Raw genomic sequence first — 110,787 nt, forward strand, 5'->3', positions numbered from 1 at the left:
GGCGGCCGCGGTCGCCGAGCGCACCGAGGCGAGCGGTTGCAGGCCCGAGCGGATCGTCCTGGGTGCCTGCGCGCCACCGTGGGAGTTCACCTCGGCCAGCACGCTGGACGCGCTGGACGACGAGGGCCTGATCGACTACCTCGCCCGGCTCGGCGGGCTCCCCGAGGTCGTCCAACGGCATCCGCGCTTCCTAAAGATGTTCCTGCGCACCTTCCGCGCCGACCTGCGCCTGGCCGCCGGCCACCAGCCCACCACACCGACCCGGCTGGCCTGCCCGGTCACGATCGTCGCTGGCGAGCACGACCTGCTGGTCCCGCCGGCGGTGATCCCCGGCTGGCGGGCCGTCAGCGCCGATACCGAGATCGTCATGGTCGCCGAGGGCCACTTCTTCGGCCCGGACACCTGGGCACGCGTCGGCGACCTCACGTGGCGCAGCTGACCTGCCGAAGGCCGCGCGCCCGGCCTACGGTTTGGGACCGACGCTGGCCGGTCCATCGTGGCGGACGGCCAGGTGGAAGACCGTCCAATAGAGGATGCCGATCATCACGCCGCCACCGATGACATTGCCGATCGTCACGGGCAAGAGGTTGTGGGCGAGGAAGCTCGGCCAGGTCACATCGGCAAAGGCGGAGGGGTCCAACCCGGACTGGGCCCAGAAGTCGTCGCCCGCGAACTGCCGGATCGTGATGCCCAACGGGATCATGAACATGTTTGCGACCGAGTGCTCGAAGCCGCTGGCGACGAAGAGGGCGATCGGCATCGTCACGGCGATCACCTTGTCGGTCGTCGTGCGGCCCGAATAGGCCGCCCAGATCGCCAGGCACACCATCAGATTGCACAACACGCCGAGGGCGAGCGACTCGACGAAGGTGTGGTGCAGTTTGGCCGCCGAGGTGTTGAGGACGACCGCGCCCCACCCGCTCTTGGCGTTGTGGTGCACGCCGCCGAGGAAGACCAGCACCATGATCGTGATTGAGCCGATGAAGTTGGCGACATAGACGACCAGCCAGTTGAGCAGCAACTGTCCCCAGGTGATCCGCCCGCTGGCGCGTGCGGTGAGCGTCAGCGTCGATGATGTGAACAGCTCGGCGCCGGTGAGGACGACCAGGGCCAGGCCGGTGGCAAAGACGATGCCGCCAACGACCCGGGCCAGCCCATAGGGCACGGTGGCGGCACCGACCTGGCTGGTCACAAAGAAGACGAACCCCAGCGCGATGTAGCCACCGGCGGTCAGGCCGAGCAGGAAGGACTTCAACGGCCGGCCGGTGGCCTTGGCTACCGCAGCATCCTCGGCAGCGCGGGCCATCTCGGCCGGGGTCAGCATCGGGTGGAAATCGTCGGCCATGTCGTCAGATCCTCGCGTTGATGACTTGGTAGCCGGAATCCTCTCGCGTTCCACCCATTCCGTCACCGTAGCTGCTGTAGTCGTGGATCCATTCGACCCGGCGAATGTACTTGACCATCTTGTAGCCGTGGATCGACTCGATCCGGATCCGCATCGGTGCCCCAAAGGTCCACGGCAGCGGCTTGTCGTTCATCTCCCAGGCGAAGATCGACTCGTCCTCCATGCAGTCCGCCAACGGAATGCACGAGTAGTAGGGCTCAAGTGGCTTGTCGCCGTGCATCTTTTGCGCGTATCCAAATGAGGTGACCATGAGATATTGAGCGTCGGCCGGACGCTCCCCACCCAACGCCATCAGGTCCATGACCTTCGGACCTGTCCACTTGGCGATGCCGGTCCACCCCTGCATGCAGGTATGCATGGCGATCTGGGTCTGTTGGGGCAGCGCCTTGATCTCGTCCCCCGTCACGCGCACGGGGTTCTCGGGCGGGCCGATCTCCAGCACGAAGTCGCGGAAATCGTTCTGCGCCAGCTCGGTCCACTCCGGCGACTCCTCTGGGGTCGGGTGGCGCCCATTGCTCCAGTGGTATGGGGAGATGTCCGCCTCGGTGTAGGTGCCGAGCTGTCGGGTGCGGGAGGCGAACTTGTTGACGGTGAGCCGGCGGACCGGCTCCAGGATCGCGAAGAGGAACTTCTGGGTCTTGCGGATGTCGATCAGGCTCAGGTAGCTGATCGCGATCCAGGCGGACACGACCAGGACGATCGTGGCGAGGAAGAGCATCAACGCGACGCCGTAGCGGCTGGTGTCGGTCGAGGAGCCGAAGACCATGTGCAGGATGTTGTGCTGCCGGTGGACGAGGAAGACCATCGCCACGTGCGTGACCACGAAAATGCTGATCGCGACCATGCCGAGAAAGTGGATGGACCGGGCCGCTTGCCGGCCACCGAAGAGCTTCGGATACCACGGGAACCGGCCGATCACCGCGGGCGACATGATCGGCCCGGTGACCATCATCAGCGGCGCGAAGACGAAAAGCACCGCGGTGTAGGCGAGCTGCTGCAACGCGCCATACGGCTGGTAGTGCTCGATGGAGGGCACCTGCAGCTGGATGTAGGACACGAACTCGCGCCACGCCTCGGGGAAGACGTCGAACGACGTCGGAATGATCCGTCGCCACAGGCCGGTCGCGAACAGCAAGAACACATAGACGAACCCGTTGAGCAGCCACAACAAGGTGACCACGCCGTGCCAGTGCCGGCCGAGCCCGATGTTCTTCCCGCCGGGCAGTGCCAGCCAACTCGGCAGCTCGGACTCGTCGTCGCGCGCCATGAACGCCCCCTCCTCGGGGGGAACCACACGCTTGGTGAACTTGATCCATTCCGTGCCCGGGCCACAGTCGTTGCGCCAGTAGAACCGCGGGTGGGTGGCGATGATCTGCCAGCCGGAACGCAGCAGCAGGCCGATCAAGAAGAAGTTGAGGAGGTGCTGCGCACGAAGCCAGAAGGGGAAGTCGCCCATCGGAATCCTTACCTAGCACGAGCCGGTGGGAGCCAGGCTAGCAAGCCGGCAGCGGCGGAGCGTTGCTGCGCCCTCTAAATCATCTAATCTGCGGTGAAACTTACTACCAGCTTCTTTGACTAGTCCAGGACTCCGGACGGCCAGCGTTGGGTCGGCCGGGAATCGACCGTTGGAGATTTTACCGGATTAGCAGCATATACGCTCGGACTCCCCGTCCGCTCGCCGGTGTTTAAAGTGACTCGGGTGAGCGAACCGCACCATGATGTGATCGTCGTCGGAGGCGGCGCCGCAGGCCTGAGCGCCGCGTTGATCCTCAGCCAGGCCTGCCGCTCGACGCTCGTGCTGGACTCCGGCGAGGCGCGCAACCGGTTCGATGACCACATGCGCGGCTATCTCACCCGGGACGGGCTGTGCCCGGCCGATCTGCTGAGCATCGGCCGGGACGAGGTCGCCGAGTTCGGCGCGGTGTTCCGCACCGTCCGGGCCGTGGCGGCGCGGCCGACGACCGTCGACGGCAGGGCGGGCTTCACGGTGGACGTCGACGACGGCGAGCACCTCCACGCGCGCCGGTTGCTGCTCGCGATGGGGCTGGTCGACGAACTGCCCGATGTCGAGGGCCTGCGCGACCACTGGGGCGCGGCGGTCTTCCATTGCCCCTACTGCCGCGGCTGCGAGATCGGCGACCGCACGGTCGGTGTGCTCGCCTGCGGCCCGGAGTCGGTCGGCGAGGCCCATCTGGTCCTCCAGTGGGCACCCCGGGTCGTCCTGTTGACCAACGACCTCATCGACCCGAGTCCGCGGGAACGGAGCGGCCTAGGCGTCCGCGGGATCGCCGTCGTCGACGGCCGGGTCGTCGCCGTCCGCTCCGGTGACGGTGATTCCCTCGCCGGTGTCGTGCATGCCGACGGCCGCGAGACCGCAGTCGAGGCACTCCTCGTCTCTCCCACCGTGCACATCCGGCGCGCGCTGCTCGACGATCTCGGCGTTCCGGTGCGCGACGAACCCGACGAATGGGGCGCCATCGTCCCATCGGACGACCACGGCAAAACCGAGGTCCCCGGTGTCTGGGTCGCCGGCAACCTGCGCACATCAACGCCCAGGTGATCGACGCCGCGGCGCAAGGTCTCAAGGCCGCGATCGCCATCAACGCCGATCTCGCCGACGAGGCCCGCCGCGCGGCAGAGGCAGGCCAGGCTGGCGAGGCGAGCACACCCGGCGAGGCGATCCCGGGCGCGGCGCGGCATACGGTGGAGACGTGAACGAGACTCCCACCCGGACACCGATGTCGATCCTCGATCTCGCCGTGGTGCGTCACGGCCAGCCGGTGGCCGAGGCGCTCGCCGACAGCGTCGAGCTGGCCAAGCATGCCGATGCCTCCGGGCGCTTCACGCGGCTGTGGTTCGCGGAGCACCACAACATGAACTCGATCGCGTCCGCGGCGACCGCGGTGCTCATCGCCCACATCGCCGCAAACACCGGGACGATCCGCGTCGGGGCCGGCGGGGTCATGCTGCCCAATCACGCCCCGCTGATCATCGCCGAGCAGTTCGGCACGCTCGCCGAGCTACACCCCGGCCGGATCGACCTCGGTCTCGGCCGCGCACCCGGGACCGACCCGGTCACGCTGCGTGCGCTTCGCCGCGACCCGCGCGCGTCCGACGAGTTCCCGTCGGACATCCGGGAGTTGCAGGGCTATCTCGCCGGCGAGTCGCTCATCCCCGGCGTCGCTGCCCACCCGGGCGCCGGCACCAAGGTCCCGCTCTACATCCTCGGCTCGTCGCTGTATGGCGCGCAGCTCGCCGCCGCCTTCGGCCTGCCCTATGCGTTCGCCAGCCATTTTGCGCCCAACGCGTTGCTCGCGGCGATGAGCGCCTATCGGGACAATTTCCGACCGTCGGACCAACTGAGCCAGCCCTATGCGATCGCCGCGCTGAATGTCGTTGCTGCGCAAGAGAGTTCGACAGCTCGGGCGCTCGCCGACCGGGTGCTCCGCTCACGGGTGCGCAGCCTGGCCGGTCGGGTCCCCGGATTCTCGGGACCACTCGACGACGCGGCGATCGAGACTCTGATGGCCTCGCCGGTGGCGGCGCAAGCGCGGCACATGCTGACCTACACCGCGGTCGGCGACCGCGACGAGATCGCCGCCTATCTCGCCTCCTTCCGGGCCGAAACCGGCGCCGACGAGCTGATGATCACCAATGCCGCCCCCGAGCTGGCCGACCGGCACGCCGCCCTCGACATCCTCGCGACGATCGACCGACCAACCGACGGCCGGTCCATCCAATCCCCGCGATAGGGTCGCTTTGAAATGATTCAGCGAGGGACGGCGCCGTGGCGATAACGACGATGAAGGATGTCGCGGCACGCGCCGGAGCCTCGCTGGGCACGGTGTCCAATGTGCTCAACCGGCCCGATCTGGTCACCCCCGCAACACGCCGGCGAGTGGAGGAGGCCATCGCGGAGTTGGGGTATGTCCGCAACGATTCGGCGCGCCAGCTTCGAGCCGGGGCAAGCCGGATCGTTGCCTACGTCGTCATCGATGCCGGCAATCCCTTTTTCACCGAGGTTGCCAGGGGCATCGACGACGGGGCCAGGGCGCAGCTGTCGATGGTCTTCATTTGTGACAGCGGCTCGAGCGCAACCCGTGAGGATGATTATCTCGCGGCGTTGCTTGAGCAACGCGTCAAGGGCGTGTGCATTACGCCAGTGAATGCCGCCAACCCGCGCCTTCGGCAACTCGTCGATCGCGGATTGCCGGTCATCATGGTCGACCGGACACCGTTCGGCGAGGAGAGCAAATGGTGCAGCGTTGGGGTGGACGACATCTTGGGAGGTGACCTGGCGACCACCCACGTGCTCGATCTGGGCCATATCCGAGTGGCTTATGTCGGAGATACCCAGCGCTTCCCCCAGTCCATGGACCGGCTCGCGGGAGCGCGCCGGGCGGCTGCTCGGGCCGGGCTGCCACCGGACGCGCTTCGGGTCCTGCCGACGACAACGATGCGCGTGGACGATGGGCGCGAGGCGGGCTCGCGCTTCCTCGGCCTGCCCAAGCGGGAACGGCCGACGGCCGCCTTCTGCGGCAACGACTTGATCGCCCTCGGATTCCTGCAGCAGATGACCCGGCATGGTGTGTCCGTGCCCGGCGACCTCGCCATTGTCGGCTACGACGATATCGAATTCGCCGCTGCTGCTGCCGTTCCCCTGACCTCGGTCGAGCAGCCAAAAGCCGAGATCGGGCGTATGGCTGCGGAACTCCTTGCCGCCGAGGCGATTCAGGCCGCAGATCACATCCACCGGCAGGTCCAGCTGGTGCCGCAACTCGTCGTTCGGGAATCCACACTCGGCTAGCCCGAACCGATCCCCATCCCTGTGTGATCAGCCGCGGGGTCTGCCCGGGAAATGGACCAGAAGGTCCGCCGCCCACCGGGAATGGTCACGATGCGGCCGTCGGGAAGATGGACATCTGCGGGTAGGCCCTCGGGGAGGCTGACGTCGAATCGGATGACGTCCTGCTCGCGACGCCAGCCGCATTCGATCCGGCCACGCGGGCTGTCCAGGGCAGCTCGGACCCACTCGAGGCCAGGTCCCGGAGTCGGTTGCAGCCGCACTCGGGCGTAGCCCGGCTCAGCCGGCCTGAGGCCGGCGACGACTTGATAGAGCCAGTCCGCAACCGCTCCCAAGGCGTAGTGGTTGAAGCTCGTCATCTCACCGGGGTTGATCTCCCCGCCGGGCAGCATCGAGTCCCAACGCTCCCAAATCGTTGTCGCCCCCATCGACACCGGATACAACCACGACGGGCACTGACGTTCCAGCAGAAGGCGGTAGGCGTCCGTAATCTGGCCCGTCTCGGACAGCGCCCACGTGACGAAGGGCGTTCCCGCGAACCCCGTCGAGACCGTATAGTTCCGCTCCCGCACGATCTCCGCGAGCCGGCGGCCCGCCTTGGCGCGCAGCTCACCGTCAAGCAGACCGAAGTGGATGGCGAGGGCATAGACCGTGGCACAGTCGGAGACGATTCTCCCGCCCGCGCTGACGTAATGCTCGACGAATGCGGACCGTGTGCGCTCGGCGAGAGCCTCCCACCGGGTAACATCCGGGTGGCCGAGCCACCTCGCGGCTGCGGCAGCGAAGCGCGCCGAGCGATAGAGACTGGCCGTGGCGACAACCCCCTTGTCGGCCTTGGCGTCCCACGGCGCTTCCGGCGGCGCGTCCGGGTCGAGCCAGTCAGCAAACTGGAAACCACTGTCCCACAACCCATTCGATGATAGTCGCGCCTCGACTCCCGCTAGGTGGGCGACCATCGCCGGATAGTACGTGGCCAGGCGATCGCGATCACCATAGGCCCACCACAACGCCTGCGGCACCCAGACCGCGGCGTCGCCCCAGATGCAGGTGGCGCCCGCCCACTGCGCCACCATTGCCGCGAACTCCGCCGGAAAGTGTGCGTACTTCAGGACGTCAGGGACCACATGGGGAACCCACCCGTGCTCGCCGTGAGCCACCTCCGCAGCGAGGTCGAGCAGCCACTTGTGGAGGAAATCCGCACTGTCGAACTGGAAACAGGCCGTTGCCGCGTAGGCCGCAATATCGCCGGTCCAGCCAAGCCGCTCGTCGCGCTGGGGACAGTCCGTCGGCACGTCGAGAAAGTTGCCCTCTTGGCTGCGCACCGAGTTGGCGACGAGTTGGTTGACCATCGGGTCGGAGCATGCAAACCAACCGGTTCGGCGCAGGTCGGAGTGGACGACGACGGCCTCAAGATCGTCGTCGGTGAGCGTGCCGGGCCAGCCGGTGACCTCGGCATACCGGAAGCCGTGGAAGGTCAGTGTCGGCTCGAAATGATCCTGCGCGCCGGAGAGAACGAAGACGTCGGTGGCCCGGGCCGATCGCAGTGGGCGCGTGCCGAGTTCGCCGTGCTCCAGGACTTCGGCGTGCCGGACGACGACCTCGGAGCCCGGCGGGCCAGTCACGGTGCAGCGCACCCACCCAACCAGGTTCACGCCAAAGTCGACGAGTGTCCTGCCGCTCGGGGAGAGCCAGATAGATTGCGGCCGAATGATCTCGTGACGCACGACGAGTGGGGCCGCCTGCGGCACGAGAGTGCCACGGTCGATCTCCACGCAGCGCACGGGCAATCGTGAACCCAACTCCGAGCGGCGCCGGGCGTCGATCGTCTGGCCGTGATAGAGGGATGCGTATGCCGTGTCCGTCGTCGTCGCGGTCCACTCCGGTGACGTGGCGATCACCTGTTCGGTGCCGTCGACGTAGGTGATCACGAGCGCCGCGAGGAAGGCAATATCGTTGCCGTAGTTGGCGTTCGCGTGTTCGAAGCCGAGGTCTCCCCGAAACCAGCCGCCGGCCAGGCGGACGTGGATCCGGTTGTCGTCAGTGAGGAGGGCGGTGACCTCGAAGCACTGCACCTGCACTCGCCACTCATAAGCCGTCCAGCCGGGATTGAGGACCGACTCGGTGACCGGCCTGCCGTTGAGGCTCGCCTCGTACACGCCATGAGCCGTGGAATACAAGGTGGCCGAACGGACCTCGCCAACCGTCTGATCCAGGGAAAAGGTCGCGGCGAGTCCGATCACGGCATGACGTTGGGCGTCGGCGGTGATCGCCGACGCTCCGCTCAGCGCGGAATGCACGATGGGTCCTCGCTCGTTGGCCGGCAATGGACCGTCAAGTGGTGATTTCGAACTCTGCGACGAGGTGCGTGTCGGGCCGCGAACTCGGGCCGACACGCAACGCAAAGGTACCCGGTTCGACGATGCGCCGGCCTTCGGCGTCGACGAGGCTGCATGCGGTTCCCGGTACGACTACCTTCACCGCCACGCTCTCGCCGGGATCGAGGTGCACCTGCCGCCAGGCCTTCAGCTCGCGTTGGGCCCAGGTGACGCTGGTAACGAGATCGCTGACATAGACCTGGATGGTCTCCAGGACGGGGCGAGAGCCCGTGTTGACCACCGTCACCGTGGCAGACAGCGTTTCCGCGACTGTCACTCGAGGGTTGGTGATGCGCAACTCGCGATACTCGACCGTGCTGTAGCTCAGGCCCTCGCCGAACGCGAACAGCGGGTCTTGGGTCATGTCGGCATACCGAGTGCCGTGTTGTCCGCGAATCTGGTTGTAGTAGACCGGCTGTTGGCCGGCGTGCCGGGCGAAGGAGATTGGCAGCCGGCCGGTGGGCTCGATCATGCCCAAGATGAGTTCGGCGATGGCCTGTCCACCCCGCATGCCCGGATTGAAGGCTTCGATGATCGCTGCGGCCCCGAGAGCAGATTCCGGCAAGGTGCTCGGCTTTGATTGGGCGAGAACGACGATCATCGATACACCGGTGGCGGAGACGGCGTCTAGGAGGGCGATCTGGCCGCCCTGCAGATCCAAGGTTGCCGTGGAGCAGCCTTCCCCCGTCAAAGCGATGGAATCGCCGACGACGACCACGACGTAGTCGGCCGCGGCAGCGGCCGCACTCGCCGCATCCAGTAGCTCAGCATCCACCGGTGCGGCGGTGAAGACGAGCGGCCGTGGCTGGCCGTCGGGGAAGACCTCGCCGTCGGGGTCACCAACGAGGTGGCCGATCTCGGCGCCGCGTTCATGAGTGATCACCCAACCGGCGGGCAGCACCGCACGGAACCCATCAAGGACCGTCTGGATCTGATGGCGTGGAAGGCCGTCCGGAAGCCAGTCGACTTGCCCGGACTCGCCCGCCCAGTCGCCGAGCATGGCCTGGACGTCGTCGGCGTTGGGCCCGATCAGGGCGATCCGCTTCGGCTCGGGTCGCCGATCCCGGGGGACCAACGGGAGCGTGCCGTCGTTGTGCAACAGCACGAGCGAGCGCCGGGCGACCTCCAGGGCGAGGTCCATATGCTCGGCACAACCGATCACCTGGGCCTGTCGGACAGGATTCGGATATCGGGGGTTCTCGAAGAGGCCGAGTTCGAACTTGACCCGCAGGATTCGACGGACGGCCCGATCGATGTTGGCCTCGGTCACGAGTCCGTGCGCAACCGCCTCAAGGGCTCCCTCGAAGAAGGCCGGCGTCGTCATCACGAAGTCGTTGCCCGAGCGGATCGCCGCCGCGGCCGCGCGAGGCAGGTCGGGGAAGACCTCCTGCTCCCACACCATCCGCCCGACGTTGTCCCAATCCGTGACCAGTGTCCCACTGAAACCCCACTCACCCTTGAGGACGTCGTCCAGAAGCCACCGATTGACCGTGATCGGCACCCCGTCAATCGACTGGTAGCCAAGCATGACGGTGCGAGCACCGGCCGCGACGGCCCGTTCAAACGGGGGAAGGAACCACGCGCGCAGCTTGCGCCGGCTCAGATCCGCCTCACTCGCGTCCCGGCCCCCCTGGGTCTCGGAGTAGCCGGCGAAATGCTTGGCGCAGGCCAAGATCGCATCCGGGTCCTCGTGGCCGCCGCCCTGATAGCCGCGGATCATCGCGGCGCCGAGCTCACCGATCAGATGAGGGTCCTCGCCGAAGGTCTCGTTCACCCGCCCCCAGCGCAGGTCCCTGGCGATGCACAGTACGGGTGAGAGCGTCCAATGCAAGCCGGTGGCCGCGACCTCGATCGCGCTCGCGCGTGCCACCCGCTCGACCAGCGACGAGTCCCAGGAGCAGGCCATACCCAACTGGGTCGGGAAGATGGTCGCGCCGGGCCAGAAGGAGTGGCCGTGGATCGCGTCGTCGGCGGTGAGCAAGGGGATGCCCAGCCTGGTGCTCGCGACGAGTTCGTGCGCTGGCATCATCCGCTCGGGTGCCACGTGCAGGATGGAGCCGGCGAGCCGGGTGCGCACGATGTCCTCGAGGTCGCCTCGGGCATCTAGCGCCAGCATCTGGCCGACCTTCTCCGGCAGGGTCATTCGCGCGAGTAGCTCCTCGACCCGGTCTTCCACTCCGGCATCTGGGCCGGAGGGGGGTGGACCGGTATCGACCGCAGCGACTGTCATCAGCCCTTCACCGAGCCGGACGCCATGCCCTCGACGATCTTGCGGTTGAAGAAGATGAACATGATCAGCGGTGGGATGGTCACGAGCAGGATGGTCGCGAAGAGCAAGTGGTACTGCGTGAGGAACTGGCTCTGGAAGTTGAGCAGGGTCGTCTGGATCGTTGGTGCGGTGTTGCCGGGGAGGAAGTAGAGCGGGTTCTGGAAGTCGTTGTAGATGAACACGACCTGGAGGATGACCACCGTGACGACGACCGATCGCATCACCGGGAAGATGACCCGGAAGAAGGTCTGCAGCGGCCCGGCTCCGTCAATCATTGCCGCCTCGTCCAGCTCACGAGGGATGGTGGACAGGAAGGCCCGGAAGAGCAGGATGCAGAACGGCAGGCCGTAGGCGACCTCGATGAAGATGAGACCTGGCATCGTCTTGAACAGGTGCAGGGTTTGCAACACCGAGATCGTGGGGACGACCGCGGGCGGGACCATCAGGCCGATCAGGACCATCGCATCGATCAGCGTTCCGGCCTTTCCCGCGCGGCGCTGCCAGATGTAGGCGACCATCGCGCTGAGGACGACCAATAGAATCACCGAGGCGACGGTGAGGATCACGCTGTTGATAAAGGCGATGATCATCAGGTAGTCGCGGGCGAGGAAGGCTTCCTTGAGGTTCTGGAAGAGCACGAAGTTGTCCGGCCAGGAGAACTGCAGCAGAGCCGATTCCGTCCTGGTCTTCGATGCCGTCAGGAGGATGAAGGCGAAGGGAATGAGGAAGAAGACCGCCGTGAAGACGATGGCGACACTGCCGGTGACCACGCCGCGAGTGTTTTTCATGTTCAGGCCTCCTGGGCGCGATTGAGCCACCGGGTGAGCGGCACCATGATGATCGTGACGAGTAGGAAGAGGACGACGTTTCCGGCGGTCGACAGCCCATAGAAGCCGGCCTGGTACTGCTTGTAGATCACGCTGGCGAGGACGTCGGAGGCGAACCCCGGTCCCCCTTTGGTCATCGCCCAGATCAGGTCGAAGGACCGCAGGCCCCCGATGAAAGACAAGGTGATGACCGAGGCCATCGCGGGGCGCGAGAGCGGCAGCATGATGTTACGGAAGGTCTGCCACTTGTTGGCCCCGTCGAGGGCGGCGGCTTCGTAGTACTCGCCTGGAATCGACACAAGTCCGGCGATGAAGATGACCGTCGCGAGCCCGACGCCCTTCCAGATGTCGACAATGGCGACCGAGTAGAGCGCCAGATTGGGGTCGGTCAGCCACCCGGGGCCGCCAATGCCTATTGTTCCGAGCGTAGAGTTGATCAGCCCGCGCTCGGGATTCATCAAGATCGTGAAGGTCAGGCCAATTCCGATCGAGCTGACCAACACGGGGAAGAAGATGACCGAGCGCAGGTATCCCTTGGCAATGATCTTCGAGGTCAACAGCATGGCTAGGCCCAGGCCGAGGACGACCTTGAGCCCTGAGGTGATGACGGCATAAATCAGGGTGTTCTTCAGACCGGTGAGCAGGGCCTGTTCCTGGAAGAAGGTCCGGTAGTTGTCCAGGCCGATCCACTCCGCAGTGAACAGATCCCAGCGGGTGAAGGAGTAGTAGAACGAGGTGAGGGTCGGGAGGATGAAGAAGATGAAGTAGATCAGGGCGGGCAGCAGGAGGAAGTAGTAGGGGTAGGTGCTCTTCTTCCGGGCCGGACGGCCAGCGGCGGCGTGCGCGAGCGGACCGGCCGCGGCGGCGGTGGCTTGAGTCATGGTGCGGTGCCTTCCGTGGTCAGTCCCAGCCGGGGAGGCCGAGTTGTTGGGCTTGCTTCTTGACGTCGCGGTCGTAGAGATCGGCCGCCTTCGTTGCGTCGATCTGGCCGGTCCCGATCTGTACGCAAATCTGTTCGAGCGCCGGGCCTTTGATGGGGGACTTGAACTCCAGCGCAGGAGTCGTCTTTGCGTCGTCGAAGTACTTTTGGGTATCCTTGGCCACTTGTGAGACGTCCGTAGGAAGCTTGCAGGTCTTGACGAGGAAGGGACCCTGGGGAGGCGACCCAGCGGCGATCGCGTCGCATCCCGCCTGCGTGGCGATGAACGCCACGAAGTCCTTGGCCGCCTTGAGCCGGTCCCCGGCGACGCCTTCAGGGATATAGATGCCGTCACCCGGCCAGACGGTCAGCCCGTTCTTGGCCGCGTCCGGGCCGGGCATCGCGAAGATGCCCACGTCGTTGGATTTGCCGGGTGCGACACCCTCGAGTCCCGAGACGACCGTCCCGATCTGGGGGTAGTGCGCAGCTGTGCCGTCGGCGACCGCCTTGAGGCCGTCGTTCATCAGGGCCGATGCGAAGTCCGAGTTGAGGTAGCCCTTGTCGCGCAGCTGCTGCAGGTGCTCGAACCCGAGAAGTGCCGCGGGCGTGTTCGAGAAGTTCTTGGTCCCCGCGGTGTATGCCGCCGCGAAGTCGGGCACGGCCGCCTCGACGTTGTAGTAGTCAGCGAGAACGGTCAGCTGCGCCGTCCAGCTGTCACCGAAAGTCTGCTCAAAGGGGGTGACACCCGCGGCCTTGACCTTTTCGTTGTTGGCCATGAACTCCTCCCACGTCACCGGGATCGACAGACCGAGCTTCTGGTAGAGCGGGATGTTGTAGAGCACTCCGCCGCCAAAGGCGGTGCCGATGGGACCGCCATACAGCTTCCCGTCGGCGCCCTTGACCGAGTCGGCGAAGCTCTGCTCGAGGTCGGCGACCCACGGCTGGTCGTCCAGCGGGAGGAGGTTGCGCTCGGGCTTGAGGGTTTGCATAAGCGAACCGGTGTTGAACAGGAAGACCTCGGCCATCTCGCCGGTGGCCAGCTTGGTCTTGACGCTGTTGTCACCGTCGGAACCACCCGGTCGGGTGTCGAGCTTGACATTGACGTCGGGGTTTGCCGCGGTGAAGGCCGTGATGATCGCGTTGGCGCTCGCGACGCTCTGCTCGCCGTTGAGCGTAAGGAAGGTGATGGTCACCGACCCGGGGCCGTCCTGGCCGCTGGATCCAAAGCTTCCGGCAGCACAACCACTCAAGGTCAGGCATGTCGCCAGCGCGAGGGCACCTGCCGCGTGCCGAGTTCGTCTCCTGGGCTCCATCGCATCTCCGCTCGTCCGTGGCGACGATCGGCTCCGTCGCCCCTTGCTCGGCCTGGCCAGGTGATCCTGGAATGTTGGCCCTAGCTCGATTGTGGACCGGTCCACACTCCACTGTCAACCGATCTACAAAACGTTTCAATTCCGAGATCTCGAGATCGGGCAACCGGAGGGCGTCCTCGTCCATGGTGACGGGCTCGGCCGCAGCGCCGCATCGGCGCGCGCGCGGAAATCAGGCGCCGGCAGCCGCGCTGGAGCCGCGGATGCGAAGGACTGGGGCCCGTCGCTGCCGACGGATGTGTCCTGGATCCCCCGTGATCCGGGCAAGAAGGAACTCGACCGCCAACTCCCCCATCTGCGCCCCGTGCTGATCCACAGAAGTAAGGTCGACGAATGGGTGCCCGGCGATCGGCGTGTCGTCGTAGCCGACAACCGCGACATCGCGGGGACCGAGACCGAGAGCCGCGCATTCCCGTAGCACCGCGAGGGCCAGGGCATCGTGCCCGGCGAAGATCGCGGTTGGCCGAGCGGCCGGCCGCAGTAGATTTTGGATCCGCCGCGAGTCCGCCCGAGCATCCCCGCTGAGGTAGACCTCCGCCGCATCGAGCGCGACGCCGGCCATCCGGCGCCGATAGGTCAAGCGCCGCATCGCGTGCGGCGATTGGCGAGACGGGGGCTTGATCGTCACGTGAGTGATTCTGCGGTGACCCAGCCCAAAAAGGTGATCCATGATGAGGTTGGCGCCGGCGACATCGTCGCCGGCGACCGTATCGAACTGAAGGGAACGGTCGTGACGGCCGAGCAAGACCAACGGTCGTTGGGCGCCAACACGTTCGAGGCTCGCCAAGGACAACTCCGAGGCAATGGCGACGATGCCGTCGACCTGGCGATCCAGGAGCGAATCGAGCACCCGTTCGCCCGGGCTGCGGCCCAGGCCCGGCGCGATGATGAGCTGGTAGGGCGTACCTAGGAGCCGGGCATTGGCGCCGTTGATGACCATGGCGAAGAAGTCGCTGCTGAGCCCGGGAACCTCGACGCCGAGCGTAAAACTCGCCCCTCTCATCGCCCGAGCCGCCACACTCGGGCGGTAGTCCAGTTCGGCGATCGCCGCCTCCACACGCGCGCGCATGGCCGGGCTGACGCCATAGGCATTGCGGATGACCTTGGAGACCGCCGAGCGCGAGACACCCGCAGCAGCGGCCACATCACGGATCGAAGCTCGCGCCTCTGGATTCGAGAGAGTCACCTGCTCCTGGTCCGTTCGTCTCGTCGTGGCCTCAACACGCCCACGGGCCTCGAACGATACCCGGCGCAGATCCACGCGACGGCGTGCGATCGGGCCGGCTGGGTTGACCGCCCTTCTCCGGCGTTGCTAAGCTGTCAAATGAAACCTTTCAAACTCGCCATCACATCATTAAGACTCGAGGGGGAGGACGTCAGTGACTGACTTCGATCAGGTAGCGCCCGCCTTGGACGCGTTGGCCATCGAAGTCCCTTCGTGGGCCTACGGCAACTCCGGCACCCGGTTCCGCGTCTGGGGGGCCGCCGGCACGCCACGCACGATTGAGGAGAAGATCGCCGACGCAGCGCAGGTGCACTCTCACACCGGCCTGGCACCGAAGGTCGCATTGCACATCCCGTGGGACGCGGTCGATGACTACACCGCATTGAGTTCGTATGCCGCCGACCTCGGTGTCGCGCTCGGCACCGTCAACTCCAACACCTTCCAAAACGAGTCCTACAAGTTCGGCTCCCTGACCAGCGCCGACGAGCGCGTGCGCAAACAGGCTGTCCAGCACCACGTCGACTGCCTGGAGATCATGACCGCAACCGGCTCGCGCGACCTGAAGATCTGGCTTGCCGACGGGGCGAACTACCCAGGGCAGAACGATCTACGCCAGCGGCAAGACACCCTCGCCACCTCCCTCCGCGAGATCTACGACCAGTTGGGCGACGACCAGCGTCTTGTCCTGGAGTACAAGTTCTTCGAGCCTGCGTTCTACGCGACCGACGTTCCGGACTGGGGCACGGCCTACGCGCACGTGCTAGCGCTGGGAGAGAAGGCCTTCGTCTGCCTGGACACCGGACACCACGCTCCCGGAACGAACATCGAGCAGATCGTCACGTCGTTGATGAGACTCGGCAAGCTCGGATCCTTCGACTTCAACAGCCGTTTCTATGCCGACGATGACCTGATTGTCGGCGCCGCCGATCCCTTCCAGCTCTACCGGATCATGGTCGAGGTCGTCGGCGGCGGCGGGCTAGCTCCCGACTCCGGAGTCGCTCTCATGCTCGATCAATGCCACAACATCGAGGACAAGATTCCCGGCCAGATCCGCTCGGTCCTCAACGTCCAGGAGATGACCGCGAAGGCGTTGCTGCTCGACCGAGACGCACTCACCCGCGCCCGGCTGGCCAACGACGTGCTCGGCGCCAACCAGGTCTTTATGGACGCTTTTACCACCGACGTCCGCGCCGACCTCGCCGGCTGGCGAGAGAACCGGGGTTTACCAGGCGACCCCATGACCGCCTTCACGGCAAGCGGCTACCTCGACCGGATCGCCGCCGATCGCGTCGGTGGCACCCAGGCCGGCTGGGGCCCCTAAATACTCCATGAAGTTCTCCCCCACTTCGCTCCACCCACCAGGAACCGAACTGACATGACTGAGCCGAACCCGACTGTCGTTCAACTGATCGAGCGGTCCAACCGCCTCGGCGCCGATCCCAAGAACACCAACTACGCCGGCGGCAACACCTCCGCCAAAGGCACGGACACGGACCCGGTAACGGGTCAGTCCGTTGAACTCCTTTGGGTCAAGGGCTCCGGCGGCGACCTCGGGACATTGACGTCCGAGGGCCTCGCCGTGCTGCGGCTAGACCGAATGCGCGCGCTGGTCGATGTCTACCCGGGTGTGGAAGACGAGGACCAGATGGTCGCCGCCTTCGATTACTGCCTGCACGGCAAGGGCGGGGCCGCCCCGTCAATCGACACGGCGAGCCACGGACTTGTCACTGCCCCGCACGTGGATCACCTCCACCCCGATTCCGGCATCGCCATCGCCACCGCGGCAGACGGCGAGCAGCTGACCAAGGAGATCTTCGGCGACAAGGTTGCCTGGATTCCGTGGCGCAGACCGGGGTTCCAGCTCGGTCTCGACACGGCCAAGGTCCACGACGAACACCCAGAGGCGGTCGGCGCGATCCTCGGCGGCCACGGCATCACCTCCTGGGGCCAAACCAGCGAGGAATGCGAGCGCAACTCGCTGTGGATCATCGACACCGCCGCAGCGCATATCGCCGAGCACTCCAAGCCCGAGCCCTTCGGTCCGGTCCTTCCCGGGTATGCCGCTCTCCCCGAGGCCGAGCGGCGCGCCAAGGCAGCCGCGATCGCCCCCACCATCCGGGGCCTCGCGAGCACGGACAATCCGATGGTCGGCCACTTCACCGACTCCGACGTCGTGCTCGACTTCCTTGCCCGCGAAGCACATCCTCGCCTCGCCGACCTCGGCACATCCTGCCCAGACCACTTCCTGCGCACCAAGGTCAAGCCGCTGGTCCTCGACCTGCCGGGCACCACGCCCGCGGAGAGGATGCTCACCCGTCTCAAGGACCTGCATCGACACTACCGCGCCGACTACCAGGCCTACTACGACCGGCACGCCACCGCCGATTCCCCCGCCATCCGCGGCGCCGACCCGCTGATCGTCCTTGTCCCCGGCGTCGGGATGTTCTCCTTCGGTAAGGACAAACAGACCGCCCGCGTGGCCGGCGAGTTCTATGTCAACGCCATCAACGTCATGCGTGGCGCGGAAGGGCTCTCAACCTATGCGCCGATCGAGGAGTCGGAGAAGTTCCGGATCGAGTACTGGGCCCTTGAGGAGGCCAAGCTCCAGCGATTGCCCAAGCCGAAGCCGCTCGCCACCCGGATCGCCCTGGTCACCGGCGCTGCCTCGGGCATCGGCAAGGCCATCGCCACCCGCTTGGCGGCCGAAGGGGCGTGCGTCGTCATCGGCGACCTTTCGTTGGCGAAGGGGCGGGACGCGGCCGCCCAGATCGGCGGCGGCGACACTGCAATCGGTGTGGCAGCCGATGTGTCCGACGAAAACGCCGTCCAGGGCATGGTCGACGCGGCAGTGCTCGCTTTCGGTGGGATTGACATCGTCGTCAACAACGCAGGTCTGTCGCTGTCGAAGTCGTTGCTGGACACCACCGTCACCGATTGGGACAGGCAGCACAACGTCATGGCACGCGGCTCCTTCCTCGTCGCCCGCACGGCGGCCAAAGTGCTCATCGACCAAGGCCTGGGCGGTGACATCGTCTACATCTCGTCCAAGAACTCGATCTTCGCGGGCACCAACAACATCGCCTACTCGGCGGTCAAGGCCGACCAGGCGCACCAGGTGCGCCTCCTCGCCGCCGAACTCGGCGAGCACGGCATTCGCGTCAACGGGATCAATCCCGACGGCGTCGTCGCCGGCTCCGGCATCTTCGCCGGCGGCTGGGGCGCCAACCGTGCCGCGATGTATGGAGTGGAGGAGAAAGACCTCGGCGCCTTCTATGCCCAGCGGACCCTCCTGAAGAAGGAAGTACTTCCCGAGCATTGCGCCGCAGCGGTTTTCGCGCTCGTGGGTCCCGACCTCACCCAGACCACGGGACTGCACATCCCCGTCGACTCCGGCGTCGCCGCCGCCTTCCTCCGTTAACCGCATGCCAGCCGCCGGATTGCCGTCCTCGGTGCAGGTCGCCGCGGTCGACCTCGGTGCGTCCTCGGGGCGCGTCATGGTCGGTCGGGTTGGCCCGGGCACCCTCGACGTCACGCAGGTGGCCCGCTTCCCGAATGGGGCGGTCACCCGCGCGGACGGACTGCACTGGGACGTCGCCGCGCTGCGCAGTCATGTCCTCGACGGCCTCGCTGCCGCCCGTGACTTCGCCGGCGACGAGGGCCTGACCAGTGTCGGGGTGGACACGTGGGCGGTCGACTATGGGCTCGTTCGCGGCGGCGTGCTCGTCGCTGAACCCTTCCATTACCGTGACGAACGTCGCTGCACGGTCGGGCCGGAGCGGGTGCACGCTCGCATCAATCAGGGGGACCTATACCGGCGCACCGGACTTCAGTACCTGCCCTTCAACACGCTCTACCAGCTGGCAGCGGAGGAGCACCTCGCCGACGCCGACCGGCTCCTCCTCATGCCCGACCTCGTCGCCTCCTGGCTCACCGGCGCCCAAGTCGCCGAGCGCACGAACGCCTCGACCACCGGCCTCCTCGATGTCCGCACCGGCCACTGGGATCGCGACCTGATCACCACGCTCGGTCTGGGCCCGTCGCTCTTCCCCGGCATTGTCGACCCCGGGGCCCGGACGGGGGTGATCGCCGGCGAGGCCGGCGATCGCACCGGCCTGGCTGGCGTCCCCGTCGTCGCGGTCGGCTCGCACGACACGGCCTCCGCGATCGTCGGCGCGCCCTTGGAAGGCGAAGACGCGGCCTACATCTCCTCCGGCACATGGGGTCTCGTCGGTCTTGAACTCCCGGCCCCCGTCCTTACCGACACCGCGTGGATGGCGAACTTCACCAATGAAGGGGGAGTCGACGGAACCACGCGCTTCCTGACCAATGCGATGGGTACCTGGCTGCTCAGCGAGACCTTGCGCACGTGGGCGGGCGCCGGCCAGCGAGCCGAACTCCCCGAGGTGCTGCGTGCGGCGGCCGAGGTCCCGGCCTCCCGTGTTCCGATCGTGGACGTCCAAGATCCGCGCTTCCAACCCCCCGGCGACATGCCCGCCCGAATCGAGTCCTGGTGCGCCGAGCATGCGGTGGCATCGCCACAGACTCAGCCCGAGACCATCCGGACGATCATCGAGAGCCTGGCCGCAGCATACGCATCGGCGATCGAGACCGCCGCCGGCGTGGCCGGCCGGACGATCGACACCATCCATGTCGTGGGCGGCGGCTCGCAAAACGCCCTGCTGTGTCAGGCCATCGCCGACCGGTCCGGTCGCCACGTGCTGGCCGGCCCGGTCGAGGCGACCGCGCTGGGCAACGTCTTGATTCAAGCCCGCACGGCGGGCCTGGCGGGCCCGAGCCTGGCGGACCTGCGTGAGCTGGTCCGCGCGACCCACGACCTGGCGACGTTCACGCCGCTGCAGTGACGGCCTGTCTACCGGCCGGTCAGGCGGGGAAGACCTCGAACGTGGCCGCCCGGGGCCCGTCGGTCAGCAGGTGGTCGACGATCGAGGCATAACGACCATATTTCTCCCGATAGCCGGCGTCGATCGTCGCCAGATCGGCCGGGTCCGCTTCGCGGAAGACGACGTCGTATGCCGCTCCGCGCGCCTCCAGCGCTCCCTCGCGGGTGGCGATCGCCCACCGGAACCAGTCCGCGCCGCGACCGTTGGTCGAGCGGATGAAGATCCGCTCCCCGCCGCCGACCACCCAGATGATTCGCGGGCGGCGCAGGCTCCCGTCGGCGCGTCGAGTTCGGATGTGAATCTCCTCCTGGCCGACGATGTTGGCGACGTCGGCCGACTTCCAAGTGTTCATGGCCGCTATCATTCCGCGGGGTTGATAAGCGGGGCCAGGGTCTCGCCGAGCAGCCGAACCCGGCCCGGGATGTGGCAGTTGGCCGGGGCGTTGACCGTGACCCCGTCGACCCCGGCAGCCAAGATCCGCTGGTATGCCGCGGCCACCTCACCCGGATCACCCACGATCGCCGATGCTCGCCGCGCCCCCAGCTCGGGGATGCGCTCGACGGTTTCGGCGAACTCTCGCTCCGCCTCTTCGTGGGTCGGGGCAAGGCAGGCGCTCGTCTGGTAGGTCACGGTGATCTGCGAGCGATCCCGCCCTAGCCGTTCGCAGTGCTCGTCGAGCGCCGCCAGCTTGCGCGGGATGTCCTCGACGGCGCAGATGATGTTGGAGTCATCGGCATACTGCGCGACCATGCGGAGGGTCTTCTTCTCCCCGGCTCCGCCGATCATCACCGGGATGCGCCCGACCGGCGCCGGGGAGTTGATCGCGTCGCGCACGGCATACCAGCTGCCGTCGAGGCTGGGACGCTCGCCGCGCAGCATCGGCAGGATGATTTGGAGGGCCTCTTCGAGCCGCTCGAAACGGTCGGTGAACGTGCCGAACTCGAAGCCGAGGCGCTCGTGCTCGAGCTCGAACCAGCCCGCCCCGATGCCCAACTGTGCGCGCCCCTGCGAGACGACGTCGAGCGCCGTGACGACCTTGGCCAACAGCGTGGGATGGCGATAGGTGTTGCCGGTGACCAGTGCCCCGAGGCGCACGCGGGAGGTGCGCTGCGACAACGCGGAGAGCAGTGTGTAGCACTCGAGCATCGCGTTGTCGGGCGCCCCGAGCAAGGGCAGTTGATAGAAGTGGTCCATCACCAGCACGGTGTCGAAGCCGCTCTCCTCGGCCTCGACCGCCTGGCGCGCGATCGCCTCGAACAACTCGCCGCTGCCGACGCCGGGGTAGGTGAAGTTCGGGATCTGGTAGCCGAGCCGCGTCATGCCGCCACGCTACTCCGGCTCCCGGGGCCACGCGCGGGGTCGGGGCAGGTCAGCGGCCGGTCTCGAAGGCGAGCTGGCGGGCGACGTGCACCGCCGCCTCGATCTCGACCCGCCGGTTCGAGACGCTCTCGACGTTGAAGCCGCACGGCAGGCCGAGGTGGTCGCAGAAGGCGCGCAGTTCGCGCGCGGTGTCGAGGGCATGGACGACCGACAGGCCGAGCGGGTCGCGGGCGTGGGTGAGTTCGTTGCGCAGCCAGCGGGGAACCTCGACGCCGAGCCACTCCAGGAAGCTCAGCGTCTTGAGCGAGCCGCACAGCGACAAGGTGAAGAAGATCCTCGCCGGCGTCAGCCCCCGGTCCTGGCAGCCATACGTGTAGTCGGAGGCCAAGCTTTTGGCCGCCGAGGCGTCATAGATCACCTGGCTGACGAAAAACGATGCTCCCGCATGCTGTTTCTCCAAGATCCGCTCGTGCTCATTCTCCTTGGCCGTATGCCGCTCGGGGATCGCTACCGCGCCGACGGGGACGTCCGGACGCCGGCTGCGGCAGATCCGCAGCGCGTCCGGCAGGCGCAGCTTGACCTGCTTGTTGCTGGAGGAGGCACCGACGAGAACCGTCGCCTGCCCGGGCGGGACCGCGTCCAGCCAGGCGGTGAACTCCTGCTCGCAGTATTTGCCGACGCTGCGATAAACGATCACCGGACCGCCCCAGCCGGCGAGGCCCCGGGTCAGGAAGTCGGCGGGGTCCATCGTCGGCAGGTAGGGAAAGGGCCGCACCTCCTCGGTGCGGTCGCTCTCGTCGTCCAGGTCATAGAGCACCAGGCCATCGAGGGTCATCCCGTCCAGCCGGGCCAAGGTTGCCTGGGCGATCTGCTCGACCTGCTCACGGGTCACCGACGCACGTGGCGGGGTGACCCCGAACAGGAGGGGCACCGCTCGCCGGTGCAAGGTGGTCGCGAAGTCGCCGTTCACACAGGGAAGGCTACGCATCCCGCCCGGCCGTCCGGCCGGGGTGTCGCGGAACGGGACCGGCTTCGGCACCGTGACGTCGGCGCCGAGGCAGCCGGTGCCGAGCGAGCCGAGTGCCGGTCCGTTATGGCAGAAGCGCGCGGATGAGGATCACGACCGCGGACACGACGCAGAAGGTCAGCACCGCGTGGCGCATCCCCGACTCGGCCAGGCGGCGACGGAGCTGGCCGGAGGCGGCATACCCGAGCAGCATGAAGGGGGCCCAGATCAGCGCGGCGCGGGCATCGGTGGCGCCCAGCTCGCCGGCCTGCGCCAGCCCAAGAGCGGACATCGCGCTGCCGACGATGAACGAGACGGCGAGCGTCGATCGCATCCGGGACGCCGAACCCGATCGCCGACTGGATGAAAGCGCCCGCCGCGATCACCAGACCGAGCCACAGGACGAGCTCGGTGGAGGTGTGCATCTGAGGGTCACCGCAAGCCAGCTGACTCAGCAACGGCATACGGTGGCGGCGTGGAGTTTCGCGTCGCAGGCGAAATCATCGAGTGGCGCGGCCCGGCGCCACACCTGTTCGTCGTCATGTCCGCAGCGGACTCGACCACGCTGCGGGAACAACCCGAACTCAGCTACGGCTGGGGGTGCATCCCGGCCACCGTCACCGTGGGCGGCACACGCTTCACTACGGCGCTGATGCCCCGCCAGGGCCGCTACCTCGTCCCGCTCAAGGTCCGCGTCCGGCGGGCCGAGGACCTTGACCTCGGTGACGTCATCGAGCTGACCGTGCACGTCGCGGATGACGACCTGCGCTGAGCAGGAGAAGCAGGATCAGCCCGAGAAAGCCGATGTTGTGGGCGGCCTTTTCGGTCGGGCTGACACCATCGGCGAGCGGGGTCTAGAACGCGTTAATCGAGCGCATCAGCATGGCTCCGAGCGCTGCCATCGCGGGGGATGGTGGGAGCCACCACGACGTCCTGGACAGCAGCGCCAAGGCCACGGCGGCGCCGAGGGCCACGAGGCAGGTGGCGGCCAGGGCCAGCCACGAGAGGCTGGCGAGATCCACCAGATACAGGGTGAGCGCGCCGATGAGAAGAGGAATCAGAAGGGCGAGCAGATGTGCCCGGCCCCGGTCGGCGCCGCCCGGCTGGGGTCCTGGCGTTCGGCTGAGCCGACCCAACGCCAGCGCTTGGATGTCCTGCTCGACCACGCCGACCGGCTGCAGAACGAGGCCGCCGATCCCCGCGTTCCGGGCTTCGTCACCGCCGTGGCCGGAGCGCTGACTCACCCCGACGTGGCAGCCGTCTTGGCCGTCGAGCAGACCTCCCTCCGCTCGGGCCTACTGCCGTGGATGGAGCGGGCCCGGGACTGCGGTCAGGTGCGCACCGACTGGTCGGCGGAGCAGGCCATCAGCTGGTTGCTGGCCCTAGAGGACGGCTTCATCGGGGCCATTGCCACCGGCGGCCTGCCCGCCGAGCAGGCACCGGGAACCTTGCGGGACGTCATCCACCGGGCGCTGCGCCCGACGGCGGTGGGCTGAGCGCACGGTTTCACCCCCGGTGCCATCATCGCTCATCCGGGCTCGGGCAGGGTCACCCCGCGCCGCGCCGATCGCCGTCGTCAAGCTCACCCAACTCCGCCTCGATCCGCTCGAACTCGGTCGCGGTCAGCTCGAGATCGGCGGCCGCGAGGTTCTCCTGGATCCGCTCGCGTTCGCGCGACCCCGGGATCGGGGCGATGAACGGCTTCTTGTGCAGCATCCAGGCCAACGCCAGCTGGGCGGGCGTCACGTCGTGGTCGGCCGCGAGCCGGTGCAGGAAGTCAACCAGGGGCTGGTTGGCCGCGATGACGTCGGGGTCGAAGTGGGCCACGGCGCGGCGCGCGTCGCCGCTATCCCCGGCCCTGACGCGGCCGGAGAGGAAGCCGCTGGCCAGCGGGCTGACCGGGACGAAGCCGATGCCCAGCTCCTCGCACGCCGGGAGCACCTCGGCCTCGACGGAGCGCTCCATCATCGAGTATTCGCTCTGCACCGCGGTCAACGGGGTCACCGCGTGCGCGCGCCGGATCTGCTCGGCGCTGGCCTGCGCCTGGCCCCAGCCGCCGATCAGTCCCTGGGCGATCAGTTCGCCCATGACTCCGGCGACGTCCTCGACCGGGATCGTGTCGGGCACCCGGTGTTGGTAGTAGAGCTCGATGTGGTCGGTGCCCAGCCGCTGCAGCGAGGCGTGCAGATGCTGACGGATTTGGTTGCCGAGCTCGCCCAGCGTGCGCGCCGGGTGGACGAACAGCTTGGTTGCGAGGACGACGTGATCGCGAAAGGGTGCGACCGCCGTGCCGACCAGGCGTTCGTTCTCCCCGTGCTCATAGCCCTCCGCTGTGTCGAAGTGGGTGCAGCCCAGCTCGTATGCCCGGCGCATCCGCGCCACGGCCTCGTCGTCGGGCACACCCGGGCCGAAGCCGTGGCTAAAGCCCATGGCGGCGAGCCCGACGGCCGAGACCTCGAGTTGACCGATCTTCCTCGTCCTCACCCGCTCACCCTAGCGATCCTCGGTGGCCTCGTCAGGCGTGCCCGTCGGGGGCGCCGCCGTCCGGCTGCACCGACCACGCCGGCGGCTCGTCGTTGCCCTCCTGCTCATCTCGCTCGGCGTCCGCACTCGTCGCCTGGACGACCCCGGGGGCGTGGTGGACCGGCGCATACACGGCATACAGCCGCATCGGCTCCTCGCCGGTGTTGATGACGTCGTGCCACTTCCCGGCCGGGACCTGGATCGACCAGCCGTCGCTGACGTCCTGCTCGAAGTCGAGTTGATCGACCGCCGGGCCCATGACGCACCGGCCCTGGCCGGCGTCCAGCCGCAGGAATTGGTCGGTCTCGGGGTGGACCTCGAGGCCGATCGACTCCCCGACGGGGATGGACATCAGGGTGACCTGGAGATACTTGCCGGTCCAGGCGACGGTCCGGTAGTTCTCGTTGGTGACCGTGGCGTCCTCGATGTCGAAGGCGTTCGGGTTGGGTCCGTTGTCGGTGACAGTCATGACGGTGACTTCCCTTCGTCGATCGGCTCCAGGCCAGCATCCCACGACGAGGTTGCCACGCCCGGTGCGGTATGCATGGATCATGGCTTCGGAGGACGAATTCTGCGATATCGGTGACGGGCTGCGACTGTGCTACCGCCAGGCCGGCGAGCCGGACGCGCCACCGGTCGTGCTGCTCGCCGGGCTGAGTTATGACCTGACCAACTGGCCCCCGGCACTGATCGACGGGCTGGTGGCCGCCGGATTGCGGGTGGTGACCGTCGACAACCGCGACATCGGCCGCTCCTCCCGTATGCCGCAACGCCCGCCCCAGCCCTGGCGCGTCTTTGCCGCCAAGCCGCGGCGAGCGGCATACGACCTGAGCGACATGGCGGCGGACACCGTGCTGCTCCTGGACCACCTCGGCATCGAGCGGGCCCACCTGGTCGGGATGTCGATGGGCGGCATGATCGCCCAAGTCGTCGCCGCGACCCGGCCCGACCGGGTGGCCACCCTCACCTCCATCTTCTCCAGCACCGGAGACCGCAAGGTCGGCCAGCCGGCCCGCTCGACGATGCTGCTGCTTGGCAAGCCGGCCGCACGCACTTCGCAGGCGTATGCCGAGCAGTACCTCACGATGATCCGGCACATCGCCTCGTTGTCCCTTCCGATGGATGAGGACCGGGAGCGGGCGTGGGCGCTGGGCGCCTGGGAGCGGGCCGACGGCAAGATCGCCGCCGGCATCGGGCGGCAGATCAGCGCGATCCAAAAGTCCGGCAACCGGACCGCCCAGGTGCGGCGGATCAGCGCGCCGACGCTGGTGATCAACGGTGACCGGGACCTGATGGTCAACCCGACGGGAGGCGCCGCCACGGCCGCCGCGATCGCCGGCGCCCGGCACGTCGTGATACCCGAGATGGGGCATCACTTCTCCCCAGCCGTGGTCGAGGAAATCGTCGAGTTGATCGTGGGGCACATCCGCGCGCACGCCGGCCTGGAGACGGCGCGATGAGCGGGCAGTTGGACGCGCCGTTCACGAACCAGGTCGCGGCCGTCACCGGCGCCGGCTCCGGGATCGGGCGGCAGCTGGCCTATGGCCTGGCCCGGCGTGGCGCGCAGCTGGCTCTCGCCGATGTCGACGAGGCGGGTCTGGCGCAGACCGCGGCCCGGGCGCGGGCCATGGGCGCCGAGGTGACCACGACGGTGCTGGACGTGAGCAACCGGGAGGGTGTGGCGGCATACGCGCAGGCGACCCGGGAGCACTTCGGCGTCGTCCATCAGGTCTACAACAACGCCGGCATCGCCAGCGGCGGACGGACGATCTCGACATCCCGTATGCCGAACTGGACCGCGTGCTCGCCGTCAACCTGTGGGGCGTCATCCACGGCACCAAGGAGTTCCTGCCGCACCTGATCGACTCCGGCGACGGGCAGGTCGTCAACATCTCCAGCCTCAACGGCTTCCTCGCCCAACCCGGCATGTCGGCCTATTGCACGGCGAAGTTCGGCGTGCGCGGGTTCACCGAGGTGCTGCGCGCCGAGGTGGCACGCGATCGGCTCCCGGTGCGGATCATGGTGGTGCACCCGGGTGGCGTGCGCACCAATATCGCCACCGCCGCCTTGTGTCGCGCCGCGGAGCAGGGCGAGCCGGTGACCGACGCCGACGAGAAAGCAACGCGCTTCTACAACGAGAAGCTGCTGCGGATGGACCCGGCCGAGGCGGCCGGCATCATCCTCGACGCGGTTGCGGCCGGCCGCTCCCGGGTCCTTGTCGGCGCAGACGCCCGGGCGGTCGACACCCTGGTCCGGATGCTGCCCGCCCGAGCCCCGCGCGTCGCGGCCTGGCTGGACCGCCGCGTCCGCCCCTGAGCGCGGGAGTCCCTGAGCGCTGGAGTGCTCAGGCGGCCAGGTCGACCGCCGACTTCTCGGTGGCGAGGATGCGGCTGAGCGTCATCGCGTATTGGTCGGCGTCGAAGCCGGCCACGAGGTGCCAGACGTTGGGTGACACCTCGACCGCTCCGGGCAGTCCGGCGTCGGCGAGCGCTGGCGTGTCGACCAACGTGGAGTCCTTGACTTCGACGCGAACTCGCGTCCCGGCGACCAGATCGGCGGACTTGACGTTGTCGGCACCGCCCAGGGCGACGAACCACTTCTGCGCGGCCTTGGCCTCGGCGTCACCGACCACGACCACGACCTTCTCCGGCTCGTCGCTGGCCAGGTCGGCCCGGCCGATCGCTTTCTGCTCAGCGGTGCGGTAGTCGAGGAAGATCACCAACAGCATCGACGTGAAGAAGGCTGCAGTGATCGCGATCAGATAGAGCGGAATGTTGTCGAAGGCGGGGATCGTCAGCAGCGAGCTGAACACGAAGGCGTTAGTATGCAGCCCGCCACCGAACCCGATAATCAAGCCGCCGACAAGGCAGCCGACCAGCAGCCGCGGATAGATTCGCTTGAACCGCAGGTGGATGCCATAGAGCGACGGCTCGGAGATGCCACCGAGCAGCCCGGCGACCAGCGCGCCGGTAGCGGTCTGGCGCATGTTGACGTCCTTGTCTCGCGCGGCGAGCACGAGCACACCAGCGGTAGCACCAAAACAGGAGAAGTTCCACGCGCCCATGGGCCCTTGGATGTAGTCGTAGCCGAGTGTCTGGATGTTGAGCAGCATGATCGCGTTGATCGGCCAGTGCAGACCGAGGGGCACCATGAAGGGATAGGCCAGCGGCACCATCACCGCGAAGATGAACGGGCTGAAGTCGTTGACCGCCTTGAGCACGTCGGCGAGCGCGGCACCGGCATACACGCCGATCGGGCCGATGAGGAAGGCTGTGAGGGGCAGCATGATCAGCATCGCGATGAAGGGCACGAAGATCAGCTGCAGGTTCGCCGGGATGACCTTCTTCAAGAACTTGTAGAGCGGCCCGAGGATCCCAGCCATGAGTAGCGGCGGGAAGACCTGAGAGCCGTAGTCGAAGATCGTCAGCGGCATACCGAAGACATCGACGATCGCAACCTTGCTCCCAAAGACATTGGCCTCGCGGGTGAATTCCTTCAGCGAGGCGAAGCCGGGCAACATCACCAGCGCCATGATCGCGAAGCCCACCCACGGGTCGGCGTTGAGCTTCTTCGAGGCGTTGTAGGCCACCATCAGCGGGAGGAAGACAAAGACGCTCTTCCAGCACAGGTTGACGAACTGCCACGACGGCGAGAGCTCGGTGCGCGGGTCGGCCCAGTTGCCGATGACCCCGGTCGTGCTCATCAACGACATGAAGGTGATGAACAGCGAGGCGCCGAGCAGGGCGCCGAGCACCGGCCGGAAGGAGTCGGACAGGAACTCGAAGAAGTTGTCCAGCCAGGCGAACTTGCCACGCGGGCCGCCCGCCCGGGCGGCTGCCTTGACATCGTCCATCGACTGTCCGGCGTTGGCCATCTCGGGCAGGGCCTGGATGTCGTTGTAGGCGTTCTGGACGGCGCCGCCCATGATGATTTGGTAGCGATTACCGGCCTGCGGCACCGCTCCCATGACACCGGAGATCTTCTCGACCGTGGCGGTGTCGATCCCGGAGGAGTCGACCAGTTGGAAGCGCAGCCGGGTGGCGCAGTGAGTCAGGCTGACGATGTTCTCGGCGCCGCCAACGGCCTGGACGATCTGCTTTGCGGTCTCCGACATCTCAGTTCGTCCTCTCGGTGGCGGGGTCGTCGTCGCTGGGAACGAGGGCGCGCACCTCGGCGGGGGTGCCGCAGGTAATCGCTTGGGCGGCGATCCGGGCGCATTCCTCGGTGGAATAGGCCCGCACGGCGGCCTTGACCGCCGGGATGGCCGGGATCGAGCAGCTGAGTTCGTCCACGCCCAGCCCGACGAGGATCGGCACCGCCTGGGGGTCGGAGGCGATCCCGCCGCACACCCCGAGCCATTTGCCGTGGGCGTGCAGGGCCTCGGCTGCGGCGCCGATCAGGGTGAGCACCGCCGGGTTGCACGGGTCGACCTGAGCAGCCAGCTTGGGATGTCCCCGGTCCATGGCCAGGACGTATGACGTCAGGTCGTTGGTGCCGACGCTGAAGAAGTCGCATCCTGGCTCGGCGGCAAACTGCTTGGCCAACACCGCGACCGACGGGACTTCCATCATGATCCCGACCGACACGTGAGTGGTGATGCCGCTGCGGTCGCGCTCCTCGTCCCAGATCCGCTTAGCGGCCCGCCAGTCATCGAGGGTGGCGATCATCGGGAACATGACGTGCAGCTCGGCCCCGGCGTCGGCCGCAGCGAGGATGGCGCGGCACTGGGTGCGCAGCACCTCGGGGGTCTCCAGCCCGACCCGCACGCCGCGAATACCGAGGAAGGGGTTCTCCTCGGCCGGTTGCGGCAGATAGGGCAGCGGTTTGTCGCCGCCGACGTCAAGGGTGCGGATGACGAGCGGTTGGCCGGGGTGCAGCGCGCAGGCGCAATCGGCATACGCCTGCGCCTGCTCGGCCTCGGTGGGTGCGGTCGCGCGCCCGAGGAAGGCGAACTCGCTGCGCAGCAAGCCGACTCCGTCGGCTCCCGTGGTCATTGCGTCGGCGGCGTCGTTGGCGCCGCCGATGTTGGCGGCCACGGTGATCCGCCGTCCGTCGGTGGTGACCGCCGGCTCGTCCTTGTGTGCCTCCTCGACGGCCTTGCGTTCGGCGAGGCGATGCTGGCGCTCCTCGATCCGGGCGATTTCCTCGTCGCTGGCGTTGATCCGCAGCGACCCGTTGGTGCCGTCGAGGATGGCCCGGGCGCCCTCCTCGATCGATAGCGCTCGTCCCTCGATTCCCGCGACCGCGGGGATGTCGAGGGAGCGGGCGATGATCGCGACGTGTGAGCTGGCGCCGCCGTTGGTGGTGGCGAACCCGACGACTTTGGTCCGGTCGAGCTGAGCGGTGTCTGACGGCGTGAGGTCCTCGGCGATGAGGATTGTCCCCTCGGGCAGTTCCGGTTTCTCGCTGCGCTGCCCGGTCAGCTCTTCCAGCACCCGTTGGCCGACGTCGCGGACGTCGTTGGCGCGCCCGGCGAGGACCTCGTTGGACAGGCCGGCGAGGCGCTCGGCATGGGTCGTGAACGCGCCCCGCCAGGCAAACGGCGCGCTCTTGCCCTTGTCAATTGCGCTGACCGCCAGGTCAAGCAGGTCGGGGTCGGCCAGGATCTCTTGGTGGGCACCAAAAATGGCGGCCTTGTCGGGATCGGAGTCCTCCTCCAAACGCTTTTGCAGTGCCGACAGGTCGAGCAGGGCGCGGTCGATCGCGGCGTTCAGCTTGCGCCGCTCCTTGTGGTGGTCCTCGGCGACTTCCTCGACCGTGATGTCGTCGCGGCGCAGTTGCACGACCGTGCCGATGCCCAGGCCCGGTGAGGCTGAGACCCCGAGCAGCAGGTTGGGATCTCCCGAACGGGGTTTGGCCGGCTTGGCGGGTGCCACCGGAATCGCGACGGGCACGGGCTGGGTGTCGTCGGTGCCGATCGGCGGGCACTCCTCGCCCAGTCCCGCCTTGATCGCCGCGGTGATCTGTGCCACCGCGTCGTCCGCGTCGATTCCGTATGCCGTGACCGTCACCTTGTCGCCGCGCGCCACGGCCAGCCCCATGATCGACATGATGCTCTTGGCGTTGGCCGAGTCCTCGCCCCGCCGCAGCCGGACGTCGGAGCTGAACGACTTGGCGAGGTTGACCAGGGTCGCGGACGGGCGGGCGTGCAGCCCAGTGGGATTGGGGATGATCAGCGCCTTGGACGTGGCCCGGTCCCCACCGGCGGTCTGCCCGGCCTCACCCCCAGCGGGCTGGGCGAGAACGATCTCGGCGGCGACATCCTGACCGGCGGTCACCACACCCGTTCGCGGGGTCAGCTCGGCGATGAGTTCGGAGTTGGTGACCACGACCTGGGTGAGCACACTCGCGGCGTTGCGGGCGACCAGGTCCATGTCGAAGCTGATCAGCGGGTCACCCGCGTCGACGTGTGCCCCCTCTGCCACCTTGGGAGCGAAGCCTTCACCTTGCATTTTCACGGTGTCGAGGCCGATGTGGAGGAGGACCTCGAGCCCGTCCGCCGAGCGGATGGTGATCGCGTGCCCGGATGGCTGCAGGTCGGCGACCTCTCCGGCGATCGGCGACAGTAGCTCGTTGCTCAGCGGGTCGATCGAAAAGCCTTCCCCCACCATCTTTTTTGCGAAAACCGGATCCGGGATCACCTCAATGGGGACCATGACGCCGGTGAGCGGTGCGGTCAGTTGAACCCGTGAACCGCCTTGGCTGACTTCCACTTCTGGCCTCCTCAGACCCGTCCGGCCATCACCCCGTCGCCTCACTGCAGCGGGTCACCGCACGGCACCGCTCAGGCTAGAGCCTCGATCCGCTCCCGTCGACGCGAGGTCGCAAAGTGGATGCGTTACCGGCGTTGGGCGGCAGCAGCGTCGCGACGAGCGCCAACACCACGAAGCCGGCAATGGCGGCATAGGCGCAGCCATGCGCGCGCGCCGGCCCCTGGGCCTGCGTCGCGAACCAAATGCCGGGGACGATCGCTAAACCGATCGCGCTGCCGATCCGCTGCCCGGTCTGCAGGATGCCTCCCGCGGTGCCGCCGCTGCTAACCGGCACGTCGAGCAGGGCTTGGGTCTGGGTTGCGCTCATCACCAGGCCCATGCCGACGCCAAAGACCGACATCGTCAGGGCGTTCCACCAGATGCTGGCACCAGCGGCCACCGGGAACATCACCGCGATCGTCGCCCCCAACCCGACGAGCGCGAGGATCAGTCCCCAGCCGACGACCCGGGCGCCATGCCGGACGACGAGCGGCGCGGCCCGGCCCGAGGCCCACCCGGTCACCAGGGCCGGGGGCAGCGATACCAGACCGGAAAGCAGCGCGCTGCCGCCGAGGCCTTGCTGCACGAACATCGTCTGAATCACATAGACATTGATCGCGCCGGTGAAGAACAGCGAGAAGACCAGGACCCCAGTCCGGAACGAGGGCACAGCAAACAGCGCCAGGTCGACCATCGGGCTGCGGCGACGCGCGGCATACCGGCGCTCCCACGCGACGAAGCTCGCTCCGGCGGCAACCGCCGCGGCGAGCAACCACCAGCTGCCGACGATGAACGGGATCAGGAGGCAGGCCGTCGCGACGGCGAGCAGCACCACCCCGACCGGGTCGAGATCCGGGCGCGTGACACGCGCGCGACCCGATCTGATTGGGGCCTGCAACTCGGAGCGCGGGAGCCACCACAGCGCCAGCATGACCGCAACGGCCCCGAGCGGGACGTTGATCGCGAACGTCGCCCGCCAGGCGAGGCTCGCCGGCAGCCAGGTGAGCAGTGCTCCACCGATGACCGGACCAAAGGCCGCCCCCACCGCGGTCACCGCCCCATAGCTGCCAAAGGCAGCGGCGCGGTCGGCCCCGGCATACAGCCGCTGGATGATGCCGACGACCTGCGGGTTGAACAAGCCGGCACCGACACCCATGACGACGCGAGCGGCGTTCAGCACGAGGGGATCCGGGGCGAGGGTCGCGAGGATCGAGGCGGCGGTGAACAGCGCGAGCCCGAGCAGGAAGACGCGGGCATGCCCGAATAGGTCTCCGGCCCGGCCGGAGGGGATGAGCAGGACGCCATAGCTCAGCGAGTAGCCGGCGAGCACCCACTGCACGTCGGCGGCGGTGGCGCCCAACTCGCGCTGGAGCGAGGGCAAGGCGACGTTGACGATCGTCACACACAACATCGAGACGAACACCGCGCTCAGCAGCACCCCCAAGACCCGAGCGCGAGGCACGGCGCCGTCCACGTCCGGCAGCCTACCGACTCGGCACTTCCGGCAGGTCGAGGGAAAAGAGCCGGGCCGCGTTGTCGTAGAACACGCCCCGCATCCAGGCCTGCCCGAGGCCGAGCCCAAGGACGGCATCGACGGCCTCGAGGTAGGGATAGGGAATGCTCGGGAAGTCGCTGCCGAAGAGAATCCGGTCGCCCAACCTGAGCAGTTGGGGCAGCCGGTCGCGCGGGAAGGGCCAGCTCGCTTCGGTGAAGCGAGTGAACGCGATCGTCGTGTCCAGATGGACGCGGTTGTGGGCCGCGGCAAGATCGAGGAACTCGGCATAGTCGGGCATACCCAGGTGCGCCACGATCAGGGTCAACTCGGGAAATCGGTGCAGCAGAGCACGGATGCCGTCGGGCCCGGTGTGCGCTCCCGGCGCTGGTCCGTGCCCCGCATGGATGACGATGGGGGTGCGCTCGGCTTCGAGCAGCCGCCAGACGTCGTCGAGCTGCGGGTCGTTGGGGTCGTAGCCGCCCACCTGGATGTGCGCCTTGAAAACCCGCGCACCCGCGGAGATGGCCGCTTGGACGTATGCCGCTGCGCCCGGCTCGGGGAAGAACGTCGCGGACGCTATGCAGTCGGGATGGCGCGCCGCGAACGCGGCGGACCAGGCGTTCAGCCATGCGGCCATGCCCGGCTTGTGGGGGTAGTTGAGCGACGGGAAGGCCACCACGCCAAAGGAGCGCAGTGTTGCCAGCCGCTGCTCTTCGCTCGTGCGGTAGGCGATCGGCCAGGGCCGGGCGACCAGCGGTCCCGCGGCGTCGAAGTAGCCCCACACCTTCGCCAAGACCGGCTCGGGCATGAAGTGGGTGTGGACGTCGATTAGCCCAGGCAGCCCGAGTTCGGCCATCCGGGTCCGGACCATGCCGGACTCGTCCGCGGGAAGGGCGACCTGATTCGGCATACCGACATCCTCGGACACATCGTCGTTGCAACCCTCGCGCCGGGCCGCCGCGGACTCTAGAGTCGCCGATGTGCGCGTACTCGTCGCCCCCGACAAATACAAGGGCTGCCTGACCGCGGCCGAGGTCGCCGACGCCATCGGGCGAGGGCTTATCTCCGCGGGGGTGGAGCCGGTGTTGCTGCCGCTCGCCGACGGCGGCGACGGCAGCGTCGCCGCCGCGGTCGCGGCCGGCTTCACCGAGGTCCCCGTCACCGTGACCGGAGCCGATGGCCGGCCGAATGCGGCCGCAATTGCCCTGGACGGGCAGCGAGCAGTCGTAGAGGTGGCGAGCACCTGCGGGATCGCCGGCCTGGCCGGCAACCTACAACCGATGGCTGCGTCCAGCCACGGCTTCGGGGAGGCGGTCGTCGCGGCCATCGAGCACGGAGCAACCGACATCCTGCTCGCCCTCGGCGGCAGCGCGAGCACCGACGGCGGCACCGGGCTGCTGACCGCGCTCGGTGCGCGGCTGCTGGACGCGGACGGCAACCCGCTGGCCGCGGGCGGCGCCGCCCTGGGCGCGCTCGAGTCGATCGACACGAGCGGGTTGGTCGACCTCGGCAATGTCCTCATGACCGTCGCCACCGACGTCGACAACCCGCTGCTGGGTGAGCTGGGCGCTGCCAGGGTCTTCGGCCCGCAAAAGGGCGCGTCACCCGAGCAGGTGGCCGAGCTGGAGCGGGGGCTGGCCCACCTCGTTGGGATTCTCGACGCGGCCGGTATCGCGGCTCAGCAGGGGTGCGGCGCGGCGGGAGGCCTCGGCTTCGCCTGCGCCTGGCTGGGGGCGACCCGGGTGCAGGGCGCCGATCACTTCCTCGATCTGCTCGGTTTCGATCAGGCGGTCGCCGGCTGTAACGCCGTGATCACCGGCGAGGGCGCCAGCGACGAGCAGACGCTCCACGGCAAGCTCCCGGCGCGGGTGGCGGCCCGCTCAGCAGGCCGCCCGGTGCACCTGGTCGTCGGCCTTTCCAACCTGAGCGCCGCTCAGGCGAAGCAGCTCGGCGCGGCCAGCGTCACCGCGCTCGTCGACCTGACCGACGGCGATCCGTATGCCGATCCCGCCCTCTCCGAGCGGCTGCTGGAGTCGGCCGGCGCCACCCTGGGACGGGCGCTCGCCGACGGCAAGGCATGACGACGCAACGGCCCCAGGACGCGTGGCTGAAGATCATGCAGGCCACAATGAGGAGTAGGGCCACGCTGTGGCGCTCCCATCCGCTCGACTCGGCTCGGGCTCCAACGCGTTCTCTCGTGCCCGACCAGGCAACCCAAGCCGTCGGGTGACCAACCGGCCGGGACGCTGCTCGCCGACCTCGATGACGCGCGCGCCGGGGCGAGCGAGAGTCGGGTGAGAAACGCAAAACCAATCTCCCCCCAGGCTGACAGACATGGCTGATGGCTGACCGACGTCGCGATCATTTGTCCAGTCGGTAGCCGATCCCCGGCTCGGTGATCAGATAACGGGGGCGTCCGGGGTCGGGTTCCAGCTTGCGACGCAACTGGTTCGCATAGACCCGAAGGTAGTTGGACTCGGTGCCATAGGAGGGTCCCCACGCGGAGCGAAGGAGCACGTCGTGAGGGACCAGGCAACCCGGGTTCTTCGCGAGCACGCTGAGCAGACGCCACTCCGTGGGCGTCAGGTGCACCGGCTGCCCGGGGCCCCGAGTCGCGGAACGGGTGTCGAAGTCGAGACGGAAATCGGGGCACTCGAACGGCGGGGTGTGCGACCTGGTCTCCGGCGAGCCGCGCCGCAAGGCCGACCGGACCCGGGCCATGAGTTCGTCCATCCCGAACGGCTTGGTGACGAAGTCGTCGGCCCCTTCGTCGAGGGCTTCGACCTTGTCGTCGGATTGGTGGCGCGCGGAGAGGACGATGACCGGGGTGGTGGTGTCCCGGCGGATGCGCCGCAGGACATCGACGCCGTCGATGTCCGGGAGTCCGAGATCGAGGATGACCAGGTCCGGCCTCGTGTCGGCGACGGTGGAGATCGCGTCGGCGCCACAGGTCACCGTCTCCACGGTGTATCCGCGGGCACGCAGGTTGACCCGCAAGGTCCGCAGAATGCCCTCGTCGTCGTCGACGACAAGAATGCGCTCGCTCACGTCGTCACCTCTTCCTGACCGGTTCGGTGCTCCTGGGGATGGGTCTCTGGTGCGCAGCGTGGCAGGGTCAGGACCATCGTCAGGCCGCCGCCGACGGAATCCTCGGTGGTCAGCGTGCCGGCCATCGATTCGGCCAGGCCCCGAGCGACCGCGAGCCCGAGGCCGACCCCGTCCCCGCCGGGGGCGTCGCCGAGCCGTTGGAAGGGGCGGAAGATCCGCTCGCGATCGTTCTCCGCGACCCCGGGACCGGTGTCGACGACCCGGATCTCGGCGGATCCGCCGAGCGCGCTCGTGCGCACCCGGACCGTTGCGGCGTCGGGCTGGTGGCGTAGCGCGTTCTCGAGGATATTGCCGAGCACCCGCTCCAGCAGGCCGGGGTCGGCCTGGACCATCCGGGCCTCGGGGGCGATCGCCCACTCGATGCGTCCGGGTTGCGACAACAGGGTGATGGCGTGGGGGACCACCTCGCCGAGGTCGACGCTGCGCGGGCGGGCCACCAGTGCTCCGGCCTGGAGCCGGGACATGTCGAGCAGGTTGCCGATGAGGGCCTCGAGCCGGTCGGCCGAGTCCTCAATGACAGATTCGAGTTCGGCTTCGTCGTCGGCGGTGAACTCGACTTCGGGTGAGCGCAGGCTGCCGATGGCCGCCTTGATCGCGGCCAGCGGGGTGCGCAGGTCGTGCGAGACCGCCGACAACAAGGCGGTGCGAGCCCGGTTGTCGCGGGCCAGGCTCTCGGCCGTGCTCGCCGATTCTTGGAGCGCGCGGCGGTGGAGAATGGCGCCGGCGTGGATCGCGTATGCCGCGAACAGGCGTTGATGCTCGGCCGCCAGGGGGTGCCCAGACAGGACCAAATCGTGAGTCTCGTCCGCGGGTTCCTGGGCTGCTACGGCGACCGTGGCCAGGTCGGGCGGGAAGGCGTCGGTGGCAGCGATGATGGCCGCCCTCGGGTCGTGTTTGGTCGCGCGGCGGACGACCGCGGCCCCCTCGGCCCCGAACATGTCCACGGCGCGGCGCAGCAGCAGGCCCAACTGCTCGGTGGACCCCAAAAGGGTGTGGGTCAGCTCGGCGAGGGCGGCAGACTCCTGTTGCGCATCGAACGCGGCCTCGGCGCGCCGGGCGCTGCGGTGGACGACGCTGGCGACCAGCCCGGCGATGACGACGAAGACGAAGAGCGTCACGACGTGCTGGGGGTCGGAAATGGTGAACGTATGGATGGGCGGGGTGAAGAACCAGTTGATCAGCAGGGAGGAAATCACCGCCGCGCCGATGGCCGGCCAAAGGCCACCGACGAGCGCGACGAGCACGGTGAGCAGGAGGTAGAGCGGGACGATCAGCCCGAGCCGGGCCTCGTCACTGGCCGAGAGGCCGAGTTGGGCGAGCACGCCGGCGACCAGCGTGGTGAGCAGGGGTGGAGAGGCGACGGCGAGGAAGGCGCCGAGGCCCACCCGTCGGGTCGAGAGTGCCCGGCGGGGGCGCAGGCGAAGGCCGCCCGCGGCATACGAGTGAGTGACGACGTGGACGTCGATATCGCCGGAGTGGGCGATGACGTCATCCCCCGTCCCGCGGTGCAGCAGCCGGGCGAGGCCGCCATGGCGGGTGGTGCCGATGACGATCTGCGCCGCGTTGACGGCACGGGCGTAGTCGAGGATGGCCGCGGCGGGTTCGTCTCCGGCCACGGTGTGGAAGGTGCCGCCGAGTTCCTCGCTGAGGGTGCGCAATTCGGCGATGGCCGGCAGGGACGGCCCGGCGAGCCCGTCGGAGCGGGCGACGAAGACGGCGTGGAGTTCCCCGCCGGCGCCCCGCCCGGCGATCCGGGCGCCGCGGCGCAGCAGGGTCGCCCCTTCCGGGCCCCCGGAGATGGCGACGACGACCCGCTCCCGGGCCGGCCAGGTGCCGCTGATGCCGTGGTCGCTGCGGTAGCGCTCGAGGCCCTCGTCGACCCGGTCGGCCAGCCACAGCAGGGCGAGTTCACGCAGGGCGCCGAGGTTGCCGACCCGGAAATAGTTGGCGAGCGCGGCGTCGACCTTGTCCGCCCGGTAGATATTGCCGTGCGCCATCCGTCGACGGAGGGCCTCTGGGGACATGTCGACCAGCTCGATCTGGTCCGCGGAGCGGACGAAGTCGTCGGGAACCGTTTCCTGCTGGGCGATGCCGGTGATCGATTCGACGGCGTCGTTGAGGGATTCGAGGTGCTGGATGTTGACGGTCGAGATGACGTCGATGCCGGCTGTGAGGAGTTCCTGGATGTCCTGCCAGCGTTTGTGGTTGCGCGAGCCGGGGGCGTTGGTGTGCGCGAGTTCGTCGACGAGGGCGACCTCTGGGCGCCGGGCCAGGACGGCGTCCAGGTCCATCTCGGCGAATCGGGCCCCCCGATGCTCCAGGTCGTGACGGGGAACGATCTCGAGACCGTCGAGCATGGCGCTCGTATGGGCCCGCTCGTGTGTTTCGACGACCCCGACGACCACGTCCGTGCCCCGGGCCGCGCGTCTGGCTCCTTCGGAGAGCATGGCGACGGTCTTGCCGACGCCGGGGGCAGCGCCGAGGTAGATCCGCAGGCGTCCTCGGCTCATGAGTCGATTCTCACCGACCGAGTCGGGTGGCGAGGGCGATGTTGAGCTCGGTGACGTTGACGTGATCGGTGCCGACGAACCCGAGGAGGGGGGGCGTGGTGTGCTCCTCGACCAGCGCCGTCACGTCCGCCCGGGACAGTCCGGTCGCGGCGGCGACCCGCGGAATCTGCCAGGCGGCATACGCCGGGCTGATGTCGGGGTCGAGACCGGAACCCGACGCGGTCAACGCGTCCGCGGGGATCGGCCCGGCGGCGTCGGGGTTGGCCGCCCGAAGGGTCCGCTCGCGCTCCTGCACGGCGGTGGCCTGAGCCGCGGAGCCCTCAGCGAGGTTCGTGCCGCCGCTGGTGTCGCCGGCCGCGTCGGAGGCGGAGGGGCGGCCCTCGAACCACCTCGGAGCGGGCGAGGAGGGCTGGCCGAGAAGCGCCGAGCCCACCTGCGCACCCTGGGCGACGATCATCGAGCCGTCGGCACGGCCGGGCATGAGCCGGGCGACTCCGGTCACGGCGAGGGGGTAGGCGATGCCGAGCACGACGGTCAGGACGAGGAGGGCCTTGACGGCGGCCAGGGCGGGACGCAGGAGGTGCATGACGATCAGGCCAATCCGGGGACGAGGGAGACGAGCAGGTCGATGAGCTTGATGCCGATGAAGGGCGCGACGACCCCGCCGAGTCCGTAGACCAGCAGGTTGCGCCGCAACAACGCGACCGCGCTGAGCGGCCGGTACGCAACACCCTTGAGCGACAACGGGATCAGGGCGACGATGACCAGGGCATTGAAGATGACAGCCGACAGCATCGCCGACAACGGGCTGTGCAGACGCATGACGTTCAGGCTCTGCAGACCGGGGAAGACCCCGACGAACATCGCCGGGATGATGGCGAAGTACTTCGCGACATCGTTGGCGATGGAGAAGGTCGTCAGGGCTCCTCGGGTGATGAGCAGTTGCTTGCCGATGGCCACGATGTCGATCAGCTTGGTCGGGTCCGAGTCGAGGTCGACCATGTTGCCGGCTTCCTTGGCCGCAGAGGTGCCGGTGTTCATCGCCACGCCGACATCGGCCTGGGCGAGGGCGGGAGCGTCGTTGGTCCCGTCGCCGGTCATCGCGACGAGCCGGCCGCCGGCCTGCTCGGCCTTGATCATCGCCATCTTGTCCTCGGGGGTGGCTTCGGCGAGGAAGTCGTCGACCCCGGCCTCCTGCGCGATGGCCGCCGCGGTGAGGGCGTTGTCTCCGGTGATCATCACGGTGCGGATGCCCATCTGGCGCAACTCGGCGAAGCGTTCGACCATGCCGGGCTTGACGACATCCTTCAGTTCGATGACGCCGAGGTGACGCGGGGCCTGCCCGGCGGCGGCGAAGGCGACGGCCAGGGGGGTGCCGCCCGCGCGGCTGATGTCGTCGATCCGGGCGTCGATGTCGTGGGCCATGTGACCGCCCTCGGCGTGCACCCAGGCGGCGACGGCCGAACCGGCGCCCTTGCGAATGCGCGTCCCGTCGGACAGGTCGACCCCCGACATCCGGGTCTGGGCGGTGAACGGGACGAACTCGGCGCCGGCGTGAACCAGGTCATCCATCCCCCGGGTCTCCTCCAGCCCGAGGAGACGGGCCCGGTCGACGATGGAGCGCCCCTCGGGCGTCTCGTCGGCCAGTGAGGAGAGGTAGGCCGCGTTGACGAGATCCTCGAGGCGTTCGTCGGCGACGGGGAGCATCTGGTTGGCCTGCCGGTTGCCGAAGGTGATCGTGCCGGTCTTGTCCAACAACAGCGTGGAGATGTCCCCCGCGGCCTCGACGGCCCGTCCCGACATGGCGAGCACATTGTGCTGGACGAGCCGGTCCATGCCGGCGATGCCGATCGCCGAGAGCAGGGCGCCGATCGTCGTCGGGATCAGGCAGACGAGCAGGGCGACGAGGACGACGACCTGGAGCCGGTGACCGGAGTAGATGGCCAGGGGTTGCAGGGCCATGACGGCAAGAACGAAGATGATGGTCAGGACGGTGAGCAGGATCCCGAGCGCGATCTCGTTGGGTGTCTTCTGCCGGGCCGCCCCCTCGACGAGGGCGATCATCCGGTCGATGAAGGTCTCGCCGGGCTTGCTGGTGATCTTGACGACGATCCGGTCGGAGAGCACGGTGGTGCCGCCGGTGACCGCGCACCGGTCACCGCCGGACTCGCGGATGACGGGTGCCGACTCCCCGGTGATCGCCGACTCGTCGACCGTGGCGACCCCCTCGACGACGTCGCCGTCGCCGGGAATCACCTGACCGGCTTCGACGACGACGAGGTCGCCGAGGCGCAGTTCCTGACCGGACACCTGTTCTTCGCGGCCGTCCTCGCGCACCCGGCGGGCGAGGGTGTCGACCCGGACCTGCCGCAACGTGGCGGCCTGCGCCTTGCCCCGCCCTTCGGCGACAGCCTCGGCGAGGTTGGCGAACAGGATGGTCACCCAGAGCCAGATCGTCACGGAGATGGAGAAGACGCTCGGGTGCAGGATCGACAAGATCGTGGTCAGGACCGACGCGACCCAGACGACGAAGATCACCGGCTGTCGGACCAGGTTGCGCGGGTCCAGCTTGACGAACGCCTGCGGCAGGTTCTCCCGCGCCGTCTGCAGCAGCGACCGCCTCGGCGGGGCCGGGTGGGCGTACTTGTCGGGGACGTGGCCGGAGACGGTGCTCATGACAGGGCCTCTGCAATGGGTCCGAGGGCGAGTGCGGGGAAGAAGGTGAGACCGGCGAGCCCGAGGATGATCCCGAACAGCAGAACTCCGAACACCGGCGTGTGGGTGGGCATCGTCCCAGCCGTGGTCGGCCGCTTCGGCTGGGAGACAAGGCTTCCCGCCAGACCGAGGGTGAAGACGATGATCGCGAAACGCGCGACGAACATGCACAGCCCGAGGGTCAGGTTGAGCCAGGGTTGGTCGGCGGACAGGCCGGCGAAGGCCGAGCCGTTGTTGTTCGAGGCCGAGGTGTAGGCGTAGAGCATCTCCGACAGGCCATGCGGGCCCGTGTTGAGCAGCGCTCCCTTGGCCACCGGCAGGATCAGGGAGGTCGCCGTGAAGGTGAGGACGAGGGCCGGCATGACGATGGACGCCAGCGCGGCATACGTGATCTCGACCCGCCCGATCGTCTTGCCGAGCAACTCGGGGGTGCGACCGACCATCAGCCCGGCGATGAACACGGTGACGACGGCCATGACGAGCATCCCGTAGAGGCCGGTGCCGACGCCGCCCGGGGAGACCTCCCCGAGCATCATGTTGACCATGAGCAGCCCGCCGCCGAGGGGGCTGAAGCTCTCATGCATCGCGTTGACCGCCCCGGTCGAGGTGCCGGTGGTCGCGGTCCCGAAGAGCACCGACCACGCGATCCCGAAGCGCTGCTCCTTGCCTTCCATCGACCCGGTGGGCAGGTGCGCCGCGGACCATTCCGCCCAGGAGGTCGCGAGAGCGGCGACACCGAAGAAGGCGGCCATGACGGCGGCGACGAGGCGACCCTGGCGGCGGTCGCCGACCATCAGCCCATAGGTGCGGGTCAGCGCGAACGGGATCGCGAGGACCAGGATGATCTCGACGAGGTTGGTCCACGCGCTCGGGTTCTCGAACGGGTGTGCGGAGTTGGCGTTGAAGAATCCGCCGCCATTGGTGCCGAGCAGCTTGATGGCCTCCTGCGAGGCCACTGGTCCGCCCTGGATGACCTGGTGTGCGCCGGTGATCGTCGTGATCGAATGCGGCGCAGCGAGGTTCTGGATGACGCCACCGGCGATGAGGACGAGCGCCCCGAGCACGGAGATCGGCAGGAGCACCCGGAGGCTGACCCGGACGAGGTCGACCCAGAAGTTGCCGACCCGGTCGGCGCGGCTGCGGGCCAAGGCGCGCACGAGGGCCGCGGCGACGGCCAGGCCGGTGGCCGCGGAGAGGAAGTTCTGGACGGTCAGCCCGACCATCTGCACCGTATGACCGGCACCGGCCTCCCCGGCATACGACTGCCAATTGGTGTTGGTCGTGAAACTGATCGCCGTGTTCAACGCTGTGTGCCAGTCCATGCTTCGCCCGAGCGACCAGGGCAGCCACGACTGGCCCAGGATCAGCGCCCAGAGCGCCAGCACGGAGAGAATGCCGAAGGCGAGGACGGAGACGGCATAGGTCGTCCAGCGTTGCTCGGTCGCGGGATCCACGCCGACGAGCCGGTAGATGAGGCGCTCGATACGCCAGTGGCGGGAATCGGTGAACGTGCGGTGCAGCCACCCACCGAGCGGGTGGCCGATCGCGACGAGGAGGACGGCGAGCAAGCCGAGCCCGAGCAGCGTGGAGACGATGGGGTTCACCGCAGCCGGCCTCAGAATCGCTCGGGCCGGACGAGGGCGTAGAAGAGATAGCCCAGGAGGCAGAAACCGATCAGGGCGGCAACGAGATCTTCAGCCATATGCGAAGGGAATCACCCGCCATGAGCCGCTCCTCGTGCACTGACGATACCCTGACGCGTCTTGACGCGATCTTGACGCCCATGGTCCCCGGGGCTGGTCGTGCTGAGATCGACTCGCACGGTTGCCAGGTCAGCCCCGAGCAGTCGGACCATGATCGCGTTGAGCACACGCACCGGATTCCAACCGACGATGCGCCGCTGCCGGGCCATCGGATCGTCAACAACCAGCACCGCTGCCGTCCCCTCGACCCACACTCGCCGGATTCCGCGACGCACTAGGACGCGCACTCGGGGGTCTCGTCGGATGTTGCGCACATAGGCCGCTCGCCGCAGACCGTGCTCGGCGACGATCCACAGCACATCGCCGGTTCCACCGCAGCCGACGGGGACCACACGCGGCATGCCGGTGCGGCGCCCCCGCGTCTCGAGGAGCACCAGGCCCAATGGATTGAGCCCGACGACGAACAGCGCGCGCACGACCGGGTTCAGGAGCCACCGCTGGAGCGTGCGGACCACCGTCACCTTCGCGGCCGGCAAGCTCCCGGTCAGGATCAGATTCCCGGCGAGCACACCGGTCAACACCCAGGCCCCCGACAGCCCCGGCCAGGCCTGACGGTCGGGGAAATACCCACCCCACACCATGACTAGTCCGAAGTTGCGAGTGGTTTGAGGGCTGATCCCCGTTTTGACCTGCAGTGATGCGGCTTCTAACCCCTCGGTGTGTCGTCACTAAAGTGGATCGATCGATCCGGCACGGTGTGATATTTTGGCGGTATGGCGAAACGTGGTGGAGCGGTTCATGTGACCACGCACCGTCGTCACTATGTTGGTAAGGACGGGGTGGCCCGGGACTACGAGACCCACCTGTTGCGGCGTTCCTGGCGGGAGAACGGTGTTGACCGTCGCTCTGGGTGACGACGTGGGGGCCGTGATCTGTCATCGAGGTTGCCGACGGGCGGTCGCATTGGTTTGAGTGTGGTGTTCGTGGTCCTCGGCGCCATCACTGTGCCGGGCTCGGGCAAGATGGGTGGGGTATTGGACGTTCACGGCCCTCGCGCGTGAGGTGTCGTGGAAGACGTCGCGGGAGGGCCGTGCCGGATGCGCGGAGGCATCGGTGCTCACAGTAGAAGGTGATCAGGCTCGGGTCGAGTCGCGGTTGGTGTCCGGACAGATCGGTTGTCCGGGGTGTTCTGGAGAGCTGCGCCCGTGGGGGTGGGCGCGGCCGCGGCGGGTGCATGGCATCGAGGCGGTGGTGCGTCCGCGGCGGGCTCGCTGTCCGGGGTGTTTGCTGACGCACGTGCTGTTGCCGGTGACGCTGTTGTTGCGGCGGGGGTACGCGGCCGGGGTGGTCGGTGCCGCGCTGACCGCTCGCGCGAGGGGGTTGGGACACCGGCCGATCGGGCAGGCGTTGGGGGTGCCGGGGGCGACGGTCCGAGGCTGGCTGCGGGTGATGGGCTCCCGGCTTGACCCGGTCCGGTCGTGGTTGCTGCAGGTCGCGGCCCTGGCCGGGGTGGACTGGGTGGTGCCCCAAGCGCAGGGGTGTCGGTGGCGGGACCTGTTGGCTGCCCTGGCCGCGGCGAGCGAGGCGGTCACGGGCCGGTTCGGCCGGGATGGGGTGCTCGGCCCGGTGACGGGCTGGCAGGTCGCCGTCGCCTGTTCCGGTGGTCGGCTGTTGGCGCCGGGGTGGCCGCCGGTCTGGCCGGGGCGGGGCGGCAACACGAGTTGCCCCTGACGCCTGGCCCGGGCAGGCGGCATCGTCGTAAGGGTTGTCCCTGACCGTGCCGCGGTCAGGTATTCCCCTTGCTTCAGAGGAGTTGTCGTGGAGTGCACACCCGAGCAGGAGGCGCACAAGCGGCGTGAGCGCGCGCAGCTGGTGGCGTTGTTCCGCTACCAGCTGATTAGTCCGGCCCTGGATCCGGGCTTGTCGCGCAAGGCCCGCGGGAAGGTGGTGCGCGCGATCGCGGCCCGCAGCCACGTCGGCCCGTTCGGTGGGCAGCACACCTACTCGCGGGACACATTGGATCGGTGGATCCGCCGGTACCGCGCCGGCGGGTTCGAGGCGTTGACGCCCTCGCTGCGTCAGCCGGGTTCCCGGATCGACACGGCGGTGCTGGAGCTGGCGGTCGCGCTCAAACGGGAGAACCCGGCCCGGACAGCGGCGCAGGTCGCGCGGATCCTGCGGGCTTCCTCGGGGTACTCCCCGTCCGAGTCGACGCTGCTGCGGCTCTTCCACCGGCACGAGCTGATCGGCCCAGCGACCGGGCAGGCGCCGGTGTTCGGCCGGTACGAGGCCGACGCGCCGAACCAGCGGTGGGTCGGGGACGCGTTGCACGGGCCGAAGATCGGCGGGCGCAAGACCTACCTGTTCGCCTTCTTGGACGATCACTCCCGCCTGGTGGTCGGCTACCGGTTCGGGTTCACGGCCCCGCCCGCCAACCGCGGACGGGGCCGTTCCACACCCAGACCATCGGCAAACCCGATGACGCCGCCATCCGCAGAATGAGCGACGGTCAACAGAACGGCAAGGTGCGCAACGAGACGGTCGCGAACCTCTCCCACCTGCCGGCCGAGCTGATCGAGGTGATCCGGGCCTGCCTGGCCGGGCAGGCGTTCATCCCGGCCGACCAGGCCGCCACCATCACCCGCTCCCTGCCGCACGGGCATGTGGCCGCGGTGTGGGCCCAAGCCCGGGCCCTGGGCCTACCCGGGCTACTCGGGCCGCCCGGGCGGGCCCGGGACCTGGCGATGGGGCTGATCATCGCCCGAGTGCTGGCACCCGGCTCGAAGCTGGCGACCATCTCCTGGTGGGCCGACACCACCCTGGGCGTCGACCTCGACCTGGCCGGTGCCTCCACCGACGAGGTCTACGCGGCGATGGACTGGCTACTCGGGCGCCAGGACGCGATCGAGAAGCAGCTGGCCCGGCGCCACCTGGCCGCCGACGCCAACCCCGCCCGGATGGCGCTGTTCGACCTATCGTCCTCGTGGATGGAAGGCAGCCACTGCCCACTGGCCCGGCGCGGCTACTCCCGCGACGGGAAGAAGAACCGCACCCAGATCGAGTACGGGCTGCTGACCGACCCGGCCGGTCGCCCGGTCGCGATCCGGGTCTTCCCCGGCAACACCGCCGACCCCACCGCGTTCATCGAGGCCGTCACCCTGGTGCGGGACACCTTCAAACTCACCGAGATGGTCATGGTCGGCGACCGCGGCATGATCACCACCGCCCGGATCACCGCGATCCGCCACACCAACACCGACCCGGCCACCCGAGCCGACCTCGGCTGGATCACCGCGCTGCGCGCCCCCGCGATCAAAACCCTTGCCGCCGAGGGCGGCCCGCTTCAACCAACCCTGTTCGATGAACACAACCTGGCCGAAATCAGCCACCCCGACTACCCCGGGGAACGGCTGATCGCCTGCCGCAACCCGTTCCTGGCCACCGAACGCGCCCGCAAACGCGAGGACCTGCTCACCGCCACCGAAACCGCCCTGGCCCCCACCCAGCGAGCAGTGGCCGAGGGCCGGCTAGCCGGCGCCGACACGATCGGCCTGCGGGTCGGCAAACTCCTCAACAAATACCCGATGGCCAAACACTTCGACCTGACCATCACCGACACCACCGTGGTGATCACCCGCAAAACCAGCCAGATCGCCGCCGAAGCCGCCCTCGACGGCATCTACGTGCTACGCACCCCAACGCCCGCCGAGACCCTCACCCCCGCCAGCATCGTCCAGGCCTACAAAAACCTCGCCCACGTCGAACGCGACTTCCGCAGCATCAAAGCCACCGACCTCGACCTGCGCCCGATCTACCACCGCCTCGAAGACCGCGTCCGCGCCCACGTCCTGATTGTGATGCTCGCCGCCTACCTGACCTGGCACCTACGCGCCACCCTAGCCCCCCTGACCTACACCGACGAACACCCGCCAACACCCGCCGACCCGGTCGCCCCCGCCCACCGCTCCCCAGCCGCGGACCGCAAAGCCTCCCGACACACCGACGACCACGACCAGCCCGTGCGGTCCTTCCCGGCCCTGCTCAAACACCTCGCCACCCTGACCCGCAACGACCTGCGCTACGGCACCGACCACACCACACCCCTCGTGCCCACCCTGGCCGAACCCACCCCCCACCCAACGCCACACCTTCGCCCTCCTAAACGCCCCCATCCCCCTAACCATCAACGGCAAGTAGACAGAACCACCAACACCCAAACCAGCGAACCCCCTGCCCAGCAGGGGGTTCGCCACGTCAACCAGCCGTAACTTCGGACTAGTAACGGCCGTTGCGGAATACCCCTAGTAGGTATATCGTTGGAGGTGTCGATACCCTGTAGGGGTATTTGAGAGAAGGGATGCATTTCCATGACCACGACCGAGTACTCCGTGACCGGGATGACCTGCGGACACTGCGAGCAGGCCGTCCGCGAAGAAGTCAGCCAGGTCCAAGGCGTCGAGTCCCTCGAGGTCAGTGCCGCTGAGGCCCGCCTCGTTGTCACCTCCACCGACGAACTCGACGACGATGCCGTCGTCGCCGCCGTGGAGGAAGCCGGATACCACGCCAAGCGGGTCTGATCTGACCGGCACGCTCACGCCCAGGCAGCAGCGCGCCGGAGCGCCGACCGACCACTCCATGCATACCCGAGGACACCAATGAGCACCACCGTTACCGCTCCCCCGCAGCAATCGAGCTACGAGTTCGAGATCGGTGGGATGACGTGTGCCTCGTGTGCCATGCGGATCGAAAAGAAGCTCAACAAGCTCGACGGCGTGAGCGCGAGCGTCAACTACGCCACCGAAAAGGCCGTGGTCACGGTCCCCGAGGCGCTCGACCCGGCGACGCTCATCGAGACGGTCGAGAAGACAGGCTATTCGGCCGCGCTGATCACTCCCACAGTGGCGACCTCGGCCGACAAACCCGCCGACGAGGTCGACCATGAGTTGATTGCCTTGCGCCAGCGCCTGATCGGGTCGATCGTCTTGTCGGTCCCGGTCATCCTTTTGGCGATGGTTCCGGCTCTGCAGTTCACCTACTGGCAGTGGCTCTCACTCACCTTGGCCGCCCCGGTCATCGTCTGGGCGGCCTGGCCGTTCCACAAGGCGGCCTGGACCAACCTGCGCCATGGCGCGGCGACGATGGACACGTTGATCTCGCTGGGCACGGGAGCGGCCTTCCTCTGGTCGCTCGTCGCGCTGTTCTTCGGCCACGCCGGTATGCCGGGGATGACCCATCACTTCGAGTTCACCGTCTCGCCCAGCGAGGGCCTGGACAACATCTATCTTGAAGTCGCCGCCGGAGTGACGATGTTCATCCTCGCCGGGCGCTATTTCGAGAAGCGGTCCAAGCGGCAGGCCGGGGCCGCCCTGCGGGCCTTGCTGGAGCTGGGCGCCAAGGAGGTCACCGCCCTGCGCGGAGGGCGCGAGGTCCGCATCCCGGTCGAACAGCTTGCCGTCGGGGATGAATTCGTTGCCCGGCCGGGAGAAAAGGTCGCCACCGATGGGGTCATCACCAGCGGCAGTTCCGCCGTCGATGTATCGATGCTCACCGGCGAGTCGGTCCCGGTCGACGTCCGCGTGGGCGATGCCGTGACCGGGGCGACCGTCAACACCAGCGGCCGACTGGTCGTGCGGGCCACTCGCGTCGGCGCCGACACCCAGCTCGCCCAGATGGCCAAGCTCGTCGAAGCGGCCCAGTCCGGCAAGGCCGAGGTCCAGCGCCTCGCCGACCGGATTGCCGGGGTCTTCGTCCCGATCGTGATTCTCATCGCCATCGGGACACTGCTGGCCTGGCTGCTCACCGGCCACTCGGCGGCGATGGCGTTCACCGCTGCCGTCGCCGTGCTGATTATCGCCTGTCCGTGCGCCCTCGGCCTGGCCACACCCACCGCTTTGCTCGTCGGCACCGGGCGTGGCGCCCAACTCGGCATCCTGATCAAGGGCCCGGAGGTCCTCGAGTCGACCCGCACGATCGACACGATCGTCCTCGACAAGACCGGCACCGTCACCACCGGCCGGATGAGCTTGGTCGAGGCGTATGCCGCGGACGGCACCTCCGAAGAGGAGCTCCTGCGGCTGGCCGGAGCGCTTGAAGCGGCCTCGGAGCACCCGATCGCGCAGGCGATTGCCGCGGCGGCGGCCGAGCAAACGGAGCAGACGCGACAGACGGATCAGACGGGGCCGGCCGAGAGGTTGCCCGCGGTCGAGGACTTCGCCAACCTCGAGGGGCTGGGGGTCTCGGGGGTCGTCGAGGGCCACCTGGTCGTCGTCGGCCGGGAGACGCTGCTCGCCGACTGGTCGATGCCGCTGCCGCGGCAGCTGGCCGAGCACAAGGCCGCCGCCGAGCGGGCTGGTCGCACCGCAATCACGGCCGGTTGGGACGGCCGGGCGCGCGGGGTCCTCGTGGTGGCCGACACGGTCAAGCCGACCAGCGCCGAGGCGATTGCCCGCTTCCGCGACCTCGGCCTGACCCCGGTATTGCTCACCGGCGACAATGCGAGCGTCGCGCGCACGATCGCCGATGAGGTCGGGATCGAGCAGGTCATCGCCGACGTCTTGCCGCAGGACAAGGTCGACGTCGTCGCGGGCCTGCAGCGCGACGGCAAGGTTGTCGCCATGGTCGGCGACGGGGTCAACGACGCCCCGGCGCTCGCTCAGGCCGACCTCGGCCTGGCGATGGGCACCGGCACCGATGTCGCGATCGAGGCATCCGACCTGACCCTTGTGCGCGGCGATCTGCGTAGCGCCGCGGACGCCATCCGTCTCTCTCGCCGGACGCTCGCAACGATCAAGGGGAACCTGTTCTGGGCGTTCGCGTACAACGTCGCCGCGATCCCGCTCGCCTCCCTCGGGCTGCTCAACCCGATGATCGCCGGCGCGGCGATGGCCTTCTCCAGCGTCTTCGTCGTCGGCAACAGCCTGCGGCTGCGCTCCTTCTCCCCCACCCGCTGACCGGCCGCGCTGCCCCAGACCCGCTGACCGGCCGAAGACCCAGACCCGCTGACCCAGGAGTGCCCATGCTCGACCAGACCACCCCTGACGCGGCGAGCGCGCCAGCCACGCGCGCGCCAGCCATGCGCGCCCCCGCAATGAGCGCAGCCGGCGCGGGTGACGCCAACCCGAAAGAAGCCAACCCGGGCGAAGCCAAACCGAAAGAAACCAACTCGAAGGAAGCCAACCCGGGCGAACCTAGATCGAAGGAAGCCAGCTCGGCCGAGGCCTGCGGCGCCTGCGACAACCCGGCTCAGCACGGCTACATCGGCGACAAGGCGCGCTATCTGTCTCGCCTGAAGCGAATCGAGGGCCAAGCGCGCGGCATCCACCGGATGGTCGATGAGGAGCAATACTGCATCGACATCCTCACCCAGATCTCGGCGTTGACCAGCGCCTTGGAGAGCGTTGCCCTCGGCCTGCTCGATGACCACCTGCGCCACTGCGTGCTCGACGCCGCCACCCTGGGCGGGCCGGAAGCCGAAGCCAAGCTCGCCGAGGCGTCCCAGGCAATCGCTCGTCTCGTGCGCTCTTAACACCACGCGGTATCCGCCCGGGCAGAGCGTGGGGACCCCCGCTCCTGCCCACGTAAAGCGTTGGGAAAGCGCTCCTGCCACGCAAAGCGGGGGACCCAGTCGCTCCCGACGGACACTCAAACGATCAAAGCCGATCATTCCCATGCGATTGCACGGTCAAATCAGGATCTGACCCGGATCCGCGAGTAGCTTGCGTGTGGGTTGGGCGGCCAGTGAACGGCGGATAGATTTTGTGTTGTGGCAGTGTGTATTTGGGTGCGGGCAGGGTGGATGGCCCGGTGGCGCTCGGGTGGGCGGGTCTTCGGGGTCCTGGGTCGTCGGGACGGGGGATTCGCGGGTTAGGCCGCGGTGGGTAAGGCCCGGATCCGGGCCAGGACGGTGGGCAGGAGCTGGCGGTCGGGTGGCAGCCGCAGGATCAGCTGGCGGCCGTGGCGGACTATGCGGGCTGGGACGCAGAGCAGTTCGTGGCGTAGGCGGGCGCCGTGGGCGCGGTGACGCTGGTCGATCCCGGTCAGGGCTTGCAGCAGGACGGAGATGTTCCCGGCGAGCAGGGCAGCCCACATCCACACCGTGTTGATGGCGTGGTCGCCCGAGGGCAGATGCCGCAGCGCGGCCCCGAGTTTGGCTTCCCGGATCCGGTCCTCAATGTCGGTGCGGCGGCGGAACCAGGACTCGACCTGCGTGATCGAGGCAACCGGTGCGGCCGCCTCACCCGGCTCCGCCGGCTCGGCCGGCTCGGCCGGCTCGGCCGGCTCGGCCGGCTCGGCCGGCTCGGCCGGCTCGGTGGGGTTGGCCGGGTGGTCGTTGGCGGGGATATTGGTGACGATGAAGGAGACCGCGTGGGCGTGACTGGCCGCGCCCTCCAACGCCAGGGCGAGCTGGTTCGTCTCGATGGTGCGTCGACGCCGGGAGCGGGGGTCGCCCGAGATGTCCTCGGCCTCGATGCGGACCCGGCGCACGATGGTGTACGTGTGCGGCGGCCACCCCTGCGGGGCGTAGTCGACCGCGGCGACCTGCGCGCCGGGCATCCCGCTCGCCGCCGCACCCCAGGCGTCCTCGGGGATGGCGGCGTAGGCGCGCCACATCGCGGTGTTCCGTTTCGCGGCGATGGCGAAGTCACACCCGGCCTCCACCGCGGCGTGGGCCAGGTCGGCGGTGAAGTAGCCGGCATCCGCGCGCACCCGCAACCGATCCCAGTCGGCCGCGGCGAAGCGGATGTCCTCGGGGATCCCGGCCAGGGTGCGGCGCAGCAGGTCAGCGGCCCGGGGCCTCACATCCTCATTCCCCGCGAGCAACTCCGCGGCCAGGGTCAGCCCGGCCTCGGCCCAGGTCCCCAGATGCGGACGGCCCGCGCGCTGACCGTGATAGTTGTAGGCCACGCCCTGCTTCGTCGGCCCGTACACCTCCACATCGGTGGAATCCAAGTCCACCGTCACCGCCGCGGCCAGCACCGCCCGGCGGGACGCCGGCAACAACCCGACCGCATGACCGGTCAGGTCCGCGACCGCACTCTCCAGGCCGGCCAGCTGCGCCGGCCCGAACCGGCGGGCCAACCCCGCCGCCGTGGTCGAGGCCAACACCGGCACCGCCGACAACGCGGACCCGGCCACATCCTGGCGCTGCCGGTCCAACGCGGCCAGCACATCCCCGCCGAGCAACTGGCACTGCGCCAGCGACACCAGCACCTGCCCGCCCGTCGCGCCCCGCTCCCGCTCCTTGATCGCACCGATCCCCCGGTCCAGGCGCCCGACCAGATCCAGTTTCTCGATGAACTCCGCGAGCGCTGCCACCCCCGAGATCCCGGTCAACGACGGATCCGGCGCGCCGATCCGCACCCGCTTCCGCACCCGGCCACGACCACGTACTCTCTTCATCGACAAGGTGCTTCTCCTCGCTGGACGATCGAAGGCTTCGTAACCCCGATTCTCCCAGTAGGACAAGCACCTTCGTCACATCACACGCCGATCACCCCACCACTACTCGCGGATCCGGGTCTGACGCTCCCATTGATCGTTTGACTGTCCGCCCAGCTGCCCGTTTGGCTGTCCGCCCAGCTGCCCGTTTGGCTGTCCGCCGGTGCCCGTTTGGCTGTCCGCCGGTGCCCGTTTGGCTGACCCCAGGTCCGTTTCGCTGATCGGCTCAGTCGGTCGGCGCGGCATACGGGCCGGTGACGATCTGACGACCAGCCTCGGCCCAGGCGCTGGTGCCACCGGCCACCGAATAGGCCTCGATCCCACGCTGGCGCAGCGCGTCGGTCGCCGTGAGGCTGCGCTTGCCGGACTGGCAGATCACCAGCACCCGACGGTCGGTTGGCAGTTCGTCCACCGTGTCACCAAGGCGCCCGAGCGGCATCAGCTGGGCGCCGGGGACATGGCCGGCGCGGTATTCCATTGGTTCGCGGACGTCGACGAGAACCGTCCCGTCCTCGGCAAGTGCTGTGACCAGGTCGTCCTGAGTGATCTCCCGGGGCTTGTCGAACACCTCGCGCTGCTTGGCCATCTCGGCATGAACCTGCGCCATGTCCAACCCCTTGACACCGGCGATGACCTGCGCCAGCCCGGTGGCCGGGAGGGCGCCGGGCTGGGCAAAGACGAGGATGCCCTCGCGGAAGGCAATGAGGGTCGGGATCGAGGTGATCTGGGCCGCGGCAGCGGTGCGCCGCTGCGCCTCGGTGTCGACCTTGCCAAAGACGATGTCGGGGTGCTCCCCCGAAGCCGCCTCGAAGATCGGCGCGAACTGCCGGCACGGACCGCACCATGCCGCCCAGAAGTCCACGAGGACGATGTCGTTCTCGCGGACAGTCTTCTCGAAGTCGGCGTCGGTCAACTCGCGGGTTGCCATGGTTCCTCTCCAGCATTCGGGGGTCTCACCATACCCCATAGGGTATGCCGCGCGATTCAGGCCTGGACGTGCCGACAAGTCATGCGCTGTCCTGGGGGCCTTCCCCAGCGTCGACGGACTCGTCCTCTTCCTCTCCCGCACGGACGATGTCGATGTGCACCTTGGACACGAGCGCGGCCACGGCCCCGATCGCCGCCAGCAGCGGCGAGGCCAAGGTCATGATCCCTGCGCCTGCCACGCCGACGTTCATCGGCAGGCTGAACAGCTCCTTGCCGTCCTCCGAGCGCAACACGATCCGGCGCGTGGAGCCATCGCTGATCAGCCGCTTGACGGTCGAGACCAGTTGGTCACCCGCCACCTCGATCTGCTCAACGAACTCCTTGCCCTTGCCCTTGCTCGCTGAATCGGACATTGCAACCTCCATGTTCGTGTGTGGTTATCCGATCGTAGGCAGCAGGCGGCCGCTCGGGCTCTCCCGATCGGCCCGGATTTGCCCCGGGGCCGGCCCTGAAAATCCTCCGTCTCGGGCCCCGCCGGCCGTTGTTGCTACTTAGCCGAGCGATCCGATCCACGGCAGCAGGGCGGTGACGACCGCGGCGCTCGCGAAGGACAATAGGGTCGTCACGGTCACGGTGTGCGCGACGAACTCGACGTCCCCGTCATATTCGTGGGCGAGGATGAACGCGTTGACGGCCGTCGGCATCGCGGCCGACAGCACGAAGGCTTGCAGCGAGATCCCGCGCAGACCAACGGCATACCCCAAGGGGAGAGCCAGAGCCGGGAGAACGGCGACCCGCAGCAGCGAGGAAATGACGACGGGACCGGTCAGACGCACACGCCCGGTCGATCCGAGCTGGATGCCGAGCGTCAGCAGGATCATCGGCAAGGTGGCGGCGGCAAGCAGGTCGATGCCCCTCGTAACACCCGTGGGCAAGCTGATGCCCAGCGTGCGAATGACCAAGCCGACGGCCATTGCCCACAGGGCCGGCAGCCGCGCCATGCCGATGAGGGCTCCGCGCCAGCCCTGGTGAGCGCCATACAGCAGCGGGGCCACGACGAAGGTGAGCACGACCGACAGGATGAAGATCAGCACGCTCTGGTCGAGCCCGGCCTGCCCCAGGGCAAAGAGCGAGATCGGCAATCCCATGTTGCCGTTGTTGCCGATCGAGACCGCGACGGCAGCAGAGCGCCGGGTCAGGCTCGGCTGGCCGACCGCGCTTAGCCAGCCGAGGCCCGCCGCGATGAGGGTCAAGAGGACGAACCCGAGGGCGAGCAGGAGCCCCACCCGCCCGGAGACCTCGGTCGTCAGGATCGTCTGCAGGGCCAGCGCCGGGGTCAGCGCATTGAGCGCGATCTTGGTGACCGTCGTGCGATCCAGCGGGAAGCGGCGCGCGAGCAGCGCACCGACACCGGCGACAAGGACGACGGGCAGGATGACGTCGAGCAGCGCACGCAACAAACCCATCGGTCAGGCCGCCTGGGCTGGAGAGACGCGGCTCAGCCCGCGCGGCTGGTCCACTCGGCGACCATGACGTCATACGGGCCGGCGCTCATCGGCGGGGCATCCGGGGGCGCCTGCGCGAGGGCCGAATCCGGGATGACATTGCACATCGTCATGCGCACGGTATCGCCGTCCGCCTCGAGGGTGATCGTCCAGCCCCATTCCTCGGCATAGGTGCCCAGCAGGCTGGCTCCGCTCTCGGTGCTGTTGCCGGTCAGCCGCATGATCGCTGGCTGCTGGTGCCAGCTGTCGAACCAGGCCGCCTCCACCTGGCCGTCCTCGCCCGGTGAGCCGATGACCAGGCCGCCGCGCTGCTCTCCACCGCTGGCGTGCTCCCAGGTATAGGCGAGGTTCCAAGCCTGGCTGGCGAGTTGCGAGAGCACGGCGGTCGAGGGAGCCGGGGCGAGATCGTCGCTGGGCATGAGGCGGAAGGCGCAGGTGCCTGTGAGTGCGCGCCCGATTGGGTCCATGGGCCCACCTTGGCAGAAGCGGTGCATCATCGTCGTGACCGTCTACCTTGCGGCGGTAATCCGCCGCGCTCACCGGCCCATACCCGCCGCCCGCCCCCACGTCGAAGGGTCAGCGTCGGCTGGACGATCAGTCGTGCGCCTGGCCGTCGCCTCCCGCCTGGGGGTGCGCAACCCGGGGAGAACGGCCATCACGGCGTCGGCGAAGGCGGCGTGGAGGATCTCGCTCGGATGGAAACCGTCCGGGCCGAACATCTCCGCAGCCAAGGGCCCGCCGGACTGAATCCGGAAGGTCCGCTCGCGCGTTTCCACCGCGGCGAGCCCGACCGCATCGAAGGCGCGTCCGCGCCAGCCGAGGACATCGGCCAGAGGTCGGGGGAAGGCGGGGAAATACTCCAGCGGAGGTATGCCGAGCCAGCACACCTGCGCGCGTGGGGTCGCGGACAGGATGGCGTCGAGCAGATCGGCGAAGTCCCGCCGGAACCTGCTCACCGAATGCATGTTCTTGAGGTCGTTGACGCCCGCCGAGACGAAGACCAGGTCCGCGTCGACGAGAGCATTCGCCGAGACGAGCGAGATCGCCTCTGCTGCAGTTGATCCGGTGCGAGCGCAGACGGTCCAGTCGACGGTCGCGGTATATCGCTGCGACAACCTGAGGGCCAGTTGCCCGGCGACGGACGCGCGGTGGTGGCTGACGGCATACCCCGCAGTGACACTGTCACCGAGGGTCACGACTTTCAAGCGGGCCGGTCCCGAGCCCAGACGCCCAGCGACGCCGTCAGCGTCGGGGAAGCGCTGGATCGTGCGCTTGAGCCAGAGGCCTTGGACCGGGACCAAAGGCAGCGCGAGAAGCCACCAGCCGCCTGCCCCGCGCTTGCGTGTCACTGGCGTTGAGTCAGAAGCCGGCAAGCCGCAAGACCCGCTCGGCCGTCTCGCCGTCGTGGGCGAGGGCAATTCCGTCCAGTGTCGTGACCTGGACCGGGCCACGGCTGCTGGAGACCAGCCATACCCCCTGGGCCCGGAAGAGGTCAGCGACCGGCACGAGTTCGTGGCGGCCGGTGAGTCCATGTCCCGGCGCACGAGACAGAATGCTAGTGACGGTGACCGACTCGAGAATTCCGGTGTCACCCGTGGGGGTCGCCAGGAGGGCGCCATCGCGTGCCACGAGCAGCGCAGAGGTCGTGCCCTCGAGCGCATAGCCGTCAGTCGTAACGAAGATCGCGTCGTCCGCGCCGCGGCCTCGGGCTTCCCGTACGGCGGCGACATTGACGGCATACGCGAGCGTCTTTACCCCACCGAGCAACCACGGCGCGCCGGCAAACGCGTCCGCCGGCAGGCCGCTGCTCAAGGTCACGGCGGTAATGCTCGGCGCCGGCCTGCTGTCGCCCGGCGCGACGGTCGGTCGCTCTGGGCCCCGGTGGGTGAGCGTGACAAGGGCGGTCGGGCCGCTGCTCTGCCACTCGCGACCGCGGGTTAGGACAAGTTTGAGGGTCCCCTCCCCAGGGGTCGACCAGCACGCGAGGGCTTCGGCGACCAGCGCCTGCCAGTCCTCGCGGGGCGGGCTGGCGATCGCCAGTGCCGCGGCGGAGCACGCCAGCCGGGTGAGGTGGCCATCGAGATCCACGACGTGCGCCGATCCCGTGGGGTCGGTCACGACGCGCGCGGAGTCGAAGCACCCGTCCCCGCGGGTCAGGCCGAGATCGTCGGCCGTCACGACCGGCAGGTCCGCATCGATCACGCCTCGACCGAGGACGGCGACCACGTGCGTCCGCTCGTTGTCCGTTGCAGCAGTCACTCCTTCAGAATGCCACCACGAGCACGCGGGTTCGGCGGGAAGTTGTGCGGCCGTGCCGCCGCGGCACCGCGTGGACGAAACCCTTGAGCGCTGGCTTGGCGTCCTTGTTGGTGTAGCCGACGCAAGACCCGCGCAGCCAGGGGCCACTGCCGTCAGCGATTCCGGCTTCGCGGTTGGCGCTCCCTGCGCGGCCCGGCTATGACGGGGTGGGCGAGCCCGAAGGTCCGGATGGCCGTGAGCACCGGCTCGACGTCGCGACCGGCTGGAGTCAACTGATAGGTGACGGCGACCGGTGGCCCGGGGTGGACGTGCCGTGTCACCAGTCCGCGTGCGCACAGTTCCTTCAGCCGAGCCGACAAGACGGCATCGGTGACGCCCGGTGCCCCGCGAGCGATGTCGGTGAATCGCTCGGCGCCGTCGAGCATCGCCTGCAGGACCGCACCCGCCCACGCCCGGCCCAGCACGGCCATCACATTCTCGATCAGATGGCACTCGGCCTGGCCGGAATCCGCCGGCGGCGAGTTCACGCCTGGCCCGCCTCAGCCAGCAAGACGGCGAACGGGGTGACGCCGAGATCTTCGTCACTGGCGGCAAAACCGATTGGTCCGGAAGGTGATCCGTCGCCGTCCGGCTGGGCCGACCCGGCGCCGGCGGGAGCCGATCCGACGAAGGACCCACCGGGGGCCGCTGCTGCGAGCCGCGCGAGCTCGCCGGTTGCGCGAGTGATCCGGGCAGCGAGCGCCGGGGCCTGCTCGCCGCCGAAATCGGCGGTCGCGGCATACACGCCCGTCGGGACGGGCAGTGCCCCAAGGTGCGCGAACAGCGGCCGGAGGGCATGTTCGATCACCAGGGAATGCCGCTCCGTCCCGCCGGTAGCGGCGAGCAGGACCGGCATACCCCGCAGCTGGTCCGGCTCGATCAGGTCGACGAACGACTTGAACAGGCCGCTGTAGGACGCCTGGAACACCGGGGTGACGACGATGAGCGCCTGGGCCGCGGCGACATCCGACAGGGCAGCGGCCAGCTCGCCGGTTGGGAACCCGGTTAGCAGGGCATCAGCGATCGCGTGGGCGTGATCGCGGACCTCGATGTGGCGTGTGCCTATGGCAATTGCCGAGTCGTGCAGCGCGGCCAGCTCCCGGCTGACGTGCTCGCCGAGCTGGTCGGCGAGCAGCCGCGTCGAGCTCGGCACGCGCAGGCCGGCACTGACGACAGTGAGCGTCATGGGCATCGGTTGCCTCCTTGACAGAGAACGGATTTCAGAGAGCCGCGGCAGCATTGGCGTCCTCGGCGCGGGTCCCGGTCCACCGATCGGTGACCGGAGCGGACGAGGCCACTGCCGTCGTTATGTCCGAAGCGGCAGCGAACCGGGCGGCGTGAGTGGGCGCGTCAGGCACGTGCGCCGGCTTTAGAGCGCCAAACTCCTTTCGCAGCACCGGAACGACCTCTTCGCCAAGCAGATCGAGCTGCTCCAAAACGGTTTTGAGCGACAGGCCGGCGTGATCGACGAGGAAGAGTTGCCGCTGGTAGTCGCCGACGTAGTCCCGGAAGGCTAGCGTCTTCTCGATGACCTGTTGTGGGCTGCCGACGGTCAACGGAGTCTCGCCCATGAACGACTCCAGGCTCGGGCCGCCGCCATAGACGGGGGCGTGGTCGAAGTAGGGCCGGAACTCGCGGACCGCGTCCTGACTGTTGCCGCGCATGAAGACCTGACCGCCCAGGCCGACGATCGCCTGATCGGCACTGCCGTGGCCGTAGTGGGCGTAGCGGCGCCGGTAGAGGTCAACCATCCGTTGGGTGTGCTCCTTGGGCCAGAAGATGTGATTGGCGAAGAAGCCGTCACCGTAGTAGGCGGCCTGTTCGGCGATCTCGGGGCTGCGGATCGAGCCGTGCCAAACGAATGGCGGGATGCCGTCGAGCGGGCGCGGGGTCGAGGTGAAGGCGTGCAAGGGCGCGCGATGACGACCCTGCCAGGTGACGTTCTCCTCTCGCCACAACCGGCGCAGCAGAGCGTAGTTCTCGACCGCGAGGTCGATGCCGTCGCGGATGTCCTTGCCGAACCACGGATAAACCGGTCCGGTGTTGCCGCGGCCGAGCATAAGGTCCATGCGGCCGTCGGCGAGGTGCTGCAGATACCCATAGTCCTGTGCGATGCGCACCGGATCGTTGGTGGTGATGAGCGTCGTCGCGGTGGACAGGACCATCCGTTCGGTCTGGGCGGCGATGGCCGCCAGCAACACCGGCGGATTGGCCGGGGCTGCGAACGGCGGATTGTGGTGCTCGCCGGTGGCGAAGACGTCGAGCCCGACCTCCTCGGCCTTCTTGGCGATCGCCACGGTGGCCTTGATGCGGGCGTTCTCGGTCGGGGTGATGCCGGTGACCGGGTCGGTCGTCAGATCGCCGACGGTGAAGATGCCGAACTGCACGGGGTGCTCCTCCTGAGCTGCGGAACTGAGTACATCACTATTAACAACATAGTTGCTCAGCTATTCCGAGTCAGGAGGAGTCGCCCTCGGGCCCGTCAGTGGCCGCCCTTGGCGAGGTAGTCGGGGCCGTCGTAGTGCAGGTTCAGGCTCGCGATCCTCCCGTCGGCAAAGGTGAAGAACTCGGCGAAGCGGACCGATCCGCCGGGCATTTCGGCGTCGTAGAGAACGGCGGAGCCGTTGGCGTCGTGGACATCACGCACGATGGCGATCCCCTGGGTTGTCTCGATGAAGCCCGCGACGCCGTGCAGGAAGCCCTCAGTCGCGTCCGACAGGTGTCCGGCGAGCGAGCCGGTGAAATCGAGGTGTTCCGACAGCAGGGGTCGCAGGACGGCGCCGTCGCCATAACGATCGGCGCCGCCGGTGAGGACGCGGTAGTACTCCTGGAGGACGGGAGGGGCCTCGGCAGAGAGAATGCTCGTCACGATCACGTTCCTTTCGTTGTCGCTGTTCGTCACTATATAATCTCTAGCGTCCACTAGAGTTTGTCAAGGAGTCCCGTGAAGTCGTATGGACAGCTCTGCGCCGTCGCGCGCGCGCTCGACGTTGTCGGCGACCGCTGGACGCTGCTGATCGTGCGGGAGCTATTGATCCGCGAGTCGGCCCGGTTCACCGATCTGCAGACCGGGCTCCCGGGGATCGCGCCCAATCTGCTTGCCCAGCGGCTGCGCACCCTTGAGGACGAGGGAGTGGTCATGCGTGAGCTTGCAGTGCCACCGGCGAGCGGTTCGGCATACCGGCTGACGACTCGGGGGCGCGCCCTCGACGGCGTCGTCCGCGAGCTGTTGAAGTGGGGCGCACCAACCGTGCCGGACGCACCGCCGGACGCCATCTTCCAGATGCACTGGCTGAGCATGCCCGCGCAATTCCTGCTCGCCGACCGCGAGCCCGACGGACCCGCAATTACGATCCGTTTTGGTGACCCACGCGACGGGTTCGACGTCCGCGCTGGAGTCAGCCACGGCCTGCACATCGGCCCGTGTCAGAGCGACCGGGTTCCGGGCCTGACGATAACCGGCCCCGGTCCCGCCTTGGCCGGCCTCATCCAAGGACGAATTCCCTTGCAGCACGCAGAAAAACTCGGCATCCGTTTTACGGGTGATGCAGCCATCCTCGAACGGCTTCTGCCCCAATCATCTTGACGCCCGTCCTCGATGAACGGTCCACAGCACGCGCACAGGTTGGGTTCTCTAGCCTAGGAGTTCAGCTGCCGTTCGCCGCACCGTCGGCCCGATCGAAGGGGATTACTCAATGAGGCCGTCTCGACACCCGAGCTACGAAGGACGCCCGCTGCCACGCCCGGACGAGGAGCTCTTCGAGCAGGGATTGGCTTTCGACCTGGATACCATGAACCGCCGCCGCGCCCTGCGCATCCTCGGAATGGGCGCGGGTGCGTTGACTCTGGCGGCCTGCGGGAATAGAGACGAATCGACGTCGCCGACCAGCTCCTCGACGTCCGGGACATCGTCCGCCCAGTCTTCATCTGCCCAGGCTTCATCCAGCGGCGATGTCACCGAGATCCCCGACGAGACCGCCGGTCCCTACCCCGGGGACGGATCCAACGGTCCGGATGTCCTGGAGATGGATGGCGTTGTGCGACAAGACATAACGACCAGCTTCGGTGACTACACCGGGACGGCCGAAGGCATTCCGGCGACCGTGGCGCTCACCGTGACCGACATGGCTAGCGTGCCCATGGTGGGCGCGGCCGTCTATGTCTGGCACTGCAACCGGGACGGCAACTACTCGCTCTATTCCGAAGGCATCACCGAGCAGAACTACCTGCGCGGAGTCCAAGCCACCGACGCCACTGGAAAGGTCAGCTTCACGAGCATCTTCCCTGCGTGCTACTCCGGGCGCTGGCCCCACATCCACTTCGAGATCTACTCCGATCTCGACTCGATCAGCGACTCGACGAACGCGATCGCCACCTCGCAGATCGCCATACCGCAGGATGCCTGCGACGCCGTCTATGCCACAAGCGGGTATGAGCAGTCGGTGAGCAATCTGGCGCAGCTGTCCCTTGCCACGGACAACGTCTTCGGCAACGACTCCGCCGCGCATCAGTTGGCCACGATGAGCGGCGATGCGCAGGCTGGCTACACGATCGCCCTCACCGCGGCTGTCGACACTACTACCGAGCCGACCGGGGGGAGTGCTCCCGGGGGTCCGCCACCGGGCTGACCCGTAACGTCGAGGGGTCCCCGACCTGACGCGACGTGGCCGAGGGGGAGCCGGACGCTCCGAAGTGGAAGACTCCTCGGCTGTGGAAGAGCATTCGTTCGTCTATGGCACGCTGGCTCCCGGCCGTCCCAACGAGCACCTGCTGCGAGAATCGCGGCGCGAGGGTTGACGCAGCCGTGACTCACCTCCTCAGCACGTTGATGCCGTTGTGCCTGGCCGCGGGAATCAGCCCGGTGATGTTCAGTGAGCAGCTGCTTCTCGTCAGCGGGCGCGGCGGGCGCCGCTCGGCAACGGCATTCGCCGCGGGCACCGTGGCCGTCCTGGCCGTGCTGACCGCGCTGGTCGTGACCGTCGGCGGGTCGCTGTCGCTGCCCCGCACACCGACCCTCAGCGCGCGGCTCGACGTGGCGCTTGGCGGGCTGCTGTTGGCGCTGGCGGCGCTCGTCCGCAAACGCGCACCCCGGCCTCCGAAGCCGGCCACCACCGAGCCAGATCGGAGTGTGGCAAGTGCCTTTGGGTTCGGGGTGTTCTCGATGGCAACCAACCTCACCACGCTCCCGCTCGTGATCGCCGCGGCCAAGGACATTGCCGCCAGCGGAGTCTCCGTGGTGTGGATGGCACTCGCCATCGCCCTGTTGCTGATCGGTGGGTGCTTGCCCGCGTGGACTCCCCTTGTGCTGGAACGAGTTCCGGGAGGACAACGCACGATGGCCGCGATCTCCGACACTCTCGACCGTCATGGCAGGTCGCTTGTCGTCCTTGCGCTCGGCGGCGCCGGTGTGCTGTTCGTGTCCAAGGGGTTGCTGGCGCTGTGAGCCCAGGGTTGCGCTGCGGCGAACTCCGCTCGCAGCGCGGCGCTGTGCTCTCCGAGCGCGGGCACGGCCCCCATCGCCGATTCGTGGCGTGGGTCGATCACCGGCGGCAACAGCGCTGGGGCGGGCCCGCCAGGTGTGTGGACTTGCCGGCACCGATGCCGAGCGACGACCTGGGGATGATCGAAGATCTCCTGGGGTGGGCGCAGGCGGGCGTTGGCGATCTCGGCTGCCTCGAGCCGGACCTCAACCTCGTTGACCCCCCAGCCGGCAAAGGCTGCCTCGATGATCGCGGTGAGCGATTCGACGTTCGCGACGCGGTCGACATTGCACGCAAATCGCGGGTCGGTGGCAAGTTCGGGACGTCCGAGGACCTCGTGGCAAAACCGGCTCCACTCGCGCTCGTTCTGGATGCCGAGAAAGACGGTCGCGCCATCGCCCGCCCGATGCGGCCCGTATGGGGCTATCGATGGATGCCGGGCGCCGGTCCGCCGCGGCTGCTCGCCGGTGAAGGCGGCGAAATACGCCGGTTGACTCATCCACTCGCCGAGAGCGTCGAGCATCGCGATGTGCAGACTAGCGCCCTCGCCGGTTGCCCGCCGCTCGTACAGTGCGGTCAGGATCCCGCTGAAGGCATACATGCCCGTCGCGATGTCCGCGATCGACAAACCGGCCTTCGCCGGCTCCGTCGGGCTGCCGGTTGTCAGGACGAGGCCCGTCTCGCACTGGAGCAGTAGGTCGTAGGCCTTCTTGCGCTCATACGGCCCGCCGGACCCGTAGCCGGAAATCACGCAATGGATCAGCCCGGGGTGCCCGGTGCGCACGCTCTCGGCGTCGAGCCCCAGCCGCTGCGCCGCACCCGGCGCCAGGTTGTGCACGAAAACGTCGGCCGCGGCGATCATGGCGTTCAGGACGACACGATCGGTCCCCTCCTTGACATCCAGGGTGATCGATTCCTTGCCCCGGTTCAGCCAAACGAAGTAGCTGGACTCGCCGTGCACCGTCCGGTCGTAGTGCCGGGCGAAATCTCCCCCGTCCGGACGCTCGATCTTGATAACGCGCGCGCCGAGGTCGGCCAAATGCCGCGTCGCCAAGGGAGCCGCAACGGCCTGTTCGAGGGTGACGACGGTGACGTCCGCCAGCGGGAGCGACGCACCTGGAACCTCGGGCCGCAGCGACCCATCCGGCGTCGAGGTGGTCTTGGCTCGGTCTTCGGGGACTGCGCCCACACCTGGTTCCCTTTCTGGGCTGGGGACCGGCAGCGCTCCTGCCGGGCGACGATCCGGAACCTCCGCGGGTGCGGAGCCGAGCCAGGCCGGGTCAGCGATCTGACTCGATGACCTTCGTGAAGAAGACCCGGTGCCAGCCCTGGTCCTGCCTGCGGCCGGTTTCGAGGTAGCCCAACTGCGGATACCACTCCAAATTGTCGGACATGGCCGCGTTCGTGTACAGGGTGACGGTCTTGAGCCCGAGTTCGCGCGCCTCCTGTTCGGCTCGCGCAATCAGTTGCCGACCCACGCCGTGGCCGTGGTGATCCGGGTGCACGGCAACGGTGTCGATCTGCAGCCGATCGGCTACGACCTCGCAGACCACACAACCCACGATGTGGCTATCCCGTTCCACCACCCACGATCGTGAGGCCGACAGCAGGCCGTCATAGCTTTGGTGAAGCGGAGCGGGCGGCGGGGAGACCACCCCCAGGTATGGCGCGAAGGCCGCTCGGATAATCGACTCGACCTGGACGAGATCGTCACGAGTGGCACGCCGCAACACCAGATCGGAATACTCCGGCAGCATCCCGGAAGTCTCTCGAGAGTCTCGCTGGTCGGTTACCGGCTCCTGCTCTCCGTGAGGGAGACCCGGCCCACCTCGACGGTGTCAACGCTGGAGGTTCCCACATGCACGACCACCTCGCCCGGGGGGAGGACGAAGTCCCGAGCGGCATACGACCAAACCGACAGCGGATGGTTGGTCGCGCCGGGATCGATGACGATCTCGACCGCCTCACTTTGCGTGGGATCGAGCGCGACCTTGGCAAACCCGACGAGCCGCTTGGGCGGCTGGCCCTGCGCCGGGAGGCCGAGATAAACCTGGACCACCTCGGCACCCGGCACCGGCCCGGTGTTGGTGACCGTCGCCCGCACGGTCAGCAGCGACACTCCTGGCTCGCTGCCCGCGTCGACCGCCAGGTCGGACACCTCGAAGGTGGTGTAGGACAGCCCGAAACCAAACGGGAACAGCGGCTCGATACCCCGCGCCTGATACCACCGGTAGCCCATCTCGAGGCCCTCCGAGTAGCGCATCGTTGGCCACCCTTCGCCCTCGTCGACGCCGGGATAGCGGGAGGGGTTATTTCCGGTCGGGTTGTCCGCCAACGACTTCGGATAGGTCGTCGGCAACTTGCCGGACGGGTTGACTACGCCGAAGAGCAAATCACCGACCACGTGGCCGTCCTCGGTGCCCTGGTTCCACACCTCCAGGACCGTGTGTGCCTCCTCGATCCACGGCATCGCCACCGGGCTGGCGTCCTTCAGGACGACGACAGTCCGCGGGTTGGCCGCGAGCACGGCGGCGACGAGTCGGTCTTGGTCGTGGGGCAGGTCGATGGCCGCCCGGTCGGCGCCCTCGGTGGCAACCACGCCGACCATCAAGACCACCACGTCGGCGTCGGCGGCCGCCGCGACGGCGTCGTCCAGATTGGCCAGATCCCTGCCCACGATGAACTGCTCCGCGCTCGCGGACCCGCCGAGATCGGCGATGACGTCGCGCAGGCCGGGAAGCGGATCGACCGTATAGAGCGGGTCGACCTTGGACGAGCCGCCCCCGCCTTGGCAGGCGAATTCGGCATACGTCGACTGGCCGACGATGAACAGCCGGCCGGCATCGGGCCGCAACGGCAAGAGCGCCTCGTCGTTCTTGAGCAGGACGGCGATCTGTCCGCCGATCCGGCGCGAGATCGCGCCATGTCCGGCAGCGTCAATTTCACCCGGGGCATAGGGCCGCTCGAAGTGGCCGAAGCGGAACATCTGGGTGAGCCGGCGCACGAGGGCCCGGTCGACGGTCTCGATCTCCAGGCTGGTGTCGTTGAGGGCGTTCTTGACGTTGTCCTCGTTGAGCCACTTGGCGTCAGGCATCTCGTGGTCCATCCCGGCGCCCAACGAGGCCGCGGCTGAACGGCACGACCAGAAGTCGCTCTGCACATACCCCTCGAAGCCCCATTCGCGGCGCAGAACATCGGTGAGCGTGTAGCGGTTCTCGGTTGCGTAGGTCCCGCGAATCCGGTTGTAGGCGCTCATGATCGCCGCGATATCGGCATCCTTGACGACCATTTCGAAGGGCAGCAGATAGAGCTCGCGCAGGACGTGCTCGTCGACCTCGACGCTGGTGCGGAAGCGCTCGTTCTCGGTGTCGTTCACGACATAGTGCTTGGCCATGGCGATGACGTCATGGGACTGCAGGGCCTTGGTGACCTCCACGCCCATAACGCCGGTGAGATAGGGGTCCTCGCTGAAGTACTCGAAGTTCCGTCCGCCGGTGGGCAGGCGGTGCAGGCACAGGCCTGGGCCTTCGAGGACGTGCTGGCCGAGCGTCGCTGTCTCGCTCCCGATGATGTCGCCGTATGCCGCTGCCAACGCAGGATCGAAGCCGGCGGCGACGCCGATCGTCATCGGGAGGGAGGTCGCCGGGGGCGATGGGGTGCCGTCGCCCATCCCGACCCCGACCGGGCCGTTGGTGATGCGGAAGCGAGGTATGCCGAGGTCGTCGATGGCCGCGACGTGCCGCTCCACCCGGATCTGGGCGGCGAGCTGCTCCATCTCCTCGGGGGTCTCGGCGTGAGCGTCGAGGCCATAGATGTCGATGGTCTCCATTGCCCCATGCAGTTGGGCGATCTTCTGCTCCAGGGACATTGCTGCAACCAGTGCCTCGGCGCGGTCGCGAGGCGGGCGTGTCGGATCGAGCCAGGTGCGGTCGTCGGTGATCACGAGCCCATTTAACTCCGCCGTGGTCAATCGCGCACGGGCTCGGCGCGACCGACGTTTGAGCAGCGTTGACGGATCGGGCCGCGCGTCATGATTGCAGACTCGGCGTCGACGGGGCCCGTCACCCCGGCGTGCGATCCCTTGCCTGGTGCCGCACTCCGGCGACGTGTTCGCGCAACTCGGAGCGCTCCAATGTCGCCGTCGTGGCCAGGCCGGCCACGATTCCCCAGAAGGCGGACGAGATATTCAAGACGGTGATATTGCTGATCGTCACCAACAGGCAGACCAGGGCTCCGAAGGTGAACCGGCCGGCGAAAGCCGTGACAAAGGCTCCCCGCAGTGCTTGCAGCATGGCGAGCCCGGCGATGGCCGCGATGAACGCCGCCGGCGCCGCGAGCATGATCCGCACGGTCACCGGCGCGAGGATGCCGAAGGCCACGGAGAGAACTCCGCAAACGATCGCGCCCGTGTATTGGCGCCGCCGCTCGCCCGAGTCCACCAACAGGGCGTTGGCCGGGCCGGCGAGGCACGTGGAGACGGCCCCGACAGCCCCGGCGGCGACCGACCAGATACCACACACGATCGTGATGACGTTCATCGGCGGGTGGTGACCGGCCTCGGTGAGCACAGCGCGGCCCTGGCCGTTCTGGACGACGAGCACGGTGATAGCCAACGGCACGACGAGTTCGAGGAGGGCCTGGGCGGTGAACTGCGGGGCCTGCAGCTCCGGGCGCACGATCCAGTGCGACACGGTCAACGGCGGCCATGCCCCGCTAAGGAGGACGGCGAGCATGCCCACGACCAGGGCGCCGAGAACGGGCGGCACCCAGTGCGCGAGCCGCGGGCGCGCCGCGACGATGAGATAGGCGAGCGTCATGGGCACGACCACCCACGGCAGGGCAACCATCGCGGTGAACAACTCGACGCCGAATTTGAGGAAGACCCCGGCCACCATCGCCATCACGATGGGCATCGGCAGGAGCGCCATCGTGTCCCGCACGTGTCCACTGAGCCCGAGCACGGTCATCAGGACCCCGGTCACGAGGAAGGCGCCGAGGACCTGCGACCACGGCAGGTGGATGAGCGCGGTGCCGACCACGACGGCCCCGGGAATGGTCCAAAAGAACGCCAACGGCTGCTGATAGAGCCACGAGGTGATGATCGTGAGGACGCCGTTAAACACAAAGGCCCCAAAAATCCACGAGGAGGTCTCACGGTCACCGAGGTCGCCGGCTCGGGCGACGCTGAGAATGATGGCCACTGGACCGGTTACGGCAAATAGCCACGCGACGACGCCGGCCGACACCGAGTGCACGGTCACGTCACGAGCAACGTCGCTCGCGGACAACCACGGTGCTGGCGGCCGTTCGTACCGGTGTTGGGCACCGTGGCGGGCCTTACTCACTGCCATGGCGATCAGTCTCCCGCAGCCCCCGTCACCGCGCAGCCGGACCGGCGCCGGCACGCGCGCTCATCCACACCCCCGAGCGGGTCATCCACCGCATGGACTTCGTGCACAGTCCCCCGGCGCTGCTGACCTACCTGCAGCACCGGGCCACCATCCCCGATTACCAAGTCCGGTGGCGCTGGGAAGCCGGCTCCGTCGCGATCTGGGACAACCGCTCGACCCAGCACTACGCCGTCATGGACTACTGGCCCGGCCGGCGCCGGATGGACGCGCCGGCATCTGCGGCGACCGGCAGGTCGGCGGCTCGATTTCGTTCGTCCCCGGGGGAGACGGCGCCGACGCGAAGTGGCTCAGTGACGACACCCGGCACCTCCTCGCCGAGCTCGACCCCAAACCCGATCAGGTCACCATCGCCATCAACACCAACCAGATGAACATCATGGAGCTGATGACCGCCGACGACATCCGCGGCACCTCCTTCGAGCGTCCCGACCTGGCGCGCACCTATGCCGAGATGACCGTCCCCGCCGGCCCCGAGTGGGTCGCCGAACACCTGTTGCGGTTGCGCGCCAACGATATTCAGCCGCACCTCCAGCTGGCAAATATCGCCCAGCTCGAGACCGTCGAGCGGCTCGTGCGGCGCGGCATCTACCTCGGACCACTGAACATCACCTGGGTCGCCATCGGCGGCGGCTTCGACGGCCCGAGCCCCTACAACATGATGGAGTTCATCCGCCGCGTGCCGGACGGCGCCACCTTGACGCTGGATTCCATCCAGCGAAATGTGTTGCCCGTCAACGCGATGGCCGTGGCCATGGGCCTGCACACCCGCTGCGGCAACGAGGACACCCTGTGGGGCCAGAAGGACGTGCGCGCCACCTCGGTCGAGCAGATCGAGCAGATTGTGCGCCTCGCTATGGAGATGGGCCGCGGCATCGCCGACGCCAAGGACGCTCGCGACCAATACCGCATCGGCACCTGGTATGACGACGTCGACGACACCCTCGCCCGCCTCGGCTTCCCGCCCAACCGCAAGCCCGATCAGCTGGGCTTCCTCATGCACGCCTGACCCACGGCCGAATCCGATTAGGAGACAAAGATGTCCACGATGACGCCGGTGACCACCACCGAGGCCCCGCCCACTGTCAGTTCCGCACCAGTCGAGCCCGTCGCCGTCAGCGCGGTGCGCTCGCGCTTCTTCCCCAGGCTCGTCTTCGGGCTCACCTTCGCCCTGCTGCTGTCGGACTACATGTCCCGGCAGGTGCATGCGGCGGTCTTCCCCTTCCTCAATTCCGAATGGGGCCTGTCCGACACCGCTCTCGGCACACTCAACAGCGTCGTGTCCATCGCCGTCGGCCTGCTGGCGGTCCCCCTCTCCGTCCTCGGGGACCGCTTCGGCCGGGCCCGGGCCATCATCGCGATGGCCGGGGTCTGGATTCTGGCGACGCTCGGGTCGGCCTGAGCCTCCAACTACGGTGAGCTGCTCGCCGCCCGCGTCCTCGTCGGAGTGGGCGAGGCGGCATACGGCAGCATCGGCCTGGCCGTCGTCTCCCTCGTCTTCAAGCCGCACCTGCGCTCGACCCTCTCGGGCGCCTTCCTCGGCGGCGGGGCGTTCGGGTCGGTCCTCGGCGTGCTCATCGGCGGGATGATCGCCGTGCGCTATGGGTGGCGGCCGGCGTTCGTCGTCATGGGCGTTCTCGGGCTCGTTCTCGCGGTCATCTATGCGTTGACGATCACCGAGAAGCGCCTACTGGACCACGAAATCCCCGACGCGGCAGCGCATTTGGAGCCGGAGTCGGCGACGCTGATGACGCGGGCACGCTTCCGGACGCTGTTCTCGACGCCTGCGGTCATCATGGCCTACCTCGGCAGCGGACTGCAGCTGTTTATGACCGGCACGCTGCTCGCGTGGCTGCCGAGCTTCTTCAACCGAACCTATGGCATGGCGCCCGACCGGGCCGGCAAGCTCGCGGCGCTCTATCTGCTCCTGCTCGGCGTCGGCATGGTCGGAACGGGCATCATCAGCGACTGGGTCAGCCGCCACCGTGCGGAACGCAAGTGGACCAGCTCGATCCTGTATGCCGTGATCGCCCTGACCTTCTTCGTCGCAGCGTTCTCGTTGCGGCCGGGTGGCGTACAGCTCGGCTGCTCGCCGTGGCCGCCTTCTTCTGTTCCGGCCCCGCCGGGCCGGCCGGCGCCATGGTCGCCACCTTGACCGTCCCCTCGATCCGGGCGTCGGCGTTCGCAACGTTATCCCTCGCCAACAACCTGCTCGGGCTGGCGCTCGGCCCGATAGTCACCGGCCGGATCGCGGATTCCCTCGGGCTGGCCGGCGCGCTACGGATCGTGCCCTGGGTCGGCGTGCTGGCGATCCCCGCCCTCCTCGTCGGCTGGCGCACCCACCACTCGAGCCTGACCCGCCTCGGTCTGGCCGGTCCCGGTGTCGACACCGGCGATCCGGATGCCGACGCTGCCGCGACGGCCGCTGCCCCGCGGGTCGCGCCGTGACCGTGATCTTGGTGCCGGGTCTGCGTGGCCCCGGCGCCGGAGCACTTGCAGGAGCATGTGGCGCGGGATTCGGGAGCGGTGCACCTGCGAACCGACCGCACTCCCCTCGACCTCGCCGGTCGTATGCAGGACTTGGACGCCGCTGTCGCCCAAGCTGATTCACCGGTTGTCCTGGTGGCTCACAGCGCGAGCTCCCTGACTGCTGTGCACTGCGCGGCGTGGGGCACCACCTCGCGGGTCACCGCGGCGCTGCTTGTGACCCCGCCCACCCTCACGGCCGAGCTGCCCGCGGCATACCCGCGGCTGGCCGACCTCGGCGCGCACGGCTGGCTGCCGCTCCCGGCCGAGCGGTTGCCCTTTCCGGCGGCGGTCGGCGTCAGCGACCGACCCGCTCAGGCCGGTGCCGGACGTCCTCGCGCTCGCAGAGGCATGGGGCGCCGAGGTGGTGCGGCTCGGTTCCGTGGGGCACGCCAACCCCTCGTCGGGGTATGGCGCGTGGCCGGGCATCGCGGCACTCATTGCCTCGCTCCAGGCGCGGGTGGGGGCGATGAGCGCCGCCGTGGACACTGCTCCCGTGCGTCCCGTGCCCGCTCCCCCGCATCCCGGGGCCTCCGTCGCCGGGGACGGGCCGGGCCGCGGGCAGCTGAGGTGGCTGCCCGGTGTGGCGCTGGCGTTCACCGTGTCGGCGGCCGCCCAGCTGGCCCACCGCGGCGCGCCGCTGATCAACGCCGTGCACGTGTGCATCCTCCTCGGGGCGCTGGCGGGCAACCTCGGCCGGTTGCCGGCGGCCCTCGCTCCCGGGCTGGCCGTGGCCGCGCGCCGAGTGCTGCGGATCGGGATCGTGCTGCTCGGGTTGCAGCTCTCGCTCGGGCAGCCTTGCGCGCGAAGTGGCGGTAGGCGAGCGCGAGGCAGATCGTGCTGCTCGGGTTGCAGCTCTCGCTCGGGCAGCGGCTGCTGATCGCGTGCGGGTTCTCGATCTGCGGGGCCGCGGCGATTGCCGCCGTCGAAAGCGTCGCCGATCCGAAGGAGGAGGATGTCGTCGCGAGCATCGCGCTCGTCGTCGTCTTCGGGACGCTGATGATCCCGCTGCTCCCCCTGCTGGCGCCGGCGCTCGGCTTCGATGCCAACGGTAGCGCCCTGCTCGCCGGGGCCTCGATTCACGAGGTCGCCCAGGTGGTCGCCGCCGGATCGCTGCTTGGCCCGGACGCCGTCGGCCCGGCAATCGTCGTCAAGCTCGCCCGCGTCGCCCTCCTCGCCCCCGTGGTGTTGGGCGTCTCCTGGTGGGCGCGGCGCTCGGCGGCTGCCCAGGCTGCCGCCGGCTCTGCACCGCTCGATGCTGCCGGCAAGCGCAGGCCTGCGCTGGTGCCACTGTTCCTCGTCGGGTTCCTGGCCGCCTCGCTGGGGCGCACCGTGCTCGCACCCGCCGCGACCGTTCTCGACGCCGCCGCCCTGCTGCAGGGCCTGTGCCTGGGGGCAGCGATGTTCGCCCTCGGCGTCTCGGTGCGGGTGGCCACCCTCCGCCTCCTCGGCCCCCGGCCGCGCTCCTCGGGCTGCTCGCCACCCTCCTCGTCATCGCCATCGCCGCCACCGGCCTCCACCTCGTGTAGGCCGCGGCAAGCAATCCGTCGAGCCTCATACGGGCGTCAACGGATGGGGCGGGCCGGCGGGAATTTCGACGGTGATCACGTCCCCGGGCCGGACCACCCCACCGGTTTCGACGACGGCCATGATGCCGGCCTTGCGGACCACCGGCTGCCCGTCGACCGTCAGCGCGCCTCCGGTCGGACCGAGCCTGACCTCGGAGTCGGTGCGCACGCCATCCGGGCGCCCGACGACGACCCGCAGCAGCCCCGGGCGGAAGGCATTGATCTGCTGGCAGGGATTGCGCAGGCCGGTCACCCTCAACACCGCGTCACCGATGCGCACCCGCGTGCCGACCGGGAGGACGAGCAGGTCGAGGCCGGCGGTCGTGATGTTCTCGCCCAGGTCACCCGGAGCGAGCGCGTAGCCGCGCTCTGCCGCTTGGGCGAACAATTCGCTGTGGATGAGGTGGACCTGCCGGAGGTTTGGCTGCGCCGGGTCCTTCCGGACCCGCGAGCGGTGCTTCACCGTCGTCCCCGAGTGTGCATCTCCCTCGACCCCCAGACCGGCGACGAGCGTGATCGCGGCCTGCGCCGGTTTGCTGAAGCGGTGATCGGTGTCTCGACAGACGGCGACCACCCTCGCCGGCATCTCGGTCGCGGTGTCGTGAATTGGCATGCGCCCAGTGTGGCGCGAGCGCCTAGGGTGTTGCGGATGGGGATCGAGAACATCGTCATCCAGGCCCGCGACGTCGAACGCACCGGCCGCTTCTGGTCGGACGCGCTCGGACTCATCGATAATCTCGCCACGGCCGATTCCTACGAGGGGCGGCTGCAGATTCTCGGCGGGCCCTGGTTCGACATCTGCCTCGAACCGGTCACCGATCCCCCGCCCCCGCGGTGGCGCCTGCACCTCGACCTGTTCAGCGGCGCCGACCAGGACGCCGTGGTCGACCGCTTGCTCGCGCTCGGGGCAACGACCGTGGACATCGGCCAGCGGGATGTCCCTTGGGTCGTCCTCGCCGACCCGGACGGAAACGCTTTCTGCGTCATGGAGGAGCGCGCGGCCTATTGCGACACCGACCCCATCGCGGCGCTCCCCCTCGATTGCGTGGACCCACAGCGAGAAGCGCAGTTGTATGCCGCCCTCACCGGCTGGGTGCCCGCCGACGGGATCGCTCCGGTCACCATGCGGCACCCGAGCCTGCGGGGACCGCTCTTGGAGTTCTGCCCGGAGCCGGCGCCCAAAGAGCGGCAGAACCGCACCCACCTTGATGTCCGACCCGAGGCCGACGGGCCGGACCAGGCCGAGCTTGTCGCCCTCGCCCTATCCCTGGGCGCAACCAAGGCCCAGGAGGCGTGGGCCCACGGGCATTCGTGGGTCGTTATGCGGGACCTGTCCGGCAACGAGTTCTGCATCCTGGCCGACCCGTAACAACAGTGGAGTCGCGCGCTCGTTTCAGTCCTGCGACTTCAGGAGCTTCATCGTCAGGCGGGAGTCGACGCGAGCGATGGCGGGATCGCCCATGAGCTTGGTCGTCAACCACCGTTCGTAGGCTTCGGCGTCGGCGACCCGGACGCGCAGGAGGTAGTCCGGCAGCCCGAACATCCGGCGCAACTCGACGACCTCCTCCATGGCGCACACCCGCGCCTCGAAATCGACCACGGTGGTCCGGTCCTTGGCTCGGATCTCGGCATTGACGATGACCTCGAAACCGCGGCCGAGTCGCCCCGGGTCGATGCGGGCGACATAGCCGGTGATGACGCCGTCGGCCTCAAGGCGGCGGACCCGACGAAGGCACGGAGCCGGGGTAAGGCCGATGCGATCGGCGAGGTCTTGGTTGCTGAGTCGACCGTCGCGCGCCAGGTTGTCGAGTATTGCCTTATCTATCCGATCCACCTTAGGATTATTGCGGCGCGGGCGCTATTGAGCAGGAATTCACGACTTGAGGGTGCTCAACCCGCACGGCGTGGCCGTCACCATACGGTCAGGGTTGTGGGCGTGAACTCGATGACGAGCGAGAATTGCTCGGCGAAGGCGTTCAAACCCATGCCGAAGCGCTCCATCGCGGCGGCATACTTCGCGGTGTAGGACTCCCGGATTTCGGGCAGCCACTCGGTGGAACTGCGGTTGCTGATCGCGGCCGTTCCGGTGAGCACCACGACGCCGTTGCCGGTCTCGTCCGTATGCAGATGCAGCAGCGTGTGCGGCGCGTTGCGGACATTCTCGACCTTCTGAGTGATCGGCTCGCTCATGATCAGCGCTCGGTTGCCCTGCCACAGGAACCACACCGGCACGGCGTGCGGGCGCCCGTCGGGGCGGACGGTGGTGAGCCACCCGATGATGTCGGACTCGAGGCGCTGCTGCACCGTCTCGGCGGACGCCTCGGAGGTATCGAGTGGGAAGGTGTCGGGACTCATGGGCCCTAACGCTACGTGCCAACACCGACGACACCGTTGACGCCGGTGAGCTCGGGGCCGGCCACCACGGTCGCCGCGGGACAACGGGTTTTCTCAGCCGGCTGTGGCCGCCCGTTCGGCGCGCACGAGCACGGGACGCGAGAGCGCGATGATGAGCACGGCGAGGCCGCCGGCCAGCACCGGCACGGCATACGCCTCCTGGGCACCGAGATGCTCCACCGCCCAACCCGCGATTGCCGTGCCGAGCGAGATCCCGACGAGAATTCCGGTGACGGCAATCGCCAGGCCCTCGGTGACCAAGGCCCGCGGCAGGATTCGCTGGCTGAGCGTCATCGCGGTGATGAGGAGCGGGGCGGTGGCGCAGCCGGCCACGAGCATGACGCCAGCCAGCCACCACAACGACGGAGCGAAGAGGGCGGGCACCTCAAGCACGGCCATGGCGGCCGCAGTCAACCCGAGCCGCTTAGCGAGGCTCGAGCCGAAGGTGCGGGCGCCGTAGGCAAGACCGGCAATCATCGACCCCAGGGCAAATAGGGCAAGAACGACGGAGGAGAACGGCTTTTGCCCTGCCTCGTCCGCGACGGCCACCGCGACCACCTCGTTCCCGCCGAAGATGACGCCGGTCATCGTCAGCGCCATGGTGACGGGCACCAGGCCCGGGCAACGGACCGCCAGCCCGGCCGGGCGCTCGTGATGGGGGACGACGACCGGCTCCGTGGCCCGGTTCTGTAGCACGACGAAGGTCCCGACGCCGAAGAGGATCGCCGCGGCGAGCAGGCCCGCCTCGGGGAGAACGAGGGTGGACAGACCGACCGCGATGACCGGCCCGAGGACGAATCCCGCCTCGTCGGCGACCTGCTCGAAGGACATGGCGACGTGCAACCGGTCGGGCTGATCGCGCAGAACGTAGGCCCAGCGGGCCCGGGTCAGGGGGCCCATCTCCGGCAGGCAGGCGGACGCGGCATACGTGACGAAGAGCGTCCACACCGGCGCGTCCGCGAGCGAGCACGCCGTGCACGCCACGGAAAAGAGGAAGGAGGACACCATGAACGGCAGAGCGACCCGCCGCTGACCGTATTTGTCGATGAGCCGGCCGATCAGCGGGCCGGCCGCGGCAAGGACCAACACACCAACGGCAGACACCGCGCCCGCCAGCCCATAGGACCCGCGCCGGCTGCTGACCATGACGATGACGGCAACGCCAAACATCGCGCCGCCTACACGGGCCAGGAAGGCGCCGACGATGAACGGACCGATGCCAGGGATCGTGACGAGCGACCGATAGGGAGCGAACACGATGCACCATTGTCCGCCAGGTCGGCAGTGGTGCCGGTCGGCCATGCGGTGGCTACTACTCCATACCGGCGAGAACCTTGTCGAGGGCAGCCGTCAGCATGCCAACCTCAGCCGCGCTCAACTGATCAAAGAGGAGCCGTCGCACCTCCCGCACGTGCCCCGGGGCGGCCTGCTCGATCGATGAGCGTCCGGATGCGGTGATCGCCACGAAGGCGCCGCGGCCGTCCTCGGGGCACCCCGCCCGGGCGACGAGGCCGCGCCGCTCCATCCGCGAGACGTGGTGGGAGAGGCGCGAGCGCTCCCATTGCAGTCCGGCGGCCAGATCGCAGACGCGGACCCGGCCATCGGGGCTCTCACTCAGGTGCACCAGCACCTCGAAGTCCGGCAGGGACAGCTCGGAGTCTCGCTGCAACTCCCGGTGGAGGCCGGCGGACAACAACAGGTTCACGCGAATCCAGCGCCGCCAGAGCGCTTGCTCGCTGTCGGTGAGCCAGACATTCGCGGTTGCCATTGGTCCATCATACGGAATAGTTGACATATCACCTAAGGTGCGTCATGCTAAAGGTGACACATCACCAAATCTCGATAAGTGAAGGACCGACATGACCATCACCGCCCCCGCGACCCTTGCCGAGCTGACCGGAACGTGGACCCTCGACCCGGCACACACCCGGATCGGCTTCGTCGCCCGGCACGCGATGGTGACCAAGGTCCGCGGCTCCTTCAACGAGTTCGAGGGCACAGCGGTCGTCGACGGAGGCAACCTGGCCGCGTCGTCGGTGACCGTCACGATCCAGGCCGCGAGCATCGACACACGCAACGAGCAGCGTGATGAGCACCTGCGCAGCAACGACTTCCTGTCGCTGGCGGAGCACCCGACCATCACCTTTGTCTCCACCGGCGTCGAGCCGAGCGGCAACACGAGCGTCAACATCACGGGTGACCTGACCATCAAGGGCGTGACGAACACCGTGACGGTTCCCTTCGAGTTCGACGGTGCGGCCACCGACCCGTTCGGGAATCTCCGCGCCGGCTTCGAGGGCGCGGTCACCATCAACCGCAAGGACTACGGAATCACCTGGAATGCCGCGCTGGAGACCGGCGGCGTCCTGGTCGGCGAGAAGGTCGTCCTGGAGTTCGAGGTTTCGGCGATCAAAGCCGGCTGATCATTGCGTAGGATTCGCCAGAAGTCGGGAGTTATTGCGCCGGAAGAGCTGATGGACAATAACTCGCCATCGAATTGCGCGGGCCGTTCTCTAGAATTGCGTTATGGCACACCTGCACAGTCTGTCTCTTCGCCAGCCGCGCTTCACCCTCCCCGGACTGGGTAGCTTCCGGTTGGGAGGGTCCGGCTCGTCCGGTTCGACCCCGGCACATCGATGGGGTCGCGGGAGCCTCGCCGCGGCATACCCCAGCGATGCGGACCTGCGCCGCGTGTGCGCCGAGCTGCAGTTCCGGGCGCAACAGGACTGACATCAGATGACGAACGGCGCGATGAGAAATCCCAGCCCCACGGTGACGATGATCGAGACGGTTCCGGGGATGACGAACGGGTGGTCGAGGACGAATTTGCCCACGCGCGTGGAGCCGGTGTCATCCATTTGCATCGCCGCAACCGTCGTCGGGTAGTTGGGGAGCAGGTAGTAGTTCGCGACGGCCGGGTAGCTGGCGAGCAGCGCCACGCCAGGCAATCCGAGTTTGACCATCAGTGGCATGAAGGCGATCGTCGTCGCCGCGTGCGAGAACATCAGCGGTGCAGCGAAATAGAAGAACACGGCGAGCAGCCACGGCTGGCTCTGCAGCGGGCCCTCGAGCGCCGAGCGGATCTCGTCGACGTAGTTGTTGACGAACACGTTGCCGAGCCAGGCCAGCCCCATGATGCAGATGGCCGCGGTCATACCGGCCTTGAACGTGCCCTGATCGGCGATCGAGGCCGTGGGTTTGCGCGCGACCAGGCAGATGATCGCTGCGGTGGAGAGCATGATCGTCATGATCGCGGAGGTCGAGTCCATCACCGGATCGTCGACGATGCCGAGTTGCTTGGACGTCACGGTCGCATAGGAGACCACGGCGATCAGCGCGGCGAAGAAGATCCACAGACTCGGCACCGCGCTGCGCGCTGGGGTGTATGCCGCATCACCGGCCACGCTCTTGGCCACCAGGCCCTTGGCCATCCGCTCCTGATAGACGGGGTCGTCCTTGAGTTCGACCCCCATCCGCGAGGCGACGACGGCCCCGACCAGGCAACCGAGGAAGGTCGTCGGGATGACAACGGCGAGACACTGCAAGTAGCCAATATTCAACGGTTCGAGCGCGGCCACCAAGGCCACCATCGCCGCCGAGATGGGCGAGGCCGCCACGGCGACCTGCGAGGCCACGACCGCGATCGACAGCGGGCGGGACGGGCGAATTCCCCGCTCCTTGGAAACATCGACGATGACCGGGATGACGGAGTATGCCGTGTGCCCAGTCCCGCACAGCAGCGAGAGCATGTAGGTGACGAACGGCGCAAGGTAGGTGATTTGCTGCGGATGCTTGCGCAACAACGCCTCGGTCAGGTGCACGAGATGGTCGATGCTGCCGGCGACCTGCAGCGCGGCGACCGTGCAGATCACCGACATGATGATGCCGATCACCGCCCACGGGACATCCTCCGCCGCCTTGGTATGCAGCCCGGTCGCAGCCAAGAGGAGGACGCCGGCGCCGCCGGCAAGTCCAATCCCGATGCCACCCAGCCGAGCCCCAACAACGATGAACAGCAATGCGATGAGCAGGTGGAACCAGATCACGGCAACCTCGGTGTCGGTCGAGTTCAGTGCGCGGCAGGGCTGACCCGCGCAGTTGGCCTGACGAGTCTCCTCCTACCCGGCCCAACCTGCCTAGTGCTCCCAGTGTCGCGGTTCTCACCTAACCTCACCCCAGCGCAACCTCGCTGCGGCGGGCGGCGTCACCACTGTCGAACGTCCGGTCGGTCCGGGTCGTCACGAGGGAGCGCAACCATGGCACGCACGCACAGGAACTCGACGATATCGGTGACGTGGGCGGCGGTGGTGACCGCGACCGGCCTCGTTGTGGGCGGCGGGACGGCGGGGGCCGATCCGGCTCCCACTCCGGCAGGATCGGTGACTGTCACCGGCGCCCTCGGCCGCATCGTCGTCGACGGCCGGGAGGACCGCGCCGGACACGCGCGTGGTGAGACCCGGGCATACCTCACCATCGACAGGACCCCCGTGCCGATCGACGCGGCGCTCGCGAGCACGGTCCGCTCCGGACCGGTCGACGTCACCGTCACCGGGACCGACGTGGCCGGCCGCACCTCGCAGGACATCGCCGACCAGGTTCGCCAGGGCAGCGCGAAGATCTCCGGCTTGCGCGACGCCGGCGCCCAGCGCGCCGAGGACGTCCTCGGGACCCACCACGCCGTCATCGTTCCCGTCTATTGGACCGGCTCGGAAGAGACGCCGACCAATGGTCCGGCGGCCACGGCATACGCCAGCACCTATTGGTCCGACAACACCTTCGGCAAAGTGAAACTCGTTGTCGACAAGGCATATTCGCCGGTCAAGATCACCCCATCCGCGGATGCGATCGCAAACTGCGACGCCGAGGCCCTCTTCCGCGAGGTCGAGGATGCGATCCCGGCGCAGCCGTCCGGGGTGAAGAACCACATCATCGGTGTCCTCCCCTATACGAGCACCTGCTACTGGTCGGGCGTCGCCAGCCTCGGCGCCCACGCCGATCCGATCACCGGAACAACAAAGGGCGCCATCTTCCTCGTCAACGGCGGGGTGGCCGGGCAGACCTACGCCCACGAGTTCGGGCACAACCTCTATCTCATGCACGGCGGAGCACTGACCTGCTGGACGGATGCCGCACACACGGCCATCGTGCCGGTGTCGGATTACTGCGAGCAGGAGACCTATAACGACCCGTGGGACATCATGGGCAACCGCGCGGCGGGCGCCCTCGCCGCCGGCAACCGGTGGCGGCTCGGCGTCATCCCCGACAGCGGCCGGCAGACCGTGACCGGCGACGACACCGTGACCCTCGCGCCCGTCGCCGCCGCGAGCGGCACCCGTAGCGTCGTCTTCTACAACGGCCCCTGGCGCTACGAGATGGAATATCGCACGCCAACCGGGTATGACGACTGGATCAACAACAACACCACCACCTTGCCCGACGGCACCGTCGCGACGGTCCCGGGCGGCGGGGTCATCGTCCGGCAGTTCTATCTCCCGGACACGGAAGTGTCGGAGTATGACGTCGTCGACTTCCATGCCTCCGGATCCCTGGTGCCTCGCGATCACCACCCCGGCCTCGACGCCGGTGACTCCTACACCTTCCCCGGCGGGATGCGGATCACCGTCGAGTCCGCGACCTCGTCCGGCGCAACGGTCAGCTTCCGCAGGACGATCGAGCCCGGGGTGACCCGGTGGTACGGCGAGGACCGCTACGAGACCTCGGCGACCATCTCGCGCAACGGCTTCTATGACGCCACCGGGAAGGTGTTCCTCGCGTCCGGCTCGATCTTCACCGACGCCCTCAGCGGCGCTGGGGTGGCCTCGTGGGCCAGGGGTCCGCTGCTGCTCGTCAAGCGCGACACCCTCACCCGTCCGATCGCGCAGGAGATGGACCGGCTCACCGCCTTCGACACCACCATCTTCGGTGGACCGGCCTCGATCAGTGAGGACACCGCCTCGGTGCTGTCCTACTACGGGGACGTGCGCCGACTCGCCGGCGCCGACCGCTACGCGACCTCCGCCGCCATCTCGAAGGACTCCTTCGACCCCGGTGTCTCGGTTGCGTATGTCGCCTCCGGGCTGGTCTTCCCCGACGCGCTCTCGGGAGCTCCGGTGGCGGGCAAGAACAAGGCTCCGATGCTGCTGACCACGCCGGACACTTTGCCCTCGGTGATCTCCGCCGAGCTGCGGCGGGTCAAGCCGAAGTCGGTCGTCGTCCTCGGTGGCCCGGCATCCGTCTCGGACGCTGTTCTCGCGCAGATCAAATCGGTCACCGGCGTCACCCCCAGCCGGGTCTCTGGCGCCGACCGGTATGCCGTGTCCGCGCTGATCTCGCAGCAGAACTTCTCGTCCGGGTCGGACCTGGTCTTCGTCGCCTCGGGTGAGATCTTCACCGACGCCCTCTCCGGGGCTCCGGTTGCCGGATCGCGCAAGGCGCCGCTGTTGCTGGTTCGCGAGGACTCGATCCCTGCGGCGGTGCACACCGAGCTGCGGCGGCTCAACCCCAAGACGATGTCGTGCTCGGCGGTCCCGCCAGTGTGTCCTCGGGTGTCGCCGCGGACCTCGAGGACTACCTCGACTGACGAATCGCTCCAGGGACTCACGGAGCCTCAGCGCGTGATGCGCGGATCTACGCGGCCGCGGCCGACCCGGAACTGGAGTCGGACGCCTACGCGCGATGGTCCGCGCGCAACGCGGCCGAGGTCTTGGCGGACCTGGACTGATGCATCCCATCTGGAAGACTGAAGAACCCACTCGCTCTGGACGGAGGTGCCCATGACGGCCTTTGCGCGCCGAGCCGAACGCGTCCAGCCGTCCGCGATCCGCGAGTTCCTCTCTCTCGCAGTCGATCCGGACATCACCTCCTTCGCCGGCGGCTACCCCGACGCCTCGCTGTTCCCGGTCGACGAGCTGCACAAGGTGTATGACGAGCTGCTCACCCCCGAGAACTCCGCGGCCCTGCAGTACACCGCCTCCGAGGGGCTTCCGCAGTTGCGAGCGCTCGTCGCGGAACGCCTCACGGCTGACGGTATGCCGTGTGCTGCCGACGATGTCCTCATCACCCAGGGCGGACAGCAGGGGTCTTGACCTGACGGCCAAGCTGTTCGTTGACGCCGGGGACGTCATCGTCACCGAGCGCCCCACCTTCCTCGGGGCCCTGATCGCCTTCAATCCGTGCGAGCCGGACTACCGGTCGGTGCCGATGGACGAGGAGGGCATGGAAGTCGACGCCCTCGAGCAGGTGTTGCGGGCGACCGAGCGGGTCAAGCTGATCTACACCGTGCCGGACTATCAGAACCCGACCGGCCGGACGTTGAGTCTCGCTCGGCGACACCGCCTCGTCGAGTTGGCCGAGGAGTTCGACGTCGTGATCCTCGAAGACACGCCGTATCGCGAATTGCGTTACGAGGGTGAGCGATTGCCGACCATCAAGAGCCTCGACCGGAGCGGTCGAGTGGTGCACCTCGGCAGCTTCTCCAAAATCCTGGCGCCCGGGCTGCGGCTGGGCTGGGCCCTGGCCGCACCCGAGATCCGTGAGAAGCTCGCCCTGCTCAAGCTCGCCGCCGACACCCAGAACGGGACGCTCAACATGAGCGCTGCTGCGGCATACCTTTCCGGTTTCGACATCGAGGCGCATATCGCGTCGATGCTGCCGACCTACCGGCACAAACGGGACCTGATGCTCGCGTCGATCGCCGAGCACCTTCCCGCGGGGATCACCTGGACCCGCCCGCAGGGCGGGCTGTTCACCTGGGTCACCTTCCCGACCGGCCTGGACCTGGCGGCCTTCCAACGTGACGTCCTCATTCCCCGGGCCAAGATCATCATCGTCCCCGGCGCCTCCTTCTTCGCCACGACGCCGGAGGCCAACCACGCCCGGATGAGCTTCTCCGGCGTCCCCGACGAACGCCTCGTTGCCGGCGTGCGCGCGATGGGCGCCCTGCTGCGGGAGGTGCTGTCCGGCTGAGCGCCGGCACACCCTGGCCGGATCGGGGCAAACTGGCAGGATTGGTTCATGACGGATTCCGACCTCGCCGACCCAGCCGCCTCGGCGCCCGACCCATCGGAACCCTTCGCCATGACCTGGGGCCGCGTTGGCGGCAGCCGACTGGACGCCTTCGCCGCGTGGGCGCGGGATCGGTACGGCCGCGAGCTGGGCGACTATGCGGAACTGCACGCGTGGTCGACCGAGCACGCCGAGGAGTTCTGGGGGGCGGTGTGGGACTACTTCGCGGTCGTCACCTCCGCGCCGCACGCACAGGTGCTGACGGGCGGACCGATGCCCCATCACCGGTGGTTCGAGGGCGCCCGGCTCAACTTCGTCGACCAGATCTTCCGGCACCGGGACCTGCCGGGCGCGGCGGTAGTGTCGATCGACGAGTCGGGTCAGCGAACCGAGTTGTCCTGGAACGACCTTGAGGACCAGGCGCGGTGCTTCGCCGGCACCCTGCGCGAGCTTGGTGTCACCGCCGGCGACCGGGTCGTCGGCTACGTCACCAACGGTCCGGAGGCGATCGTCGCCTTCCTCGGCGCCGCCGCGATCGGCGCGATCTGGGCCGGTTGTGCGCCGGACTACGGCGCGGCGACCGCCGCGAGCCGGATGTCGCAACTGGAGCCGACAGTCTTGGTGACGGCGACGGCATACGACTGGGCCGGGACGACGCACGACCGCCGGGACGCTGTGGCTGAACTTGCGAGGACCCTCGACGTCGAGGTGGTCGTCGAGATCGACCGCGCCGGGCTGCGTCTGGATCCGGCGGCCCTGGCCGGCATCCGGGTGCTGCCGTATGCCGATGCTCTCGCGGGTCCTGTGCTGACCGAGACCGAGCAGGTCGCGGCCGACCACCCGCTGTGGGTGCTCTTCAGCTCGGGCACGACCGGGGTGCCGAAGGGGATCGTCCACGGGCACGCCGGCGTCGTCGCGGTGCAGCTGGCGATGCTCGCCCTGTCGATGGATCTGGGGCCCGGCGACACGATGTTCTGGTACACGACGCCGAACTGGATGATGTGGAATATCGTCGTCGCGGTGCTGGTCGCCGGCGTGCGCACGGTGACCTATGAGGGGAACCCGGTCTATCCGGACCCATCCCGGCTCTGGCGCATTGTCGCTGACGAGGGCGTGACCATGTTCGGCACCAGTCCCGGGCATTTGCAGGCGACACGCGCCGCTGGCCTTGTCCCGCAACAGGATCTCGGCACCCGTGACCTGCGCGAGATCGCGGCGACCGGCGCCCCGGTTCCCGCCGCACTCATCGACTGGGTCCGCGCGGCCGTCGGTCCACGAGTCCCGGTGCTGTCCGTGTGCGGTGGCACCGATGTCGTCAGCGCGTTCCTCGGCTGCTCGCCGTGGCTGCCGGTGTGGGACGGGGAATTGTCCGGCCCCGCCCTGGGCGTCGGGGCCCAGGCTTTCGACGCCGCCGGGCGGCCGGTGCGCGACGAAGTCGGCGAGTTGGTGATCACGACGCCCGGTCCGTCGATGCCGCTCTACTTCTGGAACGACCCGGAGCAGGCCCGCTATCTCGACACTTACTTCGACAGCTTCCCGGGAGTGTGGCGCCAGGGCGACTGGGTCACCCAGACCAGTCGGGGCAGCTTCGTCGTCCACGGCCGCTCCGACTCCACGCTCAACCGCAATGGCGTCCGGTTCGGGTCCAGCGATCTTTACGAGATTGTCGAGTCCGACCCGGCCGTCGCCGAAGCGCTGGTCCTCGGTGTCGAGCAGCCGGACGGCGGCTACCGGATGCCGATGTTCCTCGTCCCGGCGCCCGGTCACGACCTCGATGACGCCGAACTCGACCGGCTCCGCACGCGGCTGCGCACCGAGGGATCGCCTCGGCACGTGCCGGACGAGATGCACGTGGTCCGGGCGCTACCGCATACGCGCACCGGCAAGAAACTCGAGGTTCCGCTCAAACGCATTCTCCAAGGCGCCGATCCGAGCGCCGTCCTCGACCCCGGCGCCGTCGACGATCCGTCCCTGGTCGGCGACTATGTCGCGCTGGCCGAGCGGTGGCGATCCTGACGACCGCCCCGACCGCGGACCGACCCGGGCGCGCCACCGTGTACCTGATCGTCGGCCTGCCCGGCGCCGGCAAGACGACCCGCGCGAAAGCCCTCGAGCGCAGCGTTCCGGCCCTGCGACTGACCCCGGACGAATGGCAGATCATCCTCTTCGGCGAGCGCAACCCATGGACCTGCGCGACCTCGTCGAGGGCAAGCTCGTCGAGATCGGGATACGGGTGGCGCAACTCGGCACCGATGTCGTCCTCGATTTCGGGTTCTGGGGCAAGGACGAACGCTCCGCGCTGCGCTGGATCGCCGAGTCCGTTGGCGCGCAGGCCCAGGTCGTCTATCTGCCGATCGACCACGACGAGCAACGCCGGCGGGTCATCGACCGGTTCGCCGCCACCCCGGATCAGACCTTCCGAATGAGCGACGCCGAACTTCTCACCTGGAGGGCCCAGTTCCAGGTCCCCGACGAGGCCGAGCTTCGGGGTGACGAGATCCCCGCCGTGCCGCCTGGCTATCGGACCTGGTCGCAGTGGGCTTCGAGCCGGTGGCCTTCCCTGGCGGATCGGTAGTCAGCCGAGTGACGTGCCGCTCCACGGCGATCACGTCGGAGGTGCGTGGTGCCCGGCGAACTCGCGTTGCGGGCAGCAGGGTGCGCGGACTACCGTCCCCCTCGGCCAGCAGTCCTGCTGGGCGCGAGTGTGAGGGGAGACCGATATGCCGTGGCCCCGGCGCCTGCACTCGATTCCGACGCGCGTCAACGCCCTGGCACTGCGGCTGGCGGGTCGTCATGCGGCCCTTGCGGATCTCGAGCATGTCGGGCGGACGACCGGCACGGTGCGGCATACGCCGCTTCGGGCATTTCGTCGCGGCGACGTCGTCGTCATCGGGGCGAACTTCGGCCGCGAATCGGATTGGGTGAAGAACGTCCTCGCCGCCGGACGCGCGCGGATCCGCCTCCAGGGCGAGGACGTCATCGTGATCGAGCCGCGGCTGGCCACCCTGGCCGAAGCGAGCCATTTGTTCCCGCGGTGGTTCGCCTTCGGCCTGCGCCATGTCGTGCGCACCGAACACTGCCTGGTATGCCGGGTGGCCCACCCCCCGGCTTAAGTACTCGACAGGGGCAGTTGCCCGACGACATGGGACGTCATCTCGGGTGCGACTGGGCTCATCCTCCCGAATTCGCGCCACCGAAGTCCGATCGGCCGCCACCCTGTGGCCCTGGCCGATGCCATTGCCGCAGCCACCCTCACAGGTCGAGAACCAGCGTGAGTGCCTCGTCGACCCGGCGCATCTCGTCGAGAGTCAGCGCGCCGGCGCGCTCTGAGAGGCGCACCAGATCGACCGTCGCGAGTTGATCGCACATGACCAGGGTCTCCCGGCCGTCGATCATGACCGCCGGCCGGAAACTGGTCGGGTGTGCCCGCGTGCTCGTGAACGCGACGATCCAGGTGCTCACGGTGAGCCAGTCGGGCGTCAGCACGACGGCATACCGGCGCCCCTTTTGCTCGTGGCCCTTGCCGCGCGTTGGGAGCCGGTAAACCTCACCCCTCATGGAGAGCTGCGAGATCCGCACGGATGGCACGGATCTCGGCGAGGTCGCTCGGGTCGGCGGCGATGGCCCGGGCCTCGGCGGCGGCGAGTTGCCGGCGTTCGTCGCGTTGCATTGCGGCCAACGCCGACAGGATCACCTGGTCCGCGCTTTGAGGTCGCGCCGCTCCGATCGAGCGGAGCAGATCGCGCGTGCCCGTCCGCACCTTCACGGTCGTGGTCTCGGCGCTCATGGCACGGAATCTACTTCGGGTATATTGGGTCGCGCTGGAGCGCGCGGCCTCGCGGCCCGGTTCAGCCCTGAGCGGGACGACATCGGTGAAGAATGCGTCCCTATGTCCCACTACTCGAGCGCCGGCCGGTGGGGAGCCGAGCATGGCCCGCCCTGGTTTCGTCGGATGCTCGACCGGGAACGTCCCGTGGCGTTCATCGCCATGCTCGTCCTGGTGACGGTGATGCTGACCCTCTTCCTGGGAGTCGGACTGCTCGTCACGGCCATCCCGCGGCTGGGGACGCTGGGGCGCGTGTTCGTCGGCGCCTGCTTCCTCCTGCCCGCGTGCGGATCCCTCTTCCTGGTGGCGGAGACGATCACCCGCTGGTGGTGGAGTCGCCGACGACCCGGAGCTGCGGTGCTGGGTGTCGCGCCGTCCGGCGCGGCGGCCACCGTCGTCCCCCGGTCCGGCGCGGCCCTGATCGGGCCCACGGTCATGGCCGCGTCGATGTTCGCCTTCACGGTCCTGCTGGCGGTGCGCGCTCGGCCGGTGCCCTGGCTGGCGGCGCTGATCGCCTTGGGCGCGCTGGCCCTCGTGACGCGGTTGCTGCCGATCCTGTTGGGGCATGCCCGAGCCGGTGGGCTTTACCTGACTCCGTCCGGCGTGGAGCATCGCTACGGTGTCTGCACCACCGAGGTGCCGTGGGACTCCCTCGTCGTCCCGGACCCTGGTCCGCCGTTTCCCTTGGCTGGACGCGCGACCGAGATCGGTGCGGTCGGTATGCCGTCCCATCAGGATGATCTGCTCGGCGCCGAGCCGCTTGGCCGCGAGCACCGCCGAGAGGCCGACGGCCCCGTCGCCGATCACGGTCACGCTCGACCCGGTCCGACCCGGCCCATGTGCGCGGCATGGTGACCGGTGAGAAAGACATCCGAGAGGGTCAGCAGGGATTTGAGCATCTCCTCGTCCTCGGTCGCCGGAGCCACCACGAGGGTGCCGTCGGCCTGCGGCCCGCGCAGCAGCTCGGCCTGGGCGGCACTGAAGAAGCCCCCGTGCAGGCAGGCGGTGTGGAAGCCGTCGCGGCAGATCGGACAGGTGTTGTCGGAGTAGGCGAATGGCCCGATGACGAAGTCGCCCGTGGCGACCGCGGACACCTCGCGCCCGGCCTCTTCGACAATCCCGATGAACTCGTGGCCCATCGGCTGGCCCTCGCTCGAGGGCGGCATCGAGTGCTAGGGGTGCAGGTCCGAGCCGCAGACGCAGGCCCGCACGACGCGCACGATGGCGTCGGTCGGTTGCTCGATGCGGGGTTCGGGGAGGTCCTCGACGCGGACGTCGCCGGGGCCGTACATGACGGTTGCACGCATGGGGTGAATGTCCTTGCTGTGATTGGGGTTGCGGGTCACTGCTTCTTGGCGATCGCCATGGCGCGGGCATACTCCTCGTCGCTCACCGGCTCGAGCCAGTTGGCGGATTCCCTCTCGTCGTCGACTTCGGGGAGGGCGAGGTGGGCCATCATCTGCCCGGAGGCCGCGCCGTGCCAGTGCTCCTCCTCAGGCGGGGTCCAGATGGTCTCGCCGGCGGTGATGACCAGGACGGTCCCGTCACGGGTGACCACGACGCCCGTGCCGTCGGTGCCATGCAGGCACTGGCCGAGCGGGTGGTGGTGCCAGTGGGTCCGGGCGCCGGGAGTGAAGCGCACGAGCGTCGCCGACATCCGAGATGGATGGGATCCGGAGTAGATCGGGGTGCCGTAAACGTCCCCCGTGAACCAGTTCTCGGGCCCTTTGAAGGTGTCCTGGACGGGGAGTTTCTCCATGGTGTCGTTCTCCTTGAGATGGTCGCGTATGACGGGTGCGGCGGCAGTTCAGGCCCGGCGCGGATCGCGGGCCCAGGCCACGGTGATCACCGTGCCGAACAGGGCTAACACGCCAAACGACTGATAGAACGCGCCCAACGCCCACGTCGCCACATAGATGCTGACGGCCACCGGCAGCAAGGGGCGCGCGATCGGCGGGACGTGCACGCGTGGACGTAGCGAGGCCACCAAACCGGGCGTCCGGCGACCCGTCTCGGGGGAGTCGAGCAGCAGCCCAACGCAGGCCAGCAACAGCACGGCCATGACGGCATACACCACGAGCCTGGCATGCGGCACGTACTGGACGATCGTGCCCGAGGCGAGCGCGCCCGCGGTCAGGCCCACCATCGGCGCCTGCGAGGTGACAGCTGTGGCCAGCCACGCGGGCTCGTGGGGAGCGGAGTCGACGATGTACGTCGTCAGGGCGCTGGACGCCATCCCGGCTCCGAGACCCATGAGGACGCGGCCGGCGACGAGGACTGCGAGTCCGGTGACGTCGAGGAGCACCAGGCATGCAGCGAGCATCACCAGCAAGGTCGCCAGCGCGGCCGGCCGACTGCCGACGACATTGGCGATGCGGCCGAGGCAGAGCAAGGCGACGACGGTCCCGCCGAAATAAGCGACCACACTCACCGACAGATCGGCGGTGGTCAGCCCGTCCTCGGCCCGGTAGATGTTGAACACCGGGATCGGGGCGGACGAGGCCGCGAACACTGCCACCAGCGAGGCCGCTGCCGTAACAAAGGCGCGGGTATGCCGTGGGCTCGCCGCGGCGGGAGCGGCGGGACGGGACACGGTGGCTCCGGGTGCTGTGGTCATGACGTCAGCCATCGTCGCCAAGCCTGGGGGGTCGGGGGAAGGCACAGGTTGTACCCCCTAGCCCGGGAATAGGCCCGGATCGGGTCAGCCCGAGGACAGGTCGGCCAGTCGTCGGGCTGTGGCGGATCCCGGCTCGGCCGTGTACACGACCACCCGCAGCCGCTCGTAGCCGATCGGCTGCAGGCTTTGGAAGTCGAGCGAGAGCCGGCCGAGGCGCGGATGGTTGATCTCGCGAGTCCCAAACTGCTGGAAGGCGACTCGGTGGCTCTGCCACGCCTCGGTGAACTCCCGGCTACGCGCGCGCAGGTCTGCCACGAGGGCCTTCAGGAGCCGGTTGCCCGGATCCCGGGCGAGGGCGGAGCGCAGGAAGAAGACCCCTTGGTCGGCCCACTCCTGCCAGTCGACGAAGAAGTCCCGGGCGCGGGGGTGAACGAAGAGGAAGGCGATCGCGTTCGGGCGCTCGGAGTTCTCGAAGTGCCACGGATAGAGGGCCCGGCCGGCCGGGTTGGCCGCGATGATTTCGGCCCGTTCGTTGTGGACGTGTGCCGGGGCGGTGCCCAGGGCTTCGAGCAGCCGGCGCAGGCTGGGCGCGATGGATTCGGCGGGCCGCTCGCCGAGGGTGGCGTCCTGCCCGGTGACCGGGATGAGAGAGGCGACATAGGCACGCTCCTGGGCGCTCAGGTGCAGCGCCTCGGCAAGCCCGTCGAGCACGGCCGCGGAAATACCGAGCACCGTTCCGCGCTCCAGGCGGGTGTAGTAGGTCTCGCTGATCAGGGCCAGCTCGGCGACCTCCTCGCGGCGCAGGCCCGGGACGCGGCGGCCTTCGCGGGGAAAGTGGCTGCCCTCGGGGACCGGGGTGGCCGCGCGCCGGGCGCGCAGGAATTCGCCCAGTTCCCGGCGCCGGCTCATCCCGAAACCCTAACGAGCGCGCGGGGTCTCTCAACGGGTGGAGGGGCGGTTGGCCGGACGCATCCGAGTGGGCGCTAGCCGCGGGTGATCTTGCCGTTCTCGATCCGCACCTGGCCCTTGCCCAGCGGACCCATCGCCCGGGCCGTCGGCGTCAGGGTGGTCACCTGGACCGCGGTGACCTGGCCGTGCACCCGCCACGTCTCTCCGGTCGGGATCACGCATTCGAGATCGACATGGGGGTTGGTGGACACGGAGAGGCCGATGGTCGAGGTGAAGGGGTAGTCGTTGGTGATGACCCAGCCGCCCCCACCGTCATTGACCGTCACGAAGCAGGCACCGCCGGTGCCGCCCCCGCTGATCCGCCGATAGGTCGCGGTGACGATGTAGTTGCCCTCCCCGGTGGCGGTGAACGTCGGGGATTTCTCGTCGGAGTATCCGGCCGCGGTCCCCGCCGGACCGGCCGATCAGGTCGCACCCGGCGCGCCGTCCGCTCCATCGGCGCCGGCCGGGCCCCTGAGGGCCTGCCGGTCCTGCCGGGCCCGCCGGCCCGGTCGCTCCCCGGTCGCCCTTGGCGGCGAGGATCTGCCAGTTGGTCCCGGGCGGGAGGCTCGTCCTCGCCTGCTGGGCCCTGGCCGGTCTCGCCCTGGCACTGATCGTCAGCCGCAAGAAGGCCAGCGCGACGGCCCGCGGCTGAGGCCCGGCGAGCTCCGGCTGCCTGGATGCTCGCTAGAGCAGGCCGATCTGCCGCAGCCACTCGGCGGCCTGGGCGCGGCTGCCTCGGACCCGCTCGCCGTTGACGGCGAGGCCGGCGGTGACTTCGCGAGCGCCGGCGCAGGCCCGCTCGTACTCGGCGCGGGCTCCACCAAGGCCGCTGACGGCATACGTGACGAACGGCGCGACCGTGATGCCACCGAAGTCGTTGGCGTCGATAAAGGTTCGCATCAGGCGCGGCGCCTCCTGCGCCCAGACGGGGGAACCGATGAGGACCGTGTCGTAGCCGGCGAGGGACGTCAACGGATTGGCGATCCCCGGGCGGGCGTCCTCGTCGAATTCGCGGACATTGCGGGCAACGGTCGCGTCATACGAGCTCGGGTAGGGATCCGCCGCCTCGAGCTTGTAGGAATCACACGCGAGCAGATCGGCCAGTAGCCGGCGAGAACCTCGGTGTTTCCCACGGTCAGATTGGTGATGGGACGTCCTGTACCGGAGCGGGTTTCGCTGCGGCTGTCATAGTTCTGGCCGGCCCGGGAGTAGAAGACGACGAGCGTTTGGCTGCGCGCGGCCGGCGGCGTCGAGGTCGACGACGGCGCTGGCCCGGGTGACGAGGTGCTGGATCCGCTCGTTGCCGGCAGACGCGTGGAGTCGTCTGCACAGCCACCGAGGACGAGCACGGCTGCGGCGCCGAGGAACCCGCGGCGGGTGCGCCGCACCTCCCCGGCCGTCCAACGTCCACCCCGGTCCACCGGGGCATTCTCTCAACGTCACACGTCCGGCTCGACTCCGTGTCGTGACGCGAGGCCAACGATGAGCACCCCGGCGACGATGATGTGCAGGCTGACCAGGACTGCCGCCGAGCCCCCCTTCGCCGAGGTCAACGGCCCCGCGAGTGATAGCGTCGCCACCGCGACGGCCAGCACGCGAAAGGTCTGCGGGAAGAATCGGGACGTCAGCCAGGCCAGCAGCCCCGCCACCGTCGTCACGAGGACGACCTGAGGCAGCCCGACGGAGTTCATGCCCGCGAGTGGCAGGCCACCGAGTAGCAACCGCCCCACGAGCCACCCGACCGCTGCCGCGAGGTCGGCGCCGAGCGTCACGGCCAGCGGCGTCCATGACCTACCGGCCGGTCGGCCGGACGCGTGCGGCTCTTGGCGGTGAATGGTCGACAGCCGCTTATTACTCATCTAAGTAATATGGGTGGTGGATGCGGGTCTGTCAAGGCACGCAGACCCCGGTCCACTCGGCCGGGCACGCAATCGGGGCCCGCGCTGTTGACAGCCGGTTGGCCGGCAATCCACTCTTTACTCGTGCAGGTAACGACTCGGCGGCGGCAGAGCGCCACCGACCGTCGCGCTCAGATCGTGCACGTAACGATCGCGACCATCGCCGAACTGGGTTACCCACGAACGTCGTTCGCCGCGATTGCAGAACGGGGCGGGTTGAGCAGCACGCGATTGATCTCCTACCACTTCGACGACCGCGCCGAGCTGATGCGCGAAGTCGCCGCGACCATCGTCAATGACCTCGGGGCCGCCGTCGCCGCCCGGATGCAACCCGCGCAATCGCCGCGGGTGGCCCTCCACGCCTATCTGCGGGCGAACATCGACTACGTCGACAGCCACCGCCCGGAGATGATCGCGCTGGCCACGCTCATGTTCGCCGGTGCGCTGGGGCCGGATGCGGCCGATGCCGGGGCGTCCACGGAACGGGCCATTGCCGGCCTGATCTCGGCCGGGACTCGGGCAGGCGAGTTCGGCCCCATCGACCCGGACATCGCCGCCCGTGTGCTCCAACGCACCGTCGAGGGAATCGCCCTCAGCGTCCACCGCGACCCCGACGTCGATCTGAGCACCCTCGGGGACGATCTGATCACCTTCGTCGAGATGGGTCTGCGCCCTCGTCACGAACGTCCCTCGCGCGACGTGTCCGGTCCATGACCCGCCAGGCCGCGGGTCACCCCTGGACGACTGTGCCGATCACCCTCACGGCGTTCGCGGTCACGGCCGCGGTCAGCGTTGCCGCGCTGCTCGATCCTGCCCTGGAGCACCTGTTGACCCGGGATGCGGCGCTCGTGCGGGCCGGGCAATGGTGGCGTCTAATCACCCCGATCCTGGTCCAGCCTGACGGCTGGGGCCAGTTCGCCTTCAATCTGGCAGGTGTGGCCGTCGTCGGCGCGGCGATCGAACGTCGCCGAGCGCCATGGCTAGTGCCGTTCCTCGTCGGTGGAGTCGCCAGCATCGCGGTGCTGACCGTATGCCGGCCGGCAGATCACGGGGGCGGCACCTCCGACTGCGTTGCGAGTCTGATCGGAGTCCTCGCGCTCACCGGCGCGCTCCGTGCCCGCCGGACGATGGGGCTGCTCGCCGCCACCGCAGGCAGCTACGGCGCCTTCTTCTGCGCCTACCTCGCCCTGCTCGAACCGCTCGGGGTATGGCCCGCGTCGATCGCCGGGGACCTGGCCGTCGCCGTCTTCCTCATCGCCCGCCGCGGCCTCGGCGCTCGCGCTGCCGGCTACGGCCTGCTCGCTCTGGTGGGCGTCACGGGTCTGGTCCTGGCTGCTCGCGTGGACAGTCACGGCATCGGCCTGCTCGTCGGTCTGCTGGTCTCTGGGGGCTATACCGTCGCAGGTGCTGGCCGAATCCGATCCGAACGACACCGGGTGGCGAACCATGCCTGAGGACACGCTCGGCTCCTGGACTTTCCGTCGCGTCACGCGAGCGGACTTTCCGCTCATCGCGAGCTGGCTCGCGCAGCCGGAGGTCCATCGCTGGTGGCAACACGAATGGACGGCAGCGGCCCTCGAACGCGACTTCGGCCCGTCGGTCGACGGCATCGAAGCCAACCAGGACTGGCTGGCCCTGCTCGACGGTCGTCCCGTCGGCCTCGTCCAACGGTCCAAGGTGGCGGAATACGCCGAGAACCTCGTGGAGTTCTCCCACCTCGGTGAGGTCCCGGACGGCGCGATCACCATCGACTACCTGCTCGGCGAAGGGCGCGCCCACGGACACGGGTCGAGCATGCTGGCGGCATTCGTCCACCGGACCTGGGCCGACGAACCGCACGCCCCGGCCATCCTCATCACGGTCGTCGCCGCCAACCATCCGTCGTGGCGGGCTCTCGAGAAGGCCGGTTTCATGATCGTCGGCCAAGGAGACGCTCCGCCCGAGAACCCCGCGGACGATCCGCTCCACTACCTGTTGCGCCTCGATCGCCCCTCGTCGTGAGTGACCCAGTCCCGGCGCAGCAGGCCGTGCACCCACGAATCCGAGATGTCACAGTTGACGATGCAGTCCTCGCGCAGCGTGCCCTCGAGCACGAAGCCGACGGCGGGGTCGAGGGGAGCGTGTCGGTACGTTTTGTGGCGAGAACCGTGCCGATCGGGTCCTCTCGACTTGGCGTTGAGAACGATGGCTCCGATGCGAATCATTGTCTGCGGCTACGCGCTCGGTTCGGGGGACAACAGACAGCCGATGCTCGACGATGCGGATATGCATTCCGCAACCCATCGGGCCGACCTGCCCGGGCCACTGCGTGACTATCTCGATGACCTCGCGACGATCGTGACCGACGCGCTGGGCCGGGATCTTCGCGGTATGTGGCTCATCGGCAGCTCCGCGCAGGGCGCCTATGAGCACGGGATCAGCGATGTCGACGTGCTTGTCGTCTCGCGCTCGCGCTGGTCCCGCCCCGATCGGGAGCGGCTCGCTGGTCGGATCGTCCATCCCGCCCTGGTGTGCCCGGCGGTCGGGCTCGAGTGTGTCTGGTATGCCGAACCTGACCTCGCGCCGCTCGGCTCACCGATCGTCTTCCAGGCCAATGTGAACGGCGGGCAGTCCCGCGAGCCGATGATCGCGCTTGAGCCGGACGGCGAGCCGCAGTGGTGGGCCCCGCTCGACCTGGCCGCCGCGCGCATGGTCGGGTTGTCCCGGATCGGACCACCGGCAGCCGACGTGATCCCCGAGATCCCGTGGCCGCGGCTGCGGCAGGCGATCGAGCAATCGCAGGCATTCCACGACGGCCCCGATTCCGGCAGCCCAAATCGGGTGCTCAACCTCGCCCGACTGATCGCGCTGGTCGAGGACGGACGCTGGCTGTCGAAACCCGCCGGGGCGCAATGGCTCAGCAGAGCCGAGCCGGGTTTCGCTCCCGCCCTCGACGAGGCACTGCGCGCCCGAGCGGAGGGCAGATGGCTGGACCCGACCCTCGCCGACGGCCTCAGCGACCGCCTGGCCCAGGGACTCGGGGCTCGGGGACGAGGGGCTCAGGGGCTCGGGGCTCAGGGACTCGGGTGAGGCGACAGTCGCTGGATCGAGCGGGATCGGCCTGACTCGAAGAGTTCGGTGAGGTGGCAGGGTTAGGCGGCTGGGCGGGGGTGGATGGTGACGTCGTAGCCGAGGGTTTGGAGTTGCCGGATGGCGTGGTCCTTGGCGCGTTCGGGGTTGGGTCGGGTGTAGTAGCCCGGGCCGGGTTCGTCGTGGAGGGCACCGGTGGTCAGCATGTTCCAGACCAGGGTCAGTAGGGTGTGCTCGATCGCGACGATGGCCTTGGGTTTGCCGCGTGATTTCGCTAGGCGGGTGTATTTGACGTGCAGGAAGGTGCCGTTGTGGCGGGGCGATCGCCAAGGCAGCGGCGCCGAGGGCGCCCTTGAGCCGTTTGTTCCCGGGGCGGGTCTTGCCGGATTCCTTCCGGCCCGCGGACTCGTGATGGCCCGGGCAGACCCCGGCCCAGGAGGCCAGGTGCCCGGCGGTGGGGAAGACGCTCATGTCGCCGCCGGTTTCGGCGATGATCACATCAGCGGTCGGGATCGCGATCCCGAGGATGGAGGTGATCAGCTCCCGGGCGGAACGAAACGGGACCATCAGCTGCTCGATCCGGTCGGTGAGTGTGGTGATCGCCGCGGTGTGCTGGTCGATCAGGGTGGCGTGGACCTCGACCAGGAAGGCGTGGTGATGGGTGAACCGGCCCGTTAACGCTCGGGTCAGGTCGGGGATCTTCGAGCGCAGCTGCCGGACCGAGAGGTCGGCCAGCACGGCGGGGTCGCGTTCCCCGGCGACCATCGCAGCCAGGATCTTGCGCCCGGAGACCCCGCTGATGTCGGTGGCGACCACGGACTGTTTGATCCCGGCGTCCTCGAGGACCTCGAGCAGCGGGCCGGGGTCTATCCCGGGGCGACCACACACTTCTTCGGCAGCCGTGACGAGCTGATCGACGCTGTCTTCGGCCACCTCTTCGCGCTCGACCACGAGGCAGCGCTCGCGCAGGTGCCCCCGGACTGGGCCGCGGTCACCGACCCACCCGCCCTGCGGGCAATGCTGCGCGATGGCGTCCAGGGCCTGCGCGGCGCCCGCCGCGAGGCGCTCGCGCGCTACGCGCTCGTCGTGTATGCCGCTCAGCAGCCCCGCCTGCAAGCCAGCCTCGCGCGGTGGCGTGACGACATCGTCCGCGCGAGCGCGCCCGTGTTCGCTGCCCTCGGAGCGAGTGATGCCGAGCTGGCCGCGCGAGTCTATGTGGCCGGGGCGGACGGCATACTGCTGCATGTGTTTTCGGCGCCGTCGGGTGACCTGGATGCGCGCCTCGACGCGGTACTGGACGCACTGATCGACGCCGCGCTAACCATTTCCGTCGGGACGCGACCACGACGGCCGCGCCGCTCGGCCGGACGTGGTTAGGCCAGCGTCGGTGACCTATGTCGAGACCCGCCGCTGAACTGGCAAATTCGCCCCCACGACTAACGGGGCTGGGGCAAGCCCCGTTAGTTAGAGCATGTCTGTCAAGTGTCGGGGTCCCCGCGAAGTATCGGAGCGACTGGGTCCCACGCTCTGCGTGGGCAGGAGCGAGGGTCCCGCGCTCTGCGTGGGCGAACTTCGTGTGGGGTGACTAGAGCCGCAAGCTCCAGCGTTGGCCTACGAGGTCCTGCCCGAAACTGTGGTGCCGGTCCTCCTCGGTCAGCGTGAAGCCAGCCTCCTCATACAACCGCCGGGCCGAGACGAGGACGTCGTTCGTCCAGAGCGTCAGGCGGCGAAAGCCTGCCGCGCGGGCGAAGTCGGCGCAGTGCTCGATGAGTTGCCCCCCGACCCCCCGGCCGCGGGCGGCCGGCGTCACCAGGAGGGTGCGCAACTGCGCCGTCCCGGGCTCGTCACCGGGAACGCAGAAGATACACCCAGCCCGCTCGCCGTTCACGTCGGCGATCCAGCCCGCCTGACCGGCCCGCTGCGGGTCGCGACCAAAATCCGCCATGATCTGCGCGACCAGCGCCTCGAAGGTGATATCCCAGCCGTACTCGTCGGCATACATCCGGCCGTGCTCCATGACGACCCAGCCGAGGTCGCCAGGCACACCGGCGGGGCGGATGCGGACCTCGTCGGGCGGGGCGGTCGTTGTCACCCCCCTGACCCTACGAGAGCCATCGCGTGGCCTCACGGCGACCGGCGCCCCGGAAGAGGGATCCGCAGCCGGTGACATCATCGCAGGTAGCCCTGATGAGGGCGAGGCCAAAACTCACGCGAGACCAAAATCGGGTTGGGGCACAATAAGGTAGCCCACGAACGGACGAACCGAGCCATCCGGCGCAGCCACCGGCCGGTCCGCGTGAAGGCGCACTTCTCCAGGACCCGGCACGACCCCACGTTCGCTTCCTCGACCCGCGCCGAGACGGTCGCCACGCCTCGGGCAGCGGCCTGCGCGAGAGCGAACGTGACGCCATCCGATGCCTGGCCCCGGCCCTGCGCAGACTGCGCAACGCGGTAGCCAAGCTCGGTCGACGAAGGCATCGCCCCGGTCGCCCACATGGCGAGCGAAGAAGGCGCGGTTGTCCACCTCGAAGCGTTCCAGCGCCCGCGCGTGACCCGCACGCAACAACTCCACGCCCACATCGTCAGGCACGCGCGAAGTCAATCACGGCCAGCGACGCGCGAGGCGGTCCGCTGCGTCCTCGACGCCCTGAGTCAGCCTAGGCCGGAAGCGAGCAAGTGGGCCTCCACCGCCCGGCCGCCGAGCGCGGTCGGGCAGTCGCTGGCGATTGGCGCGCGCTCGTGGCGAAGGACTCGTATGCCACCTCGGCGAGAGCACAATGGACCCGTGATCCGGGTCCTCATCGCCGACGACCAGGAACATCTCGCGCGCATTCTCGCGAAACTAGATGTGCGCGACCCGGTTCAGCCAGTCGTTCTCGCCCACGAGACAGGCTTTTATCCGCCGTGGAACGGACTGAGGGTCGCCCATGCGCCTCTATGAGCTGCTCTATCGCTTCGGGCAAACCCCCTGGGAGCAGTATGCTGTCGCCTCCGCTAAAAGCATTGCGGCGCAACTCGACCGGGTGGAGGCAGCATACGATCGACCGTTTGGCCGGGCTCTGGATCTTGGCTGCGGGCGCGGGGTGTATGCCGAAATCCTCGCCGCCCGGGGGTGGCAGGTGGTCGGTGTGGACAATGTTGCGAGCGCCATCGACGCGGCGAGCGCCCGCGGCATACCGAACGCTGTTTTCCGGGTGGCGGACGTGACGGATCTGCCGCGCGATCTCGGACGTTTCGATGTCTTCCTCGACATCGGGTGCTTCCAGCACCTCGATCGCAGCGTGCCGGCTCAGCGTGCATTATCGGGAAGGTCTTTGGTCGCTGGGGCAGCCAATGACCTTCCCGATCCTTCTGGCCTGGCCGCCGGCTGCCACCTCCGCAGCTGCGCTTGTCGACGGGGTCCTCAGCGTGGCCCGGTGGTTCGCAGCGTCACCGTCGTGGCACTGCCGTCCGAGGGTGAGAACTGGCGGACGGTAGGACCGGGCCGCGTCGCTCGTCTCGGACGAGGCGCTCGAGCACCCGTCGTTCGGCGAAAACGTCGCCGCCGTCCGCCGCCGTCAGATCGCGGGCGAGACCGTCCATCCACTCCGCGCTTGGGTCGGTGACGCTTCCGCCCGGAAAGCCCATGCCGCCCCGGCTGTCCCACAGCAGCAGCTCACGTCCGAACCGGTGGGCCACCTCAAAAATCACCTCGTTATAGAGGAAGCCCGGCCCGCTTAGGGCTGGGAGCGCCGGGTCGACGCCGAACGCCGCGGGGTCGATTCCGCCGGACCGGTAGGCCGCCCACGCCGCGCCTGCGGTGCAAAAGCCGCCCTCACGCGGGTCGTCGAGCGGCAGGTCGGTCGGGTCCGGCACACCGGGTCGCGCCTGGTCCAACTCCGCGTCGAAGCGGCGCCACCGGCCGTCGAGCCAGGCCTCCACGATGACGTGATCGTGGTGCCATCCGTCGACGAAATCGCCGGCGAAACCGACCCGGGAGCGAGCCGGCACGTGATGCTCGCGAAGGATCGCCAGGGCCGGCAGGGTGTGGTCGCGGCAGCAGCCCTGGAGGCGCTCGGGCGCGCGCCTTTCCTCGGCGAGGGTGTGCCGTGCCGGGCTCGATCCACCCGGAGCATGTCGCTGACCCAGCGCAGGTTGATATCGTCGCGGGTCGCCTCGGGCAGGTCGGCGCCCGAGGCGCGGAAGTGCTCGATCACGCTGCGGGACACCGCCGACGCGCTTGAGATCTCCGGTGACACGGCGCGCACAAGCGCGGCATACGGCCCCGGGTCGGTGAACTCGGAATGCCGGGTGTGGTCCACGACGGCTGTTGGGTCCATGGCTGTTGGGTCCATGAGCGTTCCTCTCGGTGAGGTGTCAGACACCGTGGACTCTGACAACGTGTGAGAGTCAAGCCCGGACCGCGGGCTGAGTCACCTCAACCGGTCGCGAAGGGTCGCATCAGCCGGATGCCGAGGGGAATGAAGGTCAGGCTCCACAGGCCCAGGGCGATCATGCGAAAAGCGTTGCTACCGCTGATATTGGCTGGGGTCACGAGCAGGAGCAGGACGAGGGCAGAAGTCAGCAACATCCAGGCCGGCAGACCCTGCCAGACCTTGGCCCGCACGATGGCGACACCGGCGATCAGTTCACCGACGATCGTGACCAGGGATGCGACACCGAAGGCGGTGCCGACGAGACCGGCGACCGGGGAGTCGGCGGCCTCCTTGACGATGGCACCCGACCAGAGTTCGCATCCGGCGAGGAGGAGGTTGCCGACGATGGCGAACCACGGCCCCAGCCGCCCCGCCCTGCTCCTCCCGAACGGCGCGGCACGCAGGATTCCATGGCAGAGCACCGCGGTGAGCCGATGCAAGACCGCCAGCACCACCCTCAGCCCGACGAAGTACCGCGGCGAATCGGGTTAGCTCCACTGCGTGTCCGGCACGTCCGATGCTGCGGGTCTGGCCAATCCCCACACCGCTAGCGCCGCCATAAGAACGCCCGAAACCACGCCCGCGAGGCCACACCGGCCCACCTCGCTGGCCGACGCCGACCGCTTGGCCATCACCTGACTCACCTAGGACTCAGGCGCCGCGTCGCAACTCGCCCGCCTGGCAAGCCCGGCAAGGAAGAGGTCGACCCCTGCGCGGAACTGCTCGACATCGTCGTGCGTCGCGAACTCGTCGGCGACGGCGTGGACAAACGGGAACTCCTCGGGATCGAGCGAGCGCCACTCCTGCGCGATCTCCTGCAGATACTCCGCCTGGGTCTTTCCCTCGACCATTTTCTCGGCCGGCAACTGGCGCATCTCCGCGCCGACCCCGACGACGAAGGACACCAGTGAACTCACCGCGTCGAACGTCTGGCGCGGGGTGAGATTCAGGCGCATGACCTGCCGTCCGAACAGTTCGAACAGCCGCATCGAGTTGGGCTGCATTCCGGTATCGCGCATCAGATAGGCCCCCGACCACGGGTGGGCCTGCATCGCGAGGTAAAGATCCATCGACAGGACGCGGAGGGCTTCATACGGGTCGGCCGGGAGATCGGCCGCGGCGACCACGCGGCCGAGGATCTCATTGGTCGCGGCGTCGAGGACCTCGTCCTTGCTCGCGACGTAGTGATAGATCCCGCCGACACCCGTGTGAAGCTCGGCCGCCAGCGCGCGGAAGGTCAGCGCGCTCTCGCCAGCCGAGTCCAGGAGCGCGATGGCAGCGCCGACGACGACGTTGCGGGAGAGTTTCGGGGGCCGGCCGCGACGAGGCGCCGCGCCGGCCGCGGGGGGCGGGTCCGCTCCATCCATAGGGCGCATGGTGGCACACCTCGGCGTGCTTTCCGAACGGCGTTCAGCAAAGACTTGCGCATTACCGAACGGCGTTCTATCCTCGGTGCGAACCCATTAACGAACGATGTTCTAGAAAGGAGGCCGGACGATGACCGCGCTCACCGCCCCCGCCCCAAACGCCACCCTTCCCCGCACGTACCCCTCCTTGCGGGCCGCGTGGATCCCGCTGGCCGCTCTGTGCCTGGCCTTCTTCGTCGAGATGGTCGACAACACGATCCTCAACATCGCCCTGCCAACGATCGGGCGCGATCTCGGCGGCGGGACGACCGCCCTCCAGTGGGTCACCGGCGCGTATTCGCTCACCTTCGGCGGGTTGCTGCTCACCGCTGGCTCGGTCGCCGATCGCTTCGGACGGCGCCGCGTGCTCGTGGCCGGGCTCGGTCTCTTTAGCCTGGTCAGCCTGCTCGTAGTGGCCGTCACCGAGATCACCCACCTGGTCCTCGTGCGCGCCGCCCTCGGTGTCGCTGCGGCCGGGATGGCGCCGGTCACCGCCTCCCTCATCTTCCGGCTCTTCGACTCCGACGCCTTGCGGATGCGGGCGATGACCCTGCTGATCGTCATCGGCATGAGTTCGTTCGCGCTCGGCCCGGTCGTTGCCGGGTCCGCGCTGGCCACCGTCTCGTGGCACTGGCTGCTGCTCGTCAACGCGCCGGTCGCCCTGATCGCCGTCCTCGGGGTCCTTCTCGGCGTGCCCCGTGACGACCCCGCGGACCTGCACGACGCCCCGCTCGACCTGCTCGGGGCAGGGGCGACGATCGCGACGATCGCGTTCGCGTCATACGGCTTGACCAGCGGCGTCGAGAATGGCTGGACCGCGCTGACCACGCTGCTCTGCGGCGCCGGCGCCCTGTTTGCGCTGATCGGTTTCGTGGTCCGTGAGCGCACCGCCGCCCACCCGATGCTCGACCTCGCGCTGCTGCGGATGCCGACCGTCCGCGGCGCCGCGCTGGCTCAACTTGGCGGGTCGATCGCGATGATCGGGACGATGTTCGGGCTGATCCTGCACTTCCAGTACGCCTTCGGCTGGAGCCCGATGCGCGCCGGCCTCGCCAACCTGCCGTTCGTCCTGACTATGATCGCCGCCACCCCGATCGCCGAGGGATTGATCGGCCGCTTCGGCCACCGGGTCGCCTGCCTGCTCGGCGCGGCGACGCTGACCGTGTCGATCCTCGGGCTCGCCGCGGCGATCGGTCACGCCTACTGGCTGATCGCGCTCGCGATGGTCGGTATGACGCTGGGGCTGCGGATCATCATGACGATCTGCGCGGTGGCGCTCATGCAGGCCGTCCCCGAGAACCGCACCTCCCTGGGCGCCGCGCTGAACGACACCTCCCAGGAACTCGGCACGAGCGTTGGCGTGGCCCTGGTGGGCACGGTCCTGGCCGCGCTCCTCGGCGCCGCCCTCCCCGCTGGTGCGTGGCCCGCGGCCCTGGTCGCCAGCTTCTTCCACGCCGAGCGGGTCGCCGTCGTCGCCGTCGCCGCGCTGGTCGGGGTGATTGCCCTGTATGGCGCGAGCACCCTGACCGACTCTCGGGCGACCGAGGAGCACTGAGCCAGCGTACGGCTGGATGTGCAGTGAGTGGCGATTGCACAGCGCTGTGGAGCGCCTGGAGTCCTGGTGCGGCAAGGCAACAACGGCAGTTGAGTCCGTAACGTTGGTGTACGAGGCCGGTGGTTGTTCGTGTCCTTCCCGGGAGACACGACGGCCACCGGGCATCCTTCGAGTGAACCCATCACAGCACTCTCGAAAGGATGGTCCCGATGACCGTCGCATTGCCCAGTATCGACCCTGCCCGTTTCTTGGACGAACAGCTCGCGCAGGCGAGCCCGGACTTGATGCGGGAGATGTTGTCCACGTTCATCCACACGATCCTGTCCGCGCAGGCCGATGCGGTGTGTGGGGCGGAGTACCGCTCCCGGGTCCCGGAACGGTCGAATCGTCGTAACGGCTACCGCCACCGTGATCTCGACACCCGGGTCGGCACCATCGATGTGGCGATCCCGAAACTGCGGGAAGGCACCTTCTTCCCGGACTGGTTGTTGACCCGGCATTCGCGGGCGGAGAAGGCGCTGACCAGCGTGGTCGCGACCTGCTACCTGCTGGGGGTCTCGACCCGGCGGATGGACCGGCTGGTCCAAGCGCTCGGGATCACCGGCCTATCGAAGTCCACGGTCAGTGAGATGGCCAAGGATCTCGACGGTCAGGTCGAGGCGTTCCGGACCCGCCCGTTGGACGCCGGGCCGTACACCTTTGTCGCCGCGGACGCGTTGACGATCAAGGTGCGTGAAGGCGGGCGCGTGGTCAAGATCGCGACCATGCTCGCCACCGGCGTCAACGCCGAGGGGTACCGGGAGATCCTCGGTGTCCAGGCGTCCACGGCCGAGACCGGCGCCGGCTGGCTCACCTTCTTCCGGGATCTGGTCGCCCGCGGCCTGACCAGCGCCGGCCCGGTCGGTCTGGTGACCTCCGATGCCCACGCCGGACTGGTCGAGGCCATCGGCGCGACGCTGCCCGGGACGGCGTGGCAGCGTTGTCGTACTCACTACGCGGCGAACTTGATGGCGGTGACTCCGAAGAACAGTTGGCCGTGGGTGAAAGCGTTGCTGCACAGCGTGTATGACCAGCCCGACGCTGCAAGCGTGCACGCCCAGTTCGACCGGATCGTCGAGACCCTGACCGAGAAACTGCCCGCGGTCGCCGCGCACCTCGACGACGCCCGCGCCGACATCCTGGCCTTCACCGTCTTCCCCAAAGGCGCCTGGAAGCAGATCTGGTCGAACAACCCCCAGGAGCGGCTTAACCGGGAAATCCGCAGGAGGACCGATGTGGTCGGGATCTTCCCCAACCGCGACGCCCTGATCCGGCTGGTCGGCGCGGTCCTAGCCGAACAACACGACGAGTGGACCGAACAACGCCGCTACCTCGGCCTCGAACTCCTCGCCCAATGCCGCAAAGCCCTCACCCCCAAGGAGGAAACCCCCGCCCAGAACCCACTCACCGCGATCACCGCGTAACCCCGACACGCCCGAAGGATGAAAAACCTTCAAACACCACGCATCAGGACTTGACCACAACGGCCGCTGGGGCGGACCGTCAGCTTGGGTATTCTGACGCGGTGAGGGCACCGAAGCGCCCTCGGCAGTTGCCGCGCAAACCGGCCCTAAACGTCCCCAGACGGCCGCGCCTGAAGTGCGGCTTCCCGAGCACGCTACTCGCCGTCGAGTCCACCGCGTCGCCAGCTCCAATCAATGTCGATGGGATGGTCCGCACGAACGGAGGACCGGCGCTAGTGGTCGGCGCCGGAACAACCGCTAACAAGCTGCTGGCTCCGGCCCAAGGCATCGCCGGGGTCCTTGCGGGCGACTACTCAGAATCCGCGTTGCAGCGCGCCGCCGACCACTTCAAGGTCACCGTGTTAACGGTGCAGCACCAGGTCGACAACCAACTGGCCGCATGATCACACCTCTCCGCCTGGCCAAAGTCGACTGAGCTTTCAGAGCCTGGGGCCGATCAGGAGCGCAGGATGCGCATCGTCGACTGCAGGGCCAGGCGCGTATCGGGCGCCGACACCGGAGTTGCGAGGATGCGCTCGGCCGGGCGATGCGCTTACCCCTGGCCGACGTCTCGACCGAGGGTGCGGCCCGCGAAGCCCATCCCAATCGCCATCAGCCAGGAAGAGCAGCCCGACGAGGAAGGGGACGAGCGTCGCCGCGGCGAGCGCCAGGGTCCGGGTCCGCTCGCTGGCCGCGGTCATGGCGGCTTCGTGGGCCTGATCGGAGCTGCGGGTCAGCGACACCATGACGAGCAGCCCGAAAACCCCTAGAGCAGAGCCGATCCAGACCTGACCGGCGGCCAGGTGGACGAGGTCGGCGACCGTGCCGTCGAAGCAGACGGACCCGGCGTCGAGGACGATGACGCGGTCGCACAGGGCGGTCGCACAGGGCGCTCACGTCCTCGGTCTGGTGGGTCGCCAGCAGCACGGCCGACCGGCGGGCCTGCTCGGACAGCAGGCCGCGAAGGGAGGCCCGCTGCTCCGGGTCCAGGCCGGTGGTCGGCTCGTCGAGAATGATCAGCCGCGGGTCACCCATGAACGCCTGCGCGAGCGCGAGGCGGCGCCGCTGGCGGGAGAGCGCCGAGATCCGTTTGCTGGCCTGCTCACCGAGGTGAACCAGGTCAAGCACGCGCCGGACTTCCGCGCGCCGGGCCGCGGTGTCCTTCCATTCCTTGAGGACGGCGATGTAGTCGAGGAAGCCGGCCGCGGCCATCCGCGACGGCATACCGACCTCCCGGGGCAGGTAGCCGAGCGCGCGGCGGGCGTCGGTGCGCTCGGCGAGGTTGCCGGTAACGTCATGTCCCGCAACGGAAATCGTGCCGGTGGTCGGCAGCATAGCGGTGGCGAGTAGGCGCAACAGGGTCGACTTGCCGGCGCCATTGGGTCCCAGCAGGCTGATGACTCCGGACGCAGATCGAGATCGAGCGGAATGCAGCGCCCGAGTGGAGCCGTAGGACTTGCTCCACGGCGCGCACGGTGAAGTGACCCTCTACGGCGGCCTGGCCGGCCCGGGTCAGTCGGTCCGCGGCATACCGATCGAGGATGGCGGCGTCGGCGTGCCAGGCGTCGGCGTGGGTGCTCACGAGAGGTGCTCCGATCCGGCGAGGAGGGTGCCGCGCAATTGGCGCTTGGCCGCGCGCAGCCGGGATTTGACGGTGCCTTGCGGCAGCCCGAGCAGGGTGGCTGCCTCCTTGGTGGTGAGGCCGTCGAGCACCGTCACCTGCACGACGGCGTGCAGGTCGGGCGAAAGGCGGTGCAGCGCAATGCCGACGTCACCGTGCTCGATGGCGACGAGCAACTCGTCCTCGGCGCTGCGGACCACGGGCAGGGCGGCGGCGATCGTGACCCTGTCGCACCCAAGTGGCCCAGCGGATCACCTTGGCGAAAACTCGTCGCCCAGATGCCACGCCCGCTCGCCCTAATCGTATGTATACAATTGCCTACGATACATACATCAAGGAGTCGGCATGACCTCGCGCCCCTGCTTCCACCTGGCCATCCCGGTGACCGACATCGCCGCCGCCCGCGCCTTCTACGGCGGCGTCCTCGGCCTCGCCGAGGGCCGCTCGGACGAGCGGTGGGTCGACTGGAACTTCTATGGTCACCAAGTGGTCACTCACTGCACCGGCGAGCGGCGCAGTGAGCCGGCCGGCCACAACCTCGTCGACGACCACCAGGTCCCGGTCCCGCACTTCGGCCTCGTCCTGAGCATCCCGGACTTTCACGACCTGGCCGCGAAGATGCGGGCCGCCGGCGCGGAGTTCGTCATCGAGCCCTACCTGCGCTTCGCGGGCCTGCCCGGGGAGCAGTGGACGATGTTCTTCCTCGACCCGTCCGGCAACGCGATGGAGTTTAAGGCGTTCGCCGACGAGTCCCAGATCTTTGCCGTCTGAACGCTTTTCGGTATGCCGCAGACCAAGGCCGAGCGGGTCTACCTCGCCCTGCGCGAGGACATCACCGCCGGGCGATTGCCGGCGGGTGCGCCGCTGGACGAGGTCGCACTGGCCGAGGTGCATGGTGTCTCGCGCACCCCGGTCCGAGAGGCGCTGCGCCGGCTGACCTCCGATGGACTGGCCGCGACTGGCGCCCGCCGACAGGTCCGCGTGGTTGAGCTGTCCGATGCGCGGCGCCACGAGCTGACCGTCATCCGCTGCGCGCTGGAGGCGGCGGCCGTGCCGTGGGCGTGCGAGCGGGTCACACCGGAGGACCTCGATGAGCTGCGTCTGTCGCTGTTCAAACAACACCGGCTCGCGGTGTCCGGCGCGATCGGGGATTTCCTCGCGGCGGACGAGCAATTCCACCGCCGCCTGGTTCAGACCGCCCGAATGGACACCCTCGCCCGCCTTGTCGACCAACTCGGACCCGTCATCCGCCTGACCCGGCTCGGCGTCCCTACCTCGATCGACCACGTGCGGGTGCTCGTGGCCGAGCACGAGCGCATCGCGACCCTCCTGGAGGAGCGGAAGTCCGAACTGCTAGTGACCTTCCTGGACAACCACATTCGCAACATCGGCCCGCGGGGGCCAGCGGGCGGCGGGTCACAATCCCTGCGCTGAGCCGTGGGCGCCCTGTTCAGGAGAGCGCGTCGCGCCGGCGGGCAAGGTGGGCACGTTCGACAGGATTGCCGGCCAAGCCAATCGCCCTGTCGTATGCCGCTCGCGCCTGCTCCGCTCGCCCCAGCCGCCGCAGCAGGTCGGCCCGGGTGGCGTGGTAGGCGTGATAGCCGTCCAACGCGGCCGCGAGCCGATCGACCTCGGCGAGAGCGAGCTGAGGACCGTCGCGTTCGGCGACGGCGACTGCGCGGTTGAGGCGCACGATCGGAGACGGGTCGAGGGCGACCAGGCGGTCATACAGCGCAATGATCTGCGACCAGTCGGTCGCCGCAGCCGCGGGCGCCGAGGTGTGGACCGCGTTAATCGCGGCTAGTAACTGAAAGCGGCCCGGGGGTGCGCCACCGGCGGCGACGACATCAAGCCGTTCTCTGACCAGGGCGTGGCCTTCGGCGACCAACACACGATCCCAGGCGCCGCGATCCTGCTCGGCGAGAACCACCAACTCGCCACTGGCAGACACCCGTGCGGGGCGGCGGGCATCGGTCAGCACCATCAGCGCCAACAGGCCGGCGACCTCGCCGTCCTCTGGGAGGAGGGACCGCAGCACTCGGCCCAGCCGGATCGCCTCGTCGGTGAGGTCGACCCGCACCGCCTCGCTCCCGGCGCTGGCGAGGTAGCCCTCGTTGAAGACGAGGAAGATCACCGCGAGGACTCCGGCGAGGCGCGGGTGCAGGTCGTCCGTCGAGGGAACCCGGTAGGGCACGTGCGCGGCCTTGATCTTGGCCTTGGCCCGGGTGATCCGCTGGGCCATGGTGGTCTCGGGGACAAAGAAGGCGCGCGCGATCTCGGCGACGGTCAGGCCGCCGAGCAGCCGCAGGGTGAGGGCCACGCGAGCCTCCATCGACAAGGCCGGGTGGCAGCAGGTGAAGACGAGCCGGAGCCGGTCGTCGGTGACTGGGCCGGTCGGCTCGGCCGGAGTGTCGTCATACAACATCTGGGCCGCCTCGTATTTCGCGCTGCGCTGGGCCTCGCGACGCAAGCGGTCGATCGCCTTGCGGGCCGCGGTTGTGGCGAGCCAGCCGCCCGGATTTGGCGGTATGCCGTCCCGCGGCCACCGCTCCACCGCCGCCGCGAACGCCTCAGCGGCAGCGTCCTCGGCGAGGTCGAGGTCGCCGAATCGGCGGGCGAGAGCGGCGATCACCCGCCCCCACTCTTCGTGGTGGGCACGGGTGATCGCCTCTGCGGCAGCGGTTTCGGTCACTGCTCCAGCATGTCGCGGATCGACTCTTCGGTCTGGAAGGGCCGCACCTCGACCGCTCCCCGGCACGCCCTCGAACCCTCGGCCGCCAGCGCCAGGGCCACATCCAGATCGGGCGCCTCGATGACCCAGAAACCGCCGAGGTGTTCCTTGGCCTCCAGGTAGGGCCCGTCGGTGAACACCGGGGTGTCGCCCTGACCATCTACTGTCGTGGCGGTCGATGAGGGGGCTAACCCGTCGGCGAAGACGAAGTAGCCCTCGCGCTGGAGTTTGTCGTTGAAGACCGCGGTGTCGGCGAACGCCTGCAGCATGGCCTCCTTGGAGTCGTAGGGACCGAACTCGGTGTTCTCGGCGGGGAAGACGGACAGCAGATACCTGGGCATTGGTCAATTCTCCTTCGTCGTTCGACTAGGTGCTTGGCTACGCACACCACATCCACGAATGGGATGGGCCCGATACGACAGCCGCACACAACTCAGTCACGGAAGGGGATTGACGAGCGGCGGACGGGTGTGTCGGCATACCCACAAGCGGTGAGCAATGACGCCACGGACGCCTCGGCGGCGGCGCCGTTGGCGGAGGGTGAGATCGCCAGCCCGCGCACCGGCAGCGGCGAGTTCGTGATTGTTCCCACGGCACCGGGTCGGGCATTCGGGGCGGCCCCAGTGAGCCACAGATAGGGCGCGATTCCATAACGGCTCGGGCGGTAGCGCACGAACGAGCTTGTCCGAGAATCCGTCCGCGCATCCTGCTCGGTGTAGAGCGTGGTCGCCAGGCGGGTTTCGCGCTGATCGCGGAAGCCGGCGTGTTTGGTCAACAACAGGGCCAGCTCCAACTGGTCGACCAGATCGGTGATATCTGCTTGCGCCTCGGCGGGCAGATCCCCCAGGCGACGCTCCACGGAGGTATGCCGAGCATGCTCGCCGAGGTCGAGCCCGCGCACGTGCGCCAGCGCCTTCGGTAGCCGGTCGAGAACCGCATCGACCATCCGGCGCTGCCCCTCCTCGTCATAAACCACCGGGACCCAGGGCCGGCGCCGGATCATGAACCCGTCGTCCGGCGCGCCGTCCACCTCCGGATGGCTGCCCGGGTCGCCGAGGACGAGCAGCGGGGCCCGCGAGTCCTATGACCACTCGATTCGGGCTCATCGTCGGCAGCGTTGCCGACGCCTCGATCAACGCCGGCTCGCGGCCTACTTGGTGAGCCGCGCACCGAGCGACTTCGCCTTCGACACCATCCCCATCACCGACCTCCCCGTCTACTCCTACGATCTCGATCCCGACTTCCCACCGGCCGCAACGGCATTCAAGAAGGCTCTTGTCGATCATCGCCAGCTGCTGTTCGTGACTCCCGAATACAACCGGTCGATCCCCGGAGCGCTGAAGAACGCCCTCGATTGGGGCTCGCGCCCCTGGGGAGACTCCTTCGCCGGATGCCGTGCGGCCATCGCCGGCACCGGCCTCAACGGTGCCGGCTCGGCGGTGGCACAGGCACACCCGCGCAGCATCCTCGGCTACCTCCAGGTGTCCGTGTTGGGGGCCGAGGAGGTGTGCCTGCCCTGGACTGACGGAGTTCTCCACTCCCCGCGGATGGCCGAGCTTGTCGACGCCTTCTGGGAGAGTGTCCGCGCCGCGCTACCGGATTGACCGTCACATCCCCGCGGCGACCAGGACCCCGAGCGCGATGATGAGCACCCCGCCGACGCGCATCAGCCACACCGTGCGTGCCGGCGAAGACCCGAACCACTCCCGTGCCATCGACGCGATCACGACCCAGAGCGAATCGCACGCCAGGCCCACAAGCACGGGAACGAAGCACAAGAGCAGCAGCGCCGGAATCGCCGACTCGCCGGCGCCGAGCGGCGCGAGGAACCCCGGGACGATAACGCCATACATGATCACGCCCTTGGGATTGGTCAGGCCCACGGCGACGCTGCTCCACAGCACGCGCCGCCCTGGCAGGGCGACGGCCCCCGCATCGAGCTCCCCGACGTGAGCCCATCGAGAGCGCAGATATCGCAGACCGATGGCGACCAGCACCGACCCGCCGACGACGCGCAGCACCGTCAAGGCCGTGGGCGAGCGGGATATCACCGTCCCCACACCGACGGTCATGACGAGTGCCGTGACCGCCATTCCGGCCGTGTGACCGAGGACGCTCACCAGCGCGAGCCGCCGCCCTGCCCCGAGGGCCTGGCCGATGAGGAACATCACGCTGGGTCCGGGCACGACGATGATGACGATCGAGGTGACCAGGAGCTGGAGCAGTCCCGCGGTGGTGATGCCGGGAATCACGGCAGTTGTCCGTCTCTACGGGTTCGGTGGTCAGGCTTGCTTCGACGGTAGCCGACCGACCCCGCCTGCTACCGCAGGATGACGAGTTCCCCGGTGGCGCGGGTCATCGCCACATAGCGGTCGACCGCGCCGGCGATCCCGTCGCCCAGTGCCGCGGGCTCGACGAGGA

119 protein-coding genes and 6 pseudogenes (2 of these 125 only partly in view) are annotated in these 110,787 nt (G+C 68.5%); 54 read left to right on the forward strand and 71 right to left on the reverse strand.

Annotated elements, in window-relative coordinates:
- Window positions 1-439: the 3' portion of a thioesterase II family protein gene (locus V9G19_RS21195; RefSeq protein ID WP_462287385.1), read on the forward strand. Its footprint begins 350 nt before the window's first position; the window shows 439 of its 789 coding nt (coding positions 351-789); its start codon lies beyond the left edge, outside the window; it ends in the stop codon at window positions 437-439.
- 24 nt (window positions 440-463) lie between these two features.
- Here the strand turns inward: V9G19_RS21195 and focA are convergent, their stop codons facing one another.
- Complete coding sequence (gene focA / locus V9G19_RS21200; RefSeq protein WP_462287386.1) at window positions 464-1,345, reverse strand: formate transporter FocA; 882 nt, start codon at window positions 1,343-1,345, stop codon at window positions 464-466.
- 4 nt (window positions 1,346-1,349) lie between these two features.
- Complete coding sequence (locus tag V9G19_RS21205; protein WP_462287387.1) at window positions 1,350-2,861, reverse strand: molybdopterin-dependent oxidoreductase; 1,512 nt, start codon at window positions 2,859-2,861, stop codon at window positions 1,350-1,352.
- Window positions 2,862-3,104: 243 nt separating this feature from the next.
- Here V9G19_RS21205 and V9G19_RS21210 point away from each other — a divergent pair, with 243 nt between their 5' ends.
- From V9G19_RS21210 to V9G19_RS21225, 4 genes are read left to right on the forward strand one after another with little or no spacing between them, the layout of a single operon-like run.
- Window positions 3,105-3,965: an NAD(P)/FAD-dependent oxidoreductase gene (locus V9G19_RS21210; RefSeq protein WP_462287388.1), complete on the forward strand. Its 861-nt coding sequence runs from the start codon at window positions 3,105-3,107 to the stop codon at window positions 3,963-3,965.
- Window positions 3,962-4,120: a hypothetical protein gene (locus V9G19_RS21215; RefSeq protein ID WP_462287389.1), complete on the forward strand. Its 159-nt coding sequence runs from the start codon at window positions 3,962-3,964 to the stop codon at window positions 4,118-4,120. The genes V9G19_RS21210 and V9G19_RS21215 overlap by 4 nt, the downstream gene beginning before the upstream one ends.
- A gap of 23 nt (window positions 4,121-4,143) precedes the next feature.
- Window positions 4,144-5,157, forward strand: a complete 1,014-nt coding sequence (locus V9G19_RS21220) for an LLM class flavin-dependent oxidoreductase (RefSeq protein ID WP_462287614.1) — start codon at window positions 4,144-4,146, stop codon at window positions 5,155-5,157.
- A gap of 35 nt (window positions 5,158-5,192) precedes the next feature.
- Window positions 5,193-6,212 carry a LacI family DNA-binding transcriptional regulator gene (locus tag V9G19_RS21225; protein ID WP_462287390.1) on the forward strand — a complete coding sequence of 340 codons (1,020 nt, stop codon included), beginning with the start codon at window positions 5,193-5,195 and terminating at the stop codon, window positions 6,210-6,212.
- Here the strand turns inward: V9G19_RS21225 and V9G19_RS21230 are convergent.
- The 6 genes from V9G19_RS21230 to V9G19_RS21255 form a co-directional block, all read right to left on the reverse strand.
- Entirely contained in the window at window positions 6,209-8,506 is a 2,298-nt protein-coding gene (locus V9G19_RS21230; RefSeq protein WP_462287391.1) for a family 78 glycoside hydrolase catalytic domain, read from the reverse strand. The genes V9G19_RS21225 and V9G19_RS21230 overlap by 4 nt on opposite strands.
- Window positions 8,507-8,540: 34 nt before the next feature.
- Window positions 8,541-10,814: a glycoside hydrolase family 3 N-terminal domain-containing protein gene (locus V9G19_RS21235; protein WP_462287392.1), complete on the reverse strand. Its 2,274-nt coding sequence runs from the start codon at window positions 10,812-10,814 to the stop codon at window positions 8,541-8,543.
- Entirely contained in the window at window positions 10,814-11,641 is an 828-nt protein-coding gene (locus V9G19_RS21240) for a carbohydrate ABC transporter permease (RefSeq protein ID WP_462287393.1), read from the reverse strand. The genes V9G19_RS21235 and V9G19_RS21240 overlap by 1 nt, the downstream gene beginning before the upstream one ends.
- 2 nt (window positions 11,642-11,643) lie before the next feature.
- Window positions 11,644-12,561 (reverse strand): carbohydrate ABC transporter permease, encoded by a 918-nt coding sequence (locus V9G19_RS21245; RefSeq protein ID WP_462287394.1) that lies wholly within the window; start codon window positions 12,559-12,561, stop codon window positions 11,644-11,646.
- Between the two features lie 19 nt (window positions 12,562-12,580).
- On the reverse strand, window positions 12,581-13,792 hold the full coding sequence (locus V9G19_RS21250; RefSeq protein ID WP_462287395.1) for an ABC transporter substrate-binding protein: 1,212 nt from the start codon (window positions 13,790-13,792) through the stop codon (window positions 12,581-12,583).
- A gap of 349 nt (window positions 13,793-14,141) precedes the next feature.
- On the reverse strand, window positions 14,142-15,113 hold the full coding sequence (locus V9G19_RS21255; RefSeq protein WP_462287396.1) for a LacI family DNA-binding transcriptional regulator: 972 nt from the start codon (window positions 15,111-15,113) through the stop codon (window positions 14,142-14,144).
- A 235-nt stretch (window positions 15,114-15,348) separates the two neighbouring features.
- On the opposite strand from V9G19_RS21255, the gene rhaI reads away from it, so the two are divergent.
- From rhaI to V9G19_RS21270, 3 genes are read left to right on the forward strand one after another with little or no spacing between them, the layout of a single operon-like run.
- On the forward strand, window positions 15,349-16,515 hold the full coding sequence (rhaI, locus tag V9G19_RS21260; RefSeq protein WP_462287397.1) for an L-rhamnose isomerase: 1,167 nt from the start codon (window positions 15,349-15,351) through the stop codon (window positions 16,513-16,515).
- A 54-nt stretch (window positions 16,516-16,569) separates the two neighbouring features.
- Window positions 16,570-18,612 (forward strand): bifunctional aldolase/short-chain dehydrogenase, encoded by a 2,043-nt coding sequence (locus tag V9G19_RS21265; protein WP_462287398.1) that lies wholly within the window; start codon window positions 16,570-16,572, stop codon window positions 18,610-18,612.
- Window positions 18,613-18,616: 4 nt separating this feature from the next.
- The gene (locus tag V9G19_RS21270; protein WP_462287399.1) at window positions 18,617-20,056 is read left to right on the forward strand and encodes a rhamnulokinase; all 1,440 of its coding nucleotides are present in this window, start codon (window positions 18,617-18,619) and stop codon (window positions 20,054-20,056) included.
- Between the two features lie 19 nt (window positions 20,057-20,075).
- Here V9G19_RS21270 and V9G19_RS21275 read toward each other — a convergent pair whose 3' ends face one another.
- From V9G19_RS21275 to V9G19_RS21290, 4 genes are all read right to left on the reverse strand, one after another.
- Window positions 20,076-20,447, reverse strand: a complete 372-nt coding sequence (locus tag V9G19_RS21275; RefSeq protein WP_462287400.1) for a DUF2255 family protein — start codon at window positions 20,445-20,447, stop codon at window positions 20,076-20,078.
- Between the two features lie 8 nt (window positions 20,448-20,455).
- Window positions 20,456-21,415 (reverse strand): LLM class F420-dependent oxidoreductase, encoded by a 960-nt coding sequence (locus V9G19_RS21280; RefSeq protein WP_462287401.1) that lies wholly within the window; start codon window positions 21,413-21,415, stop codon window positions 20,456-20,458.
- 49 nt (window positions 21,416-21,464) lie between these two features.
- Entirely contained in the window at window positions 21,465-22,385 is a 921-nt protein-coding gene (locus tag V9G19_RS21285) for a 5,10-methylenetetrahydrofolate reductase (RefSeq protein ID WP_462287402.1), read from the reverse strand.
- A gap of 121 nt (window positions 22,386-22,506) precedes the next feature.
- Window positions 22,507-22,755, reverse strand: coding sequence for a hypothetical protein (locus tag V9G19_RS21290; protein ID WP_462287403.1), 249 nt, complete (start codon window positions 22,753-22,755; stop codon window positions 22,507-22,509).
- Between the two features lie 141 nt (window positions 22,756-22,896).
- Here V9G19_RS21290 and V9G19_RS21295 point away from each other — a divergent pair, with 141 nt between their 5' ends.
- Complete coding sequence (locus V9G19_RS21295) at window positions 22,897-23,193, forward strand: DUF1905 domain-containing protein (protein ID WP_462287404.1); 297 nt, start codon at window positions 22,897-22,899, stop codon at window positions 23,191-23,193.
- An 82-nt stretch (window positions 23,194-23,275) separates the two neighbouring features.
- Here the strand turns inward: V9G19_RS21295 and V9G19_RS21300 are convergent, their stop codons facing one another.
- Window positions 23,276-23,443, reverse strand: a complete 168-nt coding sequence (locus V9G19_RS21300) for a hypothetical protein (protein WP_462287405.1) — start codon at window positions 23,441-23,443, stop codon at window positions 23,276-23,278.
- 51 nt (window positions 23,444-23,494) lie between these two features.
- Between V9G19_RS21300 and V9G19_RS21305 the strand changes: the two genes are divergently transcribed.
- Entirely contained in the window at window positions 23,495-23,917 is a 423-nt protein-coding gene (locus V9G19_RS21305) for a hypothetical protein (RefSeq protein ID WP_462287406.1), read from the forward strand.
- Window positions 23,918-23,969: 52 nt separating this feature from the next.
- Here the strand turns inward: V9G19_RS21305 and V9G19_RS21310 are convergent, their stop codons facing one another.
- Window positions 23,970-24,905, reverse strand: a complete 936-nt coding sequence (locus V9G19_RS21310) for an aldo/keto reductase (protein WP_462287407.1) — start codon at window positions 24,903-24,905, stop codon at window positions 23,970-23,972.
- Between the two features lie 31 nt (window positions 24,906-24,936).
- Window positions 24,937-25,413: a cupin domain-containing protein gene (locus V9G19_RS21315; protein ID WP_462287408.1), complete on the reverse strand. Its 477-nt coding sequence runs from the start codon at window positions 25,411-25,413 to the stop codon at window positions 24,937-24,939.
- An 82-nt stretch (window positions 25,414-25,495) separates the two neighbouring features.
- Between V9G19_RS21315 and V9G19_RS21320 the strand changes: the two genes are divergently transcribed.
- Genes V9G19_RS21320 through V9G19_RS21330 form a run of 3 tightly spaced genes read left to right on the forward strand, consistent with a single transcriptional unit; the run spans window position 25,496 to window position 27,260 of the window.
- Window positions 25,496-26,404: an alpha/beta fold hydrolase gene (locus V9G19_RS21320; protein WP_462287409.1), complete on the forward strand. Its 909-nt coding sequence runs from the start codon at window positions 25,496-25,498 to the stop codon at window positions 26,402-26,404.
- Window positions 26,401-26,805 carry an SDR family NAD(P)-dependent oxidoreductase gene (locus tag V9G19_RS21325; RefSeq protein WP_462287410.1) on the forward strand — a complete coding sequence of 135 codons (405 nt, stop codon included), beginning with the start codon at window positions 26,401-26,403 and terminating at the stop codon, window positions 26,803-26,805. Before V9G19_RS21320 ends, V9G19_RS21325 begins: the two co-directional genes overlap by 4 nt.
- A complete protein-coding gene (locus V9G19_RS21330) occupies window positions 26,745-27,260 on the forward strand; it encodes an SDR family NAD(P)-dependent oxidoreductase (RefSeq protein ID WP_462287411.1) in 516 nt (171 codons plus the stop codon). The genes V9G19_RS21325 and V9G19_RS21330 overlap by 61 nt, the downstream gene beginning before the upstream one ends.
- Before the next feature lie 28 nt (window positions 27,261-27,288).
- Here V9G19_RS21330 and V9G19_RS21335 read toward each other — a convergent pair whose 3' ends face one another.
- The 4 genes from V9G19_RS21335 to V9G19_RS21350 form a co-directional block, all read right to left on the reverse strand.
- Complete coding sequence (locus V9G19_RS21335) at window positions 27,289-29,058, reverse strand: PTS transporter subunit EIIC (RefSeq protein ID WP_462287412.1); 1,770 nt, start codon at window positions 29,056-29,058, stop codon at window positions 27,289-27,291.
- Window position 29,059: 1 nt separating this feature from the next.
- Window positions 29,060-31,657, reverse strand: coding sequence for a phosphoenolpyruvate--protein phosphotransferase (ptsP, locus tag V9G19_RS21340; protein ID WP_462287413.1), 2,598 nt, complete (start codon window positions 31,655-31,657; stop codon window positions 29,060-29,062).
- Between the two features lie 76 nt (window positions 31,658-31,733).
- Complete coding sequence (locus V9G19_RS21345) at window positions 31,734-33,170, reverse strand: MFS transporter (protein ID WP_462287414.1); 1,437 nt, start codon at window positions 33,168-33,170, stop codon at window positions 31,734-31,736.
- Between the two features lie 10 nt (window positions 33,171-33,180).
- Window positions 33,181-34,101, reverse strand: coding sequence for an amidohydrolase family protein (locus tag V9G19_RS21350; RefSeq protein WP_462287415.1), 921 nt, complete (start codon window positions 34,099-34,101; stop codon window positions 33,181-33,183).
- A gap of 70 nt (window positions 34,102-34,171) precedes the next feature.
- Here V9G19_RS21350 and V9G19_RS21355 point away from each other — a divergent pair, with 70 nt between their 5' ends.
- The gene (locus tag V9G19_RS21355; RefSeq protein ID WP_462287416.1) at window positions 34,172-35,272 is read left to right on the forward strand and encodes a glycerate kinase; all 1,101 of its coding nucleotides are present in this window, start codon (window positions 34,172-34,174) and stop codon (window positions 35,270-35,272) included.
- Window positions 35,273-35,552: 280 nt separating this feature from the next.
- Here the strand turns inward: V9G19_RS21355 and V9G19_RS21360 are convergent, their stop codons facing one another.
- Genes V9G19_RS21360 through V9G19_RS21390 form a run of 7 tightly spaced genes read right to left on the reverse strand, consistent with a single transcriptional unit; the run spans window position 35,553 to window position 43,868 of the window.
- Window positions 35,553-36,239 carry a response regulator transcription factor gene (locus V9G19_RS21360; RefSeq protein WP_462287417.1) on the reverse strand — a complete coding sequence of 229 codons (687 nt, stop codon included), beginning with the start codon at window positions 36,237-36,239 and terminating at the stop codon, window positions 35,553-35,555.
- Window positions 36,236-38,809: a DUF4118 domain-containing protein gene (locus V9G19_RS21365; protein WP_462287418.1), complete on the reverse strand. Its 2,574-nt coding sequence runs from the start codon at window positions 38,807-38,809 to the stop codon at window positions 36,236-36,238. The genes V9G19_RS21360 and V9G19_RS21365 overlap by 4 nt, the downstream gene beginning before the upstream one ends.
- A 10-nt stretch (window positions 38,810-38,819) precedes the next feature.
- Window positions 38,820-39,395 carry a potassium-transporting ATPase subunit KdpC gene (kdpC, locus tag V9G19_RS21370; RefSeq protein ID WP_462287419.1) on the reverse strand — a complete coding sequence of 192 codons (576 nt, stop codon included), beginning with the start codon at window positions 39,393-39,395 and terminating at the stop codon, window positions 38,820-38,822.
- 5 nt (window positions 39,396-39,400) lie between these two features.
- Window positions 39,401-41,485, reverse strand: a complete 2,085-nt coding sequence (gene kdpB / locus V9G19_RS21375; RefSeq protein WP_462287420.1) for a potassium-transporting ATPase subunit KdpB — start codon at window positions 41,483-41,485, stop codon at window positions 39,401-39,403.
- Window positions 41,482-43,128 carry a potassium-transporting ATPase subunit KdpA gene (gene kdpA, locus V9G19_RS21380; protein WP_462287421.1) on the reverse strand — a complete coding sequence of 549 codons (1,647 nt, stop codon included), beginning with the start codon at window positions 43,126-43,128 and terminating at the stop codon, window positions 41,482-41,484. Before kdpA ends, kdpB begins: the two co-directional genes overlap by 4 nt.
- An 11-nt stretch (window positions 43,129-43,139) precedes the next feature.
- The gene (kdpF, locus tag V9G19_RS21385) at window positions 43,140-43,226 is read right to left on the reverse strand and encodes a K(+)-transporting ATPase subunit F (protein ID WP_462287615.1); all 87 of its coding nucleotides are present in this window, start codon (window positions 43,224-43,226) and stop codon (window positions 43,140-43,142) included.
- A 12-nt stretch (window positions 43,227-43,238) separates the two neighbouring features.
- Window positions 43,239-43,868: a nitroreductase/quinone reductase family protein gene (locus V9G19_RS21390; protein WP_462287422.1), complete on the reverse strand. Its 630-nt coding sequence runs from the start codon at window positions 43,866-43,868 to the stop codon at window positions 43,239-43,241.
- Between the two features lie 655 nt (window positions 43,869-44,523).
- Between V9G19_RS21390 and V9G19_RS21395 the strand changes: the two genes are divergently transcribed.
- The 6 genes from V9G19_RS21395 to V9G19_RS21420 all read left to right on the forward strand — a co-directional run bounded on the left by V9G19_RS21395 (window position 44,524) and on the right by V9G19_RS21420 (window position 50,752).
- Entirely contained in the window at window positions 44,524-44,958 is a 435-nt protein-coding gene (locus V9G19_RS21395) for a hypothetical protein (protein WP_462283544.1), read from the forward strand.
- A gap of 87 nt (window positions 44,959-45,045) precedes the next feature.
- The gene (locus V9G19_RS21400; RefSeq protein WP_462287423.1) at window positions 45,046-45,729 is read left to right on the forward strand and encodes a helix-turn-helix domain-containing protein; all 684 of its coding nucleotides are present in this window, start codon (window positions 45,046-45,048) and stop codon (window positions 45,727-45,729) included.
- Entirely contained in the window at window positions 45,726-47,495 is a 1,770-nt protein-coding gene (locus tag V9G19_RS21405) for an IS1634 family transposase (protein ID WP_462287424.1), read from the forward strand. Before V9G19_RS21400 ends, V9G19_RS21405 begins: the two co-directional genes overlap by 4 nt.
- 99 nt (window positions 47,496-47,594) lie before the next feature.
- Window positions 47,595-47,804 carry a heavy-metal-associated domain-containing protein gene (locus V9G19_RS21410; RefSeq protein ID WP_462287425.1) on the forward strand — a complete coding sequence of 70 codons (210 nt, stop codon included), beginning with the start codon at window positions 47,595-47,597 and terminating at the stop codon, window positions 47,802-47,804.
- Window positions 47,805-47,882: 78 nt separating this feature from the next.
- Window positions 47,883-50,177, forward strand: coding sequence for a heavy metal translocating P-type ATPase (locus tag V9G19_RS21415; RefSeq protein WP_462287426.1), 2,295 nt, complete (start codon window positions 47,883-47,885; stop codon window positions 50,175-50,177).
- Window positions 50,178-50,314: 137 nt separating this feature from the next.
- A complete protein-coding gene (locus V9G19_RS21420) occupies window positions 50,315-50,752 on the forward strand; it encodes a metal-sensitive transcriptional regulator (RefSeq protein ID WP_462287616.1) in 438 nt (145 codons plus the stop codon).
- Window positions 50,753-51,090: 338 nt separating this feature from the next.
- Here the strand turns inward: V9G19_RS21420 and V9G19_RS21425 are convergent, their stop codons facing one another.
- The 11 genes from V9G19_RS21425 to V9G19_RS21475 form a co-directional block, all read right to left on the reverse strand.
- The gene (locus V9G19_RS21425; protein ID WP_462287427.1) at window positions 51,091-52,626 is read right to left on the reverse strand and encodes an IS1380 family transposase; all 1,536 of its coding nucleotides are present in this window, start codon (window positions 52,624-52,626) and stop codon (window positions 51,091-51,093) included.
- Window positions 52,627-52,891: 265 nt separating this feature from the next.
- A complete protein-coding gene (trxA, locus tag V9G19_RS21430) occupies window positions 52,892-53,593 on the reverse strand; it encodes a thioredoxin (protein ID WP_462287428.1) in 702 nt (233 codons plus the stop codon).
- A 79-nt stretch (window positions 53,594-53,672) separates the two neighbouring features.
- The gene (locus tag V9G19_RS21435; RefSeq protein WP_462287429.1) at window positions 53,673-54,005 is read right to left on the reverse strand and encodes a DUF4342 domain-containing protein; all 333 of its coding nucleotides are present in this window, start codon (window positions 54,003-54,005) and stop codon (window positions 53,673-53,675) included.
- Between the two features lie 138 nt (window positions 54,006-54,143).
- Window positions 54,144-55,058: an AEC family transporter gene (locus V9G19_RS21440; protein ID WP_462287430.1), complete on the reverse strand. Its 915-nt coding sequence runs from the start codon at window positions 55,056-55,058 to the stop codon at window positions 54,144-54,146.
- Between the two features lie 32 nt (window positions 55,059-55,090).
- Window positions 55,091-55,564, reverse strand: a complete 474-nt coding sequence (locus V9G19_RS21445; RefSeq protein WP_462287431.1) for a hypothetical protein — start codon at window positions 55,562-55,564, stop codon at window positions 55,091-55,093.
- Window positions 55,565-55,633: 69 nt separating this feature from the next.
- The gene (locus V9G19_RS21450) at window positions 55,634-56,293 is read right to left on the reverse strand and encodes an SGNH/GDSL hydrolase family protein (protein WP_462287432.1); all 660 of its coding nucleotides are present in this window, start codon (window positions 56,291-56,293) and stop codon (window positions 55,634-55,636) included.
- Window positions 56,294-56,456: 163 nt separating this feature from the next.
- Entirely contained in the window at window positions 56,457-57,356 is a 900-nt protein-coding gene (locus V9G19_RS21455) for an aminotransferase class IV (protein ID WP_462287433.1), read from the reverse strand.
- 152 nt (window positions 57,357-57,508) lie between these two features.
- Window positions 57,509-57,883: a winged helix-turn-helix transcriptional regulator gene (locus V9G19_RS21460; RefSeq protein WP_462287434.1), complete on the reverse strand. Its 375-nt coding sequence runs from the start codon at window positions 57,881-57,883 to the stop codon at window positions 57,509-57,511.
- Window positions 57,880-58,581 carry a CE1759 family FMN reductase gene (locus tag V9G19_RS21465; protein ID WP_462287435.1) on the reverse strand — a complete coding sequence of 234 codons (702 nt, stop codon included), beginning with the start codon at window positions 58,579-58,581 and terminating at the stop codon, window positions 57,880-57,882. Before V9G19_RS21465 ends, V9G19_RS21460 begins: the two co-directional genes overlap by 4 nt.
- Window positions 58,582-58,615: 34 nt before the next feature.
- Entirely contained in the window at window positions 58,616-59,782 is a 1,167-nt protein-coding gene (locus V9G19_RS21470; protein WP_462287436.1) for an LLM class flavin-dependent oxidoreductase, read from the reverse strand.
- Between the two features lie 95 nt (window positions 59,783-59,877).
- A complete protein-coding gene (locus V9G19_RS21475; RefSeq protein WP_462287437.1) occupies window positions 59,878-60,264 on the reverse strand; it encodes a hypothetical protein in 387 nt (128 codons plus the stop codon).
- A gap of 75 nt (window positions 60,265-60,339) precedes the next feature.
- Between V9G19_RS21475 and V9G19_RS21480 the strand changes: the two genes are divergently transcribed.
- The 3 genes from V9G19_RS21480 to V9G19_RS21490 all read left to right on the forward strand — a co-directional run bounded on the left by V9G19_RS21480 (window position 60,340) and on the right by V9G19_RS21490 (window position 62,838).
- Window positions 60,340-60,981: a winged helix-turn-helix transcriptional regulator gene (locus V9G19_RS21480; protein ID WP_462287438.1), complete on the forward strand. Its 642-nt coding sequence runs from the start codon at window positions 60,340-60,342 to the stop codon at window positions 60,979-60,981.
- A gap of 109 nt (window positions 60,982-61,090) precedes the next feature.
- Window positions 61,091-62,023 (forward strand): intradiol ring-cleavage dioxygenase, encoded by a 933-nt coding sequence (locus V9G19_RS21485; RefSeq protein ID WP_462287439.1) that lies wholly within the window; start codon window positions 61,091-61,093, stop codon window positions 62,021-62,023.
- A gap of 176 nt (window positions 62,024-62,199) precedes the next feature.
- Entirely contained in the window at window positions 62,200-62,838 is a 639-nt protein-coding gene (locus tag V9G19_RS21490; protein ID WP_462287440.1) for a GAP family protein, read from the forward strand.
- Here V9G19_RS21490 and V9G19_RS21495 read toward each other — a convergent pair.
- The 4 genes from V9G19_RS21495 to V9G19_RS21510 form a co-directional block, all read right to left on the reverse strand.
- Window positions 62,760-64,064, reverse strand: a complete 1,305-nt coding sequence (locus V9G19_RS21495) for a CaiB/BaiF CoA transferase family protein (RefSeq protein WP_462287441.1) — start codon at window positions 64,062-64,064, stop codon at window positions 62,760-62,762. The genes V9G19_RS21490 and V9G19_RS21495 overlap by 79 nt on opposite strands.
- Window positions 64,065-64,155: 91 nt before the next feature.
- Complete coding sequence (locus tag V9G19_RS21500) at window positions 64,156-64,632, reverse strand: GNAT family N-acetyltransferase (RefSeq protein WP_462287442.1); 477 nt, start codon at window positions 64,630-64,632, stop codon at window positions 64,156-64,158.
- Window positions 64,633-64,664: 32 nt separating this feature from the next.
- Complete coding sequence (locus V9G19_RS21505) at window positions 64,665-66,818, reverse strand: beta-glucosidase (protein WP_462287443.1); 2,154 nt, start codon at window positions 66,816-66,818, stop codon at window positions 64,665-64,667.
- A 118-nt stretch (window positions 66,819-66,936) separates the two neighbouring features.
- Window positions 66,937-68,136 carry a benzoate/H(+) symporter BenE family transporter gene (locus tag V9G19_RS21510; protein ID WP_462287444.1) on the reverse strand — a complete coding sequence of 400 codons (1,200 nt, stop codon included), beginning with the start codon at window positions 68,134-68,136 and terminating at the stop codon, window positions 66,937-66,939.
- 182 nt (window positions 68,137-68,318) lie between these two features.
- Here V9G19_RS21510 and V9G19_RS21515 point away from each other — a divergent pair.
- From V9G19_RS21515 to V9G19_RS21545, 7 genes and pseudogenes are all read left to right on the forward strand, one after another.
- Window positions 68,319-68,429 (forward strand): annotated as a pseudogene (locus V9G19_RS21515) (taurine dioxygenase); the annotation flags it as partial.
- Window positions 68,396-69,292: a 3-keto-5-aminohexanoate cleavage protein gene (locus V9G19_RS21520; RefSeq protein WP_462287445.1), complete on the forward strand. Its 897-nt coding sequence runs from the start codon at window positions 68,396-68,398 to the stop codon at window positions 69,290-69,292. The pseudogene V9G19_RS21515 and the gene V9G19_RS21520, both read left to right, overlap by 34 nt.
- Window positions 69,293-69,472: 180 nt before the next feature.
- Window positions 69,473-70,438, forward strand: a pseudogene (locus tag V9G19_RS21525) (MFS transporter).
- Window positions 70,435-70,731: a hypothetical protein gene (locus V9G19_RS21530; protein ID WP_462287446.1), complete on the forward strand. Its 297-nt coding sequence runs from the start codon at window positions 70,435-70,437 to the stop codon at window positions 70,729-70,731. Before V9G19_RS21525 ends, V9G19_RS21530 begins: the two are co-directional and overlap by 4 nt.
- A 78-nt stretch (window positions 70,732-70,809) precedes the next feature.
- Window positions 70,810-71,191, forward strand: a pseudogene (locus tag V9G19_RS21535) (RBBP9/YdeN family alpha/beta hydrolase); the annotation flags it as partial.
- Between the two features lie 87 nt (window positions 71,192-71,278).
- Entirely contained in the window at window positions 71,279-71,689 is a 411-nt protein-coding gene (locus V9G19_RS21540; protein WP_462287617.1) for a putative sulfate exporter family transporter, read from the forward strand.
- A pseudogene (locus tag V9G19_RS21545) lies at window positions 71,647-72,210 on the forward strand (putative sulfate exporter family transporter); the annotation flags it as partial. The gene V9G19_RS21540 and the pseudogene V9G19_RS21545, both read left to right, overlap by 43 nt.
- A gap of 153 nt (window positions 72,211-72,363) precedes the next feature.
- Here V9G19_RS21545 and V9G19_RS21550 read toward each other — a convergent pair.
- Window positions 72,364-72,963: an MOSC domain-containing protein gene (locus V9G19_RS21550; RefSeq protein WP_462287618.1), complete on the reverse strand. Its 600-nt coding sequence runs from the start codon at window positions 72,961-72,963 to the stop codon at window positions 72,364-72,366.
- 63 nt (window positions 72,964-73,026) lie between these two features.
- On the opposite strand from V9G19_RS21550, the gene V9G19_RS21555 reads away from it, so the two are divergent.
- Window positions 73,027-73,746: a VOC family protein gene (locus tag V9G19_RS21555; RefSeq protein WP_462287619.1), complete on the forward strand. Its 720-nt coding sequence runs from the start codon at window positions 73,027-73,029 to the stop codon at window positions 73,744-73,746.
- A gap of 24 nt (window positions 73,747-73,770) precedes the next feature.
- Here the strand turns inward: V9G19_RS21555 and V9G19_RS21560 are convergent, their stop codons facing one another.
- From V9G19_RS21560 to V9G19_RS21575, 4 genes are all read right to left on the reverse strand, one after another.
- Complete coding sequence (locus tag V9G19_RS21560) at window positions 73,771-74,211, reverse strand: Lrp/AsnC family transcriptional regulator (RefSeq protein ID WP_462287447.1); 441 nt, start codon at window positions 74,209-74,211, stop codon at window positions 73,771-73,773.
- A 77-nt stretch (window positions 74,212-74,288) separates the two neighbouring features.
- Window positions 74,289-74,732 (reverse strand): pyridoxamine 5'-phosphate oxidase family protein, encoded by a 444-nt coding sequence (locus V9G19_RS21565; protein WP_462287448.1) that lies wholly within the window; start codon window positions 74,730-74,732, stop codon window positions 74,289-74,291.
- Window positions 74,733-74,825: 93 nt separating this feature from the next.
- Window positions 74,826-76,028 (reverse strand): MFS transporter, encoded by a 1,203-nt coding sequence (locus tag V9G19_RS21570; RefSeq protein WP_462287449.1) that lies wholly within the window; start codon window positions 76,026-76,028, stop codon window positions 74,826-74,828.
- Window positions 76,029-76,083: 55 nt separating this feature from the next.
- Entirely contained in the window at window positions 76,084-76,539 is a 456-nt protein-coding gene (locus tag V9G19_RS21575; RefSeq protein ID WP_462287450.1) for a MarR family winged helix-turn-helix transcriptional regulator, read from the reverse strand.
- A 91-nt stretch (window positions 76,540-76,630) separates the two neighbouring features.
- Here V9G19_RS21575 and V9G19_RS21580 point away from each other — a divergent pair, with 91 nt between their 5' ends.
- Window positions 76,631-77,194 carry a YceI family protein gene (locus V9G19_RS21580; RefSeq protein WP_462287451.1) on the forward strand — a complete coding sequence of 188 codons (564 nt, stop codon included), beginning with the start codon at window positions 76,631-76,633 and terminating at the stop codon, window positions 77,192-77,194.
- 103 nt (window positions 77,195-77,297) lie between these two features.
- Window positions 77,298-77,501, forward strand: coding sequence for a hypothetical protein (locus tag V9G19_RS21585; protein WP_462287452.1), 204 nt, complete (start codon window positions 77,298-77,300; stop codon window positions 77,499-77,501).
- A 2-nt stretch (window positions 77,502-77,503) separates the two neighbouring features.
- On the opposite strand, the gene V9G19_RS21590 is transcribed toward V9G19_RS21585, so the two are convergent.
- The gene (locus V9G19_RS21590) at window positions 77,504-78,817 is read right to left on the reverse strand and encodes an anaerobic C4-dicarboxylate transporter family protein (protein WP_462287453.1); all 1,314 of its coding nucleotides are present in this window, start codon (window positions 78,815-78,817) and stop codon (window positions 77,504-77,506) included.
- A 210-nt stretch (window positions 78,818-79,027) separates the two neighbouring features.
- On the opposite strand from V9G19_RS21590, the gene V9G19_RS21595 reads away from it, so the two are divergent.
- The 6 genes from V9G19_RS21595 to V9G19_RS21620 all read left to right on the forward strand — a co-directional run bounded on the left by V9G19_RS21595 (window position 79,028) and on the right by V9G19_RS21620 (window position 85,888).
- On the forward strand, window positions 79,028-81,514 hold the full coding sequence (locus V9G19_RS21595; RefSeq protein ID WP_462287454.1) for a cell wall-binding repeat-containing protein: 2,487 nt from the start codon (window positions 79,028-79,030) through the stop codon (window positions 81,512-81,514).
- Between the two features lie 30 nt (window positions 81,515-81,544).
- Entirely contained in the window at window positions 81,545-81,856 is a 312-nt protein-coding gene (locus V9G19_RS21600) for a hypothetical protein (RefSeq protein ID WP_462287455.1), read from the forward strand.
- Window positions 81,819-82,736: an aminotransferase-like domain-containing protein gene (locus V9G19_RS21605; RefSeq protein WP_462287456.1), complete on the forward strand. Its 918-nt coding sequence runs from the start codon at window positions 81,819-81,821 to the stop codon at window positions 82,734-82,736. Before V9G19_RS21600 ends, V9G19_RS21605 begins: the two co-directional genes overlap by 38 nt.
- A 48-nt stretch (window positions 82,737-82,784) precedes the next feature.
- Window positions 82,785-84,791 carry an acetoacetate--CoA ligase gene (locus V9G19_RS21610; protein ID WP_462287457.1) on the forward strand — a complete coding sequence of 669 codons (2,007 nt, stop codon included), beginning with the start codon at window positions 82,785-82,787 and terminating at the stop codon, window positions 84,789-84,791.
- A 166-nt stretch (window positions 84,792-84,957) separates the two neighbouring features.
- Window positions 84,958-85,350 carry a P-loop nucleotide/nucleoside kinase family protein gene (locus tag V9G19_RS21615; RefSeq protein WP_462287458.1) on the forward strand — a complete coding sequence of 131 codons (393 nt, stop codon included), beginning with the start codon at window positions 84,958-84,960 and terminating at the stop codon, window positions 85,348-85,350.
- Window positions 85,351-85,495: 145 nt separating this feature from the next.
- On the forward strand, window positions 85,496-85,888 hold the full coding sequence (locus V9G19_RS21620) for a nitroreductase family deazaflavin-dependent oxidoreductase (RefSeq protein WP_462287459.1): 393 nt from the start codon (window positions 85,496-85,498) through the stop codon (window positions 85,886-85,888).
- A gap of 139 nt (window positions 85,889-86,027) precedes the next feature.
- Here the strand turns inward: V9G19_RS21620 and V9G19_RS21625 are convergent, their stop codons facing one another.
- Both V9G19_RS21625 and V9G19_RS21630 read right to left on the reverse strand, forming a co-directional pair.
- On the reverse strand, window positions 86,028-86,333 hold the full coding sequence (locus V9G19_RS21625) for a type II toxin-antitoxin system PemK/MazF family toxin (RefSeq protein ID WP_462287460.1): 306 nt from the start codon (window positions 86,331-86,333) through the stop codon (window positions 86,028-86,030).
- A complete protein-coding gene (locus V9G19_RS21630) occupies window positions 86,323-86,562 on the reverse strand; it encodes a hypothetical protein (RefSeq protein ID WP_462287461.1) in 240 nt (79 codons plus the stop codon). Before V9G19_RS21630 ends, V9G19_RS21625 begins: the two co-directional genes overlap by 11 nt.
- A 102-nt stretch (window positions 86,563-86,664) precedes the next feature.
- Between V9G19_RS21630 and V9G19_RS21635 the strand changes: the two genes are divergently transcribed.
- Window positions 86,665-87,456, forward strand: coding sequence for a hypothetical protein (locus V9G19_RS21635; RefSeq protein WP_462287462.1), 792 nt, complete (start codon window positions 86,665-86,667; stop codon window positions 87,454-87,456).
- On the opposite strand, the gene V9G19_RS21640 is transcribed toward V9G19_RS21635, so the two are convergent.
- The 8 genes from V9G19_RS21640 to V9G19_RS21675 form a co-directional block, all read right to left on the reverse strand.
- Window positions 87,411-87,767, reverse strand: a complete 357-nt coding sequence (locus tag V9G19_RS21640) for an alcohol dehydrogenase catalytic domain-containing protein (RefSeq protein WP_462287463.1) — start codon at window positions 87,765-87,767, stop codon at window positions 87,411-87,413. The genes V9G19_RS21635 and V9G19_RS21640 overlap by 46 nt on opposite strands.
- A 6-nt stretch (window positions 87,768-87,773) precedes the next feature.
- Window positions 87,774-87,908: a hypothetical protein gene (locus V9G19_RS21645; protein WP_462287464.1), complete on the reverse strand. Its 135-nt coding sequence runs from the start codon at window positions 87,906-87,908 to the stop codon at window positions 87,774-87,776.
- A 35-nt stretch (window positions 87,909-87,943) separates the two neighbouring features.
- Window positions 87,944-88,360, reverse strand: a complete 417-nt coding sequence (locus V9G19_RS21650; protein ID WP_462287465.1) for a (R)-mandelonitrile lyase — start codon at window positions 88,358-88,360, stop codon at window positions 87,944-87,946.
- 48 nt (window positions 88,361-88,408) lie between these two features.
- Window positions 88,409-89,218, reverse strand: coding sequence for an MFS transporter (locus tag V9G19_RS21655; protein ID WP_462287466.1), 810 nt, complete (start codon window positions 89,216-89,218; stop codon window positions 88,409-88,411).
- A gap of 84 nt (window positions 89,219-89,302) precedes the next feature.
- Complete coding sequence (locus V9G19_RS21660) at window positions 89,303-90,127, reverse strand: helix-turn-helix domain-containing protein (RefSeq protein ID WP_462287467.1); 825 nt, start codon at window positions 90,125-90,127, stop codon at window positions 89,303-89,305.
- 74 nt (window positions 90,128-90,201) lie between these two features.
- A complete protein-coding gene (locus V9G19_RS21665; protein ID WP_462287468.1) occupies window positions 90,202-90,453 on the reverse strand; it encodes a hypothetical protein in 252 nt (83 codons plus the stop codon).
- A 400-nt stretch (window positions 90,454-90,853) separates the two neighbouring features.
- A complete protein-coding gene (locus tag V9G19_RS21670; RefSeq protein ID WP_462287620.1) occupies window positions 90,854-91,273 on the reverse strand; it encodes a flavodoxin in 420 nt (139 codons plus the stop codon).
- Window positions 91,274-91,608: 335 nt separating this feature from the next.
- Window positions 91,609-92,028 (reverse strand): DUF6069 family protein, encoded by a 420-nt coding sequence (locus V9G19_RS21675; protein ID WP_462287469.1) that lies wholly within the window; start codon window positions 92,026-92,028, stop codon window positions 91,609-91,611.
- A gap of 177 nt (window positions 92,029-92,205) precedes the next feature.
- On the opposite strand from V9G19_RS21675, the gene V9G19_RS21680 reads away from it, so the two are divergent.
- From V9G19_RS21680 to V9G19_RS21695, 4 genes are all read left to right on the forward strand, one after another.
- On the forward strand, window positions 92,206-92,781 hold the full coding sequence (locus V9G19_RS21680) for a TetR/AcrR family transcriptional regulator (protein WP_462287470.1): 576 nt from the start codon (window positions 92,206-92,208) through the stop codon (window positions 92,779-92,781).
- Window positions 92,778-93,521, forward strand: coding sequence for a rhomboid family intramembrane serine protease (locus V9G19_RS21685; protein WP_462287471.1), 744 nt, complete (start codon window positions 92,778-92,780; stop codon window positions 93,519-93,521). The genes V9G19_RS21680 and V9G19_RS21685 overlap by 4 nt, the downstream gene beginning before the upstream one ends.
- Complete coding sequence (locus tag V9G19_RS21690; protein WP_462287472.1) at window positions 93,514-94,068, forward strand: GNAT family N-acetyltransferase; 555 nt, start codon at window positions 93,514-93,516, stop codon at window positions 94,066-94,068. The genes V9G19_RS21685 and V9G19_RS21690 overlap by 8 nt, the downstream gene beginning before the upstream one ends.
- Before the next feature lie 264 nt (window positions 94,069-94,332).
- The gene (locus V9G19_RS21695) at window positions 94,333-95,136 is read left to right on the forward strand and encodes an aminoglycoside adenylyltransferase domain-containing protein (protein WP_462287473.1); all 804 of its coding nucleotides are present in this window, start codon (window positions 94,333-94,335) and stop codon (window positions 95,134-95,136) included.
- A gap of 62 nt (window positions 95,137-95,198) precedes the next feature.
- Here the strand turns inward: V9G19_RS21695 and V9G19_RS21700 are convergent, their stop codons facing one another.
- On the reverse strand, window positions 95,199-95,342 hold the full coding sequence (locus V9G19_RS21700; RefSeq protein WP_462287474.1) for a hypothetical protein: 144 nt from the start codon (window positions 95,340-95,342) through the stop codon (window positions 95,199-95,201).
- Between the two features lie 172 nt (window positions 95,343-95,514).
- Window positions 95,515-95,634 (reverse strand): annotated as a pseudogene (locus tag V9G19_RS21705) (transposase); the annotation flags it as partial.
- On the opposite strand from V9G19_RS21705, the gene V9G19_RS21710 reads away from it, so the two are divergent.
- Together V9G19_RS21710 and V9G19_RS21715 are read left to right on the forward strand one after the other, a co-directional pair.
- A complete protein-coding gene (locus V9G19_RS21710) occupies window positions 95,581-95,814 on the forward strand; it encodes a hypothetical protein (RefSeq protein WP_462287475.1) in 234 nt (77 codons plus the stop codon). The pseudogene V9G19_RS21705 and the gene V9G19_RS21710 sit on opposite strands and share 54 nt — an antisense overlap.
- A 291-nt stretch (window positions 95,815-96,105) precedes the next feature.
- On the forward strand, window positions 96,106-96,513 hold the full coding sequence (locus tag V9G19_RS21715) for a hypothetical protein (protein WP_462287476.1): 408 nt from the start codon (window positions 96,106-96,108) through the stop codon (window positions 96,511-96,513).
- A gap of 208 nt (window positions 96,514-96,721) precedes the next feature.
- On the opposite strand, the gene V9G19_RS21720 is transcribed toward V9G19_RS21715, so the two are convergent.
- Together V9G19_RS21720 and V9G19_RS21725 are read right to left on the reverse strand one after the other, a co-directional pair.
- Window positions 96,722-97,228, reverse strand: a complete 507-nt coding sequence (locus V9G19_RS21720; RefSeq protein WP_462287477.1) for a GNAT family N-acetyltransferase — start codon at window positions 97,226-97,228, stop codon at window positions 96,722-96,724.
- A 77-nt stretch (window positions 97,229-97,305) separates the two neighbouring features.
- Window positions 97,306-97,716, reverse strand: a complete 411-nt coding sequence (locus V9G19_RS21725) for a GNAT family N-acetyltransferase (protein ID WP_462287478.1) — start codon at window positions 97,714-97,716, stop codon at window positions 97,306-97,308.
- A 205-nt stretch (window positions 97,717-97,921) separates the two neighbouring features.
- Here V9G19_RS21725 and V9G19_RS21730 point away from each other — a divergent pair, with 205 nt between their 5' ends.
- Complete coding sequence (locus V9G19_RS21730) at window positions 97,922-98,077, forward strand: hypothetical protein (protein ID WP_462287479.1); 156 nt, start codon at window positions 97,922-97,924, stop codon at window positions 98,075-98,077.
- Entirely contained in the window at window positions 98,064-98,741 is a 678-nt protein-coding gene (locus tag V9G19_RS21735) for a class I SAM-dependent methyltransferase (RefSeq protein ID WP_462287480.1), read from the forward strand. Before V9G19_RS21730 ends, V9G19_RS21735 begins: the two co-directional genes overlap by 14 nt.
- Before the next feature lie 286 nt (window positions 98,742-99,027).
- Here the strand turns inward: V9G19_RS21735 and V9G19_RS21740 are convergent.
- From V9G19_RS21740 to V9G19_RS21750, 3 genes and pseudogenes are all read right to left on the reverse strand, one after another.
- Window positions 99,028-99,264: pseudogene (locus V9G19_RS21740) on the reverse strand (transglutaminase domain-containing protein); the annotation flags it as partial.
- A 289-nt stretch (window positions 99,265-99,553) separates the two neighbouring features.
- Window positions 99,554-99,973, reverse strand: a complete 420-nt coding sequence (locus tag V9G19_RS21745; RefSeq protein WP_462287481.1) for a hypothetical protein — start codon at window positions 99,971-99,973, stop codon at window positions 99,554-99,556.
- A gap of 222 nt (window positions 99,974-100,195) precedes the next feature.
- A complete protein-coding gene (locus V9G19_RS21750) occupies window positions 100,196-100,918 on the reverse strand; it encodes a TetR/AcrR family transcriptional regulator (protein WP_462287482.1) in 723 nt (240 codons plus the stop codon).
- A gap of 130 nt (window positions 100,919-101,048) precedes the next feature.
- On the opposite strand from V9G19_RS21750, the gene V9G19_RS21755 reads away from it, so the two are divergent.
- The 3 genes from V9G19_RS21755 to V9G19_RS21765 all read left to right on the forward strand — a co-directional run bounded on the left by V9G19_RS21755 (window position 101,049) and on the right by V9G19_RS21765 (window position 104,418).
- On the forward strand, window positions 101,049-102,512 hold the full coding sequence (locus tag V9G19_RS21755; RefSeq protein WP_462287483.1) for an MFS transporter: 1,464 nt from the start codon (window positions 101,049-101,051) through the stop codon (window positions 102,510-102,512).
- A gap of 209 nt (window positions 102,513-102,721) precedes the next feature.
- Window positions 102,722-103,975, forward strand: coding sequence for an IS256 family transposase (locus V9G19_RS21760; protein ID WP_462287484.1), 1,254 nt, complete (start codon window positions 102,722-102,724; stop codon window positions 103,973-103,975).
- A 101-nt stretch (window positions 103,976-104,076) separates the two neighbouring features.
- On the forward strand, window positions 104,077-104,418 hold the full coding sequence (locus V9G19_RS21765) for a hypothetical protein (protein ID WP_462287485.1): 342 nt from the start codon (window positions 104,077-104,079) through the stop codon (window positions 104,416-104,418).
- A gap of 208 nt (window positions 104,419-104,626) precedes the next feature.
- Here the strand turns inward: V9G19_RS21765 and V9G19_RS21770 are convergent, their stop codons facing one another.
- Both V9G19_RS21770 and V9G19_RS21775 read right to left on the reverse strand, forming a co-directional pair.
- Window positions 104,627-105,448, reverse strand: a complete 822-nt coding sequence (locus V9G19_RS21770; protein ID WP_462287621.1) for an ATP-binding cassette domain-containing protein — start codon at window positions 105,446-105,448, stop codon at window positions 104,627-104,629.
- A gap of 144 nt (window positions 105,449-105,592) precedes the next feature.
- Window positions 105,593-105,835 carry a sigma factor-like helix-turn-helix DNA-binding protein gene (locus V9G19_RS21775; RefSeq protein ID WP_462287486.1) on the reverse strand — a complete coding sequence of 81 codons (243 nt, stop codon included), beginning with the start codon at window positions 105,833-105,835 and terminating at the stop codon, window positions 105,593-105,595.
- A gap of 145 nt (window positions 105,836-105,980) precedes the next feature.
- Here V9G19_RS21775 and V9G19_RS21780 point away from each other — a divergent pair, with 145 nt between their 5' ends.
- Together V9G19_RS21780 and V9G19_RS21785 are read left to right on the forward strand one after the other, a co-directional pair.
- Window positions 105,981-106,406: a VOC family protein gene (locus tag V9G19_RS21780; RefSeq protein ID WP_462287487.1), complete on the forward strand. Its 426-nt coding sequence runs from the start codon at window positions 105,981-105,983 to the stop codon at window positions 106,404-106,406.
- A 12-nt stretch (window positions 106,407-106,418) separates the two neighbouring features.
- Complete coding sequence (locus V9G19_RS21785) at window positions 106,419-107,069, forward strand: GntR family transcriptional regulator (protein WP_462287488.1); 651 nt, start codon at window positions 106,419-106,421, stop codon at window positions 107,067-107,069.
- Between the two features lie 16 nt (window positions 107,070-107,085).
- Here V9G19_RS21785 and V9G19_RS21790 read toward each other — a convergent pair whose 3' ends face one another.
- The 3 genes from V9G19_RS21790 to V9G19_RS21800 all read right to left on the reverse strand — a co-directional run bounded on the left by V9G19_RS21790 (window position 107,086) and on the right by V9G19_RS21800 (window position 109,396).
- Entirely contained in the window at window positions 107,086-108,327 is a 1,242-nt protein-coding gene (locus V9G19_RS21790; protein ID WP_462287489.1) for an RNA polymerase sigma factor, read from the reverse strand.
- Entirely contained in the window at window positions 108,324-108,707 is a 384-nt protein-coding gene (locus V9G19_RS21795) for a YciI family protein (protein ID WP_462287490.1), read from the reverse strand. The genes V9G19_RS21790 and V9G19_RS21795 overlap by 4 nt, the downstream gene beginning before the upstream one ends.
- 92 nt (window positions 108,708-108,799) lie before the next feature.
- Window positions 108,800-109,396: a hypothetical protein gene (locus tag V9G19_RS21800; protein WP_462287629.1), complete on the reverse strand. Its 597-nt coding sequence runs from the start codon at window positions 109,394-109,396 to the stop codon at window positions 108,800-108,802.
- Between V9G19_RS21800 and V9G19_RS21805 the strand changes: the two genes are divergently transcribed.
- Window positions 109,368-109,970 (forward strand): NADPH-dependent FMN reductase, encoded by a 603-nt coding sequence (locus V9G19_RS21805; RefSeq protein WP_462287491.1) that lies wholly within the window; start codon window positions 109,368-109,370, stop codon window positions 109,968-109,970. The genes V9G19_RS21800 and V9G19_RS21805 overlap by 29 nt on opposite strands.
- A gap of 3 nt (window positions 109,971-109,973) precedes the next feature.
- Here V9G19_RS21805 and V9G19_RS21810 read toward each other — a convergent pair whose 3' ends face one another.
- Together V9G19_RS21810 and helR are read right to left on the reverse strand one after the other, a co-directional pair.
- Window positions 109,974-110,618: a LysE family translocator gene (locus V9G19_RS21810; RefSeq protein WP_462287492.1), complete on the reverse strand. Its 645-nt coding sequence runs from the start codon at window positions 110,616-110,618 to the stop codon at window positions 109,974-109,976.
- Window positions 110,619-110,686: 68 nt separating this feature from the next.
- Window positions 110,687-110,787, reverse strand: the end of a protein-coding gene (helR, locus tag V9G19_RS21815) for an RNA polymerase recycling motor ATPase HelR (protein WP_462287493.1). The gene runs 2,065 nt beyond the window's last position; only the last 101 of its 2,166 coding nucleotides appear in the window; its start codon lies beyond the right edge, outside the window; the stop codon is at window positions 110,687-110,689.

It is taken from the genome of Nostocoides sp. (genome assembly GCF_037045025.1).
Lineage (GTDB): Bacteria > Actinomycetota > Actinomycetes > Actinomycetales > Dermatophilaceae > Nostocoides_A.

Bases quoted from the DNA above. Each gene is read 5' to 3' on its own strand.
- focA (WP_462287386.1), bottom strand. From the start codon at position 1,345: ATGGCCGACGATTTCCACCCGATGCTGACCCCGGCCGAGATGGCCCGC.
- V9G19_RS21205 (WP_462287387.1), bottom strand. From the start codon at position 2,861: ATGGGCGACTTCCCCTTCTGGCTTCGTGCGCAGCACCTCCTCAACTTC.
- V9G19_RS21220 (WP_462287614.1), top strand. From the start codon at position 4,144: ATGTCGATCCTCGATCTCGCCGTGGTGCGTCACGGCCAGCCGGTGGCC.
- V9G19_RS21235 (WP_462287392.1), bottom strand. From the start codon at position 10,814: ATGACAGTCGCTGCGGTCGATACCGGTCCACCCCCCTCCGGCCCAGAT.
- V9G19_RS21240 (WP_462287393.1), bottom strand. From the start codon at position 11,641: ATGAAAAACACTCGCGGCGTGGTCACCGGCAGTGTCGCCATCGTCTTC.
- V9G19_RS21245 (WP_462287394.1), bottom strand. From the start codon at position 12,561: ATGACTCAAGCCACCGCCGCCGCGGCCGGTCCGCTCGCGCACGCCGCC.
- V9G19_RS21265 (WP_462287398.1), top strand. From the start codon at position 16,570: ATGACTGAGCCGAACCCGACTGTCGTTCAACTGATCGAGCGGTCCAAC.
- V9G19_RS21270 (WP_462287399.1), top strand. From the start codon at position 18,617: ATGCCAGCCGCCGGATTGCCGTCCTCGGTGCAGGTCGCCGCGGTCGAC.
- V9G19_RS21275 (WP_462287400.1), bottom strand. From the start codon at position 20,447: ATGAACACTTGGAAGTCGGCCGACGTCGCCAACATCGTCGGCCAGGAG.
- V9G19_RS21280 (WP_462287401.1), bottom strand. From the start codon at position 21,415: ATGACGCGGCTCGGCTACCAGATCCCGAACTTCACCTACCCCGGCGTC.
- V9G19_RS21290 (WP_462287403.1), bottom strand. From the start codon at position 22,755: ATGCGATCGACGCTCGCCGTCTCGTTCATCGTCGGCAGCGCGATGTCC.
- V9G19_RS21305 (WP_462287406.1), top strand. From the start codon at position 23,495: ATGTGCCCGGCCCCGGTCGGCGCCGCCCGGCTGGGGTCCTGGCGTTCG.
- V9G19_RS21315 (WP_462287408.1), bottom strand. From the start codon at position 25,413: ATGACTGTCACCGACAACGGACCCAACCCGAACGCCTTCGACATCGAG.
- V9G19_RS21320 (WP_462287409.1), top strand. From the start codon at position 25,496: ATGGCTTCGGAGGACGAATTCTGCGATATCGGTGACGGGCTGCGACTG.
- V9G19_RS21325 (WP_462287410.1), top strand. From the start codon at position 26,401: ATGAGCGGGCAGTTGGACGCGCCGTTCACGAACCAGGTCGCGGCCGTC.
- V9G19_RS21335 (WP_462287412.1), bottom strand. From the start codon at position 29,058: ATGTCGGAGACCGCAAAGCAGATCGTCCAGGCCGTTGGCGGCGCCGAG.
- V9G19_RS21350 (WP_462287415.1), bottom strand. From the start codon at position 34,101: ATGCCGAATCAGGTCGCCCTTCCCGCGGACGAGTCCGGCATGGTCCGG.
- V9G19_RS21365 (WP_462287418.1), bottom strand. From the start codon at position 38,809: ATGAGCCGAGGACGCCTGCGGATCTACCTCGGCGCTGCCCCCGGCGTC.
- kdpC (WP_462287419.1), bottom strand. From the start codon at position 39,395: ATGCACCTCCTGCGTCCCGCCCTGGCCGCCGTCAAGGCCCTCCTCGTC.
- kdpB (WP_462287420.1), bottom strand. From the start codon at position 41,485: ATGAGCACCGTCTCCGGCCACGTCCCCGACAAGTACGCCCACCCGGCC.
- kdpF (WP_462287615.1), bottom strand. From the start codon at position 43,226: ATGGCTGAAGATCTCGTTGCCGCCCTGATCGGTTTCTGCCTCCTGGGC.
- V9G19_RS21390 (WP_462287422.1), bottom strand. From the start codon at position 43,868: ATGGTGTGGGGTGGGTATTTCCCCGACCGTCAGGCCTGGCCGGGGCTG.
- V9G19_RS21405 (WP_462287424.1), top strand. From the start codon at position 45,726: ATGAGCGACGGTCAACAGAACGGCAAGGTGCGCAACGAGACGGTCGCG.
- V9G19_RS21410 (WP_462287425.1), top strand. From the start codon at position 47,595: ATGACCACGACCGAGTACTCCGTGACCGGGATGACCTGCGGACACTGC.
- V9G19_RS21415 (WP_462287426.1), top strand. From the start codon at position 47,883: ATGAGCACCACCGTTACCGCTCCCCCGCAGCAATCGAGCTACGAGTTC.
- V9G19_RS21420 (WP_462287616.1), top strand. From the start codon at position 50,315: ATGAGCGCAGCCGGCGCGGGTGACGCCAACCCGAAAGAAGCCAACCCG.
- V9G19_RS21425 (WP_462287427.1), bottom strand. From the start codon at position 52,626: ATGAAGAGAGTACGTGGTCGTGGCCGGGTGCGGAAGCGGGTGCGGATC.
- trxA (WP_462287428.1), bottom strand. From the start codon at position 53,593: ATGGCAACCCGCGAGTTGACCGACGCCGACTTCGAGAAGACTGTCCGC.
- V9G19_RS21435 (WP_462287429.1), bottom strand. From the start codon at position 54,005: ATGTCCGATTCAGCGAGCAAGGGCAAGGGCAAGGAGTTCGTTGAGCAG.
- V9G19_RS21440 (WP_462287430.1), bottom strand. From the start codon at position 55,058: ATGGGTTTGTTGCGTGCGCTGCTCGACGTCATCCTGCCCGTCGTCCTT.
- V9G19_RS21445 (WP_462287431.1), bottom strand. From the start codon at position 55,564: ATGGACCCAATCGGGCGCGCACTCACAGGCACCTGCGCCTTCCGCCTC.
- V9G19_RS21465 (WP_462287435.1), bottom strand. From the start codon at position 58,581: ATGACGCTCACTGTCGTCAGTGCCGGCCTGCGCGTGCCGAGCTCGACG.
- V9G19_RS21485 (WP_462287439.1), top strand. From the start codon at position 61,091: ATGAGGCCGTCTCGACACCCGAGCTACGAAGGACGCCCGCTGCCACGC.
- V9G19_RS21500 (WP_462287442.1), bottom strand. From the start codon at position 64,632: ATGCTGCCGGAGTATTCCGATCTGGTGTTGCGGCGTGCCACTCGTGAC.
- V9G19_RS21540 (WP_462287617.1), top strand. From the start codon at position 71,279: ATGAGCGCCGCCGTGGACACTGCTCCCGTGCGTCCCGTGCCCGCTCCC.
- V9G19_RS21550 (WP_462287618.1), bottom strand. From the start codon at position 72,963: ATGCCGGCGAGGGTGGTCGCCGTCTGTCGAGACACCGATCACCGCTTC.
- V9G19_RS21555 (WP_462287619.1), top strand. From the start codon at position 73,027: ATGGGGATCGAGAACATCGTCATCCAGGCCCGCGACGTCGAACGCACC.
- V9G19_RS21565 (WP_462287448.1), bottom strand. From the start codon at position 74,732: ATGAGTCCCGACACCTTCCCACTCGATACCTCCGAGGCGTCCGCCGAG.
- V9G19_RS21575 (WP_462287450.1), bottom strand. From the start codon at position 76,539: ATGGCAACCGCGAATGTCTGGCTCACCGACAGCGAGCAAGCGCTCTGG.
- V9G19_RS21580 (WP_462287451.1), top strand. From the start codon at position 76,631: ATGACCATCACCGCCCCCGCGACCCTTGCCGAGCTGACCGGAACGTGG.
- V9G19_RS21585 (WP_462287452.1), top strand. From the start codon at position 77,298: ATGGCACACCTGCACAGTCTGTCTCTTCGCCAGCCGCGCTTCACCCTC.
- V9G19_RS21595 (WP_462287454.1), top strand. From the start codon at position 79,028: ATGGCACGCACGCACAGGAACTCGACGATATCGGTGACGTGGGCGGCG.
- V9G19_RS21600 (WP_462287455.1), top strand. From the start codon at position 81,545: ATGACGGCCTTTGCGCGCCGAGCCGAACGCGTCCAGCCGTCCGCGATC.
- V9G19_RS21605 (WP_462287456.1), top strand. From the start codon at position 81,819: ATGTCCTCATCACCCAGGGCGGACAGCAGGGGTCTTGACCTGACGGCC.
- V9G19_RS21610 (WP_462287457.1), top strand. From the start codon at position 82,785: ATGACGGATTCCGACCTCGCCGACCCAGCCGCCTCGGCGCCCGACCCA.
- V9G19_RS21615 (WP_462287458.1), top strand. From the start codon at position 84,958: ATGGACCTGCGCGACCTCGTCGAGGGCAAGCTCGTCGAGATCGGGATA.
- V9G19_RS21620 (WP_462287459.1), top strand. From the start codon at position 85,496: ATGCCGTGGCCCCGGCGCCTGCACTCGATTCCGACGCGCGTCAACGCC.
- V9G19_RS21625 (WP_462287460.1), bottom strand. From the start codon at position 86,333: ATGAGGGGTGAGGTTTACCGGCTCCCAACGCGCGGCAAGGGCCACGAG.
- V9G19_RS21630 (WP_462287461.1), bottom strand. From the start codon at position 86,562: ATGAGCGCCGAGACCACGACCGTGAAGGTGCGGACGGGCACGCGCGAT.
- V9G19_RS21635 (WP_462287462.1), top strand. From the start codon at position 86,665: ATGTCCCACTACTCGAGCGCCGGCCGGTGGGGAGCCGAGCATGGCCCG.
- V9G19_RS21640 (WP_462287463.1), bottom strand. From the start codon at position 87,767: ATGCCGCCCTCGAGCGAGGGCCAGCCGATGGGCCACGAGTTCATCGGG.
- V9G19_RS21645 (WP_462287464.1), bottom strand. From the start codon at position 87,908: ATGCGTGCAACCGTCATGTACGGCCCCGGCGACGTCCGCGTCGAGGAC.
- V9G19_RS21650 (WP_462287465.1), bottom strand. From the start codon at position 88,360: ATGGAGAAACTCCCCGTCCAGGACACCTTCAAAGGGCCCGAGAACTGG.
- V9G19_RS21655 (WP_462287466.1), bottom strand. From the start codon at position 89,218: ATGACCACAGCACCCGGAGCCACCGTGTCCCGTCCCGCCGCTCCCGCC.
- V9G19_RS21660 (WP_462287467.1), bottom strand. From the start codon at position 90,127: ATGAGCCGGCGCCGGGAACTGGGCGAATTCCTGCGCGCCCGGCGCGCG.
- V9G19_RS21675 (WP_462287469.1), bottom strand. From the start codon at position 92,028: ATGAGTAATAAGCGGCTGTCGACCATTCACCGCCAAGAGCCGCACGCG.
- V9G19_RS21685 (WP_462287471.1), top strand. From the start codon at position 92,778: ATGACCCGCCAGGCCGCGGGTCACCCCTGGACGACTGTGCCGATCACC.
- V9G19_RS21690 (WP_462287472.1), top strand. From the start codon at position 93,514: ATGCCTGAGGACACGCTCGGCTCCTGGACTTTCCGTCGCGTCACGCGA.
- V9G19_RS21695 (WP_462287473.1), top strand. From the start codon at position 94,333: ATGCATTCCGCAACCCATCGGGCCGACCTGCCCGGGCCACTGCGTGAC.
- V9G19_RS21700 (WP_462287474.1), bottom strand. From the start codon at position 95,342: ATGCTGACCACCGGTGCCCTCCACGACGAACCCGGCCCGGGCTACTAC.
- V9G19_RS21725 (WP_462287478.1), bottom strand. From the start codon at position 97,716: ATGTGGGCGTGGAGTTGTTGCGTGCGGGTCACGCGCGGGCGCTGGAAC.
- V9G19_RS21735 (WP_462287480.1), top strand. From the start codon at position 98,064: ATGCGCCTCTATGAGCTGCTCTATCGCTTCGGGCAAACCCCCTGGGAG.
- V9G19_RS21750 (WP_462287482.1), bottom strand. From the start codon at position 100,918: ATGGATGGAGCGGACCCGCCCCCCGCGGCCGGCGCGGCGCCTCGTCGC.
- V9G19_RS21755 (WP_462287483.1), top strand. From the start codon at position 101,049: ATGACCGCGCTCACCGCCCCCGCCCCAAACGCCACCCTTCCCCGCACG.
- V9G19_RS21760 (WP_462287484.1), top strand. From the start codon at position 102,722: ATGACCGTCGCATTGCCCAGTATCGACCCTGCCCGTTTCTTGGACGAA.
- V9G19_RS21780 (WP_462287487.1), top strand. From the start codon at position 105,981: ATGACCTCGCGCCCCTGCTTCCACCTGGCCATCCCGGTGACCGACATC.
- V9G19_RS21785 (WP_462287488.1), top strand. From the start codon at position 106,419: ATGCCGCAGACCAAGGCCGAGCGGGTCTACCTCGCCCTGCGCGAGGAC.
- V9G19_RS21795 (WP_462287490.1), bottom strand. From the start codon at position 108,707: ATGCCCAGGTATCTGCTGTCCGTCTTCCCCGCCGAGAACACCGAGTTC.
- V9G19_RS21805 (WP_462287491.1), top strand. From the start codon at position 109,368: ATGAACCCGTCGTCCGGCGCGCCGTCCACCTCCGGATGGCTGCCCGGG.